The organism is Spirosoma flavus (assembly GCF_054778555.1).
Genome location: NZ_BAAGZL010000005.1, coordinates 173,014 through 288,356, shown reverse-complemented (window position 1 = coordinate 288,356; position 115,343 = coordinate 173,014). Strand labels below are relative to the sequence as shown.

The 115,343-nt window shown below is 48.1% G+C and carries 102 protein-coding genes (1 of these 102 running past the window's edge); 53 read left to right on the top strand and 49 right to left on the bottom strand.

All coding sequences use genetic code 11. From position 1 onward, the window contains the following. Together ACYVF1_RS24995 and ACYVF1_RS24990 are read left to right on the top strand one after the other, a co-directional pair. A protein-coding gene (locus ACYVF1_RS24995) for a hypothetical protein (RefSeq protein WP_461084063.1) crosses the window boundary here: on the top strand, positions 1-222 show its 3' portion. It extends 201 nt beyond the left edge of the window; 222 of the gene's 423 nt are visible here — the last part of the coding sequence; its start codon lies beyond the left edge, outside the window; its stop codon occupies positions 220-222. 6 nt (positions 223-228) lie between these two features. Continuing rightward, positions 229-1,020: an SDR family oxidoreductase gene (locus tag ACYVF1_RS24990; RefSeq protein WP_461084061.1), complete on the top strand. Its 792-nt coding sequence runs from the start codon at positions 229-231 to the stop codon at positions 1,018-1,020. Positions 1,021-1,098: 78 nt separating this feature from the next. On the opposite strand, the gene ACYVF1_RS24985 is transcribed toward ACYVF1_RS24990, so the two are convergent. From ACYVF1_RS24985 to ACYVF1_RS24965, 5 genes are all read right to left on the bottom strand, one after another. Continuing rightward, positions 1,099-2,415, bottom strand: a complete 1,317-nt coding sequence (locus ACYVF1_RS24985; RefSeq protein WP_461084059.1) for a gluconate:H+ symporter — start codon at positions 2,413-2,415, stop codon at positions 1,099-1,101. Positions 2,416-2,504: 89 nt separating this feature from the next. Further along, entirely contained in the window at positions 2,505-3,797 is a 1,293-nt protein-coding gene (locus ACYVF1_RS24980) for an McrC family protein (protein ID WP_461084057.1), read from the bottom strand. 7 nt (positions 3,798-3,804) lie between these two features. Next, on the bottom strand, positions 3,805-4,455 hold the full coding sequence (locus ACYVF1_RS24975) for an OmpA family protein (protein WP_461084055.1): 651 nt from the start codon (positions 4,453-4,455) through the stop codon (positions 3,805-3,807). A gap of 108 nt (positions 4,456-4,563) precedes the next feature. Next, a complete protein-coding gene (locus ACYVF1_RS24970) occupies positions 4,564-5,367 on the bottom strand; it encodes a class I SAM-dependent methyltransferase (RefSeq protein ID WP_461084053.1) in 804 nt (267 codons plus the stop codon). 61 nt (positions 5,368-5,428) lie between these two features. Further along, positions 5,429-6,547 carry a glycoside hydrolase family 88/105 protein gene (locus ACYVF1_RS24965; protein ID WP_461084051.1) on the bottom strand — a complete coding sequence of 373 codons (1,119 nt, stop codon included), beginning with the start codon at positions 6,545-6,547 and terminating at the stop codon, positions 5,429-5,431. 185 nt (positions 6,548-6,732) lie between these two features. On the opposite strand from ACYVF1_RS24965, the gene kduI reads away from it, so the two are divergent. The 7 genes from kduI to ACYVF1_RS24930 all read left to right on the top strand — a co-directional run bounded on the left by kduI (position 6,733) and on the right by ACYVF1_RS24930 (position 14,320). Next, positions 6,733-7,578 carry a 5-dehydro-4-deoxy-D-glucuronate isomerase gene (kduI, locus tag ACYVF1_RS24960; RefSeq protein WP_461084049.1) on the top strand — a complete coding sequence of 282 codons (846 nt, stop codon included), beginning with the start codon at positions 6,733-6,735 and terminating at the stop codon, positions 7,576-7,578. A gap of 154 nt (positions 7,579-7,732) precedes the next feature. Continuing rightward, a complete protein-coding gene (locus ACYVF1_RS24955; protein WP_461084047.1) occupies positions 7,733-8,467 on the top strand; it encodes a (Fe-S)-binding protein in 735 nt (244 codons plus the stop codon). Between the two features lie 123 nt (positions 8,468-8,590). After that, the gene (locus ACYVF1_RS24950; RefSeq protein WP_461084045.1) at positions 8,591-9,967 is read left to right on the top strand and encodes a lactate utilization protein B; all 1,377 of its coding nucleotides are present in this window, start codon (positions 8,591-8,593) and stop codon (positions 9,965-9,967) included. Beyond that, positions 9,964-10,548, top strand: coding sequence for a LutC/YkgG family protein (locus tag ACYVF1_RS24945; RefSeq protein WP_461084043.1), 585 nt, complete (start codon positions 9,964-9,966; stop codon positions 10,546-10,548). The genes ACYVF1_RS24950 and ACYVF1_RS24945 overlap by 4 nt, the downstream gene beginning before the upstream one ends. A gap of 349 nt (positions 10,549-10,897) precedes the next feature. Then, on the top strand, positions 10,898-13,321 hold the full coding sequence (locus ACYVF1_RS24940) for a TonB-dependent receptor (protein WP_461084041.1): 2,424 nt from the start codon (positions 10,898-10,900) through the stop codon (positions 13,319-13,321). 102 nt (positions 13,322-13,423) lie between these two features. Continuing rightward, a complete protein-coding gene (locus tag ACYVF1_RS24935; RefSeq protein WP_461084039.1) occupies positions 13,424-13,735 on the top strand; it encodes a hypothetical protein in 312 nt (103 codons plus the stop codon). A gap of 141 nt (positions 13,736-13,876) precedes the next feature. After that, entirely contained in the window at positions 13,877-14,320 is a 444-nt protein-coding gene (locus tag ACYVF1_RS24930) for a nuclear transport factor 2 family protein (protein ID WP_461084037.1), read from the top strand. A gap of 175 nt (positions 14,321-14,495) precedes the next feature. Here ACYVF1_RS24930 and ACYVF1_RS24925 read toward each other — a convergent pair whose 3' ends face one another. Further along, complete coding sequence (locus ACYVF1_RS24925) at positions 14,496-16,172, bottom strand: GH39 family glycosyl hydrolase (RefSeq protein WP_461084035.1); 1,677 nt, start codon at positions 16,170-16,172, stop codon at positions 14,496-14,498. Positions 16,173-16,272: 100 nt separating this feature from the next. Here ACYVF1_RS24925 and ACYVF1_RS24920 point away from each other — a divergent pair, with 100 nt between their 5' ends. Beyond that, entirely contained in the window at positions 16,273-17,868 is a 1,596-nt protein-coding gene (locus tag ACYVF1_RS24920; RefSeq protein ID WP_461084033.1) for a glycoside hydrolase family 43 protein, read from the top strand. Between the two features lie 117 nt (positions 17,869-17,985). Here the strand turns inward: ACYVF1_RS24920 and ACYVF1_RS24915 are convergent, their stop codons facing one another. The 6 genes from ACYVF1_RS24915 to ACYVF1_RS24890 all read right to left on the bottom strand — a co-directional run bounded on the left by ACYVF1_RS24915 (position 17,986) and on the right by ACYVF1_RS24890 (position 27,704). Next, a complete protein-coding gene (locus ACYVF1_RS24915; protein ID WP_461084031.1) occupies positions 17,986-19,365 on the bottom strand; it encodes a glycoside hydrolase family 88/105 protein in 1,380 nt (459 codons plus the stop codon). 148 nt (positions 19,366-19,513) lie between these two features. After that, positions 19,514-22,114 carry a carbohydrate-binding domain-containing protein gene (locus ACYVF1_RS24910; RefSeq protein WP_461084029.1) on the bottom strand — a complete coding sequence of 867 codons (2,601 nt, stop codon included), beginning with the start codon at positions 22,112-22,114 and terminating at the stop codon, positions 19,514-19,516. 182 nt (positions 22,115-22,296) lie between these two features. Beyond that, entirely contained in the window at positions 22,297-23,049 is a 753-nt protein-coding gene (locus ACYVF1_RS24905) for a hypothetical protein (protein ID WP_461084027.1), read from the bottom strand. A gap of 209 nt (positions 23,050-23,258) precedes the next feature. Beyond that, a complete protein-coding gene (locus tag ACYVF1_RS24900; protein WP_461084024.1) occupies positions 23,259-23,816 on the bottom strand; it encodes a hypothetical protein in 558 nt (185 codons plus the stop codon). Positions 23,817-23,932: 116 nt separating this feature from the next. After that, entirely contained in the window at positions 23,933-26,257 is a 2,325-nt protein-coding gene (locus ACYVF1_RS24895) for a TonB-dependent receptor (RefSeq protein WP_461084022.1), read from the bottom strand. A gap of 289 nt (positions 26,258-26,546) precedes the next feature. Then, a complete protein-coding gene (locus ACYVF1_RS24890) occupies positions 26,547-27,704 on the bottom strand; it encodes an SGNH/GDSL hydrolase family protein (RefSeq protein WP_461084020.1) in 1,158 nt (385 codons plus the stop codon). Between the two features lie 562 nt (positions 27,705-28,266). Here ACYVF1_RS24890 and ACYVF1_RS24885 point away from each other — a divergent pair. Together ACYVF1_RS24885 and ACYVF1_RS24880 are read left to right on the top strand one after the other, a co-directional pair. Next, entirely contained in the window at positions 28,267-28,680 is a 414-nt protein-coding gene (locus ACYVF1_RS24885) for a hypothetical protein (protein ID WP_461084018.1), read from the top strand. A gap of 86 nt (positions 28,681-28,766) precedes the next feature. Further along, positions 28,767-29,204: a LytTR family DNA-binding domain-containing protein gene (locus ACYVF1_RS24880; RefSeq protein WP_461084016.1), complete on the top strand. Its 438-nt coding sequence runs from the start codon at positions 28,767-28,769 to the stop codon at positions 29,202-29,204. 65 nt (positions 29,205-29,269) lie between these two features. Here the strand turns inward: ACYVF1_RS24880 and ACYVF1_RS24875 are convergent, their stop codons facing one another. Next, positions 29,270-29,821, bottom strand: coding sequence for an NADAR family protein (locus ACYVF1_RS24875; protein WP_461084014.1), 552 nt, complete (start codon positions 29,819-29,821; stop codon positions 29,270-29,272). 23 nt (positions 29,822-29,844) lie between these two features. Then, complete coding sequence (locus tag ACYVF1_RS24870) at positions 29,845-30,606, bottom strand: NrtR DNA-binding winged helix domain-containing protein (protein ID WP_461084012.1); 762 nt, start codon at positions 30,604-30,606, stop codon at positions 29,845-29,847. 194 nt (positions 30,607-30,800) lie between these two features. Here ACYVF1_RS24870 and ACYVF1_RS24865 point away from each other — a divergent pair, with 194 nt between their 5' ends. Both ACYVF1_RS24865 and ACYVF1_RS24860 read left to right on the top strand, forming a co-directional pair. Then, positions 30,801-32,423: a carboxylesterase/lipase family protein gene (locus tag ACYVF1_RS24865; RefSeq protein ID WP_461084010.1), complete on the top strand. Its 1,623-nt coding sequence runs from the start codon at positions 30,801-30,803 to the stop codon at positions 32,421-32,423. A gap of 182 nt (positions 32,424-32,605) precedes the next feature. Then, entirely contained in the window at positions 32,606-32,959 is a 354-nt protein-coding gene (locus tag ACYVF1_RS24860) for a hypothetical protein (RefSeq protein ID WP_461084008.1), read from the top strand. A gap of 83 nt (positions 32,960-33,042) precedes the next feature. Here ACYVF1_RS24860 and ACYVF1_RS24855 read toward each other — a convergent pair whose 3' ends face one another. Continuing rightward, positions 33,043-34,314 carry an asparagine synthetase B gene (locus ACYVF1_RS24855; RefSeq protein ID WP_461084006.1) on the bottom strand — a complete coding sequence of 424 codons (1,272 nt, stop codon included), beginning with the start codon at positions 34,312-34,314 and terminating at the stop codon, positions 33,043-33,045. Between the two features lie 133 nt (positions 34,315-34,447). Here ACYVF1_RS24855 and ACYVF1_RS24850 point away from each other — a divergent pair, with 133 nt between their 5' ends. The 4 genes from ACYVF1_RS24850 to ACYVF1_RS24835 are packed head-to-tail and all read left to right on the top strand — an operon-like array spanning position 34,448 to position 38,792. Further along, a complete protein-coding gene (locus tag ACYVF1_RS24850; protein WP_461084275.1) occupies positions 34,448-36,991 on the top strand; it encodes a M1 family metallopeptidase in 2,544 nt (847 codons plus the stop codon). Then, on the top strand, positions 36,988-37,902 hold the full coding sequence (locus ACYVF1_RS24845) for an AraC family transcriptional regulator (RefSeq protein WP_461084004.1): 915 nt from the start codon (positions 36,988-36,990) through the stop codon (positions 37,900-37,902). The genes ACYVF1_RS24850 and ACYVF1_RS24845 overlap by 4 nt, the downstream gene beginning before the upstream one ends. 59 nt (positions 37,903-37,961) lie before the next feature. Then, positions 37,962-38,456 carry a hypothetical protein gene (locus ACYVF1_RS24840; RefSeq protein WP_461084002.1) on the top strand — a complete coding sequence of 165 codons (495 nt, stop codon included), beginning with the start codon at positions 37,962-37,964 and terminating at the stop codon, positions 38,454-38,456. A gap of 18 nt (positions 38,457-38,474) precedes the next feature. Then, on the top strand, positions 38,475-38,792 hold the full coding sequence (locus tag ACYVF1_RS24835) for a DUF3817 domain-containing protein (RefSeq protein ID WP_461084000.1): 318 nt from the start codon (positions 38,475-38,477) through the stop codon (positions 38,790-38,792). 106 nt (positions 38,793-38,898) lie between these two features. Here ACYVF1_RS24835 and ACYVF1_RS24830 read toward each other — a convergent pair whose 3' ends face one another. The 3 genes from ACYVF1_RS24830 to ACYVF1_RS24820 all read right to left on the bottom strand — a co-directional run bounded on the left by ACYVF1_RS24830 (position 38,899) and on the right by ACYVF1_RS24820 (position 43,229). Beyond that, on the bottom strand, positions 38,899-40,023 hold the full coding sequence (locus tag ACYVF1_RS24830; RefSeq protein WP_461083998.1) for an esterase: 1,125 nt from the start codon (positions 40,021-40,023) through the stop codon (positions 38,899-38,901). A 179-nt stretch (positions 40,024-40,202) separates the two neighbouring features. Beyond that, on the bottom strand, positions 40,203-42,899 hold the full coding sequence (locus ACYVF1_RS24825; RefSeq protein WP_461083996.1) for a permease prefix domain 2-containing transporter: 2,697 nt from the start codon (positions 42,897-42,899) through the stop codon (positions 40,203-40,205). A gap of 3 nt (positions 42,900-42,902) precedes the next feature. Continuing rightward, positions 42,903-43,229 carry a PadR family transcriptional regulator gene (locus tag ACYVF1_RS24820; RefSeq protein WP_461083995.1) on the bottom strand — a complete coding sequence of 109 codons (327 nt, stop codon included), beginning with the start codon at positions 43,227-43,229 and terminating at the stop codon, positions 42,903-42,905. Positions 43,230-43,433: 204 nt separating this feature from the next. On the opposite strand from ACYVF1_RS24820, the gene ACYVF1_RS24815 reads away from it, so the two are divergent. After that, entirely contained in the window at positions 43,434-43,562 is a 129-nt protein-coding gene (locus ACYVF1_RS24815; RefSeq protein WP_461083993.1) for a hypothetical protein, read from the top strand. 177 nt (positions 43,563-43,739) lie between these two features. Here the strand turns inward: ACYVF1_RS24815 and ACYVF1_RS24810 are convergent, their stop codons facing one another. Next, complete coding sequence (locus ACYVF1_RS24810) at positions 43,740-44,042, bottom strand: hypothetical protein (RefSeq protein ID WP_461083991.1); 303 nt, start codon at positions 44,040-44,042, stop codon at positions 43,740-43,742. 93 nt (positions 44,043-44,135) lie between these two features. Between ACYVF1_RS24810 and ACYVF1_RS24805 the strand changes: the two genes are divergently transcribed. From ACYVF1_RS24805 to ACYVF1_RS24780, 6 genes are all read left to right on the top strand, one after another. Then, positions 44,136-44,849 (top strand): lysoplasmalogenase, encoded by a 714-nt coding sequence (locus ACYVF1_RS24805; RefSeq protein ID WP_461083989.1) that lies wholly within the window; start codon positions 44,136-44,138, stop codon positions 44,847-44,849. Between the two features lie 148 nt (positions 44,850-44,997). Continuing rightward, positions 44,998-47,292, top strand: a complete 2,295-nt coding sequence (gene katG, locus ACYVF1_RS24800; protein ID WP_461083987.1) for a catalase/peroxidase HPI — start codon at positions 44,998-45,000, stop codon at positions 47,290-47,292. Between the two features lie 285 nt (positions 47,293-47,577). Then, positions 47,578-48,444 carry a methylated-DNA--[protein]-cysteine S-methyltransferase gene (locus ACYVF1_RS24795; protein WP_461083985.1) on the top strand — a complete coding sequence of 289 codons (867 nt, stop codon included), beginning with the start codon at positions 47,578-47,580 and terminating at the stop codon, positions 48,442-48,444. An 85-nt stretch (positions 48,445-48,529) separates the two neighbouring features. Continuing rightward, positions 48,530-49,225, top strand: coding sequence for a 2OG-Fe(II) oxygenase (locus ACYVF1_RS24790; RefSeq protein WP_461083983.1), 696 nt, complete (start codon positions 48,530-48,532; stop codon positions 49,223-49,225). Continuing rightward, complete coding sequence (locus ACYVF1_RS24785; protein ID WP_461083981.1) at positions 49,222-49,482, top strand: Ada metal-binding domain-containing protein; 261 nt, start codon at positions 49,222-49,224, stop codon at positions 49,480-49,482. Before ACYVF1_RS24790 ends, ACYVF1_RS24785 begins: the two co-directional genes overlap by 4 nt. A 60-nt stretch (positions 49,483-49,542) precedes the next feature. Next, on the top strand, positions 49,543-50,187 hold the full coding sequence (locus ACYVF1_RS24780) for a Uma2 family endonuclease (RefSeq protein ID WP_461083979.1): 645 nt from the start codon (positions 49,543-49,545) through the stop codon (positions 50,185-50,187). Positions 50,188-50,206: 19 nt separating this feature from the next. On the opposite strand, the gene ACYVF1_RS24775 is transcribed toward ACYVF1_RS24780, so the two are convergent. Next, on the bottom strand, positions 50,207-51,682 hold the full coding sequence (locus ACYVF1_RS24775; RefSeq protein ID WP_461083976.1) for an aminotransferase-like domain-containing protein: 1,476 nt from the start codon (positions 51,680-51,682) through the stop codon (positions 50,207-50,209). Between the two features lie 112 nt (positions 51,683-51,794). Here ACYVF1_RS24775 and ACYVF1_RS24770 point away from each other — a divergent pair, with 112 nt between their 5' ends. The 5 genes from ACYVF1_RS24770 to ACYVF1_RS24750 are packed head-to-tail and all read left to right on the top strand — an operon-like array spanning position 51,795 to position 54,433. Continuing rightward, entirely contained in the window at positions 51,795-52,418 is a 624-nt protein-coding gene (locus ACYVF1_RS24770; RefSeq protein WP_461083974.1) for a pyridoxamine 5'-phosphate oxidase family protein, read from the top strand. After that, complete coding sequence (locus tag ACYVF1_RS24765) at positions 52,415-52,924, top strand: GNAT family N-acetyltransferase (RefSeq protein WP_461083972.1); 510 nt, start codon at positions 52,415-52,417, stop codon at positions 52,922-52,924. Before ACYVF1_RS24770 ends, ACYVF1_RS24765 begins: the two co-directional genes overlap by 4 nt. Positions 52,925-52,957: 33 nt before the next feature. Continuing rightward, complete coding sequence (locus ACYVF1_RS24760; protein WP_461083970.1) at positions 52,958-53,590, top strand: LysE family translocator; 633 nt, start codon at positions 52,958-52,960, stop codon at positions 53,588-53,590. A 12-nt stretch (positions 53,591-53,602) separates the two neighbouring features. Next, complete coding sequence (locus ACYVF1_RS24755; protein WP_461083968.1) at positions 53,603-53,938, top strand: cupin domain-containing protein; 336 nt, start codon at positions 53,603-53,605, stop codon at positions 53,936-53,938. A gap of 21 nt (positions 53,939-53,959) precedes the next feature. Then, a complete protein-coding gene (locus tag ACYVF1_RS24750; protein ID WP_461083966.1) occupies positions 53,960-54,433 on the top strand; it encodes an OsmC family protein in 474 nt (157 codons plus the stop codon). Between the two features lie 90 nt (positions 54,434-54,523). Here the strand turns inward: ACYVF1_RS24750 and ACYVF1_RS24745 are convergent, their stop codons facing one another. The 7 genes from ACYVF1_RS24745 to ACYVF1_RS24715 all read right to left on the bottom strand — a co-directional run bounded on the left by ACYVF1_RS24745 (position 54,524) and on the right by ACYVF1_RS24715 (position 62,688). Then, a complete protein-coding gene (locus ACYVF1_RS24745; protein ID WP_461083964.1) occupies positions 54,524-55,252 on the bottom strand; it encodes a universal stress protein in 729 nt (242 codons plus the stop codon). Positions 55,253-55,329: 77 nt separating this feature from the next. Beyond that, positions 55,330-56,283: an SPFH domain-containing protein gene (locus tag ACYVF1_RS24740; protein ID WP_461083962.1), complete on the bottom strand. Its 954-nt coding sequence runs from the start codon at positions 56,281-56,283 to the stop codon at positions 55,330-55,332. Between the two features lie 98 nt (positions 56,284-56,381). Further along, positions 56,382-57,557 (bottom strand): MFS transporter, encoded by a 1,176-nt coding sequence (locus ACYVF1_RS24735; protein WP_461083960.1) that lies wholly within the window; start codon positions 57,555-57,557, stop codon positions 56,382-56,384. A gap of 212 nt (positions 57,558-57,769) precedes the next feature. Further along, complete coding sequence (locus ACYVF1_RS24730) at positions 57,770-58,033, bottom strand: type II toxin-antitoxin system MqsA family antitoxin (RefSeq protein WP_461083958.1); 264 nt, start codon at positions 58,031-58,033, stop codon at positions 57,770-57,772. Further along, the gene (locus ACYVF1_RS24725; protein ID WP_461083956.1) at positions 58,030-58,341 is read right to left on the bottom strand and encodes a DUF4258 domain-containing protein; all 312 of its coding nucleotides are present in this window, start codon (positions 58,339-58,341) and stop codon (positions 58,030-58,032) included. The genes ACYVF1_RS24730 and ACYVF1_RS24725 overlap by 4 nt, the downstream gene beginning before the upstream one ends. 31 nt (positions 58,342-58,372) lie before the next feature. Then, positions 58,373-61,456: a DNA polymerase I gene (gene polA, locus ACYVF1_RS24720; protein ID WP_461083954.1), complete on the bottom strand. Its 3,084-nt coding sequence runs from the start codon at positions 61,454-61,456 to the stop codon at positions 58,373-58,375. 212 nt (positions 61,457-61,668) lie between these two features. After that, positions 61,669-62,688, bottom strand: a complete 1,020-nt coding sequence (locus ACYVF1_RS24715) for a fasciclin domain-containing protein (protein ID WP_461083952.1) — start codon at positions 62,686-62,688, stop codon at positions 61,669-61,671. A gap of 238 nt (positions 62,689-62,926) precedes the next feature. Here ACYVF1_RS24715 and ACYVF1_RS24710 point away from each other — a divergent pair, with 238 nt between their 5' ends. Continuing rightward, positions 62,927-63,442 (top strand): acyl-CoA thioesterase, encoded by a 516-nt coding sequence (locus tag ACYVF1_RS24710; protein WP_461083950.1) that lies wholly within the window; start codon positions 62,927-62,929, stop codon positions 63,440-63,442. A 150-nt stretch (positions 63,443-63,592) separates the two neighbouring features. On the opposite strand, the gene ACYVF1_RS24705 is transcribed toward ACYVF1_RS24710, so the two are convergent. The 3 genes from ACYVF1_RS24705 to ACYVF1_RS24695 all read right to left on the bottom strand — a co-directional run bounded on the left by ACYVF1_RS24705 (position 63,593) and on the right by ACYVF1_RS24695 (position 66,193). Beyond that, the gene (locus ACYVF1_RS24705) at positions 63,593-64,072 is read right to left on the bottom strand and encodes a nuclear transport factor 2 family protein (protein WP_461083948.1); all 480 of its coding nucleotides are present in this window, start codon (positions 64,070-64,072) and stop codon (positions 63,593-63,595) included. 150 nt (positions 64,073-64,222) lie between these two features. Next, positions 64,223-64,720 carry a hypothetical protein gene (locus ACYVF1_RS24700; protein WP_461083946.1) on the bottom strand — a complete coding sequence of 166 codons (498 nt, stop codon included), beginning with the start codon at positions 64,718-64,720 and terminating at the stop codon, positions 64,223-64,225. A gap of 144 nt (positions 64,721-64,864) precedes the next feature. Beyond that, positions 64,865-66,193 (bottom strand): rhamnogalacturonidase, encoded by a 1,329-nt coding sequence (locus ACYVF1_RS24695; RefSeq protein WP_461083944.1) that lies wholly within the window; start codon positions 66,191-66,193, stop codon positions 64,865-64,867. 329 nt (positions 66,194-66,522) lie between these two features. On the opposite strand from ACYVF1_RS24695, the gene ACYVF1_RS24690 reads away from it, so the two are divergent. The 4 genes from ACYVF1_RS24690 (at position 66,523) to trxA (ending at position 73,391) form a co-directional block, all read left to right on the top strand. Further along, on the top strand, positions 66,523-67,812 hold the full coding sequence (locus tag ACYVF1_RS24690; protein WP_461083942.1) for a spinster family MFS transporter: 1,290 nt from the start codon (positions 66,523-66,525) through the stop codon (positions 67,810-67,812). 37 nt (positions 67,813-67,849) lie between these two features. Beyond that, on the top strand, positions 67,850-69,166 hold the full coding sequence (locus ACYVF1_RS24685) for a serine hydrolase domain-containing protein (RefSeq protein ID WP_461083940.1): 1,317 nt from the start codon (positions 67,850-67,852) through the stop codon (positions 69,164-69,166). Between the two features lie 172 nt (positions 69,167-69,338). After that, positions 69,339-72,974: a DNA polymerase III subunit alpha gene (gene dnaE / locus ACYVF1_RS24680; protein WP_461083938.1), complete on the top strand. Its 3,636-nt coding sequence runs from the start codon at positions 69,339-69,341 to the stop codon at positions 72,972-72,974. Between the two features lie 72 nt (positions 72,975-73,046). Continuing rightward, complete coding sequence (gene trxA, locus ACYVF1_RS24675) at positions 73,047-73,391, top strand: thioredoxin (protein WP_461083936.1); 345 nt, start codon at positions 73,047-73,049, stop codon at positions 73,389-73,391. A 140-nt stretch (positions 73,392-73,531) separates the two neighbouring features. Here trxA and ACYVF1_RS24670 read toward each other — a convergent pair whose 3' ends face one another. Both ACYVF1_RS24670 and ACYVF1_RS24665 read right to left on the bottom strand, forming a co-directional pair. Continuing rightward, positions 73,532-75,277, bottom strand: coding sequence for a pyruvate dehydrogenase complex dihydrolipoamide acetyltransferase (locus tag ACYVF1_RS24670; protein WP_461083934.1), 1,746 nt, complete (start codon positions 75,275-75,277; stop codon positions 73,532-73,534). 168 nt (positions 75,278-75,445) lie between these two features. Continuing rightward, positions 75,446-76,657: a class I SAM-dependent rRNA methyltransferase gene (locus tag ACYVF1_RS24665; protein ID WP_461083932.1), complete on the bottom strand. Its 1,212-nt coding sequence runs from the start codon at positions 76,655-76,657 to the stop codon at positions 75,446-75,448. Positions 76,658-76,851: 194 nt separating this feature from the next. Between ACYVF1_RS24665 and ACYVF1_RS24660 the strand changes: the two genes are divergently transcribed. Beyond that, complete coding sequence (locus ACYVF1_RS24660) at positions 76,852-77,736, top strand: sugar phosphate isomerase/epimerase family protein (RefSeq protein ID WP_461083930.1); 885 nt, start codon at positions 76,852-76,854, stop codon at positions 77,734-77,736. Between the two features lie 128 nt (positions 77,737-77,864). On the opposite strand, the gene ACYVF1_RS24655 is transcribed toward ACYVF1_RS24660, so the two are convergent. Beyond that, the gene (locus tag ACYVF1_RS24655; RefSeq protein ID WP_461083928.1) at positions 77,865-78,785 is read right to left on the bottom strand and encodes a zinc dependent phospholipase C family protein; all 921 of its coding nucleotides are present in this window, start codon (positions 78,783-78,785) and stop codon (positions 77,865-77,867) included. 268 nt (positions 78,786-79,053) lie between these two features. Between ACYVF1_RS24655 and ACYVF1_RS24650 the strand changes: the two genes are divergently transcribed. The 3 genes from ACYVF1_RS24650 to radC all read left to right on the top strand — a co-directional run bounded on the left by ACYVF1_RS24650 (position 79,054) and on the right by radC (position 80,655). Further along, on the top strand, positions 79,054-79,452 hold the full coding sequence (locus ACYVF1_RS24650) for a Dabb family protein (RefSeq protein ID WP_461083926.1): 399 nt from the start codon (positions 79,054-79,056) through the stop codon (positions 79,450-79,452). Between the two features lie 104 nt (positions 79,453-79,556). Next, positions 79,557-79,823, top strand: a complete 267-nt coding sequence (gene rpsT, locus ACYVF1_RS24645) for a 30S ribosomal protein S20 (RefSeq protein ID WP_461083924.1) — start codon at positions 79,557-79,559, stop codon at positions 79,821-79,823. A gap of 136 nt (positions 79,824-79,959) precedes the next feature. Beyond that, positions 79,960-80,655, top strand: coding sequence for a RadC family protein (gene radC, locus ACYVF1_RS24640; RefSeq protein ID WP_461083922.1), 696 nt, complete (start codon positions 79,960-79,962; stop codon positions 80,653-80,655). A gap of 26 nt (positions 80,656-80,681) precedes the next feature. Here radC and ACYVF1_RS24635 read toward each other — a convergent pair whose 3' ends face one another. From ACYVF1_RS24635 to ACYVF1_RS24625, 3 genes are all read right to left on the bottom strand, one after another. Then, positions 80,682-81,263 carry a pseudouridine synthase gene (locus ACYVF1_RS24635; protein WP_461083920.1) on the bottom strand — a complete coding sequence of 194 codons (582 nt, stop codon included), beginning with the start codon at positions 81,261-81,263 and terminating at the stop codon, positions 80,682-80,684. A gap of 49 nt (positions 81,264-81,312) precedes the next feature. Further along, positions 81,313-82,089 (bottom strand): exodeoxyribonuclease III, encoded by a 777-nt coding sequence (locus ACYVF1_RS24630; protein WP_461084273.1) that lies wholly within the window; start codon positions 82,087-82,089, stop codon positions 81,313-81,315. Positions 82,090-82,187: 98 nt separating this feature from the next. Then, positions 82,188-83,408 (bottom strand): nucleoside permease, encoded by a 1,221-nt coding sequence (locus ACYVF1_RS24625; protein ID WP_461084271.1) that lies wholly within the window; start codon positions 83,406-83,408, stop codon positions 82,188-82,190. Positions 83,409-83,599: 191 nt separating this feature from the next. Between ACYVF1_RS24625 and ACYVF1_RS24620 the strand changes: the two genes are divergently transcribed. Then, positions 83,600-84,319: a LolA family protein gene (locus ACYVF1_RS24620; RefSeq protein ID WP_461083918.1), complete on the top strand. Its 720-nt coding sequence runs from the start codon at positions 83,600-83,602 to the stop codon at positions 84,317-84,319. Positions 84,320-84,450: 131 nt separating this feature from the next. Beyond that, positions 84,451-86,640, top strand: a complete 2,190-nt coding sequence (locus tag ACYVF1_RS24615) for a M28 family peptidase (protein WP_461083916.1) — start codon at positions 84,451-84,453, stop codon at positions 86,638-86,640. Positions 86,641-86,664: 24 nt separating this feature from the next. Here ACYVF1_RS24615 and ACYVF1_RS24610 read toward each other — a convergent pair whose 3' ends face one another. The 4 genes from ACYVF1_RS24610 to ACYVF1_RS24595 form a co-directional block, all read right to left on the bottom strand. Then, the gene (locus tag ACYVF1_RS24610; protein WP_461083914.1) at positions 86,665-87,597 is read right to left on the bottom strand and encodes a sensor histidine kinase; all 933 of its coding nucleotides are present in this window, start codon (positions 87,595-87,597) and stop codon (positions 86,665-86,667) included. Between the two features lie 170 nt (positions 87,598-87,767). Continuing rightward, a complete protein-coding gene (locus ACYVF1_RS24605; RefSeq protein ID WP_461083912.1) occupies positions 87,768-88,214 on the bottom strand; it encodes a hypothetical protein in 447 nt (148 codons plus the stop codon). 74 nt (positions 88,215-88,288) lie between these two features. Beyond that, positions 88,289-88,813 carry an RNA methyltransferase gene (locus ACYVF1_RS24600; protein WP_461083910.1) on the bottom strand — a complete coding sequence of 175 codons (525 nt, stop codon included), beginning with the start codon at positions 88,811-88,813 and terminating at the stop codon, positions 88,289-88,291. After that, entirely contained in the window at positions 88,806-89,357 is a 552-nt protein-coding gene (locus ACYVF1_RS24595) for a PH domain-containing protein (RefSeq protein ID WP_461083908.1), read from the bottom strand. Before ACYVF1_RS24595 ends, ACYVF1_RS24600 begins: the two co-directional genes overlap by 8 nt. Before the next feature lie 110 nt (positions 89,358-89,467). Here ACYVF1_RS24595 and mutS point away from each other — a divergent pair, with 110 nt between their 5' ends. Together mutS and ACYVF1_RS24585 are read left to right on the top strand one after the other, a co-directional pair. Further along, positions 89,468-92,128 (top strand): DNA mismatch repair protein MutS, encoded by a 2,661-nt coding sequence (gene mutS / locus ACYVF1_RS24590; protein WP_461083906.1) that lies wholly within the window; start codon positions 89,468-89,470, stop codon positions 92,126-92,128. Between the two features lie 25 nt (positions 92,129-92,153). After that, complete coding sequence (locus ACYVF1_RS24585; RefSeq protein WP_461083904.1) at positions 92,154-92,657, top strand: Rad52/Rad22 family DNA repair protein; 504 nt, start codon at positions 92,154-92,156, stop codon at positions 92,655-92,657. Positions 92,658-92,728: 71 nt separating this feature from the next. On the opposite strand, the gene ACYVF1_RS24580 is transcribed toward ACYVF1_RS24585, so the two are convergent. After that, positions 92,729-93,445, bottom strand: coding sequence for an SGNH/GDSL hydrolase family protein (locus ACYVF1_RS24580; RefSeq protein ID WP_461083902.1), 717 nt, complete (start codon positions 93,443-93,445; stop codon positions 92,729-92,731). Between the two features lie 175 nt (positions 93,446-93,620). On the opposite strand from ACYVF1_RS24580, the gene ACYVF1_RS24575 reads away from it, so the two are divergent. Further along, positions 93,621-94,229, top strand: coding sequence for an RNA polymerase sigma factor (locus tag ACYVF1_RS24575; protein WP_461083900.1), 609 nt, complete (start codon positions 93,621-93,623; stop codon positions 94,227-94,229). After that, positions 94,219-95,928, top strand: coding sequence for a hypothetical protein (locus ACYVF1_RS24570; protein ID WP_461083898.1), 1,710 nt, complete (start codon positions 94,219-94,221; stop codon positions 95,926-95,928). Before ACYVF1_RS24575 ends, ACYVF1_RS24570 begins: the two co-directional genes overlap by 11 nt. Positions 95,929-96,041: 113 nt before the next feature. Here the strand turns inward: ACYVF1_RS24570 and ACYVF1_RS24565 are convergent, their stop codons facing one another. The 4 genes from ACYVF1_RS24565 to ACYVF1_RS24550 form a co-directional block, all read right to left on the bottom strand. Continuing rightward, complete coding sequence (locus ACYVF1_RS24565) at positions 96,042-97,361, bottom strand: PQQ-dependent sugar dehydrogenase (protein ID WP_461083896.1); 1,320 nt, start codon at positions 97,359-97,361, stop codon at positions 96,042-96,044. A gap of 324 nt (positions 97,362-97,685) precedes the next feature. Next, entirely contained in the window at positions 97,686-98,957 is a 1,272-nt protein-coding gene (locus ACYVF1_RS24560) for a DUF4249 domain-containing protein (protein ID WP_461083894.1), read from the bottom strand. A 276-nt stretch (positions 98,958-99,233) separates the two neighbouring features. Further along, positions 99,234-99,659, bottom strand: coding sequence for a GNAT family N-acetyltransferase (locus tag ACYVF1_RS24555; RefSeq protein WP_461083892.1), 426 nt, complete (start codon positions 99,657-99,659; stop codon positions 99,234-99,236). A 3-nt stretch (positions 99,660-99,662) separates the two neighbouring features. Beyond that, positions 99,663-100,610, bottom strand: a complete 948-nt coding sequence (locus tag ACYVF1_RS24550; RefSeq protein WP_461083890.1) for a threonine ammonia-lyase — start codon at positions 100,608-100,610, stop codon at positions 99,663-99,665. A gap of 170 nt (positions 100,611-100,780) precedes the next feature. Here ACYVF1_RS24550 and ACYVF1_RS24545 point away from each other — a divergent pair, with 170 nt between their 5' ends. Together ACYVF1_RS24545 and ACYVF1_RS24540 are read left to right on the top strand one after the other, a co-directional pair. Then, positions 100,781-101,707 (top strand): TIM barrel protein, encoded by a 927-nt coding sequence (locus tag ACYVF1_RS24545; protein ID WP_461083888.1) that lies wholly within the window; start codon positions 100,781-100,783, stop codon positions 101,705-101,707. A 136-nt stretch (positions 101,708-101,843) separates the two neighbouring features. After that, positions 101,844-103,439 (top strand): aldehyde dehydrogenase (NADP(+)), encoded by a 1,596-nt coding sequence (locus tag ACYVF1_RS24540; RefSeq protein WP_461083886.1) that lies wholly within the window; start codon positions 101,844-101,846, stop codon positions 103,437-103,439. Positions 103,440-103,544: 105 nt separating this feature from the next. Here the strand turns inward: ACYVF1_RS24540 and folE are convergent, their stop codons facing one another. Continuing rightward, entirely contained in the window at positions 103,545-104,303 is a 759-nt protein-coding gene (folE, locus tag ACYVF1_RS24535; RefSeq protein ID WP_461083884.1) for a GTP cyclohydrolase I FolE, read from the bottom strand. Continuing rightward, positions 104,266-104,727: a 6-pyruvoyl trahydropterin synthase family protein gene (locus ACYVF1_RS24530; protein ID WP_461083882.1), complete on the bottom strand. Its 462-nt coding sequence runs from the start codon at positions 104,725-104,727 to the stop codon at positions 104,266-104,268. Before ACYVF1_RS24530 ends, folE begins: the two co-directional genes overlap by 38 nt. Positions 104,728-105,004: 277 nt before the next feature. On the opposite strand from ACYVF1_RS24530, the gene ACYVF1_RS24525 reads away from it, so the two are divergent. Further along, the gene (locus tag ACYVF1_RS24525; protein WP_461083880.1) at positions 105,005-106,111 is read left to right on the top strand and encodes an MBL fold metallo-hydrolase; all 1,107 of its coding nucleotides are present in this window, start codon (positions 105,005-105,007) and stop codon (positions 106,109-106,111) included. A 200-nt stretch (positions 106,112-106,311) separates the two neighbouring features. After that, positions 106,312-107,529 (top strand): sugar MFS transporter, encoded by a 1,218-nt coding sequence (locus ACYVF1_RS24520; RefSeq protein ID WP_461083878.1) that lies wholly within the window; start codon positions 106,312-106,314, stop codon positions 107,527-107,529. A 60-nt stretch (positions 107,530-107,589) separates the two neighbouring features. Here ACYVF1_RS24520 and ACYVF1_RS24515 read toward each other — a convergent pair whose 3' ends face one another. Both ACYVF1_RS24515 and rbfA read right to left on the bottom strand, forming a co-directional pair. Then, positions 107,590-108,795 carry an ABC transporter permease gene (locus ACYVF1_RS24515; RefSeq protein ID WP_461083876.1) on the bottom strand — a complete coding sequence of 402 codons (1,206 nt, stop codon included), beginning with the start codon at positions 108,793-108,795 and terminating at the stop codon, positions 107,590-107,592. A 104-nt stretch (positions 108,796-108,899) separates the two neighbouring features. Next, the gene (gene rbfA / locus ACYVF1_RS24510) at positions 108,900-109,277 is read right to left on the bottom strand and encodes a 30S ribosome-binding factor RbfA (RefSeq protein WP_461083874.1); all 378 of its coding nucleotides are present in this window, start codon (positions 109,275-109,277) and stop codon (positions 108,900-108,902) included. Between the two features lie 253 nt (positions 109,278-109,530). Here rbfA and ACYVF1_RS24505 point away from each other — a divergent pair, with 253 nt between their 5' ends. From ACYVF1_RS24505 to ACYVF1_RS24490, 4 genes are all read left to right on the top strand, one after another. After that, positions 109,531-110,940 carry a hypothetical protein gene (locus tag ACYVF1_RS24505; RefSeq protein WP_461083872.1) on the top strand — a complete coding sequence of 470 codons (1,410 nt, stop codon included), beginning with the start codon at positions 109,531-109,533 and terminating at the stop codon, positions 110,938-110,940. A gap of 10 nt (positions 110,941-110,950) precedes the next feature. Next, complete coding sequence (locus ACYVF1_RS24500) at positions 110,951-111,160, top strand: hypothetical protein (protein WP_461083871.1); 210 nt, start codon at positions 110,951-110,953, stop codon at positions 111,158-111,160. Between the two features lie 88 nt (positions 111,161-111,248). Beyond that, entirely contained in the window at positions 111,249-112,034 is a 786-nt protein-coding gene (locus ACYVF1_RS24495) for a queuosine precursor transporter (RefSeq protein ID WP_461083869.1), read from the top strand. Between the two features lie 273 nt (positions 112,035-112,307). Beyond that, the gene (locus ACYVF1_RS24490; RefSeq protein WP_461083867.1) at positions 112,308-115,289 is read left to right on the top strand and encodes a purple acid phosphatase family protein; all 2,982 of its coding nucleotides are present in this window, start codon (positions 112,308-112,310) and stop codon (positions 115,287-115,289) included. The last annotated feature ends 54 nt before the right edge of the window (positions 115,290-115,343 follow it).

Below are 115,343 nucleotides of genomic sequence, written 5' to 3'. Positions count from 1 at the left end.
TCCACCCTTTGTTTGTTGGCTTTGTGGCAGCCTCACCGAATCGACGCACGGATGGTTGCGGTGTGCTTGCTGGTTTTCAACGTACCGCATTTGTGGTATCATTTGCATCATCTCCACATGCTTCCTCTGGCCGATCAAATTGGTAACGTAGCGGGTTTATCGGCTGCGGTCGTGTTATCGGTTCCCCTCCTGTTTTACCGTCCTGCTTTCCAACATTCGTAATTCGTCATGAAAAAAATAGTAGTCATTGGCGGCACGGGCGTACTGGGTACGTCGGTCGTTAGTACGTTGCAGCAACAAAAAATCGATTTTATTATCGGCAGTCGCAGCCGTATCAAAACCGATTCATATAGTACTGTGAATCAATCAGCAAGCTTACCCTGGACACGTATTGATCTGGCTACCGGCGAAGGGTTGACCGAAGCACTAACGGGTGTCGATACAGTAATACATCTGGCCAGTGCTCCAACTAAAATTGGTGGTGAGCCGTTTGAAGTTGTTGCCACCCGAAATTTGCTTAAAGCACTCAGGCAATCGGAAGTTAAACATCTGATTTATAGTTCAATTGTCGGCGTTGACAAAGTTCCCTTCAGTTACTATCAATCTAAATTTGCCGCCGAAAAACTAATTCAGCAGCAGGAAATACCCTATTCAATACTGCGGGCTACTCAGTTTCATGATCTGGTTGATTTCTTCATCCGAAGATTACTGTATCTGCCCATTGGCTTCGTCCCGAAACAGTTAAAATTTCAGCCGATCCATGTCGATGCCGTTTCTACTGAATTATACCGATTAGCGCAGGCTGGGCCACAACAAGCGGTCCTGAATCTAGGCGGTCCGCAACTGTTCACACTGGAAACGATGACCCAACTCTGGATGAAAACTCACGGCGTGTCGAAACCACTCATTCCCCTACCAACGATAGGCAGGTTGATGAAAAGCTTCGAAAAAGGAGAAAACACGTGTACCGAAAAAGCCGTCGGCTCAAAAACCTGGGAGGAGTATTTGCAGGAAACGTAGACAGGCTCCGACAGGCTCTGGCTGTTGGAGTCGCACAAGCGACTAATCTGATATCCAGAGCCTGTCGGAGCCTTCACATTACACCACCATATTCAGCGCCAGAACGCCAAACAAGCCTACAATTGACACGATGGTTTCCATCAGCGACCAGGTCCGGATGGTTTGGCCAATGGTGAGATTGAAGTATTCCTTAAACAGCCAGAAACCGCCGTCGTTGATGTGCGAGAACATCAAACTTCCCGAACCGATTGCCAGTACCATTAATTCGGGCTTGATGGGCTGATTTTGAATCAACGGCCAGATAATTCCCGACGTAGTGAGACCGGCCACCGTAGCCGAACCTACGCATACGCGAATGAACGCGGCAATACCCCAGGCCAGCACCAACGGCGGAATCGAAGCGTCGGCCAGCAGGCTACCGATGTATTTACTGGTGCCGCTATCCGTAAAAATCTGTTTCAACGCACCCGCTCCGGCAATCACCAGCAAAATCGGGGCAACCGCTTTCACAGCTTCTTCCAGGTCTTTCGTTACCGCTTTCATCGACTGCCCTCGACGAATGCCCAGAAAATAAATGGCAACCAGTACCGAAACCATCATACCGATGTACGGTTCCGCCAACAACACAACGGCGGTTTTCAACGGCGATCCATCGGGTAAGGCACCTTTGAGCGGACCAAACGTAGTGAGCAGTATAACAGGCAGTAGCGAAACTAGAAAACTAATTCCTGCCCCCGGCAGATCTTTGTTCGGTACATCGCGAATGTCAAATAAGTCCTTTTCGGGCGAAATTTTCATATTCACCAGCGTCTTACCAAATACCGGTCCCGCAATAATAATGGCCGGAATTGCGATGATAATGCCGTACAAAAGCGTTTGCCCTATGTCGGCATTGATCTGAGCAGCTACAGCCGAAGGGGATGGGTGCGGAGGCAGGTAACCATGCGCTACTGACAACGCCGATAACATCGGCACCGCAACTGACAACAAAGGCAGCCGCGATGAAGCCGCGATGGTGAAAATCAGGGGTGCAACAATGATAAAACCGGCGTTATAAAACAGCGGAATTCCAACGACAAAACCCGCCAGCGCCAGCCCCCAACGAATGTTTTTGATCCCGAAAAGCCCAATCAGCGCGTTGGTGATACGTCGGGCGGCCCCGCTTTCGGCTACTAATCGGCCCAACATAGCGCCGAAACCAATAATCAGCACCAAGTCACCGAGGGTACTGCCAATACCCGTTTGAATGGATTTCCCAACGGCTGCTACGTCCATTCCCGACGCTAACCCAATGCCAAGTGAAACAATAACAAACGAAATGAAGGTATCTAACCGGACGAAGGCAACGAGTAAAACAAGCGTCAGAATGCCGATTAATGTTAGAAAAAGTGGCATGCAAGGAGGGGCAAGTACGGTTGGTGATGAACGATGGCACGCATACGACTGCAACGTGGGTCATTAGATTGCCCGCAATAAACAGCCGTTTACTGATACGACAAAGCGTAACGGGCCAATTTTTCTACTTCATGCGCCAGCGAATTGGTCAGATCGAAGGGTACTACGTGCAGACGAGTCGTGGCATCATACCCAAACACATTCAGGGGATTGCGGAACGTAGCATTGGCCGGATAAACCAGAAACAGGTTGTCGGCTTCATACTTTTTTCCGTATGCATACAGTTGATACAAATCGGCTTGTTCAATGCCATACGTACCGGCTGTCGACGTATTACCCGCTACGTTGCCGCTGATTTCTTTCCACTTTGTATCCAGCACAAACGTCTGATTTTCATGCCGAACAATAATATCGGGGCGTAATTTAAACCGTGGTCCGCCAACGTGTTCATCAACCAGATGCGCCGAAGATTCCTGAATACGCACCTCGTGAGTTTCGGGCCAATACGTTCGGATGCCATAGGCAACGTAATCTTCAAAAACCCGCTCCATCGGAAACAGCAGCGACAAGCTCATTTTCCGGCCTGTTTCCACACCCATACCCTGACCACTCAAGAGCGCTTCGGCCCAGATCAACGCCGGCTCGTACCGACTGAATAAGCGCCCAGCCCGTTTAATAGCCTGCATGTCCACGTTTATTGATTCAGAAACAGGGACCTCATCGAACAGGCTCAGCAGTATCTGAATACGTCGTTGACTGGCCAGCGAAATCGTTGTCTTTTTCAGGTAAATAAGTGTTGATTTCAGGATCCGGTTGGGTGCTACGTTCGCCGTCAACGTATCGTAAACAACGGCCAGTCGCTCGGCGTGAAAAGGATTTTCCCGCAATTGTCGAGTCACCTGCAATTTACCTCTCAGGAATCGTTCATTACCTTCCTGCGCTACGTAAGCTCGCTGCACACCCTGTTGCAAAACCGCTTCTGATGTAGTCAGAAACGCGCCAACAAAGACATCCCAAAGCGGCAGGGACGTAGCGCCCGAATGAACACCTTTGATTAAGCGAAATGGGCTGTTACGTAGTCGACGTAGCATCCTGAGCAATACCGAACGTGACGTAGCAACATCGTCAATCTTGGGCAGGATTTCGAGATAAGCGCGACTGGAAAGGGGCAGCAAACCGACGTAATTCCGAACCCGAATCAGCTCCCGACCTTTCTGCACCGTGAACGTAAGCAGCGAATCAGCCTGTTCAATTTCGAAAGCAAACCGACGTAGTATCTGGAATACGTCGTCGGGTACGTGAATGCCCCCAGTGGGTGGTTCAGCCCATTGCTGCACGCTGCCAATTAGTCCATTTTCGGTGACGGTGTACGTTACGGGCATACGTGATTTACGATGTTTTACCGGCGCTTGCTTTGGCGTCCTTCAGCATTTTACCGGCATCCGGATATTTGACAACAGAGAGTGTCACCCGGCGGTTCTTTTGCCGATTTACGGGGTTATCACTTCCGTCTGCATTTGTATTTGGGACTAATGGCTCCTTTTCGCCCTTGCCGATGGCCATGATCAATCCTTTCACTTTGATCTGTTTCTTCAGCCAATCAGCCACCGCTACAGCCCGCTTCTGACTCAGAACCGCGTTATATTGATCACTACCCTTTGAATCAGTGTATCCTAACACATGAAGTTGGTCGGCGCCATGTTCCGCAAAATGCTGCTTCACTTTATTAAGCAACGCAATACCATCAGTGCGCAGGTTCGATTTGTCAAAATCGAACAATACGTCCGTTGGCAGGATAATGTCGTATTGATTTTCATTTCCAACGATTTGCAATGAATCACCGGAAGATGCAAACGTATAATTCTGGCTCGAATTGTTCCCACCAATTTCTGGTTTAGCAGTTGTCTCCTGGGTAGAAGCCGATTCTGATGCGGCAGACGTAGTGACTTCCGTACTTTTCTCCTGAGACTGATTGCTTTCGCTTTTACAGGCTACCAAAAGACTATAAGCTACTAGTACAACTGTGGCTTCACGTATCATAGACGTTGATGGTTTGTCCAGACCAAAGAGTAACACTTCTTTTCACATAAAGCACTGTAGGTCAACTTATGTTTAGAATTTGCCTTGTTTAAAAATCTGTAAAATCTTCTACTTCTGCTGCGCTTCAACAGCCAGCAGATACACCGTCATGGTTTCACCAGGTGAAGCAATCCATTGATCATAATCGGTGATAGCCTGTAAGCGCTGGTCTTCGGTAACGTAACCATCTTTTACCAGTTGTGGCCCGCGTAGTTCGGCCACTTCGGCCCATAAGCGGCTGCTCGTCGCAAATGTTGGCTCATTACGTCGTGAAATTTCGTGCTGTATTTCCGTCTGAATGGTCGTAAAACCAACCCGGCGCATGAGGCTGTCCAAATGGTCGGCGATGGCGTTGTCGAAACCGGCGTCTTTTCGCCATTGAAGAAACGCGTCATAAAAAAGTCGCATCGACGCGGGTGGTTCAGGCTGCCATCTAATTTTTTCGTGGTTATAATCGAGAATCGCCAACCAACCGCCGGGTTTTAGCAAGCGTTTCATATTGGCAATAGCCGCTTCAGGCTCCCGCAACCATTGGAGCGTCCGCGCGCAGGTGATCAAATCGAAGCGTTGCGACGTATCGAACGTATAAACATCGGCCTGCTCAAACGACAAACTCAACGTATCACTCGCGTTTTGCCGAGCCTGCTCGATCAGCCCCGCGTTCGGATCAATGCCCAGCACCCGACCCGCTTGACCGATACGTTCGGCAAGGTCACGCGTGATGGCCCCCGAACCGCAACCGACATCAAGGACTGAGAAACCTGGCTTTAAATACTTTAGCAAATTTTTATTTGCATTTTCTACCGTCCGACGTTCCAGAACGGGATTGTGAGCGGCAGGCATAGTTGCCCGTTGATCAAGCGATTGTTGCATGTTATACGGAGTGATGAGCGCTTCAGCAAATCGCCACGGCGGACCGTTTATTACTTATAGCTCATCGTTTAATTAAATCTTTGAGTTTGATCACTTCGGAACCAGCCAGCAAGTAGGCACCTGAACCGTAAACTTCCCAACTGTCGGCAGAAAAATTTCGGCGGGGGTCAGCGCCAATCGGCTGCACCCACCCTACTTTTCCTTCGGGCGATACCAACGTATTGAGACCCTTCCAGGCTTTTTCGACAAACGGCAAATATGTTTTCCTGTCCAGAATTCCCTGATTGATACCCCAGGCCAGCGCGTAACAATCAAAACCCGAACCACTGGCTTCACCACCCGGATACGCGTCCGGATCGAGCAGGCTCGACCGCCACAAACCATCAGTCTGCTGTAATACGACCAATCGCGCACTCATTTCCCGAAATAATTCAACGTACCAATTGTAGCTTCGGTGGTTTTGGGGAAGTTCCTGAAGCAAAAGGACTAGCCCGCCCATCACCCAGCCGTTCCCCCGCGACCAGAAAAGCTTTTTGCCGTTACTCTCCTTTTTACCTTCGCCCGCTGCGTTCCAGAGGTAACTGTCATCACGGGCAAACAGGCGCTCTTCTTTATTATAGAGCAGTTTGTACGTCTGCTGATAGAGTGAATCGTTCAGCGTAAAATACGACGGATCTTTCAACTCATTACCCAGTTTTGCCAACACCGGAGGAGCCATAAACAATGCATCGCACCACCACCACGTAATGCCGTGATTTTTGACTTCATTTCCGGGTACGCGACTCATTTTCTGCACCGTATCAATGGTCGCCTGAATCATCTTGCGGTCTTTTTTGATTCGGTAAAGGTTAATGTAAGTCTGACAGATGGTAATGTCATCGGCATGGTCGTAACGGGGGCCAGGCTGCCAGTTGGTACGTTGCCCCATCGCCATCAGCGAATCGAGCACTACCGGCGATTTGGTGGTTTCGTAAGCCGCAAAAACGCCCGCGTAGAAAGCACCGTTGGTCCAGTCGGTTGGTTTGTGTTTGGGATTCCTGAGCTGCCAGTTCACCACGTTCAGCATGGAATTTTTAATATAGTTCGTGGTGAATATATCGGTATCAACTGGCGTAAAACTGGCCAGCGCGATGCATAAACCTAATATGAACAACGTAGTGAATCGAAATGAAGTGAGCATAGAAATTGTTATCAATACGTCCTACAAAAGACAAGGCGGTTCTTTCCAAAATCTACCAAATGAGTAACATTTGTGTTCATCTTTATTTCCAAATAAATTTAGAAAGAACGTAATACTACAGGAGACCTGCATGGGTACAATCCTGCGATATTGTGCTTTTGTTTACGATACTCTATTTCAGTCTCATGAGCCAACCTGCATTTTCAAGTCGATTTACAAGTTCACCCACCGAAGTTAAGGGCATGGATACAGCCCAGTTACGTCAGAACTTCCTCATTGAAACGATTTTCATCGCCGATCAATGTCCGTGGGTTCTGTCTTTTTATGACCGCTACATGACGGGTGGTGCCATGCCCGTAAATGGCCCCATTACGCTGGAAACGCCCGAAAATCTCAAAGCTGCTTATTTTCTGGAACGTCGCGAACTGGGCATCATCAATATTGGTGGCCCTGGTCAGGTGGTGGCCGATGGTCAGACGTATTCGCTGGCCCGTAAAGAAGCACTTTACTTAGGAAAAGGTACCCAGCAGGTTGAATTCCGGTCTGAAGATGCCGCTAATCCGGCTAAATTTTACCTGAACTCGGCCCCTGCTCACATGACGTATCCCAGCCGAAAAGTTTCGCGCGAAGACGCCGACGTAGTGGTACTGGGCAGTCAGGATACGGCTAATCACCGGACTATCAATAAATTACTGGTAAATAGCGTACTACCTACCTGCCAGCTTCAGATGGGCATGACCGAATTGAAACCTGGCAGCGTCTGGAACACCATGCCTGCTCACACGCATGATCGGCGAATGGAAGTTTATCTTTATTTTGATATCCCCGACGGTCAGAGCGTTTGTCACTTCATGGGTCAACCGCAGGAAACCCGCCACATCTGGATTCAGAATGAGCAGGCTGTCATTTCGCCCAACTGGTCGGTTCATTCGGGAGCCGGTACGTCGAATTACACATTTATCTGGGGTATGGCCGGTGAAAACCTCGATTACGGCGATATGGACGTTTGCCCGATTCCAGAATTGCGATAATAGGTATGGTATAGGAAAGTACAGGATGGCTTAAGCCGCAGTTGCCTATACATTTGCGAGCAAGGTAAAGCGTTATAATAAAGTCAAGATAACGAACGTGTCAGCACAGTTCTTTGAGCAGGTTTTGATACGTATTGATGCTGAATGAATTACTATGAAAGTCGGTCTATTTATTCCCTGCTACGTCGATCAGTTTTATCCGCACGTTGCCATTGCTACGTTAAAATTGCTGGAAAGTGTTGGTTGTGAGGTCGATTATCCGCTGCAACAGACCTGCTGCGGCCAGCCTATGGCCAACTCCGGCTTTGAAAATCTGACGGGTGGGTGCAATGAGAACTTCGTGCGTAACTTTTCGGGATACGATTACATTGTATCACCCTCGGGAAGCTGCACGTTACATATCAAAGACCACCTGCACGCCAGCAATGAAACCGAAGCGACTACCATCCGTTCCCGGATCTATGAGCTGACCGAGTTTCTAACCGACGTAGTGAAAGTATCTTCGCTGAACGCTACGTTCCCCTACCGCGTTGGCCTGCACCAGAGCTGCCACGGTCAGCGGGGTCTAGGATTGGCGCAGATGACAGAACGGATGCTGCCACAATTTTCGAAACCTGTGCAGTTACTCAATCTAGTCGACGGGCTGGAACTCGTTCAGCTTGACCGTCGGGACGAGTGTTGCGGGTTTGGCGGTACGTTCTGCGTAATGGAAGAAGCGGTATCGGCCAAAATGGGCAAAGACCGTGTTGCTGACCACCTGCGCCACGGCGTCAATTACATTACCGGCGTCGACGTATCGTGCCTGATGCATATGGAAGGAATACTGAAACGTAGCAACAGTAACGTACAGATTAAGCACATCGCCGAAATATTAACCGCAACGGTATAAGGAAGTTGTATGGTTATAGAGTTGTATGGTTGTAAAGTTGGATTCGCATACTGTAGAACTACAAAACTTTACAACGCTATAACCCTACAACTGTATAACTCTATAACTTTACAACAGAAGTAGATGAACCAGCTCAATTTAGACCACGCTACGGCTTCGGCCGTGTTCAACAAGAACGAACCCCGCGTTGACTGGCACGACGAGACGCTCTGGTTTGTACGGTCCAAGCGTGACCGGGCAGCGGCCCTGATTCCCGAATGGGAAGCGTTGCGGGAGGCCGCTTCGCAGATAAAAAACCACGTATTATCGAACATGCACGACCTGCTGGTGCAGTTCGAGGAAAATGCCAAAAAGAATGGCATCCATGTTCACTGGGCCGAAAACGCCGACGAACACAACGCCATTGTGTTGAGCCTTATTCAGAAAGCTGGGGCAAACCGCATGGTGAAGTCGAAGTCGATGCTGACCGAGGAATGCCACATGAATGACTTCCTTACCCATCACGGCATTGAGGTGATTGACAGCGACTTAGGCGAACGTATCGTACAGATGCGGAAAGAGCCACCTTCGCATATTGTGCTCCCCGCCATTCACCTTACCCGGGCGGATGTCGGTGAAACGTTCCATGAGCATCTTGGTACGGAGAAAGGCGCCACCGACCCACAATACCTCACCGAAGCCGCCCGGCAACACCTGCGTGATACATTCCTGACCCGCAAAGTGGCCTTGACGGGCGTCAATTTCGCTATTGCTGAAACCGGCGGATTTGTGGTCTGCACCAACGAAGGCAACGCCGATATGGGCGCTCACCTGGCTGATGTACATATTGCGGCCATGGGTTTCGAAAAGATCATTCCCCGCGCCGAACACCTGGGCGTTTTTCTGCGATTGCTGGCTCGCTCAGCAACCGGACAGCCTATCACTACGTTCTCCAGTCATTTCCACAAACCGCGTCCGGGTCAGGAAATGCACCTGATTATTGTTGATAATGGCCGTAGCCGCCAGTTGGGTCGGAAAGAGTTTCGAAATTCGCTCAAGTGCATTCGCTGCGCTGCGTGTATGAATACATGTCCTGTTTACCGACGTTCGGGTGGACATAGTTATCACAGTGCGGTGGCCGGACCGATTGGCTCCATTCTGGCACCCAATCTGGACATGAAACTCAACGCCGATCTGCCGTTTGCGTCTACGTTATGCGGCTCTTGCTCAAACGTTTGCCCGGTTAAAATCGATATTCACGACCAGCTTTATAAATGGCGGCAAGTGCTCATGCGCGAGGGGTACGGAACGACCGGCAAAGGCGCGGCTATGAAAGCGATGGCTACCGTACTCGAATCGCCCCGATTGTATCGAATGGCGGGTAAAATCGGGCGCGGGGTGTTACGTTTCTCACCCGCTGTGGCCGAAAATCGCTTCAATCCGTGGTATAATCAGCGGGAAATGCCAAATCCACCGTCCGAAAGTTTCCGTGACTGGTACGTTAAAAACAAGAAATCATGACATCCCGCGAAAAAATTCTGGCTAACGTTCAGGCTAATCAGCCCACGCTACGTCCTCTGCCAGAGCAGTTTACATTCACGTCCGTTTTCCCTGACCTAGTGCAGCAATTCACGGATATACTGGCGTTTGTAGGCGGGAAAGCTGAACGGGTAGCCGATTACGATGCCATTATAAAGCATGTTCAGGGCTATTATCCTGGCCTCACGAACGTAGCAACGACCATTCCGGAACTGGCTCCGCTGACTGATACTACGTTAACTGTTACTGACCCGCACGAGTTGGCAAGCTTGAACCTGGCCATTATTGAAGGGCAGCTGGCCGTGGCTGAAAATGGCGCTATCTGGCTCGATGAACGCCAGTTACCCCAACGCGTAACGCCAATGATTACGCAGTATCTGGCGATTGTCATCCGGGAATCGACCCTCGTGCCGAACATGCACGACGCCTACCAACGTATCACAGTCAACACAACGGGGTTTGGTACGTTCCTGTCGGGCCCTTCAAAAACCGCCGACATCGAACAGAGTCTGGTCATCGGTGCCCACGGTGCGCGTTCGTTGATTGTGTATATTCTTCCTTGATTTAACTGGCCCCGACAGGCTCCGGCTGTCGGAGTAGTTACTATTTAGTCGCTAGCGCGACTCCGACAGCCGGAGCCTGTCGGGGCCATATTTCTTTGGTGCTACGTTAGGGGTCAAAAGGGGACTGTTCTAGCACAACCGTATTAATTTTTTGCAATTTCAACTGGTAGATAGGCGTCTGAAAGTTCTTTAATCTGGAACTGCACATCATCACTTCTTTTTTCCGATTTAGTAGATTGTAACGCCTGACGTTTCCGGCACTCTAATCGCTTTCGAACGTTACGTATCACTTAATTCTCCTATTCTGTTTCCTCTAATACCAAACTGATTTGCAAACAATTACTCAACCATGAAGGGAATTTTTACTACGTTTCATTTTCTACTTTTTTTCCTATTCTCAGCTTCCGTTTTTGCTCAAACCAGCACTTCGCGCCAAACCTGGATTCGGGGAACATTTGTCGATGAAGAAAACAAACCCGTTCCGTTTGCGTCGATTGCCCTATATCAGGATGGGGGTTCAAAACCTCTTTCGGGTGTAGTAACTGACGAAGCAGGTAAGTTTGAACTGGCGGCAAAACCCGGTCATTATTTCTTAAAAATCAGCGCTGTTTCCTACCAGGAAAAAACTGTTCCTGATATTCACGTAACCAATCAGGATGTTCAGCTTGGTGCATCTGTTATGAAATCCAGCACCAAACGTCTGGATGAAGTGGTTGTTGTCGGTGAGAAAAGTCAGATGGAACTGTCGCTGGACAAACGAATTTTCAACGTCGGCAAAGACTTGGCCAATGCGGGCGGAACGGCGTCTGATATTTTGAAGAATATTCCGTCGGTAGCTGTTGATGGCGAGGGCAATGTGAGTCTGCGGGGAAGCAACAGCGTTCGAATTTTAATCGATGGGAAGCCGTCGGGGCTGGTCAGTATCAAGGGTGCAGCCGGGTTGCAACAGTTGCAGGGCAGCATGGTTGAGCGGGTTGAAGTTATCACAAATCCGTCGGCTCGTTACGAAGCGGAGGGCATGGGTGGCGTCATTAACATCGTGCTGAAAAAAGAGCGAAAAGAAGGTTTCAACGGCTCGTTCGACGTAATAACCGGTTATCCGACGAATTTCGGCGCTGCGGCTAATGTCAATTACCGTCGTAAAAACCTGAATTTCTTCATCAATTACACGGCGTCATTCCGCAATACGCCCGGCCGGAATTCGCTGTATCAGGAAACGTACCGAAATGACACTACGTTCGCCTACCGTCAGTCGTCGACCAGCCAGTTGAAAGGGCAGAATAATAACGCCCGCGCCGGTCTTGATTATTTCTTTTCGCCCAAAAGTATTCTGACAGCATCCTACACGTGGCGCATCAGCAAAGGCAAGCGTTTTTCTGACATTCAATACCTGGATTATAAACCCAACAGCAACGTACTGCAATCGTTTACAAACCGGACTCAGGATGAAACCGAAACGGAGCCGAATTCTGAATACGCGCTAAGTTACAAAAAAACCTTCGCTCGTGAAGGTCACGAACTTACCGCCGACGTTCGCTATCTGGACAACTGGGAAAAATCAGACCAGATTTTCGCGCAGCAAACGTTTCTGCCGACGGGAGCACCGTCAACAACCGTTCCTAGTACGTTACAGCGGGCCATCAACGATGAAACCGAAAAGCAGTTTCTGGTGCAGATCGACTACGTTCGTCCGTTCAAAAAAGACGGTAAACTGGAAGGCGGACTACGTAGCAGTACGCGAAATATGACCAACGACTACGTTGTTACGCAGCAAAATCCCGATGGTACGTCGTTTCACTTACCCGGCCTGACCAACGACTTTCTGTACGAAGAAAGAATCAACGCACTCTATGGGATTGTCGGGAATAAAATGCGCAAATTCTCGTATCAACTTGGATTGCGAGCCGAGTGGACAGCCGTAACCACTACGTTGAAACAAACGAATGATGTGAATCCACGTAGCTACGCCAACCTGTTTCCGAGCGTTCACGCTACGTATGATCTGCCCAAACAACACGCGGTTCAGGCCAGCTACAGTCGCCGGGTTCGTCGGCCGCAATACAACGATTTGAGTCCATTCATGACCTTCAGCGATAACCGGAATTTCTTCAGTGGTAATCCCGATCTTAATCCTGAATTTACCGATGCCTACGAAATAGGGCATGTCAAATACGTTGAGCGGGGGTCGTTCAGTTCGTCGGTGTACTACCGATATACTACGGGCAAAATCATTCGGATTCGCCGGGTCGATGCACTCGGTAATTCGAACACCCGCCCCGAAAATCTGGCTACCGAAGATTCGTACGGCGCGGAAGTCACGGGTTCGTATGCTTTGAGAAAGTGGTGGAAGCTTGACGGTAGCGCCAACTTTTTCCGCGCTATTACCAACGGCGGCAATCTGGATGCCAGTTACCAAAGTGATACGTATAGCTGGTTCACCCGATTGACGTCTCGTATCACGTTCTGGAACAAGACTGATTTCCAGATGCGTGGTAATTATGAGGCCCCACAGAAAACCCCACAAGGCACCCGCAAAGCAATTGCTACGTTGGATCTGTCGTTCAGCAAGGACGTACTGAACAACAACGGAACCATTGTACTTAACGTTTTGGATGTCTTCAATTCTCGTCGTTATCGAAGCATTACGGAAGGGGCCAATTTTTATACGGAAAGCAATTCACAAGGACGCCTTCGCCAGATCAATCTGACGTTCAACTACCGACTGCATCAGGCCAAAAAGAAAACCAAAGAACCAACAGACGGCGAGTTTTGACAACGTAAAGTCATAAACAAACTTTACTCCTGCGTCGTTATATGGCTGATGCGACCCACGTATCCGGAGTATGACTCCGTAACTACCAACAACTTATCAGTTATGAAAACGAATTGGCTTTTAACAATGGCTCTCTGCGCGGCACTAACAACCGGCGCATTTGCTCAGGACGACGCGACTGTTCGCGCAGAACGTAAAGAAAAGACGAGAACAGACGTAAAACGCGTAGGCGATAAAGTAGAAAATGGTGTGGCCGATGGAGCTCACGCTGTTGGAACAGCCGGTAGAGCAACCGGAAAAGCTGTAGCGAAAGGCGCGAAAGCAACCGGACGCGCCGTTACGAAAGCTTCCAAAGCGACTGGCCGTGCCGTTAGTACCGAAGCGAAAAAAGTTAAAGAAAAAGTTGATAAATAACACGTAGCCCTTCGGCGCCCGTTTGAGAGCGATGACTTAACAAGGTTATCGCTCTTTTTTTGCGCCTGAGTTACGGTAAAAAATGAGCGTTTATCCTTTTCAAAAAGGAAACGATCTATCAAATTCTTAGCACGCAAGTCCATGAAAACAATTGCGCTTACCCTAATTGCTATTTATAGTATGCTGACTACCAACAGTTTCGCCCAGAAAGGCGACTCAAAAGATGTAACCGCCGTTGAGCAGGCCGTCGAGCAGTTTCGTTCGCTGCTCGTCGATCCCGATAAAGCAAAACTGGAAGCCATTACGGCCAAGGAATTGAGCTACGGCCACTCGAACGGGAAACTCGAAACGCAGGCGGAATTAATTGAAGCATACGTTTCAGGCCAATACGACTTTAAATCGATTACCCTGGCCGATCAGACCGTTTCGGTTGTGGGCAGTACGGCTATCGTTCGGCATAAGTTGATGGGCGAATCGCAGGATCGTGGAAAAGACCCCGGCCAGGTGAAACTAGGCGTATTAACAGTGTGGGTAAAACAGCAGGGAGGCTGGAAATTGCTGGCCCGGCAGGCCGTTAAAATCTAACGTAGCGCTGTGTTACGTACCAAAAATAAGCCCATCAGAAGTCTGGTGGGCTTATCCTGCAAAACCTATGATAAAACGTATTGCATAAAATACGAGATTGTTTCTGAACCAACTCTCCTGAACTCACCTGCCTGATTCCCAATAGTTCCTTTTCTTAAGAAATGTAGAACTGCTACTACCAATCCATTTTCAGTAAAGCAACACCCTGCCGGGGCAGGTCAATACGTATGTCGGCGGTGCCGGATGCTACGTTCAGTTTCTGAGTTTTTCCTATGGTTTGTAGCTGTCCCGCTTTTTCTAATTCAGCGATCTGCGCAGTAGTGGGCTGTTGCGGTGAACCCATTTTTTTCCAGACTTCATACGAGTTGCTGTGTTCGTTATCGATGCGATATTGAGTCATTGTTACGTTACCGTTGGGTAATCCAGCAACTGTAACCTGGACTGGTTCGGCAGCGGCCTGTCGATCTTCATCGTGATAATTCCAGACCATAATCGAGGCTGATTTTTTGTCTTTCGTGGCAAATCCACCTACATCGGTTGACTGGCTTCGGATGCTCGAATCGACGGCCATTTTCAGATCATACATCCGGTTGCTTTCCACTTTCACACGCTGGCCTGTCATCTTGCCGAACATCCTGAATACGTTTAACACCGGCTTGTCGACGCCATTCGTAGCCAGATCGCGGAAACCGGCGAACCACGGCTGGTTCTCAAACTCGAACGACCATGAAACGGCGCCAATCAAATTCAATCCAAGCTGGTCCATCAAGGCATATTTACGGGCAAACGAAGCGGCTGTGTAACTCGAATACATGGTGCCATTCCGGTACGCATTTTCGGGGTTTGTCATCATGCCGCAGGCTGCGCAACCTTCCGGGTCCGATTCGCCAATGACAATCGGCGTCTGTTTTAGCTGCGGGTATTTGGCAATAATCTGAAGATGGTTATTGATGTTACGTAGCTGCGTACCCATATTCATCACCACACGCCCATCAACCACTTTCGGCGACCCTTTCGCGTGGAAAAGTATGAGATCGAGTGGAGCACCGATCTTTTTTGTTACGTAGTTAGTATCCTGCAAACAGTGTTTTAGAAAGGCATCGAGAAATTTCTGAGCACCACCGGTGGCATCACATCCGCCCATCCGGGCTGTGGGTAGCGCCCGTTTTACGGCATCGGCGGTGTAATCGTAAAGCTTTAGATATTCAGGCAACGTACCCCGCCAATAACTGATATCCGGTTCGTTCCAAAGTTCCCAATACCAGCTTTCGACTTCTTTTTTACCGTATCGTTCGGTACAGTGTTTGACCCACTGATAAACCAGTTCAGCCCATTTTTCGTAATCTTTTGGCGGGTACGCCCATCCCGTCCAGACTTTGTTGTAAGAAGCACCGGGTTTCCAGTCGTGTTTGTAGGGCTGTGGATGCGTCGACATAGCTTCGGGCATAAATCCGATTTGCGCCAGCGGTTTCATCCCTCGCTGCACATACGTATCAAAAATCCGGTCAACGATCGTCCAGTCATAAATGGGCTTTCCTGATGCATCTTCCGTATAAGCGTTGGTCGATCCCCATTTGAGGGCGGGCGTACCATCGCCCGTTGTCAGCAGGTTATGCGCTCGGACAAAAACAGGCACTGGACTCAATGCCGCCAGTTCGGTAAGCAGTTTCTTGCCGTCTTTCATGTACGTGTAATTCGGTTCATCATAGCCAAACCACGCATAAATTGGCTTCATCGGACCGATTTCTGAATTCAGGTCGACCCGCAGACGAGCAGGCGACGTAGCGGTTTGCGCCTTAACAACGGACGTTATTAGCAATAGGCAGGTAATCAGTAAATTTGTATACCGCATTAGGTATTGGGCTTCTAGTTGTAAATGGAAGTATTGATACGTTGCCATTCTCAAGTATAAAATCTGGCTGGCCTACTCTTTCCATCTCTCCTGAGTTGCCATGAAAACCCACTATCTTCGCGAAACCTCTTATCGAATGCATTATATTCCTTATCTCTTAATCGCTCTTTTACTAACGTTACCCAGTCTGGCTCAGAAGCCTAAATCAACCACTACGTATCAGAATCCGGTTATTGCCGGCGACTTTGCCGACCCGTCGATTATCCGGGTTGGCAACGTGTATTATGCCGCTGGTACGTCGTCGGAATGGGGGCCGCCCTACCCTATTTATACGTCAACCGACTTGGTTAACTGGCAGTACGTTGGACCCGTTTTCAAAGACTTGCCTGCGTGGACAATGGGCAGTTTCTGGGCGCCTGAACTGTTCTATCATAAAGGCCTGTATTACATATACTACACCGCCCGACGAAAATCGGACAAGCATTCCTACATTGGTGTGGCCACTACCCGCGATCTCCGCCAGGGATTCACCGATCATGGTTTAATCATCGAATGGACCAGTGAAGCCATTGACGCCTACGTACTTGAGGACAATGGAAAACTATTTATTACCTGGAAAGCATACGGCCTCGACAAGGGCAAAGACATCGAACTTTTGGGCGCGGAGCTATCACCTGACGGGTTAAAAGTGGTTGGGAAAGAGTTTACGCTACTGAAAGCGGACCGCAATACCTGGGAAGCGGGCGGAGCCGAAGGGCAGGCCATTTTCAAACGGGGGCGGTACTATTACATGACTTATTCGGGCAATGCCTGCTGCGGTCCAAAATGTAATTATCAGGTTGGTTTGGCCCGCGCTGAAAAGCTACAGGGTCCCTGGGAAAGATATGCCCAGAATCCGGTGTTGACCAGTAATGACGACTGGAAGTGTCCGGGTCACGGAACGGTGGTCACGACGCCAGATGGTCGCTATTTTTATTTGCACCACGCTTACAGTGGCGTCGATTTTACGAACATTGGTCGTCAGGGCTTATTGAGCGAAATGGTCTGGGATGAGAAAACGCAGTGGCCTTCTTTTCGGTACGGAACGGCTGCTCCGGCTCAGGCCGAATCTCCTCTGGGGATTGCTCAGAAAAAAGATGAGGGCATAAGTGCTGATTTTGCAAAAAAAACACCTGAGATACGCTGGGTATGGGATGTAACTTCACCTAAACCGTCCTATACTATAAAAGATGATCAGTTGCAGTTGACCAATAATTCCACGCAGGCAATTGGTAGTTTCCTGGGGGTAGTTCTTCATAAAGGCACGTATACGTTCTCCGTCGATGTAGCTAACTCCAAAAGCGATCTGCTTCAAAGTATTTGTGTGTATGGGGATGCCAATAATGCAACAGGCTTGGGGGTACGGAAAAACACGCTGGAACTTTGGCAGGTCAAAGACGGCGTAAAAAACGTACTGAAATCGCAGTCGCTTCCGGATAACGTATCGAATGTTACGTTACAGCTAAATAGCCGTACCGGCAAACTTCTGGATTTCGGCTGGCTTGACAAAGGCGGCAAATTCATGCCGATTACGGAAACCTCCATCGAAGGTTCGCAACTCCCCCGCTGGGATCGAGCCCCACGACTCGGCCTCACGGTATCAGGACCACAAGGCAAGGCAGGCTATATTCGCTCCGTTCAACTGGAGTATAAATAGAAATTATCTAATCCCAAGATTCAAAAAAGTTATCGGGTTATACAGGTATCACGTTCCGCTCCAGCGGTTTTAAACGTTACTCCTGCATAACCCGATAACTTTATAACTCACCAAGACTTATTTCTTCTGCAAAAGCTGCAACGAACTGTCGTTGATTTCAAAAGCATGCTTTTTGAGCATGCTAATTACCTCAGCACCTGCCAGTAACGCCGGACCATAGCCGTGAGCCGCATACGGATTAATTGGCCGATGGTAGTAGAAAGCCGGGTCGAAGCCCATGCCGGTGCCTACGCAAACCCCTTCCACCTGCCCTTTGTCTGTCACTTTGGTAGCAAGGGCGTTCCAGCCTAGCAACGTAGCGGGTGCATACGCCAGCGGGTCGAGCCAACCTTTGTTGATGGCTCTGGCGAACGAATATACATAAATCGCCGTGGCTGAAGTTTCCAGATACGAGTCATGCTTATCAAGCAGTTGGTGCCAGAATCCCGAACCCGACTGCTGAGACGCCAATCCCTTCGCGTGGGCACGTAGTATGTCCAGAATAGCTGGCCGACCCGGATGATCTTCGGGTAATACGTCGAGCAATTCAACCGCCGTCAAAATCCCCCAGCCGTTGGCCCGCGCCCAGTGAAATTCCGGATGAACCGTCATCCCTTCGACCCAGCCGTGCATGTACAATCCTTTCTGTTGATTGAACATGCGTTTGGAAAACTGCGTCACCTGTTTCACAGCTTCGTCGTAGTATTTGCGTTCACCGGTGAGTTTGCCCATCTGCGCCAGAGCCGGTACGCTCATGAACAGATCATCGAGCCAGAGCGTATTGGGCTGCGGCCGGTTGCGCGCCAGCGTACCATCCGATAGCCGAAACTCTTTGTTCTGAATGTAATCAACGTAATGATCGATAAGTGGACGCAATTCCGCCTTCACGCCCCCCGCCCGACTGGCTTTGATCATAGCCGCACACATGGCCCCGGCATCGTCGAGGGCGTGAGGTGCCATCACCGAACGCATGGGCGTATTGGCGTGCGGATCGGCCTGCACCTGCCCCCGAAAATACGGTACGTGGTCGGCAATAAATTTGAGCCGTTTGTTGGTATAATCAGCGTAACGGGCATCGCCAGTGGCTTCGGTAGCTAGTAGCATTCCCATGTACGTAACGCCCCATTCGTAACTAATCAGCCGAAAATCACCGGGTTTAAAAATGGCGTTCGGATTGAACGTAGCGCTCGCCGTAATATCTTTTTTTGTCTCTTTATCAATGAGTTGCGTGGGCGTATTAGCATCCAGGTACGTATAAATTCGATTTAACACCGCCGTTACGTTCGCCACGCTCGGCTGACCGTAGGGTACGGGATAATTAGGTTTCAGCAGGTGAAGCGGAGTGGTTGAATCGTTGGTTTTGGCTGGCTGGGCTTGTACTAAAATACTTAGTAGTAACCCGACAACCGGACCAACGTAACGGAGCCGGATGGCAGAAAAGCGTAACAGACTGAACATAGGTAAGTTTCGAAGTTAGGTGAGTGATACGTAATAAATCTAAAGTTGACGAGTCCCTGAATATCCTCTATCCTGTACCTTCCTGCCACTATAGCAAAACCGGCACGAGTCACGCTTGTGCCGGTTTCAGAAATGGATTAGATCAGCTTTAAAACGATAACGTGTTTACGTTACTACTTCCCGACGTGGTGGGGGAACTCTTCAAAGTTGCTCCGGAATTAGAATAGGTTCCGCCCGTATACAAGCCCCAACCTGAAGTGTTTCCGACAAAATTTCCTCCGGTATAACTTCCTCCAAAATAAATTTTGTAAGCTGTACTTTTCGCTAAACCTGGACTGGAAAAGTGGAAATACGAAGAAGCCGTTTTTGGTTTAAACGTTAACAAATCTTTCCCGGAAGCATCTTCAATATGAATGAGTGAAGACGTTGCTACCTGAGCGCTCGACTTGATAAACAGGCCAACCTGCGAAGAAGCCGTGCTCATCGCTTTGGTCATGTTATTACCGGGCTCTGCGCCGATCAACACACCCCCGTTAACGAGGAAATTACCGTTAACGTCGATGTCTTCATTACCGTTTGAAATTACCGTTCCGCCTTTTATGGTGAAATTACCGTTACTATCTATAGCGTCTGATCCTGTGGCGATTAACACGCCCCCGTTTACGTTCAGAGCGCTGTTATCATTAGATTCTGTTCCGCCCGAAACGGTGCCGTAAGACGTATTGATACCATCATTAGAAGCCGTTAGGTTCGTTACCCCACCATTTATAGTGATGAAGATTGACTCCATACCTTCATACGATTTCGTTACGTTTATTGTCCCATCATTTACCGTAATCGAAGCGTCAGATTTTAGACCATCATCGGTAGCCGAAATATTGAGTTCGCCGTTGTTCATGACAAAAGCGCCGTCACTTTTAAACCCTTTTGCGTCACTGGTCAGCGAACTGCTGTACGTATAATTTGCTCCTGAAACCGTAATAGTATTGACTCCACCACTCACGGTAGCCGTACCGTCGACGCTGATACCTTTCCCACCTAATCCAGTTGCAGTAATGGTCAAATTACCGCCTTTGATAGCTAAATTTTTATCACAGTTGATACCTGCCGGAGCCGCAATGTCCGCGTCGGCCGCTACGTAGTATGCAGCGCCCGAAACTGTGATCTTGATTGTTCCTGAGTTTAAGGTAAAATCGCCGGACGTTTTGATCCCTTTTGCGCCTTTACCGCTAACAGCAAGGGTTATTGCATCGGCGGTGCCAATTGTGGTATAACTTTCACTCTTGAGAGCGTTCCCTTTATCGCCCGTTGTCGTTACGTTGATTTTGCCACCTTTGATTAAAAGATAAGGCGTAACGGTAGCATCGGTACCTTCGTAAGACGCTGTTATGCCATCATCAACACTATTCACTGTTAATGAACCTCCGCTAATGGTTACATAACCTTCTTCGGCCTCAATCCCGTTGCTGGACGCGGTGATCGTAACCGTTCCGTTATCCATCATGAAATAATCGTTGGCGTGGATACCGTCTTTTGCCGCCGATTTTATGTTGATCGTTGCTTCACTCACGTAGATATAATCGTCGGCCACAATGCCATGTTTATTATTGCCCGTTACGTTCAGCGTGCCGGTTCCCATAAAACTGAGTTGGCCCTCGCTGAAGAACGTACCTTTCTGGTCTTCCGAACTTGTGGCATACGTAGCACCATCAACCAATGTATTGGTAGTGCCGCTCACTACGTTAATCGTCGCTTTTTTGCTCGACTGGCTATTGATGGCAGGTCCATTGCTGTTGGTCAGGCTCACTCCTTTCAGCGCGATGTTGTATTTGTATTCGCTATAAATCTTGAAACTCCCTTTTGTAGCTGTTCCCGATAAAGCATAGACTATTTCTTTACTGGTATTAGTCGATTTGACGGTTACATCTGCACCACTAACCGCCACGCTTACGCCTGCATCCTGAAAAGCATTGTTTACATTCACCGTTGTACCCGAATACACAATCACAACGGTATCCTTGGCCGCTGTTGCCGTACCCGTACCCGATGCAGCAATCACGATAGTTAACGTAACACTTTGGCCGCCCAAACTTATAGTGAACGTAGCGGTTCCCGCCGAGGTTGGCGTTCCCGAAATCGTGTAAACCAGCGTACCAGCGCCATTGGCGAGCGTTCCGGCGGATACGGTAGCGGTTAGCCCTTCAACGCCTGTCGACGTAGCCATTGACATATCATACGTTCCACCATTGCCACCTGTGTACCCGAACGTAACGGAACTCGAATACGTCATCCCAACGGTTCCGCTGGCAGGTGTTGTTGACGTTACTAAGGTTGAGATACTGGCTTTTGACACAGCAACAGGTAACGCCAGCGTACAGGATTGCCCACCCAGGTTTATTAAAAAACTGGCCGTACCTGCCGATACGGGTGTTCCGGTAATGACAAAACTGGCGTTACCACTTCCGCTGTTCAAATTTCCTGCCGATAAAGTTGCGGTTAATCCCGTAACGCCCGACGATGAAACAGGGGTTCCTTCGGCATAAGCCATGCCATTTCCGCCTGTATAAGGCACAGTGACTTTAGCCGTGTAAGAGGCTCCACTCGTAGCCGAAGCCGAAAATGTAGCCGACGAACAGTTTAGTGCCGAAATGGTTGGGGTGTTTGTTACAACTTCGTTTGTCTTACAAGATAGGGCGATTACAACAACTAATACTAGTACGGCAAGTACTGAGAAAATTCTTTTATTCATTCTAACAGTCACAATAAGGTGTCGTATATAGTACGAGAATACTATCGAGAACGTGGCATAAACTGCTAGAAAAGAGGTGAATTGGGGGATTTTGTCGGTTAAGAATACATGCCTGCAAATCAGAAAAAAAGGCCACCGAGATGTCTCGGTGGCCTTACAAGCTATGGTGGGAACGCAAAAGCTTAGTCGGGCAAGTTAAACGCCTGCTTTACTGACGCATAGTTTTTGAAATCAACCGCGCCACTACGTCCGCCCGGCGTACTTCCGTTAATAATGACGATGCGGTATTGAGGCAATGTTGTAAACAAAGCCCGGAAATCGGCAGCGGTTTTCCCGACAAACTCAGGAATGGCTGTGCCAGCCGCATTTGTTGTATAGCCGTGCACCGTTAAACGTAAGTAGTTTACACCCAGATAATCATGCGATACTTCATAAAGCATATAATCATCATCCACGTTAGTAGTACGTCCAGGTATTTTTATATGACCTAGTGCGTTTATCGGATTAATAAGCTCCTGTAGCGTAATAGTTGAGCCGGTGTTCAGCTTCCGGTTTACCTTGAAATAAACGTAAACCACTGACTTATCGAGTACGTCTTTCGTCAGCGTAGCATTCGCCGTGTTGTTGTCGTTACCGATAAAAAATTCCTTATTGTCTGGGCTGCGGTAATAACTACTGCTCAGATCAAGCGTTTTCCAGGCGGTATACACTACGTTGGCATTACCCGTTGGTCCGGCTGGGCCGGCAGGACCTGTAGCCCCAGCTACTCCACTCGCACCGGCAGGCCCCGTAGCACCTGTAGCACCCGTGGCTCCCGTTGGACCGGCGGGACCAGCAGGCCCTTGTGGACCTTCGGGTCCTTTACAGGACATAACAAGCAGCAGCATTCCAGCCACCACACCCAGTGCCGTTTGCGAAAAAAGGGAATTAGGCATTTTCATCATGTTAAAAAGTTAATACGCCTTATTGAGACGTTCAACTTATCAATAGGTCATTTTTAACTGGTTATTTTGGTAACATGAAAGTGAAAACCAGAAAGCTTTAGCAACAATCAAGTTGCCAATTACACAAAAAATTATACCTCTATCAAAGAGTGAAAGAGCGAAAAGTTGGTAAGAGGGTTTCGCTCTTTCACTCTTTAAATTTACTGTACCACAACAGTAAAATCCGTATTCAAATCGTCGGTGCCGGGCGTCGACGTACCGTTCTTGGCTCCCGGTTGATGCCGAAGTCGAACGTTGAGTTTTCCGGTGGCAGCGGCATTTGTTTTGAGATCGAAAGTCAGGCCAACCGGGTAAGGTCCGGGTGATGGATTGGTGTCTTTATCGGTAATGGAAACTGTCAGCAACGTAGCAACCGAGGGGGTATAAACCAGCAAATGTTCGTTCTGTTCCGATTTAATTTCTGCACTTACATCGAGTGTCGGCGACTTCGTTTTGTTGAACAATTGAATCGTGCCCGAATACGTAGTGTTGGCTTTCAGGGTAAGCGTTGCTTTACTGAAATCGGCACTGGTATTCAGGTTTTCGATGGTTGCTGTTACCACTTCGTTTGTGTTGGCCTTGTTGACAAGCTGCAACGTAGCGGTGGTGATGGCTTCGTTATCATCCGTGGGCGTTACGTTCTGTTCATCTTTTTTGCAGGCTCCTGCCAATACAGACACGGCTAAAATGACCCAGAACGATTGTTTGATGGATTTCATACTATGGAATTGTTAGGTTGTAAAATTTAAAAGTTGTTGAGTTATGGAGTAGTAGGGATATAGATTTACAGCGTTGCGTTTGTAAGCCAACTTAATAACCCTATAATTTTTCAAGACTACGACTTCAGCCCAAGTGGCAGCTTAATTTTTAGGCTGATATTACGTCCCGGTTCGTCGGCGAAATAGCGGAAACGATTCAAGTAATCGCGGTATGCTACGTTCATTAGATTCGAGCCGTTAAGAATTACGCTCATCGTTTGTTTTCCGACCTGTGCTGTAAAACCGAACTCAGCTCCTACCAGAAAATAGGCGGGAGGTGGCGGGGCAAAATCGCCGGTAAAAATGAGCTGGCCATTCTCCTGTCGAGTCGTTACGTTCGGCACACGCCGTTGCTGCACTACGTATAGGCCGCTAACCGAAACATACAGATTAGATAGGCGGGTTTGTGCAGTTGTGTTCCAATCATAACGTAATGCGTTGTCGGAGCGGTTTGGTGGAATAAAAACGAGGTAATCGTTGTCGGTTTGGTTCCGGGCAAACAGCAGTGAATTTTTGGTTGTCAGTGTCAACCGCTGAGTCAATTTATAGGTAAGGCTAGCATCAATACCTCGGAACGTAGCACGCACTTGTGTGTAACTGTAAGCGGGAAAAGCGCCACGCTGACGTATCAGCGGTACAGAATCAGGTTTCAGATAGATATAATTGTGAATCAGGTTATTGTAAGCCCCAATTTCACCACTCAAGCGTTTACCGGCGTAGGCGAGCACCAGATTACCATTGTAAGCCTGCTCCGGTTTTAAGTTCGGGTTTCCCCGCTCGTAGGCGACTGCGCTCTGGTGCAACCCGTTCGAATACAAATCTGCTACGTTCGGAGCTCGCCAGGCGGTACTTAGATTGGCCGTCAACGTTAAATCAGGGCGCAGTTGATACGCTGCACCCAGCGAGCCGTTGACATTTTGCCAGACGTGGGTAGTGTTATAAGGCTGCTTGGTGGCTTCATCGAGGAAATACGCTCGTAGCCATCGGTAATCGTAACGCAAACCGCCTTCGATGGTCCAGGGGCCAGTGGCATAGCGTTCAATGGCAAAGAAACCAGCACCATAATTTCGAAAGTTGGGAATCAGAAACAGGTATTGCCGCACATTTCCCTGCGTGATGCCATTGAAGCCCGCACTCCCCGACCAACTTGCATTTTTTGCCGTTTTTATCGTTCGATGTTCCCACACAAGATCGGCCGTGTGCGTAATCAATTGCAGATATAATTCAGGATTCAGCGATCCGCTGAACGAAACAAAATCATATTCCCGTCGTGTATTCTGCTGACGGGCCACCGTTGCGGTTAACGTACCTCCACCGGCTGAGTGCCAATACGTTCGCAGTTTCAGCAATTCGTGTTGAACATCCTGATACGGGCGTTTCAAATCGTACGAAAAGCCCGGTTTAATCAATGGCTCAGAGCGCCCAATCGCGGCATATAAATCGGCCAGGCTACCGACCTGCGCCCCCGTAAACAGACCTACTTTCGTATCGACCCGACTGTAAAACAACTCGACACCAAGATTTTTGTGCTCGTAATGAATATCGCCCGAGAAGTTGGTTTCGTGGTAACTGGTATTTTCCAGAAAATAATTGGGCGTCTGGACGTAGCCTGAACGCTTGAGCGTTCCTTGTATCCGCCAACTCAGTCCGGCTAATTTTCGCCCAAAAGCACCTTCCAGCAGTCCAGACGTAGCGCCCATTCGGCCGTTTGTAGCTCCCACTACGTTCAACTCGCCCTGGATGCCCGGTTGGGATGGCATGGCTCTGGGTTCGATTAAAATAACGCCCCCAATAGCATCGGAACCGAATCGGATGCTGGCAGCACCTTTGATAACCGTCAGCCGGGAGGCCAGAAACTGGTCGACTTGGGGCGCATGTTCCGTTCCCCACTGCTGATCTTCCTGCCGTACTCCGTTATTCAGGACAATAATGCGGTTGCTGTAAAGCCCATGAATTACGGGTTTTGAAATGCTCGGTCCTGTCTGGATGGAATACAAACCTGCCAAGGCTTTCAAACTTTCGCCCAGTGATTGTCCGCGCGTCTGGTCGAGCTCCGTTCCCGACAGACTAACCTGACTTTGAAGTAGTTGCTGTGCTTCGGAGCGGTGTTCCGTTACGTTAACAGGTGCCAGACTAATGCTTTCGGATGTCAGTGATACGTTGTGTACCGAATCGATTGGAATTTGAATACGCTGCACGAGCGTATTGAAACTAACGTAGCGATATTCGACCGTATACCGACCAGGGCATAAGTAGGTCAGTTGATAGTGGCCGAGTGAATCAGTAAGCGCGCCCTGCCCCGTTTCGCGCACGAAAACTGTGGCTCCCGGCAGCGGTTGCTGCTCGGCTCCGCTAGTGATGATGCCTTTCAACGTAGCGTCACAACCAGGCTGCTGTCCCATAGCTAAATGGCTTGCCAAAGCAATACATATAGCTATGTAGATTATTGAAATAAGGCTCGTTGAACGATATTGAAAATGCATTTGACACCAGCCGCGCGAACTCTGGAACCGGTAGTTTGAGGAATTCTCAAACCAGGAGAAGCGAGGATTCTGGAAGCAAAACTATGGCTTTTGCAACAATGTTGCAAATTAGACCATTAATAAATTTTCTCCCCTCCAGTAGATCGGTTTGAAACTACCCGAGGGGAGAAGCACATTACACCAATAAAATTGGGACAAAGGAATGCTACTATTCCCTGATTAGCGCAAGACTATTGTTCATGCGTAAATCAGGCTGCAGCATTTTGTACAGATTTTCGCCTACACGCTGGTTCACTACGGCGCTGGCGTGGCCATCGTTCCGGCCAACAACCCGCTCGGCAGGAGCTAAATCACCAATAACTTTGCTGACTTCAAGTACGGGAACGTTGTTCTGTTGAAAAAAATCGACAACTGGTCTGGTGTATTCGGCCGATTTCTCCACGTTATTCATAAACGGGAACAATACTACGTAGATACAGGCATTGTTCTGCCGGGCGTACTGTATAAACTGGTTGAGTTCAGCCAGATGCGCCTTCGTTATAGTATTGGTGCCGTAAGCTTTCCGGGCATAATGATCGAACGGGGTAAAATTACCGTGCGGAAACTGCCAATATATATAGTTGAGCAGATACGACTTTCGAAAAACAGATTGCACCACCCGCGGTAGGTCGGTATAAGGGGTGAATGCCGCTGGCACAACGCCATGATCACGCGCTACTTTTTCAATATCGTTGGGGAAATACTGAAGCACCAGTACATCGGGTTTCACCTTAAACTCTTTAAGCCGTCTGAACTCATCGCCTGTTTCGGAACCTAGTCGGCCCAGGTTATAGGTTACGTACTGACTCCCCAACTTGCGCGCCAGAACATCGCCGAATCGCTGATCTGTTGACTCCAGCCCGTGCCCCGCCGTAAATGAATCGCCAATAATCAGCACTTTTTTCTTACCAGCCGTATCGGTTTTCGCCGAATCGCGGTAGTTGTCAGATGTTACTGGTTGCCAGTGCCGCTCGAACCAAATATGAGAAGCCAGTGTAAGACCGCCCTCCTGACTTTGTTCGATAAACATAAACGCCATCTCCATACCAACAATCAGCAGTACTAATGGCAAAAACAGGGTAAGCGAATTAGTAAGGATTTTTGGCGACTGCGGGTTTTTTACGATTCCATAATAATACAATCGTATTAGTTCAATAGAGAGTAAAACCAGCAGACTGCATTTGATGAGCCTTACGTAAATATTGTCAAATAAATATTTGGTAGGGTAATCGAAGCTAACGCTAAAATGGTCGCCGAAATACAGCATGAATGTCAGGAAACTTAGCAAAAACAGCCGGATACTTCCTGAGATTAATTTTGCCCGCATCAGAATTGGGTTATCTTAAACAATGATTCAGAGTTGATTAAATACTTGGTTGCCAGAGTATTGAACCGACTAAGTACCGCGGATGCAGGATGATTGATATAGCAAGGAAGAAGTAGGTAAGGTAGCGCTTCGATTGGGGTCAAAACTGACAAAGCCTACCCGGTAAATTGTGGATACGTACAAGTTCATAGTTAAGTATGCTACGCTCGAAAAGTGGCGACAAATTTACGAGAAAATGTACAATTTTAAGTCCTGCTAATTTTATATTTTGATCAAATCTTACTCTTTTCACCATAAACGGTGCTTTGGCTTATTAAACGGCCAGTGAATGATTAACAATAGAGATAAGCGTTTGTGGAATCGTGGTAGGTACACATTATCACTAACGGTTCATCATGTATTGGCCTGTTATTTGCTTCTCTTTTAGGCAGTTTCATAGTGGTGATTTACTAACCTTTCTGAGTCGATGATACCCCGCTTTCATTCCCTACGTGATGTCAGAGCCTTTCTCGTGTGTTTTTTTATAATTTGTTCATTGTCAGTGTCCGCGCAAAAAATCCGAATGGCTGAGCTGCTAACATACATGCGTTTACCCGCCAGCCAGTTTGATGCCTGTATGTTTCAGAAGGGGTTTGTGTGTTATAAAAGTACCGGTGGCCTAAATGGCTGGACTTGCCTGTTTGCCTATAATGGTAATACATTGCTGAACAACCCAGCTACTGCGCCCGGGCTCATCCAATATTCGCGTAATTCGCGCTCTGATTTAATTGTTTATCAGGTTCATTCGAAAGCTGCGTATGAAGCCCTTCAGAAAGAGCTCATTGAGCTGGGCTACAGCATTGAGCCCGTAGCCAACGACCGCCTTACATACGTTCGGAACAACACCGTGGTTACCTGTCAGAAAACGGGAACGGATAATGGCATTTCAGGGAATTACACTGGTTATACGGTTTCGCTTGCCGCTTTGCGCTACTGACAGTTTGAGGAGCTTTAGTCTGTAGCTATAAATCCAAATCGCCGGTTTGTTCGTATAAAATGTATCCGTAACGAACTCGACGAACAATGACTTTTCATTTCGAACCGCCGACAAAACCGTCGGCTGAGTTACTTGCTTACCCGCCCGTAAGTGTAAATCTGCCTCAAATTGGTCGCCAAAACTTTCCGATTGCCGATTTAATATATATTGAAGCACAGGTCAGTTATTCACAATTTTACTGGCTGGATGGTCAATCATTTCAGTTGGCCCGTCCCCTAAAATACCACTACGAAAAGCTTCCTCCCTTCTGGTTCATCCGAATTCATCGCAACTACGTAGTGAATCGGCGGTTTGTTGAGCAGCTGGAAAGCCGGGACGATGGCTACTGGATGCATCTTTCCATGAACCTGACATTACCCATCGCCCGCCGTCGCTGGCACGACGTATGCGAGCAGATGATGGGCGAAGCACCCGTGAGGACCAGATCTTTACGCGCCATTTTTTACGCGCCGAACCAGAAGTAATCGATTACTAGCAAAGGTGGCCAGATATGGTCTCTTCAACTACGCTGACCTGTACCCGCTTGATTCTATAGTTGATCTCTCACTTCCATCAACGCAAAACCAAGCAAATTTAAGCCTTTCCACTCTTCGGGACTTTCGGCTTTATCGCTGTCAGCCGCCAGGCCAATACCCCAGATGTTATCTACCGGACTGGCTTCTATCAATATTCTATCTTTGGTATTGAGCAGAAACTCTTTCAGGTCTGGATGTTGGCTGAATTTCTGCAAATTGCCCTGCACTACAATCTCAAAACGCTTGTTGTTCCATATAGCCTCATCGAAGTTACGTACCTGTCTACCAAGCGATTTGGCTTCAGCAGGCGATTTACACGCGATGATTTTGGTAACTAATTCCTGGTCACCGAATAACAACGCTTTTTGAGCCATCATCCAGTGTTCAGCCGTATTATATCTGACGTTATCGACCACAAATGACGAAGGCCACCACTGACTAAAACACGAAGCTGTCAGATCACCGCTCTTGCTTTTTTGATGCCCCCAGAAAAAGAGGTACTTAAGTCGATTCCCTCGTTCAACATTCCCGATAAGCCACTCCCGACTGTACGTCATCCGAATCATTTCCAATCACAAATTGATTGCATTTAAGACCGCTCTTTTCCCGATGCAAACCGATAGAGGTAGGGAGCTTTGTGCGCTCCTCCGCTGTATTTTTTTTCTAGTCTTTCCAGTATTTCTGAACCCAGTATTTTCCGCTGAAAACCGGAGCGATGCAGTTTTTGCCCTAAGATCGTTTCGTACAGATTCTGCAATTCGACCATTGTAAACGTTTCGGGCAGTAGTGGAGCGGCCCATCGGTTAAAGCTGATCAGGTTGTGGTCGAGACTGATACGTAGCGTTTCCAGTGCCTTCTGTACCATTACGTTGTGGTCCTGCATGAGCGTGGGCAGCTTCACAAAATCATACCAGTTACAGGTATCAGATAGCACATCGGGCGTCGGAATTGCTTTGGTGAAGTCAACGAGCGCGTAATAACCCACCGATACAAACCGACGTAGCAGCCAATGGCCGTCTACCGGCGAAAGCCCCTTGGCTCGCATAATGGCCGTCATAGGTACTTTAGCCGCATCGTAACGCGCATAATCGCCGAATACATGAAACTGCTCCAGATAAATATCATGTAATCCGGTACGTTCGGCCAGAATGCGTCGGGCGGCTTCATTCAAATCTTCAGTCGTATGAATAAATCCCCCTGGCAAAGCGAATAAACCTGTGTTCTGATATTCCAGCAGCAAAACCTTCAACTGACCTTCGTGAAATCCGAAAATCACCAGGTCAATTGCCAGTCCCGGCAAAAATCCCTGACCAGTTGGATTGTTTACTTTAGGAGCCAGTGGTTCAGCCATACAGTTCAATTTTAGGGCAATTAACAAAAATTTGCTACTCTGAAGCGAACTTACTATTATTGTAACAAATTGATACAATAACGTTTCGAAATTTTTCCAACGAACGTAGCAACCTGTTTCTGATGATCAATTGATACGTCCTCAGGTATTTTTGATAACCCCTACTCGTATTACGTTCAAATCCGCAAGCCCTTATGAAAATTACGTTTCTTCTTTGTCTGCTTATGATACAGGCAGCCCCCGCCGTTCTGGCTCAATCCAAACCACAAGCCAAAACTGTCAATGGCATGGTGGAAGGCGTTACCGAAGCCAGTGGCATCCGTGCATTTAAAGGTGTTCCGTTTGCCGCTCCACCGGTTGGTGATTTACGCTGGAAAGAGCCACAGCCAGTCAAAAATTGGCAGGGTGTTCGCAAAACTGACCATTTTGGCCCCCGCGCCATGCAGCGGCCCATCTTCGGCGACATGGGTTTCCGTTCGGATGGCATGAGCGAAGATTGTCTGTATCTGAACGTCTGGACACCGGCGAAATCGGCTACTGAGAAACTGCCCGTGCTGGTTTATTTCTATGGCGGTGGTTTTGTAGCAGGCGACGGTTCGGAATCGCGTTACGACGGCGAAAGCATGGCGCAGAAAGGTATTGTAGCCATCACAGTCAATTACCGGCTGAACGTATTTGGCCTTTTCGCTCACCCTGAGCTCACTAAAGAGTCTCCGCATCATGCATCGGGCAACTACGGATATATGGACCAGGCGGCTGCGCTACGTTGGGTTCAGCAGAACATTGCTGCCTTCGGTGGCGACCCTAAGAAAGTAACTATTGCCGGCGAATCGGCTGGTTCTATTTCAGTAAGCGCTCAAATGGTTTCGCCCATGGCCAAAAATCTGTTTGCGGGTGCTATCGGCGAAAGTGGTTCATTGCTGGGCGGTATGCCACCGGTTCCAATGGCCAAAGCTGAAGAAACGGGCGTTGCGTTTGCTAAAACTGCCGGTGCTGCTACGTTGGCCGAACTGCGGGCGATGCCTGCTGACAAGTTGCTCGAAGCTACTGCCAAGCCCGGCGTTCCCTGGTTTTCCTCGACCATCGATGGCTACTTCTTCCCGAAACAACCCATTGAAATTTTCGAAGCGGGTGAACAGTCGCACGTACCATTGCTTGTAGGCTGGAACTCGCAGGAAATGGGCTACCAAGGTATTTTAGGCAAAGAAGCGCCTACCGCCGAAAATTACGCCAGTGCAGTTAAAAAATTGTATGGCGAGAAAGCGGATGAAGTACTGAAACTGTATCCGGCCAGCAACGAAGAAGAAGTAAAGCAGACCGGTACGGAATTAGCCAGCGACCGTTTTCTGGCCTACAGTACGTGGAAATGGGCTGACATGCAGGCAAAAACTGGTGGCAAACCTGTGTATCGGTACTATTATTCCCGCCCTCGCCCGGAAATGAGTCCCGAAATGGGAAATGCTACCGCCGGTTTGGCTGGTGGTGTTGTGAAAGGGGATGGTCAGGCAGCTCCCAAACGTCAACCCGACCGGGGGGCTGTTCACTCAGCCGAAATCGAATATGCGATGGGAAATCTGGCTAGCAACAAAGTGTATGCCTGGACGCCCGACGATTATAAAGTCTCGAAAGTCATGCAGGAGTACTTTGCCAATTTCATCAAAACCGGCAATCCGAACGGTTCGGGATTACCGAACTGGCCAGCCGCCAACAGTGGCAACAGTGTCCAGTATATGCAGATCGACGTAAATACGCGACTGGAAACCGAGAAAAATAAAGGCCGCTACATCTTCCTCGATCAGTTTTACAATAAGCAGTAATACGTAGCAGATTAAGCCTTCAGTAATACGTTAAAAAAGGTTCGGGACCAGATTCCGAACCTTTTTTGTTGGGCAGAACTCAGTATAACGTAACGTCAAACATACTTTTTTACCTGACTAACGTATCATTTGTTAACATACGCCTGTCAACCGTTTAGGACGTATCAAAAATCGATTTCGTTATGAAAACGCTGCTAATTCTTCTGCTAGGTTTGTTTATCGTTTCGAACAGTATGGGACAAATTTTTGTCAACGACGTACCAATCGATACGCTCAACACACCTTATTGTCAATTGATCTGCGAAAATGCGGAGCCGTTGACCAGGGCTCGCATACTGATCGACTATGGACAGCCATTTGTTGATACTGGCCTAAACCGCCAAAAATTTATGGATGCCGACAAGAAAGCCATTACGTTCAATTCTAATATTGACGCGCTCAATTTTATGGTAAAAAACGGCTGGGAATTAGCCTCTTTCAAAATGCAGGGTGACAAGTTCATCTATCTGTTGCAACGAAAAAAGCGACCTAATTAATAGTCGCTACGTTACTAAGCCAACAAAAGCCCCGAAAATGAACGTATCATTTTCGGGGCTTTTGTTGGCTTAGTAACGTGGTACTACGTCTTACGTTTTTTCTTCCGGGCAGATGGAAACAGTACGTTATTCAGGATAAGCCGATAACCGGGCGAATGGGGATATAGGTTTAAATCGGTTGGGTTACGGAAGCCACCCCCACCCCGGAGACCTTCGGGATCATGACCGCCGTAGAACGTCCACTGCCCCCGGCCCGATTCGCCGTAGATGTAGCGGTGCGACGATTTCCCCTCTCCCATCACTAAGCTACTTGCCTTAACAGCGCCTTTGCGGAAAGCCGTCGTCTGCCCGAAAAACTCTTTGATAACGTTTTCGTGATTTTGCGTCAGCATGGCGGGAATAACGTCCCATTTTGCCGAAAAGTTAAACAACTCAAAAAAGCCACTCGACTGCTCATAACCACGTCCGGCTGCCGAGTTGATGTCGGAGAACGTAGAGAAACCCCGGTATCCATTGTCAGATTCAAGGCTGAAATTTCCAAAAGCGAAAGTTTTGCTGAAATCGAGTTTTTCCTGCGCATTAGGGTCTGTTCCATCTCCGTCGTAACTGCTCCCTACGATATCGACCCCTTCTGCAGCCAGTGCAATATCGAGCGTTTCGGCGGCTGAACACATGGCAAACAGATAACCACCGCCCGCGCAGAACTCTTTAATACCTTTAGCGACAGCCAGTTTCATTTGCGATACCTTCTGATAGCCATATTTATGCGCAATGTCTTCCTGTGCTTTGATGTCGGCAACCGACTGACGGTGCATGTTACGTCCAAATTGACCCGTAAAATCTTCGTGATGCAAATGAAGCCAGTCATATTTGGGCAAATCACCCTTGAGGATTTCTTCATCATAGACCAGTTCATACGGAATTTCGGCATACGTGAGCACTAACAATACCGCATCCGTATTTTCGAACTCGGCCGGTCCTACTTTTACCGGCGAATACACCACAATTTTGGCCGCTTTCTGGAGCTTCACTACGTCCATATTGACGTCGGGATTTTGCAGTTGCCGACGTATCGACTCAGCATTGGAGTCGGAAATGGTTTCAAACGAAACTCCACGCACCCGGCATTCTGTTTCTACCGCAGCCGTCTGTTTCGTCATAAAACTTCCGCCCCGATAGTTCAGTAGCCATTCGACCTCGCCATCGTCTTTCAGCACTTTGTAGGCAATGCCGTAGGCTTTCAGGTGATTGGATTGTTGATCATCCATGGGAATCAGGACGAAATTGGCCCAGGCGGGCGCGGCCTGACTTAAAATTGCCAGGAATACCAGCAGAAAAGATAAGCGCTGTTTCATTACGTACCTTAATTTTGATGCAAGACACACGAGAGCGTTTTTTGTTCCACCAGAAACCAGGAACGTAAAACTCCTCTCCTACACTTCTATGACTCGTTACGGTATTACGGCACTCTTATTTCTTTTCTCGGCTATGCGTGGTAACGCTCAACACATTACGCCTAAACGTTACCAAATCGAAACAGGGGTATCACAAGCGTTAGCAAAATCTCGAAATCAGACGATTTCTCAATTAGCTTATACGTTAAAGTTCGACATTCCTGATCAAAAAAACCAGCCTATTCCAGCCAGTGAAACAATTTCCTTCAACTGGAAGAAAAACACAGCTCCGCTTCTGCTCGATTTCAAGGAAGAACGTACTCATATTCAGAATGTTTCCCTGAATCAGCGATCGGTCCCTATCGTATTCGAGAGCGAACATCTGGTCATTTCTACTGCTTTTCTGAAGGCTGGAAAAAATGTGGTTTCCATCCAGTTTACAGCCGGTAATCTTTCCCTGAACCGAAACGACGATTACCTCTATACCCTGCTCGTTCCCGACCGCGCAAGAACCGTGTTTCCGTGTTTCGATCAGCCTGATTTAAAAGCGTCATTTCAGTTAACGCTAACCGTACCCAAAACGTGGCAAGCCATAACGAATGCCGCCGTTAAGGACTCAGCAGAAACGGGTGAGCGAAAAACGCTACGTTTCCGGCAGTCGGAGCGGATTCCGACGTATCTATTCGCATTTGTGGCGGGGAAATTCAAATCCGTTACGCGAACGCTGAACAACCGGGCCATGACGTTGCTTCACCGCGAAACCGATACGTCCAAAATCCGGCTCAGTCTTGACCCGATTTTTAATCTTCACGCCGATGCAGTACGTTTCCTGGAAGACTATTCCCAGATTCCGTACCCGTTTCAGAAACTCGATTTCGCGGCCGTACCCGATTTTCAGTACGGAGGCATGGAACACGTTGGGGCTATCGATTACCGTTCATCGAGCCTGTTTCTGGACAACGGCGCTACCCGCGATCAGAAACTATCCCGTGCTACGTTGATTTCGCACGAAACGGCGCACATGTGGTTCGGCGATCTGGTGACAATGCGCTGGTTCGATGATGTGTGGCTGAAAGAAGTGTTCGCCAATTTCATGGCCGATAAAATCACGGAAGTATCGAGTCCCGACGCCAATTATGACCTTCAGTTTGTAGTCGATCATTTTCCGGCGGCCTACGCCGTTGACCGAACGGAGGGAGCCAATCCAATTGGACAGCCGCTGGCAAATTTGCAGGAAGCCGGTACGTTATATGGAGGCATCATTTACCACAAAGCGCCTATCATGATGCGGCAACTGGAACGCTTGATGGGCAAAGAAGCGCTACGTGATGGCCTGCGGGAATACCTCAAAAAGTACTCATTCGGCAACGCCACCTGGGCCGATCTGATCGCTATTCTGGACGCCCGTACCCCAACCGATTTAGCTGCCTGGAACCGCGTATGGGTCAATGAAACGGGGCGACCGAAATTCACATATCAATGGGATGGCAAGGGTGGGACTATAAAGCAGTTTGTCATATCGCAGCAGGCCGAAGATGGCTCAAACCGATTCTGGCCGCAATCCTTTGAAGTTGCGCTGGTCTACGGCGATCATCGGGAGGAATTGACCGTAAACATGAATCAGCCGCAGATTACCCTGAAAGAAGCGATTGGCAAGAAAACGCCAATGTATGTTACGTTCAATTCAACCGGTCAGGCTTACGGGATTTTTCCGGTCGATACTGCGTCGGTGATCCTGCTGGAAGACACCAAAGATCCGGTAACGCGGGCGGCTACGTACATAAATTTGTACGAAAACATGCTTTCAGGGCAAGGAATTTCTCCTGAGCAACTAGCATTGGGGTATCAGAACATGTTAAGCAGAGAATCGGAAGAATTAAACCTTCGACTGATTACGAACCAGCTATCTGATATTGTCTGGAATTTTACCCGACCTGAAAAACGCCCAGCCCTGGCGGTTTCAGTTGAACAGGCAGCGTGGCAGGCAATGGAGCAGGAGCCATTATCCGGACCATCCAGTCCGGGCAAGAAAAAACTGCTGTTCCGCTTGTATCAGAATATCGCTCTGAGCCGGGAAGCGCAGGATAGACTGTATGCCATCTGGAACCACCAGAAAGCCCCAACCGGCGTTACGTTGACCGAAGATGATTACACTTCACTGGCCTTAGCGCTGGCTGTCCGCGACTATCCGGCAGAAGGAATTTTAGCCAAACAGTTGGCACGTATTAAAAACCCGGACCGGCAGAAACGATTGCAATTTATGATGCCCGCTTTGTCAGGTAACGTAGCGGAACGGGACGCTTTTTTCGCATCGCTGGCCCAGGAAGCTAACCGCGATCGCGAAGCCTACGTAACGTCCGCACTTGGCTATCTTCATCATCCACTACGTAGCAAAACATCCTCGAAATACGTATTGAAAAGCCTGGAACTGCTGGAAGAAATTCAGCGAACGGGCGATATTTTCTTCCCCGAATCCTGGCTACGTTCGACGCTGTCAAGTTATCAAACTCCCGAAACAGCTCAGTTGGTACGTCGGTTTCTGGCGGATCGCCCTACGTATAATGCGCGCCTGAAAGCCAAGCTCTTACAAGCAGCCGACGGTACGTTCCGGGCAAGCAAATTGCTGTATCAGCCATGACAACCGACGATGCGTTTCCAGCGATCAGTCCAAAAATGTCCCAGGACTTATTTCTGATCAGAGATGAGTCGTGGGAAGATCGGTTTAAAGAAAACTTTAACCAGTTTATTATTGGCCCATTGGAAACCAGTTGGCAGGTGATCAAGTTGCCTTTGCCCCCGTCCCGAACGAGTAATCATGCCCTCTTTTTTGTTACGTCGGGGCATGTAGATATAAGCGTTGGGCACCAGACGTACATCATACGGCCACAAAGCCTGGTTATTGTACCGGCTTTACAAATATTTGCCATTCAGACGATTAGCACCGATTCGTCGGGCTACCTAAGCTTTTTCAGTCAGGAACTGGTACGTAGCGCGGCTGGTGAAACTGACTTTCCATTCCTCAAACTGACAGGAAATCCGCACGTTACCCTATCGGCGCAGCAAACTACGTTTATCAATAATTTATGTAATCGACTAAACATCGAATATCTCGAAAACGGTGCCGCTAAAACCGATCTGATTCCGCCTTACCTGCTGGCACTTCTGACTGAAATTAACCGGGCTTATGTCGATACGTTTCCAGTAAAGACTGACGCGGGTGATCGACTTGTGCAACGTTTTATGGATTTGCTGACTACTCAGATACGTCATTCTAGGCTAACCACTACGTATGCCGAGCAGCTAAATGTCAGCCCCAATCACCTCAACAAAGTGGTCAAATTTCGGACGGGGAAATCGCCTTCTGTCTGGATCGACGAACGTATCATACTGGAAGCTAAAGTTTTGCTATTTCAATCAGATTTAACTGTTTCGCAGGTGGCGCAGCAGATGGGTTTCGATGACCCGTCGAGTTTTGGTAAACTGTTCCGCAAATGCACCCAGCTAAGCCCCACCGAATTCAGAAATCGATACACCCGACCGAATGATTGATTTTGACTAATCTTCGCCCGATTTCGCCTACCAATTTTCCTGTTTACCAACAGAACTTTGTGAAAATAACTTGGTCGGGATTTTCCATGATTTATCCAATTCTTTTAGTCGTTCACAATGCGTTACGTTGGCTGGTGTTAGCAAGCCTGCTGGCATCGCTTGGCAGCAGCATTTCGGGTCTGGTACGTCATCGAACGTATCAACGTATTGATCAGACGCTACGTGTCGTTGCTACGTCAATTGCGCATACGCAATTGCTGGCAGGATTCTATCTCTACGCCAAAAGTCCAATTGTGAGCTATTACTGGAAATCGCATCCAACGTATCAGGAAGGGCACGAATTCTCATTTTTCAGCCTGATTCATATTGGATTGATGCTTACATCAGTCATTGTCATGACCATTGGATCAAGTAAGGCGAAACGCCAGAAGTCGGATCAGCAGAAATTCAAAACAACCGTTATTTATTTCGGAATTGGTCTGCTTCTCATCTTTATTGCGATTCCCTGGCCGTTTTCTCCCCTGGCTAACCGACCTTTGTACCGTTCATTTTAAACCGTCAACGTACTAACCATGCATTTTTTCAATTCACCCAAAATCCGACTACGTATCGTCAGTTTCGCCGAAGGGCTTTCGTACATTTTGCTTTTATTCATCGCCGTACCGTTAAAACGTATTGGCGGTCATCCAGAAGCGGTACAGATTCTCGGCCCTATTCACGGCCTGCTTTTTGTGCTCTACGTGCTGACGATTATTCAGGCGAAAACCGAATACGGCTGGCCAGCGGGCAAAACATTTCTGGCTTTGCTGGCGTCCGTTATTCCTTTCGGTACGTTCTACGCTGATTACAAGGTTTTCCGTGATTTGCCCGCCACCACAGAGCAGGTTTAACAGGACTAAATGGGTTAGGCCAAAACAGGCTCCGGCTGTTTGAGTGACGAAGCGACTATAGGTTATCCTTCGACTCAAACAGCCGGAGCCTGTTTTGGCCTAAATCTTATTGGAACAGTAGGGGAGCAAGGTCGGTCAGGTTTCTGCGCCATACCATGAACGTGTGACCTCCTGACGTATTTACTTCCTTGAAATTCACCTTTTTTGACGTCAGGTACTCTTTAAAGTTATTGTTATTCTGAAGCAGGAAATCATCAGCTCCGCAGGAAATCCACAAGAGTTTTAGCTGCTTATTGGCGCTTTCATCCAGTTTTGGATAAGCTTTGGCAAAACTATCCATCATTGCTTTTTTCTGCTCTTCCGGAGAAGCTGTTGCCGCAGGACGAGGTCCTGCCCCGAATCCAACGGCACTGCTAAAACCGCCTACGTAGGCAAAATGGTCGAGGTTATTCAGCCCTGTATAAAATGCTGTTCCTCCGCCCATCGACAAGCCAGCAATGGCTCGTTGGGTTCTGTTTTTAGATGCGTTATAGGTTTTTTCCAGTTGCGGGATAATTTCCTGAAGCACTTCCGCCGTGTATTTTTCATTCCCGCCATAACCCAACGTATTGACCATAATCATAGGTTTCGCTTTGCTTTCCGCAATTAAATTATCCAGAATAATATTCGCCTGCGCGTTCACGATCCAAGATAAAGCCGTTCCGGTAGCACCATGCAGCAGGAAAAATACGGGATAAGGTTCCTTACGTTTGGGGTCATAATTTGGGGGTAGGTACATATAATAATCACGATCTTCGCCCATAACCGCTGACCGATAGACGTGGTGATCGACGATACCACGCGGCACATCCTTTATTTCCCAACTCAGCGATGCCGGCCCCGGCATGTGCGCCAGACTCTGTCCATTGCATTGATAACAAGGTTTGGCGACCGGGTTGGCGGGGTCTGGAATCCGTAGCCCATCGACGACAAACGCATAGTCATACACATCCGGGTCGAGCTTTTTGGTAAAACTCCAGACGCCCTGATCGTCTTTGGTCATTGTTTCCTTCGAAACACCTTCGATGTCGAGGATCACTTCTTTCGCATTTGGCGCCCGTAACCGGAAAGTCAATCCACCATCGGCAACTTCCGGCGATTTAACAGGGGGCATTCTGGGCACTTGAGCCACGAGCGCTGCCGTTTGGAGCAGCAGAAAACTGAAAAGCAAAAGCCGGTTTGATAGATTCATGCGATTCGTAAAGAAAGAGTTTAACAAAACGCTACAATCTACCACGCATTTGAGTCATTCCGTATTTTTTACACAAAGACTTTTATTCCAACTGCCCAGTAGGATGAACCATGAAAATCTAGGACTAAAAACCATCGGGCGAAGCGGTACGTATGCTGTATATGTCAGAAGCAGATTGATCATTCACTACGTAACGATTTAACCGGATTAATTAGGGCTGTAGCGATGGTTTTGCTTCCGATAGATACCAAAACCAGAAACAGAATTAACCCGATTGGTATGCCGAAAAGCCACCAGCTCAGTTCCACACGGGATGCGTAGTTTGACAGCCAGTTGCTGACTAGAAAATACGTAATTGGCAAGCCGATCAGGATAGACACCAGCACGGTGCGGATGAATTCTTTTGATAGCAGAACAACCAGGTTCGTCGTACTGGCACCGATCACTTTGCGAATACCGATTTCCTTGGTTCGTTTGGCAACCGTAAACGTAGCCAGGCCAAACAGTCCTAAGCAGGAAATCAGAATAGCCAGGCTTGTCAATGCGCCAAATACCTGCTGGAAGCGGTCATCGGCTTTATATTGCTTATCGTATTCACTGTCCAGAAAGAAGTAACTGAACGGAGAATGCGGGAAATTGGCTTCAAAAACCCGCTTTAACGTAGCAAGTTGCTGGCGGGCATCTCCCCCCGCAAACTTAACACTGGCGAACGATTCGAAGCTGGGCGAGTAGAGATGGATAATAGGAATGTAGGGTGCTTTGGGCGATTCGTAATGATAATTACTGACAACGCCCCGAATTATTGCCTGCCTCCCCCAAAAATCGACCCGTCGACCGATAGCTTCCTCAGGATCAGGAATCCCCCACAGCCGTAACGTCTGTTCATTAACAATGAGTTGCCGACTGGTCGTATCTGAAAAGCCGGGGCGGGTCGACGTATCAAAATTTTTGCCAGCAAGCAGCCGTATGTCCATCAGGTGAATAAACGACGTATCAATGCCAGCCAGGTAATAATTATAGGAGGTTTTCTTAACGGCATCAGCCAGATTGACGCCTGTGGTTGTGCCCATCTGGCTCGAGCTCAAGCCCGGTACGGTTCTGGAAAAGGCGACCGATTTTACCCCTGCCTGATCGAGCAGCATTTGCCGGAACGCTTCGTAATCCTGACGAGTATCGATTCCCACGGGGGCTTTCACAACTACGGTATGATCGATGGCCATTCCTAAGTTCTGTTCCCGCAGAAAAGCAACCTGTCGATAGACAACAAAGGTTTGTATGAGCAGAATCAGGGTCATGGTAAACTGAAAAACAACCAGCGACTTACGGAGCAACGTACCGCTAACCGAGCGGGAGAAATTGCCTTTGAGAACCTTGACCGGCTCGAAAGCAGCCAGAATAATGGCTGGATAAAATCCGGAGAGCACCACACTCAGTGCCAGAAAAGCGCCTACGCTCTTCCAGAAAAATACGTCATTAAAGAGAGTAAAATCTTCGGGCAAGCCTGCTACGTCTACAAATACTGGCCGAAGCGCAGCAACTAGTCCCAGCGCCAGCCCCCCTGCCAGAATATTTACCAGTAGGGTTTCCAGCAAAACCTGAGATCTGATCTGAGCCTGGGTAGAACCAACTACTTTGCGAACGCCGATTTCCCGCGCCCGGTCGAGGGCTTTGGCGGTGGTCAGATTAACGTAGTTGACAAAGGCGCTCAGCAACACGAGAAACGCAACTCCCAGCAGAAAATAAACCGATCGGGCTTCGCCATTGGGTTCTACTTCAAACGTCTTCCGGGAATACAGGTGGATGTCGCTGATTTTCTGAGCGATTACCTGCTCATTTTTTATCTTCTTGTCACGTAGCAAACGATCACTAAATGCCTTAACAGATTTGGTAAATGTGTCATAATTCACATTTGGAGCTAGCTGCAAATACGTCAGGGTATTATTTCCATCCCAATTGTCTTCTTTCTCACCAAAGTCGGATAACATGGTCGGGTAGGAAAGCAACATATTAAATTTTAAATGAGTATTTGCCGGGCTGTTTGCCACAACACCGACAATTTCGAGTAGAACGCTATTGCCTTGTTGGGGTATCTTCAACGTTTTGCCCACTACGTCAAGCGTATTGAAATACGTCATGGCCGTCGTTTCGGTGAGAACAACCTGACGGGGTTTGGTAAACAGATCCTTCCGACTGCCCCGCAGTAAGGGGTAGTTAAACATGGAAAAAAAAGAAGAATCGACGGCAAATACCTTGTCGGCTAGATAATAACGATCACCACGCTGTACGGTCATGGTTGGCGAACCAACGGGATATACACGCGTGTAATTGACCACTTCACTCATTTCCTGCCGGGCTTTGTTTCCAAATGGAGGGTAGGTTTCGGTGTCCTGAGCGTCAATCGTGCTGCCATTCATGTAGTCGATGGTCAGTCGCACAATCCGATTCGCCAGCGGATTAGTGTTTTCATAACTCAACTCAAAACGTACGTATTGGATGATAAGTAAGGCCATGGCGAGCCCAGTTGCCAGTCCGACTACATTAATGAACGAGAACGTGTTGTTTTTGCGAAGATTTCGCCAGGCGATTTTGAGGTAATTACGTAGCATAGTCGGGCTCAGAAAAGAAAAGGTTGAATTCGTGCTTACTTCCGTCAGTTGCCTAGTAAGCTGGCGGCCAATGAAATAAGGTCGACAGAAGCGAATGACCTCTTGTATATACAGACGACGGGCTTTTGATTCACCTACCTGAGCCACCTGCTGCTCAAACTGCTCGTGCAGGTCGCCGAGGAGTTCTTCCTGTAGATCAGCCGGACAGACGAATCGGAGTAACCGATCGGCCCAGGCAGGCGGCTGAGGTGTGTCTTGACGTTGCGGCATGGCTTACGAAAACGATAAATTCGGTATGGCTTCCCACAGGTCGTTACGTACCTGACGCATCTCATCCAGCGTGCGCTTCCCATAGGCAGTTACGGAGAAAAGCCGTTTTCGACGGCCTCCTCGAGCTGCCGTAGCTCCGCCAAGTTCTGACTTGACAAATCCTTTTTCTTCCAGCCGATACAAGGCTACATGAACACCGCTAAGGTTAATAGAACGTTGGGTCCGCTGCTTCAACTCTTCGGCAATATTGAGTCCGTAAGCCGATCCGTTCAGGATAGCGACAGTCAGCAGAACAAGTTCTTCAAATTCTCCTAAATAGGTTCTGCTCATTGGTGTTCTATTCAGTCTTATCCATTTTCTTACTATTTGCTAAACAAATAAAGTGCCATATATATAACATGTAGATTATCAACCGAATAACCTTATCACTAGCTCTGGTAGCTGTCCGGAAGCGTACAGTTTATGTCCGAAAATAATAACTGATACGAATAGCAATCGTGTGCTTTTGCCTTCGTTTGTTTTTGAATGCTGCTAATGAATTTAACCATCTATACGCATCTGCTCAAACAGAAAAAATCACCAGCTGCTCAAACCGACGGCGACCGGCACTGCAACATTATGAATTATAAGCTTCCGTTCAGTCTGGTGGAGAAGAATAGGTAATTGCCGTTTGCGAGCTATACGAAGTAGTTCTTTGTACTAATGGTTATAACAGACAATATGGCTGATAGATTGATCAATGATTTATCCGATTTTATTGCCGTCCATACCTCATTGAAATCACAAAAAACACCAAAAGCCAGACGTAGTGCCCGGCTTTTGGTTACAGAGGAGGTATTTTTATCGGGTTGCATCAACAGCTGCAGCGGCCTCGATAGCGGCAATATCTGAGCGATTTTTCTCGCCGTATTCATCCCGTTTACTTTCGAAGTACTCGAAAATTTGGGTAATGGCGTCGTTATTCTCCGCAATTTTGGAGTGCATATCGCTTAAATCTTTTTCCAGACGTCGATCGTTCAGACCGTTCATATTATCTACTTCAATCTGGCTGATTTTTGAGATTAAAGCGGTCTGGCTATTTTGTAAATCCTCGAGTTCGCGAACTACTTTATTCATCAATTCGAGCTTCTGTAACTTATCCATGTTGTATCTCTTTGGTTGAGTATTAGTTTATTAACTCGCTATTGTTCGAAAGGTTTTGTTAACCTTGCCGGAAACTATTATTTGAGCCTATCCATGAAGAGGCAAACTCCTCCCCTTTTTACGCTCTTATTTGCCAGTGTTACGTTGCTCGAAATATTGGGCGATACGTTATCCATTCGCTGGCTGCACTACGTCTGCAAGCCACTGATAATGGGGCTGTTGCTTTATTACGTCTGGCGACAATTTCGGTCTGCTACGTATACCCGACCGCTACGTTGGCTCATCGCCGGAATGGTATTTGCGCTGTTGGGCGATGTGTTTCTGATGATTCAGGAGATTGATTTGTTTGCCCTGGGCCTGGGTTCTTTTCTGGTGATGCAAATCTGCTATAGCCGAGCTTTCTGGCTTGACATTCAGGCAAGTGGAAAGTCGATACGTCCCCGCTCCTTCTCGCTGACAGCAATTCCGTTTGTGTTGTACGATGGTATTTTTCTATTTATTCTCAAACCGCGATTTTTCCTTGATCCAAAATTAACGCCTTTATGGTGGCCGGTGGTTGGGTACGTTTTCTGTTTGAGTCTGATGGGTGTGCTGGCGCTTCTGCGAAAAGGTTTACTGAATTATGGTTGGGTAGCACTCGGAGCCGTTCTATTTATCTTATCCGACTCAGCAATTGCTATCGATAAATTCCTGTTCCCGATTGCGGGTGCTACGTGGCTCATCATGATTACTTACGCCATGGCGCAGTACCTGATTGTCATGGGCATTGTGCAACATGAATGGGCGACCGAACATGTTGATGCTTAAGACATATAGTATTTTTCGATACGATTATCAATTAAATCAATTTGATTTATCAAATTCAAGAGATTAATCTTGCAATTGTAAATCGGTTTACTAACCTTAACCGCCTAAAAACACATTTCTAGATAGGTTCTTACCAATAATTTGCACAATGGAAAACTATTCAGGTGACATCAGTAAATGTCCGTTTCACTCGGCAATCGCAGGTGAAGTTCAAAATACTGAAAAATTCACTGCCGCCGGCGACGGTACACAAAATCGCGATTGGTGGCCGAATCAATTGAAAGTCAACATCCTTCGTCAGCATTCGTCGCTATCGAACCCGATGGGTGAGCAATTCAATTACGCCGAAGCGTTTAAGAGCCTTGATCTGGAAGCCGTGAAAAAAGACCTTCACGACCTGATGACTGATTCTCAGGATTGGTGGCCTGCCGATTTTGGACACTACGGCCCTTTGTTCATTCGGATGGCGTGGCACAGTGCCGGTACGTATCGCACAGGCGATGGTCGTGGGGGCGCAGGGGCCGGTCAGCAGCGTTTTGCTCCGCTCAATAGCTGGCCTGACAACGTCAGTCTCGACAAAGCTCGCCGACTGCTTTGGCCAATCAAACAAAAATATGGTCAGAAACTTTCCTGGGCCGACCTGCTGATTCTTACAGGTAACGTAGCACTGGAATCGATGGGCTTCAAGACGTTTGGTTTTGCCGGTGGCCGTCCAGACGTTTGGGAACCTGAAGTAGATGTTTACTGGGGTTCGGAGAAAACATGGCTCGGCAACGAGGATCGTTATTCAAAAGGGGTGCCGGGTGTAGCAGCGCAGGGCGTAGTGAGCTCTGATGAAGATGCCAGAGGCATTACCCACTCACGCGATCTGGAAAAGCCCCTGGCAGCCGCCCATATGGGTTTAATTTATGTGAACCCGGAAGGGCCAGACGGCAACCCGGATCCAATTAAATCCGCCAGAGATATTCGTGAAACGTTCGGCCGGATGGCGATGAACGATGAAGAAACGGTGGCGCTGATAGCCGGTGGTCACTCATTTGGTAAAACGCATGGTGCTTCTACGTCAGATCACGTTGGTCCAGAACCCGAAGGTGCTGATTTAGAGCTACAAGGGTTTGGCTGGGCAAATAGTTTTGGTTCTGGTAAAGGCGGTGATACCATCACCAGTGGTCTGGAAGTTACCTGGACCAGTACGCCAACCCAATGGAGCAATGACTATTTCCAGAACTTGTTTGCGTTCGAATGGGAATTAACAAAAAGCCCAGGCGGTGCCCATCAGTGGGTAGCTAAAGATGCCGGCAACATCATTCCCGACGCACACGATCCGTCGAAAAGCCACCGCCCGACTATGCTAACGACTGACCTCGCGCTACGTTTCGATCCTGAATACGAAAAGATTTCGCGACGTTTCCTTGAAAACCCGGATGCGTTTGCAGATGCCTTTGCCCGCGCCTGGTTTAAACTGACCCACCGTGATATGGGCCCTCGCGCTCGCTACCTGGGTCCCGACGTACCGCAGGAAGAGCTGCTTTGGCAAGACCCAATTCCGGCTGTTGATCATGAATTGATCGATGACAACGACGTAGCTGCGTTGAAAGCCAATATTCTTGCATCTGGTTTGTCAGTGTCTGAGTTAGTTTCGACGGGATGGGCTTCGGCTGCTACGTTCCGCGGTTCAGACAAACGGGGCGGTGCCAACGGAGCTCGGATTCGACTGGCTCCCCAGAAAGACTGGGCTGTAAACAATCCGACTCAATTATCGAAAGTGCTGGGTATTCTGGAAAGTATTCAGGAAGAATTTAACAGCACGCAATCGGGCGGCAAAAAAGTTTCGATGGCTGATTTGATTGTGCTGGCAGGTAATGCTGGCGTTGAGAAAGCCGCGAAAGATGCAGGTCAGGAGGTTACAGTTCCGTTTACACCCGGCCGAATGGATGCGTCTCAGGAGCAAACGGATGTAGAATCGATTGCTGTTCTGGAACCGCTTGCCGATGGTTTCCGGAACTATCTGAAAGGCAAATTCACCGTTTCGACTGAAGAATTGCTGGTCGATAAAGCCCAGTTACTAACTTTGACAGCCCCTGAACTGACGGTTCTGATTGGTGGGATGCGCGTTCTGGGTGGTAACTACAACGGTTCTAAAAACGGCGTTTTCACAGACCGTGTTGGTGTACTAACCAACGATTTCTTCGTGAATCTGCTCGATATGCGCACCGCGTGGAAATCGGTGGAAGAGCACAGAGAAATCTTCGAAGGTCGCGATCGCAACTCAGGTGAAGTAAAATGGACAGGTACTCGTGCCGACCTCATTTTCGGTTCTAATTCGGAGCTGCGGGCCATTGCTGAGGTATATGCAAGCTCAGACGCACAGGAGAAGTTTGTCAAGGACTTCGTAGCCGCCTGGGCTAAAGTGACTAACCTTGATCGATTTGATCTGGCTTGATTTTAAGTCCATTCAAAATCGAAGAGCCATCCCGGTAAGGCATGGCTCTCTTTGTTTATAGATGCCCTGTATACCGATTGTGAAATCAGTAAAATCTTTACCGGTAAAGATTTTTGTCATTCTGAGACACGAGGAATTTTAACGTGTTCTTTGTGTAAAGGTGCATTAAGGTTCTTCGTGCCTTAAAACGACAAAATAACGGATAAGCTAACGTAGCAATTCAGCAAGAATCGGGTTTTGAAGCACTCCGTTTATGGCGAAATTTGTTCAACAAACACAAAGGCTATGAACACCAACAACACATACACCTACGAGCAAATTGCCCGCGCCATCGAACACCTGACGGCTCATTATCAGGCACAACCTTCGCTACGCGAACTAGCCGAAAAAGCCAATCTGAGCGAGTTCCATTTTCAACGATTGTTCACGGAATGGGCGGGAGTAAGTCCTAAAAAATTTGCGCAATACCTTACGCTCGAACACGCCAAAAATCGCCTGCGTAACGGGGCTCCTCTAGCCGATGCCGCTCATGATGCAGGTTTGTCGGGTACAGGCCGATTACATGATTTGTTTGTCAGCATCGAAGGCGTTACGCCGGGGCAATTTAAACAATCGGGTTCGGGGCTTGTGCTCACATATGGAGTTTTTAACAGCCCATTCGGGCATTACGTGCTGGGTGCCATTGGCGAAAAAATTGCGCTGCTGCATTTCCTGAACGAAGGCGACGTAGCAGAAATTATCCTGGCATCGGTCTGGCCCGAAGCTACGCTTGTTCGGGATCTGGCTGCGCTTCAGCATTTTGCAGATCAGATTTTTCCAACTGCCGACGTAACAAACAATACGTCTTTTTCCGATAAGACAACGTATCGATTACCCGTGTTACTACGTGGTTCTGCCTTTCAGCTAAAGGTATGGGAAGCTCTGCTTAAAATTCCTGAAGGTCAATTAGCGAGTTACGACCAGATTGCCGAAGCCATCGGACAGCCGACTGCCTCACGAGCTGTTGGAACAGCAATCGGTAGTAATCCGGTCGGCTACTTAATCCCCTGCCACCGGGTTATCAAAAAGACGGGTTTATTCGGAGGATACCGTTGGGGTTCCGACCGGAAGCAAGCTATGCTTGGCTGGGAAGCTGCCAGAACGGATGTATAATTAAATAGCTCTGGCTTATCAAACGCGGATGTTATGATCTATGTAAGTCATAACAATCCGCGTTTGATAATTAATAGCAACAAAGATGATCTACAAAAATCTTGACTGGCCTCTTTATCAGGCCAATCTTACCAAAACTGGTTTCATACTGCTACCCTCACTCCTCTCAAAAAACGAATGTGAGGATTTAACGGATGTGTTCGATATACCTGATTTGTATCGCAAAACCATCGTGATGCAAAAACATGGTTACGGTAGTGGCGAATACAAATACTTCAATTATCCATTACCAACTCTTGTAAATACACTTCGCCACGAGTTATTTGCTCAATTAGCGCCCATTGCCAATGACTGGAATGAAAAACTGGGACTTCCGCTACGTTATCCGGCTGCCCTTGATGAATGGCTGGAAACCTGCCACAAAGCTGGTCAAAATCGTCCCACACCCCTTATTCTAAAATACGGTTCTGGCGATTGGAACGCATTGCATCAGGATATGTACGGCGAGTTGTATTTCCCGTTTCAGGCCGTGCTTTTTCTAAGTCAGCCAGATGTCGATTACACGGGAGGAGAATTTGTCATGGTGGAACAACGCCCACGTATGCAATCGAAAGCCATTGTTTTACAGCCCCAACAAGGACAAATCGTGGTGTTTACTACAAAATACCGGCCAGCCAAAAGCACTCGTGGCTACTATCGGGCTGCTATGCGACATGGTGTCAGCGAAGTACGTTCTGGGACGCGGATTAATTTGGGTTTGATTTTTCACGATGCCGCATGATACGTCATACTGAACTGGGCGCAACTCCCTACGCACGCCTGCGAACGTTGGTTAAACTGATCAGATCGAGCAGTGTTACGTTAGGTGGTCATCGGCCGGGCAAGATTTATGGCCGTCTTGACTGTCGGACAGGCAAACGTATGAAACCCGAAAACCGCGTATTTTTCAGAGACGTACCCGAAGCGGTTTCAGCCGGTTATCGACCTTGCGCGGTGTGTTTACCGGAAACCTACACACTGTGGAAGCGTGACCAATAACCTACTTGCCCGTCTCATGGTTTTTCGTTAATCTTGTTAAGGTATCAAGCCAACACAGATATGACTGAAATAGCCGAAAAAAAGCCGCGTCGGAATACATCACCACGTCGGAACAGGCGATTATCTTCTCGCAGTATTCCTCCTGCTCTCATTTATGAAATGTGGAACGGTAAACCGATTTATTACCACGGATACCAGGATGTACTGGCAGGTAAGAAATCCATTGAGGAAGTCATGTCGTGTTCTGATTTACAGGGAGTTTTAGTTTCTACTCTGCATGGTTATTTGTATAACCTTATCAACCGTAAAAAGTATTTGCTTGCTACAAATGAAATTGGTCTTCATTTGGCGTTGAATGATAATTTGTGTAATGACATAGTTATTTACGAAAGAGAAAAGCTTGGCAAACTTCAGGGCAAATATTTCGACGTAGCGCCGAAAGTAGTTATTGAAGTCGATATAAATGCCGACCTATCAGATTTCCCCAACAAAGCCGACGAATACATCATCCAGAAATCGCAGAAACTGCTTGATTTTGGTGTTGAGAAAATACTTTGGGTTATTACGAGTATGCAGAAAGTATACATTATTGAACAGGGTAACCCAACCTGGTACATTGTCAACTGGTCCGAAACCATTCAGTTCGTAGACGATTGTCACCTCAGCATCAAACAACTACTTGACGAAGAAGATATTGCATATTGACTTTAACGTAGCAGAAACCTCAAAGCAATTTTTTCAACACCGCTACGCTACGTTCCAATTCAGCTTCCGTACTTGATGCAAATCCAAATCGGGTGCCGTTCAATCGCTGACCCGGCGGATTGTGGGACAAACCATTGGAGAAAAACAATCCTTTTTGTTCGGCACGTATCGCTAGCGATTGCATATCTACATCCTGACCAAAACGTGCCCAGACAGCTAAGCCGCCATCGGGTTTTGTGAACTCTACTTCGTTGCCTAATTCATGAGTCAGTAAATCGCAGAAACAATCCCGACGCGACTGATACGTACGTAGCGCTTTCCGGAAATGCCGTTTCAATTCACCTGTTTTGAATAACTGACCAATGGCAAATTCGAGCATGGGGTCGCCCTGTCGGTCGATGATACGTCGGAGTCGGGCCAGTTCATCAATCAGGGCGGTTGGTGCCACTACGTAGCCAATCCGGAAAGCGGGTGCAACAGATTTTGTTAGTGAACCTACATAGACAACCATCCCTTTTCGATCGGCGCTGGCTAGTGGCAGTATCGGGCGGCTGAGGTAGTGAAAATCATAATCATAATCATCTTCTAGCACCACAAATCCATATTGTTCAGCTAGTTGCAGCAACCGGATACGCCGGTCGGCACGTAGCGTCACTGTGGTGGGGTAATGGTGGTGGGGTGTCACAAATACCAACCGAATCGATTGCTTCTCGCAAATTTGAGCCAGCCTATCAATGTCCATTCCATGCTGATCGACAGGGATGGCTTGAATAGTAGCTCCCGCTTTTCGAATATTCATCGTGGCTCCGGCCCAGGTTGTCTCTCCCGTAACGACGATATCACCCGGACGTAGCAAGGTCTGACACGCCAGATGAAGACCCATAATACTGCCTCGTGTAATGAGGATATTTTCGGGCGTGGTACGTAGCCCGCGCGTTTCGTTCAGATGCTGTGAAAGTTGCTCACGTAGCAGCGGGTGACCTTTGGTGGTTGCGTACCCGAAATGCTGCTGCGGATTTCCCCACCGAAAGTACGATCGATATGCCCGGCTTAACTCCTCCATCGGAGCCAACCGAATATCCGGAAAACCGTCGTCCAGATGAAGGCCAGCCGTATTTGTCATGACGGGACGTAGCAGAAAGTCAATGGTTTCGAAGGCGAAACCAGGTGTATCAATCACCGACGAATCTGTATCAGCAGGCAGGGTATCTGCCACAAACGGCTGGGGTACTACCTCCGGAAAGTGCGTCGCTACGTAGGTACCACTCCCCGACCGGCTTTCAAGCCATCCCTGCGCTAATCCTTCATCATAGGCCGCAACAACAGTTTGACGATTCAGTTCGAGCCCCTGCGCCAGTTGCCGCGTTCCCGGAAGTCGTTGACCAGGTTTCAGCGTTCCAATGCGAATAAGTTGACCGAGCTGGTTACTCAATTGCACAAAGACAGGCGTTTGCGACGCTTTGTCGAGTTTAAGTAAAGAAACAAGTGATACCATAACCGGACTACTTACATTCTAAAAACTGGACGATTTTGATAGTCCGGCAAAATACGACATTTGATCTATAATTAACTCTACAACCAGTCGACAACCGACTGTTACCTACCAGATGCAAACCACTCGAACTACGCCCAGCCGCCTGGCCAAACGCGCCAGTTATGACGCTGAAACTATCCACCCCATTCTGGACGAAGCCTTATTCTGTACGGTTAGTTACAGCTTTAACGGACAGCCGATGGCAATACCAACGGCCTTCGCCCGTAAAGGTGACATTTTGTACATTCATGGATCAGTAGGGAGCCATTTTATACGTAGCATCGAAAACGGCGAACCTGTGTGTATTTCAGTGATGCTGGCCGATGGTCTGGTGCTGGCGAAATCAGCGTTTCACCACTCGGTCAATTACCGATCTGTTGTCATTTTTGCCAACGCCGAAAAAGTAACCGACGAAGACGAGCGTATGGAAGCCCTCGCCCTGATCACCGACCACTTGATTCCGGGCCGCTGGGATAATTTACGTCCAACTACAGCCAGCGAAATGAAAAAAACAACGGTGCTGGCCTTCTCTCTGGCGGAAGCTTCGGCCAAACTACGTACCGGCGGACCGAACGATGATCCTGAAGACGAGGATTTACCGACCTGGGCGGGTGTAATTCCCTTAAAAACGATTCGCCAAACGCCTATTCCCAAAGAAGGCGATAAAGCCATTTCGCTACCTGACTATCTGCAATGATAATCGTCGAACTGACCGCTGCCAATAATTTTGGCTACGCTTCTTTTATGCAAACTGGTTTTGCAGCTCATCAGGATTGCTTCCGCATCAGTCCAGCCGACGCATTTGGCGAACCTTTTCCGACTACGGGTCAACCCGATAACTTTACTCTTGGTGCTCTTACTGACGCTAATGAACTGGCGGGTTCGGTAAGTTTCAGGCGCGAAGGAGAAACCCGTAAAAAGCTCCGCCACAAGGGGTTACTGTTCGCCATGTACGTAGCGGCCGACTATAGCGGTCAGGGTATTGGGCGAATGTTACTGGAAGAAGTTGTCCGCCGAGCGCGACAATTGCCCAATATAGAACAGATTAATCTGAGCGTCCTGGCGTCTAATGAACGGGCTAAACGGCAGTACTATAAGTTAGGGTTTCGCTCGTATTCGTACGAAAAAAACGCTATAAAAGATGGTGATCGCTATTACGATGAAGAGCTAATGGTGCTTTTCTTAAACGAGACGGTCCAATAATTCACAGTCGTCAAACATAATTCAGAACGTATTATGCTAGCTATCAATGACGTAATACTTTTTGCGCTTGCTGCACTGGGGCTCGTCCTAACGCCGGGACCGAATATGATTTACCTCATTTCCAGATCTATAACGCAGGGAAAACGAGCCGGTCTTGTGTCGCTTGTGGGTGTGATTGTCGGTTTTCTGGGGCATATTTTTCTGGTATCAGCGGGATTGACGGCCGTATTTCTGGCGATACCTATGGCTTATGAAATTCTGCGATGGCTGGGGGTCGGTTATTTGCTTTATCTGGCCTGGGAGTCCGTAAAACCCGGAAGTATCTCGCCTTTTCAAACGCGCGATCTACCACATGATTCTGATTGGAAATTGTTTCGGATGGGCTTTTTGACGAATGCGCTTAATCCTAAAGTAGCCATTTTTTACCTGTCGTTTTTCCCACAATTTACGCATCCGGAACACGGTTCGTTGTGGTTACAGAATATGCAGTTGGGTTTTATTCAACTTACCATTAGTGGCACAGTGAATACAATCATTATTCTCTCAGCCGCCCAACTGGCACGCTGGTTTCAAGACCGTCCAGCTTACATTCGAGTGCAGAAATGGCTCATGGCTAGTATTCTGACTGGTTTAGCGATACGTATGGCGGTCGATAGAGGGAAGTAAACCCGTTATTCTATGAAAATTCAGTTTTCGCCGGAGGAAGGGCTCAAACAGTTGCAAGTCAGTCCAAACGAATTTGTCGAACTGTTTTCGCATGGAAGTCTGGTTGTTGAATATTATAAACCCGATCAGGTTGACAAACAACAGCCGCACCGGCGCGACGAGGTGTACGTCATTACGTCGGGTAGCGGTACGTTCGATTATGCGGGCGAGAAAATGGCGGTTAAACCCGGCGCTCTATTATTTGTGCCAGCAGGCATCGAACATCGATTTGAGAATTTTACGGATGATTTCGCTACGTGGGTGCTCTTCTATGGACCCGACGGTGGCGAACAACCCGCAACTTTGTAATTCATTATCGTAGTACGTAGTATGGCCAAACAGCATCATTATAATCTGACCGTTACGTGGACTGGCAACAAAGGGGAAGGCACGAGCGGCTATCGTTCCTACGAACGCGCCCATATCATCTCGGCAGAAAACAAGCCTGATATTCCCGGCTCATCAGATCCATCGTTTCGCGGGGATAAAACCCGCTACAATCCTGAAGAAATGCTGGTAGGGTCAATTTCGACCTGCCATATGCTGTGGTTTCTGCACTTATGTGCGGAAACTGGTGTCGTCGTCGTCAAGTATACCGACTCGCCAACAGGAACAATGGTCGAAACGGCTGATGGTGGCGGACATTTTGACAACGTAACGCTTTATCCGAACGTAGTGGTTGCCGACGTAACGATGATTGATAAAGTTAATGAGCTACATCAGCGGGCTAATGAACTGTGTTTCATTGCCAATTCGTGTAATTTCCCAATACACCATCAGCCTACTTGCGTTGCGGCTACGTAGCATATTGTCTGGGCCAAGCTCCAGCTTGGCCCGTGAGTGAAATAATTAGTTTCTACAGGGCCAAGCTGGAGCTTGGCCCTGACAATAGCTCTATTTTTTTTCGTGATACACCAGCACCGGAACTTCTGATTTCTCAATCAGTTTCGATACGTGGTTCGGATGCAGCCACTCATCCAGAAAACCTGTCTTGGGATATAACTGCATTACGATCAGATCAGCATGAACATTGTCAAGCTGGTCTTCGGTAAGCACAGTTAGCTCAGCGTCAAAAGCTTCCACCAACGATTCCGTCTGAGTCGTTACTACATCCTGGGTGGTTTGCGACTGCATGGCGTAGGCAATCGTATGAACCTGCACTGGTCGAATGGATTTACCCTCTTCGGTCATTGGGATAATTAATACCGGGCAGCGAGCCTCATCTGCTACGTCGGTTACGGCGCTACCCGCCAGCCGAGCGAAGAATGTACTAAGATCGCTACGTCCCATGACAATCAGATCGGCCGAAAACAACAGGGCGGCATCTAAGATTTCATCCTCAACCGCTCCCAAACGCCATTCCGTCGTAACCGAAAGTCCTTCTGCCCGCAACGTAGTCGCCAGTATTTCCAGTCGCTGCCGGCTAATATCTTCGACTTCCTGCGCCACAATAACGCCCATACCAGGGTCGGCGATGGTTGGCAAAGTTGTATCGGGAATGATAGGCTGTTGAACGTGCAGTAACGTAATGGTCGCGCCAGTTTTATGGGCAAACAAACGCGCCCAATCCAGCGCGGCATCCGTACTATTCGAGAAATCGGTAGGGAAAAGCAGGTTTGTCATAAATAAGTTTACGGTTTACGCGAGTTCAAAATATTGAGTACCCGCATAAACCGTAAACAACAAATGCTATACTATGTTCAGCGTCTCGGCGGTGGCGGTGTATTTCCTTCGTCCTGATTGCTGTTTAGTTTCTGAATAGCCAGCAGTTGGCTCATGGTTTTCTCCATACCTTCGGTTGAACCATCCAGGAAAATGACGTTACCCTTCCCATTTTCGGCAAAATGCTTAATAGCTTCCGTCCAGATGGAGAATAAAATCAGCGATGCATCGAGTTTGGCTTCGTTCATGACCCGCGCTGATTCGGCCATCCCTTTTGCCACTTCTTCCCGGAACAACGCTACGCCCTGACCCCGCAATTGTGAGGCTGTTTTCTCGGCTTCGGCCGAAATCTGAATGGCGTTTCCTTCCGCTTGTGCGGCCTTGGTTTTCGTAATTAACAACGCCTGACCTTCGTTTTCAGCGGCCGCTTTGAGGTTTGACGAAGCCACCACCTGCGCCATCGACCGCATGATTACTTCATCAAAAGCGATGTCATTCAATTGTAAATCAATCAGATGATACCCCCAGCTTTCGAGCAACGTATCAATTTGTGATTTTACGTGCTCAATGATTTCGGTACGTAACGACAGAATTTCGGATTGTTTTTTAGTGGCGACAAAACTACGTATCGACCCCTCAATGGTACGTATCAGAGCCTGCATAAACGATGCTTCGTCGATAAACTTAAACGCTACGTTCTTGATGGTTTGTTCTTCCTGATTCAATACTGAGTACACCAGCATAGCCTTGAAGTTAACATTGGCCTGGTCGGCGGTGATGGCCTGGAACGCCAGTTCGACGGAGCGGTTCTGTATCGAGATACGTCGGTAAATGAATTCGATGAATGGGATTTTAAAATTTAAACCCGGCGTCATAACGCGGGTATATTTACCAAAAACTGTTACAACCGCCACGGTTCCCTGCCGGACAACGACAACAGAGAGATACAATACGATAACAGCTAGAATGACTAATACTAGAAAAAAGTCCATTTGGTGAAGAGGTTAAGACAAAAAAACGGATTCTGCGCCAATGTACAGAATCCGTTGAAATACTGAGAGAATTATTGTTTGTTCGGAAGAATTGGCGCTTAATTACTAGCCGACAATCCGTATCCAACCGCATTTCGTTGATGATAATAGACCATCAGCGCCATTAAAAAACCTGTAAACGCCATAACGGCCCCAACTAGTTGGGGCGACGCATAGCCCAAACCGGCGGCTATAGGTAGCCCACCCAGATAAGCGCCTAACGCATTTCCCATATTAAATCCGGCCTGACTAACCGAAGAACCCAACATCTCGGAACCGTTCGACGCACGTATCATCAAAATTTGAATAGGCGCGCCTAATGAAAAGGCAACCGCGCCCGTAATGAACGTCATAACAAGCAAAGGAATCTGGAAAGGAGCTACGAAATAAATGACGGTTAAACAGACTACCATTAGCGCCAGAAACAAAGCCGTAGCCTTGACAGGCGAAATCAAATCGGCGACACGGCCCGATACCAGATTGCCCACAGCCATACCACAACCCGCCAGAACCAGAATCCAGGTAAGCTGATTATGACTGAAATGCGCTACTTCGGTGAGCAAAGGTGCGATATAGCTGAACCAGGCAAACAAACCACCCGTTCCGATGGCCGTAATGCCCAATATTAACCATGGTTCTACGTAGGTAAACAGTTTAAGGTCTTTCCGCAGATTTGTTTCGCCGACAACAGGCATTGCGGGTAGAAACCGCTGGATACTTGCCATCGTAATCAGGCCCACAGCGGCAATAATCAAAAACGTTAGCCGCCAACTCATGGTATGACCAATGTACGTACCGAGCGGAACCCCAATAATATTAGCGATGGTGAGCCCGGCGAACATCATGGAAATGGCTTGCGCTTCTTTACCGCGACCAGCTAACCGACTAGCTACAACCGATCCAACACCAAAAAAAGCGCCATGCGGCAGACCGGATAAAAGCCGGGTCAACATCATGGTTTCGTAATTGGGCGCAAACGACGAGAGCGCGTTACAGAACGTAAACAAAGCCATCAAACCCAATAGAATCTTTTTAGGCGGGTAATTTCCGGCAATGCCCACCAGCAACGGTGCGCCCAGAACTACTCCAAGAGCATAGGACGAAATCAGGTGACCCGCAACGGGAATCGAGATGTGTAGCGAACTAGCGATGTCTGGCAGAATGCCCATTATAACGAATTCAGTCATGCCAATACCGAATCCTCCGATGGTGAGCGGTGATAAACTCCTTTTCATTTTTGCAGCTTTCTATTTCTATCAATCAACGTTTGCGCTTTCTAAAAAAAACGCAATACGCCATTGACTTTTCTGGTAGTATTCAACTATTGAAATAGAAAAAATACAAAAATGTTCCCGGTACTACGAATGTTCTAATTTATTAGTTCGTGAATGCAATTGCGATTACTAAGCTCAAAAAAAGCCCGACGATAATCCGTCGGGCGTAGTAATTAACTTGCCTGTTTTAGATCAGTCCAACTTTCCAGAGGAATAGTAACTTGCTGGGCAGGCGGTTCACCATGTTGATAAATCGCTTCAAATCTATTTTCGATTTGCTTTAATGTTTTGATATCGTAATACTTCTCACCGCAATATGTGCATACCTGCGCAGGCACGTCATCAACGACCATCAGCAAGCCATTACGTTGATAGATATACTGCGCTGATACGTGTTTGAAGTCTTCATTACCACAAAAGCTGCATTTATCGGTCATGGCCTGTTACGTTTAAATGGTGTAATAAATTTGGGGGGTGTCGGAATATAAACGGTTATGATAATTGCCTGACTATTTCGTCTGCCCACAACAATATGTACTGGCTTCCCTTCCGTCGTAAATCCAGCCACTAAACAACTTACACCTCGCCCCGTATCAACGTATTGTTCAAGAATTATACCATTCAAGATAGCTTCCTCTACTTCAAGTAGAGTCAAATTATCAGCCAATCGTTCCTTATCTGCATGGGCTGAATAAAGGTACTCCTGAATATTTACACAACTTTTTACCCAGTCAATGTCAATCATTCTTTTAAAAAAAGTATACGACTGGCTAAAATCAGTGTGCCAGCAACCAGTTTTCGCCGGTGCCGATGCCAGTTTCCATATGGACGGCCATTGGGATGGCGTTTTTCATGATGTCATCGACTCGTTCACGTAACAGATCGATTTCGTCACGATGGGCGTCGAATACGAGTTCATCGTGTACGGTCAGAATCATTTTTGATTTCAGACGCTCCTGCTGCATGAACTCGTGGATACGTATCATGGCAATCTTGAGCATATCGGCGGCACTACCCTGTATGGGCGCGTTCACGGCGTTACGTTCGGCAAACATCCGGTCGGTCTGGTTGCGCGAATTGATATCGCGAAGGTAGCGACGGCGGCCCAGAATAGTTTCAGCGTAACCAAAGCCGCGCGCTTTTTCGATGCACTGATCGATGTAATCTTTCACCGCCGGAAATCCAGCGAAATATTCCTCAATAATTTCAGCCGCTTCTTTACGGGGAATCTTCAGCCGCTGCGATAGTCCAAAGGCGGAAATACCGTAAATAATCCCGAAATTGATGGTTTTAGCTTTCCGACGCATATCGCTCGTGACCTCATCCAGCCCAACGTGGAAAACCTTGCTGGCCGTCTGCGTATGGATATCGACACCATTATTAAACGCATCGAGCATCGTTTTATCGCCACTGAAAGCCGCCATGATACGTAGCTCAATCTGAGAATAGTCGGCCGACATAATCAGGAATTCCGGTCCACGCGGAACAAACGCTTTCCGAATTTCCTGGCCGCGCGGGGTACGTATCGGAATGTTCTGCAAGTTCGGATTCACTGACGACAACCGGCCAGTGGCAGCAACTGCCTGATTGAACGACGTATGCACCCGCCCGGTACGTGGACTAATGAGTTGGGGCAGTACGTCGACATACGTATTTTTGAGTTTTATCAACTCGCGGTAATCCAAAATTTTGCGGGCAATTTCGTGCTCAACTTCCAGTTTCGACAAGACTTCCTCGCCTGTCGCGTATTGGCCGGTTTTAGTCTTTTTAGCGTTCTTATCGAGCTTCAGTTTTTCGAACAGAACTTCGCCCAATTGTTTTGGCGAACCGATGTTGAACGACTCGCCCGCTATAGCAAAAATCTCCTGCTGAACCTGCCGCATATCGGTGTCCAACGTAGCAGATAAATCAGCCAGCGCTTTCGTATCGAGCGTAACGCCTTCCAGTTCCAGGTCCGTAAGTACCCGAACGAGCGGCATTTCAACCTGATCGAACAGTTTGTGGAGATTATCTTTTTCGAGTCGGGGGGCGAAAGCTTGTTTCAGTTGCAACGTAATGTCAGCGTCTTCGGCAGCGTAATCAACCACTTTCTGAATCTCAACATCACGCATCGTGAGCTGTCCCTTCCCCTTCTTCCCAATCAGCGACTCAATCTCTACCGGACTGTAATTCAGATACGTCATGGCCATCATATCCATGTTATGGCGCATTTCCGGCTCAATGAGGTAGTGCGCAATCATGGTATCGAACAGTTTCCCCTGCACCTCAACGCCGTATTTTTTCAGCATCAAAAGGTCATATTTCAGGTTCTGCCCAATCTTACCAATAGACGGGTTTTCGAGCACAGGTTTAAACTGATCAACAATTGCCTGCGCTTCAGCACGATCCTCAGGAACGGGAACATAGAAGGCTTCGCTTGAACGATACGCAAACGACAAACCCACTAAATCAGCCTCTACGGGGTCGAGGGCGGTGGTTTCGGAATCGAAACAGATACTTTCCTGAAGGCCCAGGTAATGCACCAAACTAGCCCGCATTTCCGGCGTATCGACCAGCCGGTAATCATGTTTCACCGACAGAATCGTTTTCCGACGTTCGGGTTGATTTTCATCTATTTCGTAATCCGGATAAACGTCCAGATATGCCGGGGTCCGGCCATCCGGCCGCTCAGTAACTTCCGTACCCGGTTTATCATCGGTTGTAATCGTTTCGGTAACCTGGCCGGGCGTTGCCTTCGTTGCCGATGCTACGGGAACTTTCACCGCAGTACGTTTGCCTTTCGGTTTCTCAGTCGAGGGCACCGACGACGTAGTATCGCCTGAAAAGTCGAACGGCAAATCGTCCGCTCCCGACGGGTTGACCGCGCTCATGTTGGGAAACGGCATAAACGCAGGCGTATCGCCACCCGGTGAATCGAACAGATTCATCTGATTAGCACCACCCGCCTTAAACGCAGCAGGAAGCGGTTTTTCGTCAAAGTCAGATCCGAGCAGCCGTGTTTTCATCTGCCGGAACTCCAGTTCATCCAGCAAGGCAGCCAACCTGGGTTTATCATACTCCGTATGCCGCAGTTTGTTTTCGTCAAACTCAACCGGTACGTCCAGGTGAATCGTCGCCAGTTGTTTCGACAACAGCCCCTGCTGCCCGAAATTTACTACGTTCTCTTTCAGTTTACCTTTCAGTTCGTCGGCACGGGCAATCAGGTTCTCAACCGACCCAAAATCGGCAATGAGTTTCTGTGCTGTTTTTTCGCCTACGCCCGGAATCCCCGGAATATTATCAACCGAATCGCCCATGAGCCCCAGCATGTCAGTGACCTGATCGATACGTTCGATCTGCCAGCGGTCCAGCACTTCCTTTACACCCAGTTTTTCGACGGGTTTCCCCATGAAAGCGGGCTTGTAAATCTTAACATGTTCTTCCACCAATTGCCCGTAATCTTTATCAGGCGTCATCATATACACCTCAAAATCAGCCAGTGCCGCTTTTTTGGCGATGGTTCCGATGATATCGTCCGCTTCGTAACCTTCCAGAATTAAAATCGGAATGTGCATGGCCTCTACAATCTTTTTAATGTAGGGGACAGCCACGCTAATATCTTCCGGCTGCGACTGCCGGGTAGCTTTATATTGTGGAAATTGCTCGTGGCGGAAGGTCTTCTTCGCCGAATCGAACGCAATGCCGATGTGGGTAGGTTTTTCTTTCGTCAGGACTTCGATCATGGCGTTCATAAAGCCAAAAATCGCCGACGTATTAACACCTCGCGACGAGATGCGCGGGGATTTGCTAAAGGCAAAATGAGCGCGGTAAACCAGAGCCAGCGCGTCTAACAGGAAGAGTTTTTTCTGTGGTTGGGCCATTCGAAAGAAGTCACAAATCAATTCGCCAAAGGTCGAAAGTCTTAAGGACAATCACGCATTTTAGGTGGACAAATTGATGATTTTGCAGGAGAAATTCCCTACTTAAAGAACGTTCGCGGAGGGGTTTTGATTCCTGTGAGATGGGTCAAAACGACGTAGAGACAAGGCACGCCTTGTCTCTACGTTGGGACGTTAATTAGTTAAAAAAACCGTTACTGCGGCAATAACAATCTATCAATAATATGCACAACCCCGTTGGTTGCTGTGATATCCGGGAACGTAACATTCGCGGCCGACGTACCGTTTCCTTTCCCTGTAAGCGTAACAGCGGTCGCGCTGGACGTAGCGGTAATGGTTCCGCCCTGCAACGTAGTAAGACTAGAGCCGTTAGTAATCAAGGGCGTATAGGTACGGCTAGTCAATACGTGGTAGCCTAACACGCTGTTTAACGTAGCGACGGGAGCTTTAGCAATGGCCGTAGAGTCGTACCCGGCCGCCCGGAAGGCTGCATCTGTTGGCGCAAACACGGTGATTGTGTTTGCCGACGCCAGCGTTGTTGCAGAACCTACTCGCGTTACTGCTGCCTGAAGCAACTTGAAGGACGCAGATGGTACCAGCGTAGGGATGCCCTGAATAGTCTTGACTACGTCTCCAAAGATTGGTGGCAACAAAATTCGATCGATGGCGTGTACAACACCGTTTGTAGCCGCTCCATCAGCCTGCACGATTCGGGCACCGTTTACCGAAATTGTCGTTGCCGATGAAGAAGTTGCCGACGTTGACGTACCCGAGGTCAATGTTACTTTCGAAATATAAACCGGTGCATTAGCCATCGTTTGCTGCGGATTGTTGAGACCTGCCTGTATGTTGGCAGCGCCAATTCGAGTCGATAAAACGTGGTACTGCAACACCGATTTCAAGAGTTCGGCAGGGGCGGCATTGATGGCTGCTACGTCGGCATAGCCAAATGCTTTAAACGCATCGTCAGTCGGCGCAAACAGCGTAAACGTACCAGCCTGATTCAACGTAGCGTCCATCCCGGCTTTCGTCAGAGCGGCTTTGAGAATGGTAAAGCGGCTCCCGTTGCTGATAAGTTGGCTAATGGTTGATAACGCAGGGGCCGTTTCCTCCTGCTTTTTACAGGCCGAAAAAAAGACCGTCAGTCCGCTTAAAATTGATAATAACAAGCCCCAGTCTCGCAGAACATGCGCGGGTCGATTTTTGTAGATCATCTGATTAGTAATGGAAAACGTGTTCAAAACAGGGTATTCATTCTCCAATGAACGGCAATTCAAGGGTTTTGTTTCACAGGCGATATCCGTCGACGTTGTTTGTCTATTTCAATTTTCGCTCGTTGGTTTGTAAAAAAATAGTCAATAGTCGGTAGTCATTAGTTATAATGCTTACTGGTAGCTGAAATTAAAAAATCACCCCCGACTAGCTACTGTTGACCAGCGACTTACTCAAAAAATGCCTCAACCAAAACTTGCCCGCGAATCGGTTACCGTGATGACCGAAATGGTGCTTCCCAACGACACGAACACGCTCAATAATCTGATGGGTGGCCGGCTTCTGCATTTCATGGACATTGCCGCAGCCATTGCCGCCCAGAAACACTCCAATCGGGTTGTTGTTACAGCTTCCGTCGACAACGTATCATTTTCTGAACCCATTCGGTTAGGCAACATTGTCACAATGAAAGCGCAGGTAACGCGAGCCTTCAGTTCATCGATGGAAGTATTTATTGAGGTTTGGGCCGAAGATATTCCGGCGGGCGTTCGGGTGAGTACGAACAGTGCGTTCTACACGTTCGTGGCCGTCGATCAGAGCGGTCGCCCTATTGAAGTGCCCGCCGTTATTCCCGAAACCGACGAAGAAAAAGATCGATATGCCAGCGCGCTACGTCGACGACAATTACGTCTGGTACTGGCTGGTCGAATGAAGCCACAGGACGCCCAGGAGTTGCGGGAGTTTTTGAAAGTCTGAACCGCACCGGCGGCCCGGCGGGATTTTAACAGGATTGTAAAGATTGACAGAATTTTGTTTTCTGCGTTACCTGTCGCTGGATGAAGAAATCTTGTAAATCTTTTCATCCTGTTAAAATCCTGCCGGGCCGCCGGTGCGGTTCAGAATAGTTCAGTTGGCCATCCGTAACGATTGCCAGGCCACCATCTGCCACTGATTGTTAGTTTTTACATAAACAGACAGATAGCGCAGATGTAAATTATTTGTCTGTCCATTACTGTTGACTTTCGACAGACAGACGCCATTAATTACGGCTGTATTTCCGTAGAGACGAACATTTTGCTCCTCAGGATCAATGGCTTCGTACTTCGATTTACCACTACGTAGCGATTGGATAAAGGTTTCTTTGGAATCTTTATTACCATTTGAATGCGTGTAGATCAAATCATTCGCCAATACTTTATTCAGTAGATCATAATCACCACTTACCTGAGCGGCAAACCGCTGTTTTTCAGTGTCAATCACCGCTTTTTCGTCGGCAGACAATGATTTTTGCGTGGTTGATGTAGCAGCTGCCGATGGAGCTACGGGCGCTTGTGCATATACATATTGCCCGGCAAAGAGCAGGCAGAGAACCAAAATGGATTTCATGATCGCTTTAGTTTAGCATTGAAAAGTCTCTCATTTACAGTCTTTACTGTTTCAAGAAGAGTTGCTCGTTTCGTAGCATTCACAAAAAAACCGGTCGTCTGACCGGTTTTACTACGTAATGAATTACGGAAAAAGAGACTATGACGATACCTATTTTTTTGTACCGGTAATGGCTTCAATGCGACTAATGGTCGAACCAGTTTGTACGGTTTCGGTGGTAGTCGTAATAGCAATTTGGTTTTTATCAAATACGCCAGTAGCGCTAAAGTCACCTTCGAAATTGGTTGCCTTGCCGTTGACATTAACCGTAATCTGGTCACGGCTCCGGTCAATAACCTTAAAACCGTTTCCTTCTAGTTCAGCTGTAACTTTAAAAGGGCGATTGAGCTTTACCTCAATATAAATTTCTTTGGCGTTTGCTCCTTTCGTAATTACGATGGATGTGGTACCGGTTTCTGGTGGAAATTCAAGTGTCGCCAACTTAATTGAGCTTTGATAACCACCATCGTACGTACCAACGTACTGATCACGCGGATCGACGTCAGTGCCGGAACCGCCATTTTTTTTACAACCGGAAACAAAAAAGCTGGTAATTAAGACAGCCAGGAACGTAGCGCGGAAAGTGCGAACGGCGTAAGGAGTAGCCATGATGATTTATAAGTATGGGTTATTAATACTTATCGACTATCAAACGCCGTGCCATGTTTGTTAAGTATAAATTCATAAAAAAAGTGCGAATTTATAATAACCTACGTAGTAAAATAAGCCACTAACAATCTATAAACCAATAGGTTAATCTATTAATTGATTATTAACCTTCACATTTTTTAGCGTAAATCCTTTTACTACGTTTTTGTCCATAGCCGCGTTTTTGCTTTCCACGGCGAAGTTTTCAAATGTAAAATTGGAGAGCCTGTCGCGTTCCGAAACGGCTACGTCGAAGAACGTATCACAGGTAAGTTCAATGTTTTTTAGCACTACGTGGTTTGCGTACGAAATCGGTACGTCCTGACGACCCTGTAAGTCGTAAAACTGCGTCCAGGGTTTTGCATACAGAAGGCTATGCGCCTGCCCCTTAATATTTTCCACGCTAATGTATTCGTAAAGTTGTGGTGTGTCGGGCCGCATCTTAAGCCATAACACACGACTAGCTTCACTCACATGGCAGTTGCGCATCACTACGTTATGGTTGTGAATGGCTTCACTACCACAAGTCAGCGCTGAATGGCAAAAGCCAAATTCACAGTCTTCAATTAAAATGTTGGTATTGGCGCCGTTGTTCGGTACACGGTCGGCCCACGGCCCCTTGCCGCCTTTGAGGGCAATCGCGTCATCGTTTACCGACATGTAGCAGCCTTTGATATGCACGTTCGTACAGGCATCGATGTCGATGGCATCGGTACTAGGCGCTTTTACGGGCTTGTAGGGCGAGAAAATATGGGCATCCAGTACGTTCACATTCTGGCATTGGTAATAATGACTCGTCCAGAAACCCGCGTTGTGCAGTTTTACGTCCTGCACCTGTACGTTACTGCATTTCCAGATGAATACCAGCCGAGGCCGCGAAACTTCTAGGTTCGTGCAGTTAGGATTTTCTTTACGTCGTTGCCAAAAAGCTTCCCAGAAACGCAATCCGTTCCCATCAATTTTCCCTTTTCCCGAAATCGTAAACCCATCGACCTGATACGCATTGACGAGAGCTGCGAAATAATCAAGGCTTTGGCCTTCCATACGAGAAGGTAATTTTGGGTAGTCGGTGATATTGTCGGAACCTTTCAGAACGGCACCTTCTGCTACGTGCAAATGCGTTTTGGGTTTGAAAAACAAGGCTCCGCTCATAAACGTACCTTTCGGAATCACAACCACGCCCCCACCTTTTTCGGCTACGCTGTCGATGACCTTCTGAATGGCTCCGGTCTGCACGAGTGTGCTGTCTGATTTCACACCAAAGTCAGTAATTATATACGCTTTCCCGAGCTGAGCTAGGCTTACTTTTTTTGGGTTCGTAAACCAGCTACTCATCAAACTTCCATCGGGAAAAGTGGCTTTGGCAGAAGTTTGAGCGCGAATCGGTACGTTCCCGACAAGCATATATGCAAGTAAAAACAATATTTTTTTCATGTTGACAACGTAGCAGTCTTTGGTTGGTCTTTCTAAAATGCTAAGATGCGTAACCTTCATGAGCTATCCATCCTGTACCTTCAGGTGGTTTGTTAAACAGCAGCCTTTTGAGTATTGATGTTTTCTTAACGAATAGAAAATCAGCCGTTTTCACATTTCTCAGTGGGTACGTAGTAACTATTCGCTCACCTATTCTTTTTACCCCGTCAACGGCCGACCTGTTTGCTTCCGATTGACGACGTATCAAGTTGATACGTAGACAGCTCATACCCTACGATTCAACGTTTCATTCCCTTTTTGTCGCTTACCACAGTCACTACGTCATTTTTATGCAAACAAGCGAGCACATTAAAAACGAGGAAGTAAGCAGTTTGTACCGGAACTACGTCCTGGCGATGTTGACGCTGGTTTACGTCTTCAACTTTGTTGACCGTCAACTTCTTGTCATCCTTCAGGAGTCAATAAAAAAGGAGCTGCATTTGTCTGATACCCAGCTCGGGCTGCTTTCTGGGTTTACGTTTGCGCTATTTTACGTTACGTTAGGCATTCCCATCGCGCGCCTTGCCGACAAAACCAACCGTAGGAATATTGTAGCCGCGTCTCTGGCTCTATGGAGTATAATGACTGCCTGCTCGGGACTGGTGCGCAATTTCGTCCAGTTGTTAATGGCACGTATTGGCGTGGGAGTCGGAGAAGCCGGAGGAAGCCCACCAGCACACGCTATGTTATCCGATTATTTCCCACCCGAAAAACGTGCAACAGCACTGTCTATTTACTCCACTGGCATTTACTTCGGGATTTTGGTGGGGTATTTAATGGGTGGGTATTTAAACCAGCGCCTTGGCTGGCGAACCGCTTTTTTTGTAGTAGGTGTACCGGGCGTTATTTTTTCATTGCTGTTCTACGCGTTGGTGAAAGAGCCTCGTCGTGGCGCAACGGATGCCAGCCCAGTGCTAGCAATCGAATCGCCTTCGCTGCGCGACGTATTAAAGCGGTTGTATGCCACCAAAACCTTCGTGTATCTGGCGCTGGCGACTGGGCTACACGTATTTTGTCTGTATGGCGTGAATAACTGGGCGCCCTCATTCCTGGCCAGACTTCACGGGATGAAGGGTGCCGAAATAGGCGCTTTGCTCGGGCCGCTCTTCGGCATCGGTGGGGCAATCGGTTCGTATGCTGGCGGGTTGTTGACCGACCATTTCGGAAAAATTGATAAACGACTGTATCTGAGAATCCCAGCGTACGCTATTATCATCTCTATTCCGTGCGCTACAGGTGCCCTTTTTCTACAGAATACGACCTATTCGCTGATCTGTTTGGGATTAACGGCGGCTCTTCAAAGTCTGTATTTAGGTCCGTCGATTGCCGTTTCGCATAGCCTTGTTCCGTCGTCGATGCGTTCGCTGACTTCGGCGATTCTGTTTTTTGTGCTCAATCTGGTCGGGTTGGGATTTGGGCCATTGACAGTTGGCATTATTAGCGATTGGCTTGCTCCGACATTGGGTAATGAGTCGCTACGTTGGGCCATGTCGATTGTCATTATTATCAGTGTTGGCTCAACTACGCTCTTTTTGATAGCCGCCAGAAAACTAACCGCCGATTTAAAATTGACACGTTGACGCTAGAAAATTCCATCAATAATCCTTTTCCTAAGCCATGCTTCGTTACCCGTTCGCCCTGTTGCTCTTGTTTTTCTTTACTGTAAATAAAAATCCAGCACAAGCGCAATCGAAAGCAAAAATTCTGACAGAAGCGGCTCCAGCAGCCGGCGGTTTTTCCGCTGACCGTCTGTCCCGATTAGACGCAAGTATGCAGGATTGGGTAAAGCAGAAATGGGTGAACGGTTCGGTGGTGCTGATTGCCCGTCATGGCAAAATCGTTTTCTACAAATCACATGGATATAATGACCCAACCACTAAATCACCCCTCGACAAAACCGGGATTTTTCGAGTAGCCTCACAAACAAAAGCACTCACTACAGTAGCCGTGATGATGCTTTGGGAGGAGGGAAAGTTTTCACTGGACGATCCGGTCTCAAAATTCATTCCGACGTTCGCCAATCAAAAAGTGCTGGCTACGTTCAACGCCAAAGACACCACGTATACAACTGTTCCAGCGAAACGGCCCATCACCATTCGCGACTTATTGACTCATACGTCGGGCCTGGGATATCCCGGAATCGGGACGCCATCGGAAATTGCCATTTATGCCAAAAGCAATTTGACAGGTGGAGTTGGTGTTGATGTAAAAGGCCAAACCCTTGCCGACGCCATGACTCGATTGGGGACCTTACCACTCTTTTTTCAACCCGGCGAGCAATGGAAATACGGGCTGAACATGGACGTATTGGGCTATCTGATTGAGAAATGGTCAGGCATGAATCTCGAAGAATTTTTTCAGAAGCGTATTTGTCAGCCCCTCGGCATGAAAGACACTTACTTTAACGTACCACCCGAAAAAGCATCACGACTGGTCAATTTTTTCCAGGGTGATTCGACAGGAAATATACAAAAGCAATCGTCGGTTTTTGGCGGGGCGCTCGATATGAATTACCCGCTCAAAAAACATACCTATTTTTCGGGCGGTGGCGGCATGTCGACTACGGTTTATGATTATGCTGTTTTTCTGCAAATGTTGCTGAACGGCGGTGAGTACAACGGCGTAAGATTACTCGCCCGCAATACGGTACGTCTGATGACCATAAATCAAATTGGCGATCTCAATCCCAACATCGGGGATCATGCTCTTGACAATAAATTCGGGTTCGGCTTTCTGGTTATTTCTGAAAACGGAAGCCGATTTACGCCTAGTCAGGCCGGTACGTATTCCTGGGGTGGCGTATTTTCAACCTCGTATTGGGTTGATCCTAAGGAAGATATGCTCGTGTTGATTTACCGAAATATGTGGGGACCCTACGTATCAAATACCGATAAAGCCTTTAGACCGTTGGTTTACCAAGCGATTAACGATTGAGACAGGGCGGTTGACTACTTTCCGTTTCACTCTCAGCCCTTTACCAAAAACTTCTAAAAATCCCTAAATTTCTCTGTCCCCATCCCAACCGGATTTCCTATTTTTAAGGAACAAAATCAGTTTTAATCCTTAAATCTGATAAATCCCGCCGGGTAGCCGGTGCTATTTAGACATGCAATTTTCCCATCTCCACTGCCACACTCAGTATTCACTGCTCGACGGGCAAGCCGACATTAAGAAGCTGATTAAGAAGGCCAAAGCCGACAATATGCCCGCCGTCGCCATCACCGATCACGGCAATATGTTCGGCGTGTTCGAGTTCGTGGCGGAGTCGGCCAAACAGGGCATCAAGCCCATTGTTGGCTGTGAGTTCTACGTAGTGGACGATCATACCCGGAAGCAGTTTACCAAAGAACAGAAAGATATTCGTTACCACCAGCTGCTGCTGGCGAAGAATCCTCAGGGTTACAAAAACCTGGCGAAACTCTGCTCGCTGGGCTACATGGAAGGGCTCTACGGGAAATATCCGCGTGTCACGAAAGAGCTGATTGACAAGTACAAAGAAGGGCTCATCGCCACTACGTGCTGCATCGGGGCCATTGTGCCCAAAACCATCCTGAAAAAAGGCGAAGAGGCCGGTGAAGCCGAATTCAAGTGGTGGCTGGATCGCTTCGGTGAAGATTACTACGTTGAATTGCAACGGCACGAAATTCCGGACCAGATCAAAGCCAACGAAGTGCTGGTGAAGTTTGCTCGCAAGTACAACGTAAAGATTATTGCGTCGAACGATTCGCACTACGTTGATCGCGACGACTGGGTGGCGCACGACATTCTGTTGTGCGTGAATACGGGCGAAAAGCAAAGCACACCGTCAATGAAGGAATTCAATGACGATGAAGTGATGCCCAAAAACACCCGTTTCGCGTTCTTCTCCGACCAGTTCTATTTCAAGAACACGCAGGAGATGAGCACGTTGTTTCACGACTTGCCCGAAGCCATCGACAACACCAACGAGATTGTCGACAAGGTCGAAGTGCTGAAGCTCAAACGTGATATTCTCCTGCCGAACTTCCCGATTCCGCAAGAGTTCCAGATTCACGCCGACGACGTAGCAAACCAGTGGGAATACCTCAAACACCTGACCTACGAAGGCGCGAAAAAGCGTTGGGGCGAAATTGACCAGAAATCGCAGGAACGTATTGATTTCGAGCTTTTTACCATCAAAACGATGGGTTTTGCCGGATACTTCCTCATCGTATCCGACTTCATCAAAGCCGGTCGCGATCTGGGCGTGATGGTTGGACCTGGTCGGGGAAGTGCTGCCGGAAGCGCCGTGGCGTACTGCATTGGCATCACCAACATCGACCCCATCAAATACGATTTACTGTTCGAACGGTTTCTGAACCCCGACCGGAAATCAATGCCCGATATCGATACCGATTTTGACGACGAAGGCCGTCAACGGGTTATCGACTACGTAGTGGACAAGTACGGCAAGCAGCAGGTAGCCGCCATTGTTACGTATGGTACGATGGCCGCCAAATCGTCCATTAAAGACGTTGGTCGCGTGATGGACCTGCCCCTCCCCGACGCCAACGCCCTGGCGAAACTCGTGCCCGATAAGCCGACGTACAACATGACCCTCAAACGCATTTTTGAGGACCCCATCGACGGACCGGGTGGACTAGCCAACATCATTCAGCCCGACGAAGTAGAGAATGTTCGCAAGATGCGGGCGCTCGAAGCGGGCGATCAGAACGTGGGGCGGGCCATGAAGTTAATCGATACGGAGAAAGTACAGAACGTATTACAGCAGGCGCGTCGCCTGGAGGGTACGGTACGTAACACGGGCGTTCACGCAGCGGGCATCATCATTGCGCCCGACGATCTGTCAAACATTGTCCCGGTCTCTACGTCGAAAGATACGAACCTGATTATCACGCAGTACGAAGGAAAAGTCATCGAAGATGCGGGCGTTATCAAGATGGACTTTCTGGGGCTGCGTAACCTTACGATCATCAAAGAATGTCTGCGATTGCTCAAGCAGAATCATGGAGGCTTATTGATCAATGATGTCGAAACGGACATTGACGATATCCCACTGGATGATCCGAAAGCCTACGAACTGTTTCAACGGGGCGAAACCAATGCCATTTTCCAGTTCGAATCCGATGGGATGAAAAAGCACATGAAGGACCTCAAGCCCGACCGCTTTGGGGACCTCATTGCGATGAACGCCCTCTACCGTCCGGGGCCGATTCAGTATATTCCAAACTACATTAACCGGAAACACGGCCGCGAAGAAGTAAAATACGATCTCCCCGAAATGGAGGAGTTTTTGGCTGATACGTATGGCATTACGGTTTACCAGGAACAATTGATGCTCCTTTCGCAAAAGCTCGGCAATTTCACAAAGGGTGATGCCGACGTATTGCGGAAGGCGATGGGTAAGAAAGACCGGGCCACGCTCGACAAGATGAAGGGCAAGTTTATGGAAGGCTGTTCAGCCAATAAGCTTCCTTTAAAAACCTGCGAGAAAATCTGGACCGACTGGGAAGCCTTTGCGTCATACGCCTTTAACAAATCGCACTCAACCTGTTACGCCTTCGTCGCTTACCAGACGGCTTACCTCAAAACGTATTACAAAGCCGAATACATGGCTGCCGTATTAACGAGCTGCCTGGGCAACATCGAAAAAATTACATTCTTCTTAGAGGAATGTAAAAACATCGGTATTCCCGTACTCGGCCCCGACGTGAACGAGTCGGAGCGCGTATTTGGCGTAAATAAAAATGGTGAAATCCGGTTTGGATTGGGCGGTATCAAAGGCGCGGGCGATGCGGCCGTAGAAGCCATCATTGAAGAACGGAGTGCTGGCGGAGCTTATAAGGACATTTTCGACTTTGCGATACGTGTCAATCTGCGTACGGTGAATAAAAAAACCTGGGAATCGTTAGCTTATGCCGGTGCTTTTGACAGCATCGACGAATACCATCGGGCTCAATATTTTGACATGGCAGATGGTGATACGTCGCCGTTTCTGGATAAGGTTATTCGCTACGCCAACAACTACCACGCCGAAAAAGCCGCTGCTCAGCAGTCATTATTTGGCGCCATGATGAATGGCGAGCCTATGATTGCTCGTCCTAAAGCGCCAACGGTGCCCGAATGGAACCAGATTGAAAAGCTAAAATTTGAGAAAGACGTAGTAGGCTTCTACATCACAGGCCATCCGCTCGACGAATTCAAACTTGAACTGGAAGGTTTCTGCAACTGTACACTCGACAAAATTTACGAAGTCAAAACGCCTGAGATTAAGGTTGCCGGGATTGTCTCGGCAATGCAGACGAAAATTGCCAAGAATGGCAACCCCTTCTGTATCTTCAAGATAGAAGACTATAATACGTCCATTGAGTTGGCCCTCTTCGGCGACGATTACGTTCGATTGGGGCAATACATCGATGTGGGCCGGTTCCTGCACATCACGGGCAAAACGCAGAACCGCTGGAACTCCGATAACCTGGAATTTAAGCCAACAACCATTCGGCTGCTATCGGAAATGCGCGAAAAGTTCTGCAAGGAAATTCGCGTTTCGCTCACGCTGGATTCTTTAAATGCGCAACTAGTTTCTCAGATCAATGAGTTAGTTAATGCACATCCAGGCACATGCACGCTATCCCTGAACGTAGTGGATCCAATCGAACGGATCGAAGTCAGTTTACAGTCCCGAACCCTGAAAGTGTTCCCAGCCAATACGTTCCTGCGGGCGCTTGAAGCTATGGACGGCGTTACGTGTAAGGTGGCGTAAAGAATGAACTAATCGCCCTGAAAACGGTTTATGTAGCAGAAACAAGTTCATATACATAAACACATTTCAGTCATGGCAGCAGGATCTCATGCCGTAGAAGCGACCGACGCGAACTTCAACGAACTCATAAATTCTGATAAACCTGTTTTAGTAGATTTCTGGGCCGAGTGGTGCGGTCCTTGCCGGATGGTTGGCCCAATCGTGGAGCAACTCGCCGGTGAATACGAAGGCAAAGCCGTTGTCGCCAAAATGGACGTCGACCAACATTCACAGGTCCCCGCTAAATTTGGTATCCGCAGCATTCCAACCTTGATGATCTTCAAAAAAGGTCAATTAGTTGATAAAGTAATTGGTGCCGTTCCCAAAAACGTACTGGAGCAAAAACTTCAGGGCGCTATGGAACCCGCTACGATCTAATTTCTATAGATTTTCAATAAAAAGAGCCGCTCCGAAATTCGGAGCGGCTCTTTTTATATAGTTGCTATTCTGACGAAGAGAATCTTAAAGCTGCCCATTAGGATAGTTTGAGATTTACCCTTCATCAGAATGACGAAATTCTATACCAGCATTCGCATTGGATCTTCGAGCAGTTGCTTCACCGTTTGCAGGAAAGCCGCGCCCGTTGCGCCATCCACAACGCGGTGGTCGCAGGAGAGCGTTACTTTCATTACGTTGGTTGGTTTCGCTACGTCGCCCTCAAATTTCACGGTCTGTTTTATCGTACCGATTGCCAGAATGCAGGAATCGGGCGGGTTGATGATGGCGGTGAACTCATCAATACCAAACATACCCAGGTTCGAGATGGAGAACGTGCTGCCCTCCCAATCTTTAGGTTGCAGCTTTTTATCTTTCGCTTTTCCGGCCAGATCTTTTACTTCACCCGAAATAGTCGACAACGTTTTCTGATCGGCGTTACGTATTACAGGAACGAGCAAGCCTTCATCGACGGCTACAGCCACGCCAATATTGACGTATTTGTATTTCCGGATTTTATCGCCTAACCACGACGAATTTACGTTCGGGTGCTGCTTCAGCGCTAATGCAGCGGCCTTAATAACAAAGTCGTTGAAAGACACTTTTACCGGGCTAAGTCCGTTGACTGTGCCGCGCAGTTCCATCGCCTTGTCCATGTTGATTTCCATGGTCAGGTAGAAATGCGGAGCCGTAAACAGGCTTTCACTCAAGCGACGAGCAATGGTTTTCCGCATCTGGCTGACGGGAACATCTTCGTATTCCCCGGCGGGTGCAGGAGCAGCTTGTGGTGCTGCTGGTGCCGACGTAGCAGCAGGCGCCTGTGCAGGCTGTGAAGCTGGCTGCGACGTAGCAGGTTTTTCGGCTGGAGCCGTACCTGGTGTAAACGATTCAACATCGCTTTTCACGATACGTCCTTCAGGGCCAGTGCCTTTCACCTGAGCCAGATTGATGCCTTTTTCAGATGCAATTGCTTTCGCCAGTGGAGATGCTTTCACACGTCCATTTGATTGAACCTCATCACCCGCGCCACCACCGTACGACAAGTCGGTATCAGCGTTGGCCGGTTGAGAAGCCTGCGGATTCTGCTGAGCAGTTTGGCTACCGCCTTCGCCCGTAGCGGCCTCGTTACCAGATGCTGGAGCAGGAGCATTACCTCCGCCATCAAGCAGCACTTTAAAGTTCGCGCCTTTCTCACCAACGACGGCAATGATATCATCGACAGCAACTGACGAACCTTCTTTCACACCAACGTAGAGCAACGTACCTTCTTCATAGGCTTCGAGGTCCATAGTGGCTTTGTCGGTTTCTACTTCGGCCAGTACGTCGCCCGATTTCACCGTGTCGCCTTCTTTTTTGTGCCAGGCAACGATGGTTCCTTCGGTCATGGTGTCGCTCATTTTCGGCATCCGAATCACCGAAGCGTTGACTTTCTCAGCCGGAGCCGCCGAAACAGCTTTCGGGTCTGGCAGTTTTGTCGCGGTTTCGTTGCTCGCGCTGTTGGCTGGTGCCGGAGCTGGTTCTGGTTTGGGTGCCGGAGCTGCCTCCTGACTGCCACCACTTGACCCGTTCAACAACGCTTTGTAATCTTCGCCATCGGCTCCAATAACCGCCAACACACCATCGACAGGTACCGACGCTCCTTTTTCAACGCCGATGTAGAGCAACGTACCTTCTTCGTACGACTCCAGATCCATGGTGGCTTTATCGGTTTCTACTTCGGCCAGTACGTCGCCGGATTTAACTTTATCGCCCACTTTCTTGTGCCACTCCGCAATGACGCCTTCGGTCATGGTGTCGCTCATCTTGGGCATTCGAATTAATTCAGCCATAATTTAGCTATATGTAATCGGGTTATACGAATGGATCGGTCCGGCGCTCCGGCTGGGACCCAAAATTAGCGGAAAGCCGATAAGTTTGTATCGTTGCCATCGGTTTTCTGTATCAACAAGCAATCTGCCTGTTCAGTTACATTCACTACGTCTCCTAAGACTAAGTGTTTACTCCACCCAAAGAACCAATCCTTTAAGATATCCCCCTTCCGGATGAAACAAATTAACCGGATGGTCGGCGGGTTGGCTCAGATGATGCAGGACGCGCACCTGTCGACCCGCTTCGATGGCCGCAGCCACGATGGTGTTATAAAACAGTTCACGGTCAACTACTTGAGAACAAGAAAACGTAAATAAAATTCCGCCTTTTGCTACTCGGCGAAACCCTTCGGCATTCAGTCGCTTATATCCCTGCACCGCCCGGTGGCGAGCCGACATACTTTTAGCAAAAGCAGGCGGATCGAGCACTACTACGTCGTATTGATGATCATGCGCCTTCAGGTAGTGCATTACGTCTTCAGCGAAAGCTTCATGTGCTACGTTCTCTTCACCAAAATTAGCCGTAATGTTCTGATTTGTCAGGTCAATGGCTTTCTGTGACACGTCGACGGAATGCACTAATTCGGCTCCTGCTTTGAGCGCATAAACCGAAAAACCACCTGAGTAACAGAATGCATTCAGCACTTTTTTACCCCGACCATACTGAGCAAGCAGCGCCCGATTGTCGCGTTGATCGAGAAAAAAACCGGTTTTCTGGCCCGTAATCCAGTTCACCAGAAAGGTATTACCGTTTTCCTGAACCGGATGCGGAACGGGTGTTCGTCCATACAGGTAGCTATTGGTTACAGTTGCTCCATATTCATCGGGCAACGTATCAGCGCTTTTATCGTAAACGGCTTCAAGCTCGTCGCCAAATACGCTTTTGAGCGCTTCGGTAATAATGGTACGTTCACGGTGCATACCGATGGAATGCGCCTGCAACACGGCCACGCCATTGTACATATCGATGATGAGGCCCGTGCAATTATCGCCTTCGCCATGTACTAACCGATAACAATTGGTTAGGCCAGCGTTTTGATTGGCTTCCACAATGGCCCGGCGAATGCTACGTATATGGGTAAGCTTTTCAGTCCAATACGGTAAATCGGGCGTAACGGGGCCACCGGACGTAGCGGCAAACGAGAACAGGCGTACAACAATACTGCCATCGTGGTAATGCCCTGTAGCCAGATAACGTTGCTTATTATCAAACACTTCTACTACATCGCCATCGGCCAGACTGCCTTCGTACCGGCTAATGGCTCGTGAAAATATCCACGGGTGAAACCGTCGAACGGCTTCGTCACGCCCAGCCTGCAAATAAATTTTGGAAAACGTCATGCGCATTCAGAAAGACCGCAAAGATAGGTCGGCGAATGGATAAAAATTAAAATGATGGAACGTAGCAAACAATCTCTTGCCGGGTGAACTGGTCCTCAAGTCTTTTAGAAGCTTCTTTGAACAACATATTTTCTGGTCGTTCAGGTAAAACCAGTGCAACTTTACGTTTTATCTGCGTAAACTTTTTTCAACCTATGCAACGACGTAGTTTTCTTAAACAGTCTGGCTTATTAACCGCCGGAGCCCTCACCCTCGGCCAATCGACATCGATGGCTGCTAATCTACTGAAAAACAGCGCGGCTAAACCCATAAATCCATTTGGTGTTCAGCTGTATAGTGTTCGTGACGTAATCCCTAAAGATCCTAAAGGAGTTATGACGCAACTGGCGCAGATGGGTTATAAACAGTTCGAAAGTTTTGGTGGCGCCCAAGGTTTTCTTTGGGGTATGGAGCCAAAAGAAATGAAATCTTTCCTGAATGGTATCGGCGTAGAGATGGTGAGTACGCACTTCAATTTTCGGGGCGAGATGGACAAACCCGACGCGCTAAAAAAGAGCATCGAGATGGCAAAGGGAGCTGGTCTGAGCTACTTACTCTGTCCGTTCATCGGCCCGCAAAAAACGTGGGACGACTGGAAAAAGATTGCCGATGCCTTCAATTCATTCGGCGAAGAAGCCCGCAAAAGTGGTTTAAAATTCGGTTACCACAACCACAACTACTCGTTCATGCCACTCGATGGCAAGTTGCCACAGGAATACCTACTCGCCAACACTGACCCTAAGAACGTAATGTTTGAACTGGACCTGTGCTGGATTGACGTAGCGGGTGTCGATACGACCGAACATTTGAAAAAATACGGGAAGCGCTACGAGCTTTGCCACATCAAAGATTACAAGAAAGAAAACGGCAAACCCGTTCAAAACGACCTCGGCAAAGGCAGCGTCGATTTCAAGAAAACGCTACGTGTCGCCATGGATAGCGGCATCAAATACTTCATCGTGGAGCAGGAAGAATATCCTGAATCGCCGATGGTAAGTATGAAAAATGATGCGGAGTACATGAAAACGCTTAGCGTATAGTCTGAACCGGGATTTAGCAGATTTAGGGATTTTCAGGATTTTGTTTCGATTAAAGCGCTTCGAAGAAGCGAAAAACAAAATCCTGAAAATCCCTAAATCTGCTAAATCCCGGTTCAGAAGTATTCAGACTACTCCTCTCGCGCTGAAAACAGCCTCTTCAGCCAACCTTTTTTCTCCTCAACTTCTTCTTTCTGCTCTTCCGGCGTAAACTGATACGTAGCGAGTTTGCGCAAATCCGGCTGGCCCGCATCAACCCAGCAGGTGTACCAGAAATCGCCCACCATCTTGACCGACGCCCGCATCTGGCGCTCCACCTGACCACGTAGCAACTCGTGATATTTCCGCGAGAAATCGGCCGAATACACTTTAGTTGTTATACCGTTACGTTCCTCGAAGCCAAACTTTCGGCTCTCCCCTACTTCATCTGTCAATTTCTGTTCAAAACGTAGCACCGAATCCAGAGCCGCATTTGCCCTGAAAACCGCACGCCAGGCCGCTTTTTGTGGTGATGGAACGTATTCGGCCTGCCCCGTCAGGAAATCATACGTAGTGCTGAAAAGCTCCGGCAGACGCGACTCCCAGAATCCGTGAATACCCTGTTGATTCGTCAATTGGCCATTGTAGTTGCGCGTTGTGTGCAGTGGTACATTGGCGTCGGCGATGTAATGACCCAAATCGGCTGCTATTCGTAAAATCCGTCGAACGTTACGTTGTTTAAACGCTTCCGTGAGCTGGTATTTTGTGAGTTGAATTTGCCAAGGTACAATGCCGTGCAACGCTAATGTATCAGTCCCATATTGATCGGCGGCATCCTTATAGAAGCGAGGCAACGTAGTAATCAACGTATCAGGGTAAGCATCCAGATCAATAAAATGACGGGAAGCCTCCCCTACTACCGCATACCGGCGCTTGTCAGGATTGACGGCATTGTCCGTCAGAAAATCGATATGCTTTTTGAAAAACGGCATCATCTCGACGGGTAATGTAAAAACAGCCAGTCGATTAATCTGCTGATGCGCATAAAATCCCCAGGCTGGATGGTGATGCACTGGCTGGCGCCTAGTTGGATACAAAGAACGGGAGAAGAACCAGTTGCTTTTTGGTTTAACATCTTGTATCTGGATCAATTTTTCAGATGAAACCACCATGCCGTTCACTAAACTTCCAAAAAAAATATTCCCAAAAACAAACAACCAAATAAAACCGTTGTACATTTGACAAAACATGGTACTTTAAAGAGAAAATAATTAACTATTCACTTAAACGACCATGTCATTCGAAATAAAATTTGGAAAAAACGAGAAACCTCGAATAATCATGAATGCTAAATCAAAAGGATATACCCTAGTCATTGTGTTACTATGTGCATTTGCATTAACAATCTATGGTGCTTACTCACCTGCGCGAAAAGCCCAGAAACAGCAGATTGTGTGCATAAAATTCAAAAAAGGGGTCGAATCGAAAGCTGTTGAGCAACATATGGCCAGTTTTGCAGCCTTAAAGCACGAAATTCCACAGGTTATTGGTTACGCGTCTGGGGAAACAATTTTACCAAATCAGGCCACTTCTGAGTATGACGTAGTACATTACATTACGTTTCAATCTATCGACGATATAAAAACGTTTGAGAAGAGTGAAGCCTACAAAGAATTCGTTCAGCAAAACAAGGCCATCTGGGAAAAAACCCTGATTGTCAATGCTGACATTCGGCAATAAACCACAGGTAAGCGAAAGAAATTCGGCTCGGGATATTGACTATTCCAGCCGAATTTTCTATTTTTGCGCCCTCATATCGCGACAACGATCTCATTTATAAATCAATGGCAAACCATAAGTCATCAAAAAAAGCAATCCGGTCAAGCGCCAAGAAGCGGCTTCAGAACCGTTATCAGCACGTAACGACCCGGAACATGGTGAAAAAACTCCGTGCTACCACCGACCACGCAATGGCTGTTGAACTGTTCAAAACGGTTTCGTCGGCTCTGGACAAACTCGCCAAAAACAACATCATCCACAAGAACAAAGCTTCGAACAACAAATCGAAACTGGCTCGTTTTGTGAATGGATTGAAAGTAGCAACTGCTTAATTAGCAGCGTCTTTAAGAAGATTCTATCGATACGTATTGAATCTAGCTACGGCGTCTTTCGGAACCTTACCTTTTGCGGGTAAGGTTTTTTTATGCATTTTGTCGCCGAAAACTCACCAGTAGCTTACTTAAATTCATGACGTATCAAACTTCCGGCACCATTCAAAGTTGGGCCGAAGAAGACCGCCCGCGCGAGAAACTTATGCTCAAGGGTAAAGCTGCCCTATCAGAAGCCGAGCTCATTGCCATTCTAATTAATTCTGGAACAGTCGATCTAACCGCCGTCGACGTAGCGAAAATTATCCTGAAAAGCGTCAATAATAATCTGAACGAGCTGGCTAAACTCAGCATCAAAGATTTATCAAAATTTCGGGGGATAGGTGAAGCGAAAGCCATTAGTATTGTGGCAGCTCTTGAACTAGGCCGCCGACGGAAAGAGCAGGACCGTCCGATTCGTGCGCGCATTACGTGTTCGCGCGATGCCTACAATGAGATGATACCGCATTTGATGGATAAGCCACACGAAGAATTCTGGATTCTGCTCATGAATCGCGCCAATGAAGTGCTACGTCCGGTTCAGATTAGTACTGGTGGAATAGCTGGTACCGTGGCCGATCCCCGGCTCATTTTCAAACAAGCCATCGACCATCTGGCGTCATCCATGATCCTGCTTCATAACCATCCATCAGGTAATTTACAACCATCCCAAGCCGATAAAGATCTCACGAAAAAGCTCAAAGACGCTGGCCGTTTGCTGGATATTCCTGTGCTGGACCATCTAATTTTCACCGACAAAGCATACTATAGTTTTGCCGATGAGGGGATTTTGTGATAAGCCGTAGCTATCCAGGCTACGCTTTACGAAAGCTTTAGCCCACGTAGTATTTCTGTTCGGTTCAGGGTGCGCACTTCCCCTGACTCCATGCCTTCGGCGGATAGGTTTTCAATGGCCCAACGTACCAGACGTAATGTCGGAAAACCCACAGCAGCGGTCATTTTGCGAACCTGGCGGTTTTTGCCTTCGTGCAGGGTAATCGACAACCACGACGTTGGAATTGAGGCCCGATAACGTATCGGTGGATTACGATCCGGAACAATAGGTTCAGCAATGGCTAATGCCCTAGCTGGTAGTGTATTATACTGTTTTCCATCAACCGAAATGGTTACGCCCCTGGCCAATTGCTGACAAGCTTCTTCAGTCAACGCACCTTCAACCTGCACGTAGTACGTTCGGTTATGCCTGAATTTTGGGTTCAACAGGCGGTGATTTAGTTGTTTATCGTTGGTGAGCAACAGTAAACCTTCACTATCCGCATCGAGACGCCCAACTGGATAAATGTCCTTCGGGAAATCAAAATCTAAGTCAGCCAGAGTCGGTTTATCACCTTCCCGGCTAAACTGAGACATCATCAGGTAGGGTTTATAAATGAGGAAATACATTTTTTAATGAGCGAAAGAGTGAAAGAGCGTATTTTCTGCAAGCACTCTTTCACTCATTCACTCTTTCGCTCATTAACAACCACACCGGGCAATGATCAGCGTGAACGGCGTCGGGTAAGTGTCGGCAGTCGGTGATTTGCTCGCGCAGGGTGTTGGTTACCGATGCGTAATCGATACGCCAGCCTTTGTTGTTGCTACGTGCCCCCGCCCGGTAACTCCACCAGCTATAGCCCACTTCATCAGGACGTTTGTATCGGAAGGCATCGGTTATTCCGGAGCCAAACCACTGGTCCATCCAGGCACGTTCTTCGGGCAGAAAACCCGTTGTGTTTTTGTTACGTATCGGGTCGTGAATATCGATCGGATTATGAGCAATGTTATAGTCACCAACTATAATCACGTTTGGACGCGTTTTCCGCAGGTTCTGAACGTATTCGTAGAAATCACGCAGAAACTCCATTTTTACCCCCTGCCGCACCTCACCCGTTGTGCCCGATGGGAAATAACAGTTCAGCAACGTAACATCGTCGAAATCAGTACGTAGTATACGTCCTTCACAATCATAAACCGGCAGTCCGCAGCCAATTACTACGTTGGTAGGTGCTATTTTCGAGAACGTAGCAACGCCCGAATAGCCTTTCTTCTCGGCAGCATGCCAGTGGTATTGATACCCCAATTCTTCAAACGGAGTCAGGTCTACTACGTCGGCTGTTGCCTTTACTTCCTGAAAGCAAAGAACATCGAACGAATGCTGCGACAACCAGTCAATCAGGCCATTACGCATGGCCGCCCTGATGCCGTTAATGTTATACGAAATAAGTTGCATGGAAAAGAAAACGGGCAATAGAAATGCATAACAGATAATAGGCATGTAGAACTTTACGCTCAAACCACATTATCCGTTATGCATCTTATAGTAATCAATTAAAGCGTCCCTGCCACCACTTCATCTTGCTGCGCAAGGGTTCGTTTTTTGTCTGAAAATAAGAACACAAATAGTATCAGTACTGCCGCAGCAATACCCGCCGGTACTAGCCAAACGCTTAGCCAGTCTTTCGTGCCGTCGGGACGTGTATACATGTCGAGGACGATACCCGAAATTTTTGAACCGATGCCCATCCCGATACCGTACGTAGCAATCGAAATCAGGGCCTGCGCTGACGATTTGATTTTTTCGCCCGCTTTGTTGTCTGTATAGATCATGCCCGTGACGAAGAAAAAGTCGTAGCATACCCCGTGCAACACAATGGCGAGATACAACATCCACTCCGTCGAGGCATTGCCATAGCCGAAGCAGATGAAGCGCACAATCCAGGCAACTAACCCGACTATCAGCATTTTCTTCACGCCCAAACGCGTATACGCCAGTGGAATCAGCAACATGAAAATCACCTCCGAAGCCTGTCCCAGCGACATTTTATTCTCTACGTTCTGCATACCGCCATCAGTCAGCGAGGGGTTGGCCATGGCATAGTAGAACGAAAGCGGGATACAAATCAGCACCGAAGACAAGAAGAAAATGGCAAAGGAACGGTCTTTAAACAGCTTGAACGCATCCAGCCCCAGAATCTGTGCGACCGACGATGACGAAGCAGCTTTAGGTGGGGTATTGGGCAAAAAGAAAGAGAAGACGCCCAGAATGAGAGCTCCATACATCGACAGTTGGAAAATAGTCACTTTATCGCCAAAGCCGTAAAAACCGACTATATTCGTCACGATAATCCACGATATAGTTCCTAACACACGAATACCTGGAAATTCCTTCTCAGGGCTTGTCATCTGCTGCATCGCAATCGACGACGTAAGGGCCAGCGTTGGCGCGAACGTAATGCAATAGGCTAAAATCAGGTAGAAAAAATTACCGGGATCTGTATTTTTGGTAATCAGGTATAATACTCCGGCACCTAGCAGATTTAGAACGCCCAGCACTTTCTGCGCGGCAAAATACCGATCGGCAATCATTCCAACGAAAAAAGGAGCAATAATCATAGCAAGCGAGAAGGCGGCATACGCATTACCTACCTGATCGCCAGTAGCCTGAAGTCCGGTTAAGAGGTATTTGCTCATCTGTCCATACCAGGCCCCCCACACAAAAAACTGCAGGAACATCATGGCAGAAAGCTGAAAGCGAGTTGTTGACAACATCAGAGGTTTTAGCATTTAAGGTTTTGACCGATGAAGGTAAAAAACACTCGTCAGCCCTGCAAGCCAGTAACGTCGGAATGTTGCCCATCCTTGTAAAAAATAGCTTGATCCTGTTTTAATCCGATGTAACTTGTGTTAACTTTTAGGTCTAACATTTGTATTTTCGGCCCTATTTCTGACTAAATTACTTCATGAAAAAACAACTGATAACGCTCGTTGCGCTTGTCGCTTTACCGGTGCTGACTTTAGCTCAAACAGCCGACGATATCATTGACAAAAATATTGCAGCCACAGGTGGTGCCGATAAAATTGCCGCGATCAAGTCATTCCAGTTCGATCAGAGCCTCAGCGTGGCGGGTATGGATATGACGGGAAAATCGACCGTTGTAGTTGATAAATCGATACGTAACGACATAAGTGCAATGGGCCAGCAGATGACCACAGTTGTTGATGGCGATAAAGGCTGGAGCATCAATCCTATGCAGGGCAGCACGGCTCCTCAGCCGTTACCTGAAGATCAGCTCAAAACGCAGAAAGGCAACATGCACTTATTCGGGACCGACCTGTACGTAGCAAGGAATAAAAAATACCCCATTGAGTTTATAGGCAAAGAAAAACAGGGAGATAAAGACGTATTTAATCTAAAAATTACACGTCCTGAGGGGGTAGCCAATTACTTCATTGATGCCACTACGTATCAGATAGCCGGCATGAATGCAAAAGTTACACTACAGGGACAAACAAGTGAACTCAAAATTAAATACGGAAATTATAAACCGATTGAAGGTCTTACGCTTCCAACAACGCTGGACCTGGAGAACCCGAACATGCCCGGTGCGCTCACCATTAAGGTATCAAATGTGGTTCTTAATCCAACGGTCGACCCGTCTATTTTCGCCATGCCTAAATAATTGCTGACAACGTACCACTTTTAAGATAGAGACGTAGTGAACGTCTCTTTTTTGTTACCAAACAATCGGTTGAATTTTGCCGGCTTTCCCGAATCAAATACCGATATTTGGCAATTAACGATTTGCTATCAATGAACTACCAATCACTTACCAAATCTATCTTCTCCTCATTTGCATTGGGTTTTGTTACGTTAACAACCCATGCGCAAACCTTATCTGGCTTTATTCCGGCTCGTCAGGCGGGGCAACTCAAACTCGAATCGGAGTTTAAGACCAAACAATCGTCGGCTGCGTTTAAAAACCACCTCGAAAAATTAAGCAGTGTTCCGCACATTACTGGCTCAAAAGAAAATGAGCAGGTTCGCGATTACATTGCCGAAACCATGCGCCGGGCGGGATGGCAGGTCGATATCTACCCGCACGACGTATTGCTTCCCAAAGGACCCGGCGAAATTGCCGTAGAACTGGTCGAACCGATACGTCAGCCACTGAATATTAGAGAGTTTTTATTTAAAGAAGACAAATACAGTAGCGACCCTCGGCTTACGCCCGGCTACAATGCCTGGTCAGGTTCGGGCGACGTAACAGCGGAAGTGGTGTACGCCAATTACGGTCGAAAGGAAGATTTTGAGCAATTGAAAGCGATGGGAATTTCGGTGAAAGACAAAATCGTTTTGGCTCGCTACGGCGGTAACTTCCGAGGATATAAAGCTCAGTTTGCGCAGGCAGCCGGGGCTATTGGTGTGATCATCTTCACCGACCCTGCCGATAGCGGCTACATGCGCGGGCTCACCTTCCCTGAAGGTCCTTATTATAGCGAAAGCGTCATTCAGCGAGGCTCTTTAATTACAACACCCTACACTGGCGACCCGCTCACGCCTGGCGAGGCAGCCCTGCCTATGGACGCCAAAAATACGCCTAAACGGCTCGATCTGAAGGACGTAGTACTGCATAAAATTCCGGTTACACCCCTACCCTACGGTTCAGCTACGGAGATTTTGAAACGTATGACAGGTGCCCGCGCGGTTCCGGCTGGCTGGCAGGGCGGCTTGCCCTATACGTATCGGCTCGAGGGAGGTTCGGCGCTGAAAGTTCGGTTGATGGTGAAGCAGGAAAAAGCCATTCAGCGGATTTATCAGGTAGTTGGTACGTTAACCGGGGCCGAATTTCCGGACGAATGGATTATTGCCGGCTGCCATTACGATGCATGGTCATACGGTGCTACAGACCCAAACTCGGGCACGGCTATGTTATTGAGTATGACCGAATCATTGGGTAAACTCTCCAAAGCCGGACAGCGTCCCCGACGTACCATTAAAGTATGCCATTGGGATGCAGAAGAACCGGGCGTGATCGGTTCGGCAGAATGGAGCGAACAATTCCGGGACGAACTGACCCAGAAAGCCGTAGCGTATATGAACTACGACGCAGCTGTTTCGGGGCGTATTTTCGGGGCGAGTGCCTCGCCCTCAATGAAAAAACTTGTTATCGAAGCAACTCAGTCCGTTCAATACCCAGATTCGAATAAAACAGTTTATCAGCACTGGATGGCGCAGAAAGCCAAGGGCAGTCCTACACACGTAACGGGCTCGTCGGCTCCGGCGATGCTGGCCGGTGAACCAACAATTGGAAACCTCGGCGGAGGCTCCGACCATATTGCTCCCTACATGCATATTGGCATTCCATCGCTGAGTGCCGGAATGGAAGGTCCCACGCTGTATCACTCGCAATACGACGATTTGTATTTCTACGATAAATTCGCCGACCCAACCTACAAAATGGGCCCAACGATGGAGCAGGTCGTAGGCACAATGACGCTACGTCTCGCCAACGCCGATCTGGTTCCTTACGACGTAGCGCGCTACCCCGCCGACCTGGCCATTCACCTAAAAGCGGCCGAAAAAGCTATCCAGGCTTACGCGCCTACGTACTCCATTGCTACGTTGCTGACCGCCGTTGATGCCCTAAAAAAGAACGCTGACGCCTGCGAAACCGCCCGTCAAACGTACCTGCAGTCGGGACGTACCGATAAACTCATTGAGTTGAACAAAGAACTACGTTTGCTCGAACGCTCATTCATCGACCCCAAAGGTAACGCATTCGGCGGCTGGTATAAGTCACTCTATGCATCGTCTGACCCAAACAGCGGCTATGCATCGTGGATGTTGCCCGGTTTTTTATATGAAGCTTCGCTAAAATCCACGGCGAACTTACCTGATTTAGAAACCCGATATAAAAAGGCAATTCAAACGCTAAGCGATAAACTACAAACACTTGCCCAGGGCATGGGTACGCCAGCGTCTATTGGAGGAAGCAAATAACAATTAACGTATCACCGGAAATCACTACTCAGCCTTTCTCGAAAAAGACTCATTGGCTTTAGCAGGTGGCAAAAGCGAAGAAGGGGGAATTTGAATCATAAATTCGCTGCCTTTCCCGACTTCGCTTTTGACCCAGATACTCCACTTATGAGCATGAATGATACGTTGTACGTAGCTGAGACCCAGGCCAAAACCCTTAACACTAGGCTGGTTGCGGTCGTGTACCCGGAAAAAAGGCTGAAATATCTGCGAAACCAATTTTGGCGGAATTCCAACACCCTTATCTCTAATAGCGATGGTCAACCCATCACGATTAGCAGTAGTCTGAATCGTTATTTCGGGATCGCCGGCACTGTATTTAATGGCGTTGTCCAGCAAATTATAGAATACATTGGTGATGTGAAGTCGATCCGCGAGAAGGTGCGGGTCTGTCCCGGCAAGCGTCAGTTTCAGGTAATCGCCATGACGCTCAGCGACCGAACGTAGCAGATGGTGCAGTTGAACAGGCTCAGGATTTACAACCAACGTATTACGGTCGGCACGGGCCAGCGTAAGCATGGTTTCGACCTGTTGCTGAAGTCGTTCGGTTTCTTCGCGAATAATGCGGACGTATTTTTGCGTACGCTCAGGCTGATCGCGGGCAATAGGCGAATCCAGAATATCGGCCGACATACGAATGGCGCTGATCGGCGTCTGAAACTCATGGACAATTGAATTTAAGACTTCAGTTTGGACAACAGACGATGGCTGGCGACGTAGCAACCACCAGACCAGGTATCCAATGAGAATCTGCGTGAACAAAATCAGCCCAAACAAGGTAAGCCAACGTACTGATGGAGAGAGTCCAGAGACCAGATTAACCAGCGTGTACCATTTCCAATATACTACTCCCCCCGTGCTTACGAGAAAGAGAAGCACCCAGGGCAAAATCCTATAGGCTGTAGAACGGTGCAGCATAACGCTGGCTTAGGCTGTCATTTATTGACGGTAAAGAAGCTAAATTTATTAATTAGGTACAAGCTGAAATCATGTAAATGCGAATAAATGTTATGATGACAACTATTAACTATCACGTAGGCATAAAAAAAGCCTGCTGATACAGGCTCTTTTGACCAACAAAAAGTAAACTATTGAGCGTTATCGGCTGTGGTTGCAGGAGCTGGCGTAGCGGCAGTAGTCGGCTTAGGGCGGGTTGCTGGTGATTTTCTCGGAGCTGGTTTCGCGGTTGCTGCCGGTTTTGGAGCCGGGCGGGTCTCTTTAACAGCTGCCGTTGCCGTTTCAGCTGCTTTATCAGCTACCTTGTTAGCAGTACGTTTGGCATTCTTTTCGGCTTTGGCCAGATTCTTCTTTGCTTTAGCCGCATCCTTTTTCACTTTCTTAACTGGTTTTTCAGCTTTCTTCTCAGCTTTATGCATGAGTTTAGCTAACTTTTTCGCCAGTTTGTCTGCCGATTTCTCGATAGACTTTTTCATTTTTTTTGTAGCCTCACCTGCCTCGCTTAGCTTGTTTTCAATCGAACTGACGATTTCAGAAGCCAGCGATTTTTGTTTGGTTTTTATGGTTTTGTTTGCCATTGGATTGGTAGGAAAAAATTTACAAATAAATACGAATTTTTTGGCACAATCAAAAATGCAATGTTAAGTTTTCGTTACATTTTCTGAAGAAAATCCCAGCAAATAATGCCAGTTGTAACGGCAATATTCAACGAATGTTTTGTACCAAATTGAGGCACTTCAAGCACCAGATTGGCCTGTTGCACAAGCTCATCCCGAACACCGGTCACTTCGTTACCCAACACAAAAGCATACGGTTTGTTTTGTTCAGGGGTAAAATCATTCAGCATCACGCTCCCCTCAGCCTGTTCAACGGCAGCAATAACCCATCCATCGGCCTGTAATTGTCCGATTAACTGCATTACGTCAGGCACGTATTCCCAATCAACAGACTCGGTAGCGCCGAGAGCCGTTTTTGTAATATCACGGTGAGGAGGCTGCCCGGTAATGCCACACAAATAGAGTTTCTGCGCCCGAAACGCATCCGCCGTACGAAACACCGATCCTACGTTGTTCAGACTTCGGATATCATCTAAAATGAGGCAATACGGGAATTTTTGAGCGTTTTTGAAGTCGTTAACAGATAAGCGATTAAGTTCGTCGAGGGAGAGTTTACGCATTGTTTTGTTTTAAATTATCACGAAGAAGTTGTCGAATGTCGTGCAACGTATCACGCACTTCGACAAGTAACGTTTGATCAGTTTCGACAGGTTTTTGACCCGTTCGGGAAGCGATTAACTTCTGGCGTTGTTCAAGAATCTGGTTCCGAAAATTTTGGGCATCGATGATGCCTATCAGTTCCATGTTATGCGCCTGACTTGGGCTTTGTCCAGCCGTTTCAAATTTAAGAATACATAGATCGAAATAACGCAACAGCGGCCCCGCGACAAACGTAACATCCTGAATATTTTCGAGAGGAATCGTTTTTTCGACATGCACCAGAATGCCTTTCTGGAAACGTAACGAACGGTCGGTCAATTCGCATTCTAGACTGCGGAAGTAGTGAATACTCCACCACTGTCCCACCCCTAAAAACCAGATGGGTAACAGTACAATACCGACTACCGTGATCAGGATAAAAAAAGCTACATAAAATAGCAAGTACGTTCGAATGATAGGATTGAACTGCACTTTTATAGAGAAGGTATTTTCAGATGGGGTCATGATTGATGGAGATGTTATCCAGGATCAAATAGCGAACAATAAAGGCAAAAAATGGCCAATTTCTCGGTAAATTTTGCTATTTTTGTTTTAGTACATTCCAACGAAATTCAGTGAAAACCGCCACCGCAGCAAAGCCTCAGTCGAAGAAAAACGAAACTCCACTCAATCGCCAGTATAATCAGATTAAAGCTAAATATCCCGGCGCTTTGCTGCTTTTTCGCGTCGGTGATTTTTATGAAACGTTCGGCGAAGATGCGGTAAAAGCCAGTAAGATTCTGGGGATTACACTTACTAAACGTAACAACGGCGGTTCGAACGAAGAGCTGGCTGGTTTTCCGCACCACTCCCTCGATACACACTTACCCAAACTCGTTCGGGCGGGTGAGCGCGTGGCCATCTGCGATCAGTTGGAAGACCCTGCGCTGGCCAAAGGCATTGTGCGCCGGGGTGTAACGGAGCTTGTAACTCCGGGGGTTTCGTTCAACGACAACGTACTGGATACCCGACGTAACAACTACCTGGCCGCCGTCCATTTCGGTAAAGGTGAAGACCAGTTCGGCATATCGTTTCTGGATATTTCGACGGGCGAATTTCTGGCTTCGCAGGGCAATTCGGCTTATGTCGATAAGTTGTTGCAAAGCTTCAATCCGTCGGAGGTACTGTACTGCAAACGTAACAGAGTTGAATTCGGCGTTTTGTTCGGGGATAAGTTTCACACGTACACGTTAGAAGACTGGGCGTTCACCTACGATTTTGGCTATAATTTTCTGAAACAGCACTTTCAAACTACGTCGCTGAAAGGGTTTGGTATTGAAGGGCTTCCAGATGGTATTATTGCAGCCGGAGTAATTCTGCATTACCTCAATGAAACCGAACACAAAGAGCTTCAGCACATTACGCGCGTAACCCGGCTCGAAGAAGACCGCTACGTCTGGCTCGACCGGTTCACGATCCGCAACCTCGAACTGACGGTGGCTCAGCAGGAAGGTGGCGTGCCGCTCATCCAGATTCTGGATCAGACAGTTACGCCTATGGGCGCGCGTTTGCTACGTAAGTGGCTCAGTCTTCCACTTAAGGAAAAGGCGTTGATCGACGAACGGCTGAATATGGTAGAACTTTTGGCCAGCGACCGTGCGACGGACCGTATTGACTTAGCGGATACGTTGGCGAATCATCTGCGGCAAATTGGCGATCTGGAGCGACTAGTGTCGAAAGTGGCGGTTCGACGTATCAATCCCCGTGAGCTTTTGCAGCTTAAGCGGTCGCTACAGCACGTATTGCCGATTAAAGAATTGCTGATAACTGCGTTAAGCCAACAAGAATCACCTTCGCTCAAGAAATACGCTGATCAGCTGAACCCCGTTACGTTTCTGCTCGACCGCATCGAAGCCGAATTACGCGAAGATCCGCCAACGCTTTCGAACCAGGGGGGCATGATTAAACCCGGCATCAACCCCGAACTGGACGAACTGACGGCCATCGCTTATACCGGGAAAGATTACCTGCTTCAGTTGCAGGAGCGCGAAGTGGAACGTACTGGTATTGGTTCGCTCAAAATAGCTTATAACAAGGTATTTGGCTACTATCTGGAAGTAACGCACGCCCACAAAAGCCGGGTGCCTGACGACTGGATTCGGAAGCAGACGCTCGTAAACGCCGAACGCTACATTACGCCTGAACTGAAAGAGTACGAGGACAAAATTCTGAACGCAGAAGAGCAGATTTTTCAGATTGAGGCCCGTATGTTCAACGACATGGTGCTGGCGGCTGGCGAATATGTCGGCGCCATTCAGCAGAATGCCCGCGTGCTGTCGATCCTCGATGTACTGGCGTCGTTCGCGCGGGTGGCTGTCAAAAATAAATACGTTCGTCCGCAGATTAACGAAGGAAAAGCTTTAACTATTAAGGATGGACGGCACCCGGTTATTGAACAACAACTACCACCGGGAGAACCCTATATTCCTAATGATATTTTTCTGGACGACGAAACCCAGCAGATTATCATTATCACTGGCCCAAATATGGCGGGTAAATCGGCGTTGCTACGTCAGACAGCCCTCATTGTCCTGATGGCGCAATCGGGTAGTTTTGTGCCTGCTACGTTGGCCGAAATCGGAATAGTCGATAAAATTTTTACACGGGTTGGGGCCAGCGATAACCTGTCGCGGGGCGAAAGTACGTTCATGGTCGAAATGACCGAAACGGCCAGCATTCTGAACAACCTCAGCGAACGTAGTCTGGTACTGATGGACGAAATTGGACGAGGAACAAGTACGTACGACGGCGTGTCAATTGCCTGGGCCATAACCGAATACCTGCATAACAAAACGGATTGCCGTCCTAAAACGCTGTTTGCTACGCACTACCACGAACTGAACGACCTGGCTACGGATAACCCACGTATCAAGAATTTCAACGTAGCGGTAAAAGAGCTGGGCAACAAAGTGATTTTTCTTCGGAAGCTGAAAGAAGGCGGATCGGAGCATAGTTTCGGTATACACGTAGCGCAGATGGCTGGCATGCCCGCTCAAATTGTGAATCGCGCCACTGAGATTCTGAAACAACTGGAATCGTCGCACGGGCGCGAAAATAACAAAGAACGAATCCGTGAAGCCGTGCCACAAGAACGTGAGCTGGCGCTACGTATCATCGAATCGGGCGACCCAAAATCTGAAGCTATCAAAGAGAAACTTCGCACTATCGACGTAAATAGACTAACACCGATTGAAGCTTTGTTAAAGCTAAATGAATTGCTGAAGTTGGTGGAGTAAACAAAACCAGTAAACAACAACTTAAATGGAATTAAACGTATTAAACGCTCCGCTTACCGCACAGGAAATTGAATGGCGCGTGCAGAGCCAGACCAAAGACGGTCAGAAAATTGTTGTGGTGCCCTACATCACCAACCGATGCGTCATGCAGCGTTTCGATGAACAGTTTGGCTGGGCTGGCTGGCAGAACGAAATTAAGGAAATTGATGGCGGTTTTTTGTGTACCATCACTGTCGTACTATCTGGCGGTGAGGTTGTCCGGAAAACTGATGGAGCCAGCCGTACGAACGTAGAACCTGTCAAAGGTGGTATCAGCGATGCCATGAAACGGGCTGCCGTGCAGTTTGGCCTTGGACGGTCGCTCTATGATTTCCCCAAAGTGCTGATTCAAACCACGGATAAATACATTCCCGATTGGGCAACGCCATTACTCGACAAAATGGTGGAAAAAATTAACGGCGGAGGTACCGTTCGCGACGTAGTTGTGCTAAAACCCGAACATGCCAAGCCCCCAGTAAAGGCGGTTTAGAAGATGTATGATGTATGAGATATGCCCCCGATTAGTGGATTACTCTATATCCTATACATCATACATTTACACTACACGTCAAACCATTTATCGCCCCGCCGGACGGCCTGAACGGTAACAATAGTAGGGGCCGATTCATAAAAATCGAACAGCGACCGCCCCAGCAGTTCATGGCTCACAGCGCTGAGATGCTTTGTATCGCCGGGCAGGAAATATTCGTCGCCAGATCGGATAATCGAATCCGTATCGAAAACGCTAACCAACTGTTTGTCGGCGAGAGCTAGCATAATTTGGCCACTACGTTGATTCAGCCACTGTTCCATCGGATGCCGACTTGGAAAGGGAGTCAGCAGCAGAACTTTATGGCGATAAGGACGTATTTGCTTTAATAAAGCCCCAAAATACGTACGTGAGCGAATGGGTAATAATGTTGCCAGCAGCAAACCTACGACAGATTTGATTCGGCCAGCGAATGATTTACGCTCATTTTTAAGTCCGCCCTCTGTCAGATAAGGTAGTAAGGGTAGATTATTTTTGTGCTTTCTGACCGGATTGATGGGCTGAATAACCGCTGCATCAAGTTGAAGAATAATCAGGTCATAATGTTCCAATGGCATTTTTTTCAGTGTCGACAGCCCCTGCCTCATGGTAGAATGCGCGTACGCTTCCACAGACACTGCCTGCCCCGACCGTTTGATCTGTCGAATAAAATGCCCTATATAGCTTAATTTGCCGTTTGGCAATCCATAGCCGTACGTATGCTCATCGCCAATTACTAATACGTTCATCTGTTAAGCATTCATGGTGGTGAATAAGCTCTTTCCTGTCTTTACGTAGTCGGGAGACCGAATGTGGCATGAATAGTGAAAAAAAGTAGCAACCTATCTGATTCGTGCAACGTTATACGCTGGCAGTGCGTAGTGTAGTTATAGTCAGAAACATTTACATAAATCTATCCAAACTTTGTTTTTTCGGAAATCGCCATCGTTCGCCGAGAATGACCTTATTAGTGTCATCAGGGCTTGCCGTGTCAACGACCCAAGAGCGCAACGAACGCTGTTCAAACAATTTTTTGGCTACGCAAAAAGTATCTGCCTGCGCTACACGTCGAATATTGAAGAAGCCGAAGACGTATTGAATGAAGGGTTTTTAAAGGCGTTTCAGCATTTAGATAGTTACGATGAGACACTCCCCTTCAAAGCATGGCTACGTACTATTCTGGTTAATACGGCCATTAGTCATTACCGCAAAAATCAACGGTTCGAACAGCATAGTTCGCTGGAAAACGGTGAGCAGGTTGCTTTCGATGACGACGTAGTAGACCGGATTGCTGCCGAAGAAATTCTGGCGTTAGTGCAACAGCTCAGTCCGACGTATCGAACCGTGTTTATGATGCACGTAGTCGATGGCTACAGCCTCCACGAGATTGCAGGAATTTTAAGCCACAATGAGGCAACGGTACGTTCCAACTACGCCCGAGCCCGCCAGAAACTACAGCTACTCATCAAACAAGCATATCCATCTTTCGAAAAAGTTGGCCCATCGGCCACTTCACCTTATCATGAAAACTGACCGATTTACCGATATTATCCGGCGAAAACTGGAAAGTATTCGGCCGGAGTTTACCGAAAAAGACTGGGCACGCATGCAGGCTACGCTTCAGCAGGCGCCTATGCCTCAGTCAGGTACGCCGGGTACTGGACATCCCTTCAGTGGTGTCTGGTCGGGGCAGCCCTGGCTAATGGCAGCAGCAGCCGTTGGTACGGTGGCGCTGGTAACGCTTACGGTGTGGCAACGTCGCGAAATCAATACGTTGCAGCAAACTGTGAGCGAACTCTCGAAACAACGTACCGTTACGTCAGCATTGCCTCCCGCCGACGCTACGTCTCAATCGAAACGTAGCAGCGATTTAACGAGCACAACTAAAGCCGATCAGCCTGCCCGTCAAAACGTTACGTCCCAAAACGCTACGTTGCCGACAAGGCAGCGCGATACGGTTTATATTACCCGATACGTAGCCGTTCCGTCTCGTGGCCGACCTGAGGCTGTAGATGACTTGCGAGCTGACAATCAACCCAATACAACAATTACGCAACGGTATCCGGCCCAAAACCGCGAAAGAGTACAAACGGAAACATCCAATGTAGCCAATAATCTACCAACCAAGACTGATTCGTATGACGTTTCCTCTACTCCCTCTTCCGTTGAAAAAAGCAGTGGCACAACGTCGGGCAATCCGGCTATTCGGTCGACGCCGAATTCATCTGGGAATGATCGTATTGTAGGTAATAAAGAAAATAGAGGGTTATCCGGACAGTCGGTTAATGGCAACAATTCCCGCCAAACAACTTCGCCAACCTCTGACTACGTAGCGAATCAACCTACGAGTGCCGGTAATGCAAATGCCGGCAATTCGGGCAATACAACCGTTTCGGATAATTCAGTTGCTGGTATAGCAAACGCGACTCCACAACCTGAAAACAATGTAACAACGGAAACTGGCACGGGCGTTGTTGAGTACGCATTTGTTCCAAGTCATTCGTTATCCATAGCGTCTGCCAACTGGAATGCGCTCCTTGCGCAACGGGCCCGTAAGATGCGCCCAGCTCGAACAACGGTTGTCAATCAGGCTCCTGCGAGCCAGCCTGTTGAGCGCCTTGGTATTCGGTTCCGGGCTGGCGCAGGTGGCGAGTTTGATGCACGGCTCTGGAGTGCTGGCGTATTTACCGAAGTCCTATTTGGTCGCCATTTCATGCTTGGTGTCGGCCTTAATCAGGCTACGTACATGAACGGTATGTTCATCACGGCCGACGAGTTCGACATGCGGACGAAGCGGGATTTCCGTCGGGAGTTTGGTTTTGGCCTTGCTCCTACAGTTGACCTGAAAGGCGATGTTATCAATATCGATTCCCGATTGGTACGCGTTCAGATGCCGCTTAGTGTGGGATACCGTTTACCAATCAGTCAGTCGCTGACAATGGTGACGACGCTGGGAACATACCTGGCACTCAGCAACAAGGAGCATGTAACGTACTATTATCGGAAATACCCAAGAGGAGGTTTTTCGGAAGCTAATTTTAGAGCCGACCGTCCGGTTGATCTGCTTAATTCGGTAGTATTTAGCCCCGGTTTAGAGTGGCAAAACAAACATTTGGTGATACAAGCGGCACCGGTTCTCACCGTTCCAACCTGTTTTTATACAGCACCTGGTCCAAACTGGCAATCGACCACTACGATCGGACTGCGGGCGCGATTATTGTATCAGTTCTAACAAAAAAATGTCTATCAGACGCCAAAACGGCCCGAACGTAACGTTACGTTCGGGCCGTTTTGGCGTCTGATAGACACTAATCTATAGTACGAAAATGCAAATTCAACCGGATATTATTTACTAGCAACAACGCGCCAGATGCGATTGGACGTATCGTCAGCAACTAGCATGGAGCCATCAGGCAATACGGCTATTCCGACTGGACGGCCATAAACGTCCTTATCTTTCCCGGCCACGAAGCCCGTTAAAAAATCTTCGGGTGTACCAGGTTTTCCATTCTGGAATGGCACGAAAACAACTTTATAACCCGACAATTGCGACCGATTCCAGGAGCCGTGTTGTCCAATAAAAGCGCCATTATGATATTTCTCCGGAAACGCCATTTTGTCGTAGAAGGCCAGCCCGAGAGAAGCCGTGTGAGAACCCAGTGGTACGTCGGGGACAACCGCTTTTTTCACTAAATCAGGGCGTTCACCTTTCCGGCGTGGGTCTTCATGCTGGCCGAAGTAGGCATATGGCCAGCCATAGAAAGCACCTTCTTTCACACTCGTGAGGTAATCGGGTACAAGGTCGTCGCCTAACTCATCGCGCTCATTTACAGCCGTAAAAAGTGTTTTTGTGGTTGGCTGCCAACCCATGCCAACGGGATTTCGCAAGCCACTGGCAAACACGCGTTCGCCAGTACCGTCGGGATTGATTTCCAGAATATTTGCCCGTCGGAGCTCATTTTCAATTCCGTGTTCTGCTACGTTACTTCCCGAACCTACCGATACGTATATTTTCTTTCCATCTGGTCCGGCCAGCAAATTGCGGGTCCAGTGGTTGTTGTAACCGCCAGCGGGTAGTTCCAGAATCTTCTTTCCGGGTGCAGTAATTTTCGTTTGACCGGGTTTATAGTCGTACCGCATCAGTCCATCGGTGTTGGCGGCATAGAACGTATTACCCAGTACCAGCATGCCAAATGGCTGATTGAGCCCCGTCAGGAAGGTTTCACGAACTTCAGGTTTTCCGTCTTTGTCGGCATCGCGAAGGAGAGTAATCCGGTTGGCGCTGGTTCCTTCATTCTCCGATTTACTACGCCCTGTTACAGAGTTAACAACCTGGTTTTTAATACCCTTTCGTTCGGTGTTAGCCTCCGATACCAAAATATCGCCGTTGGGCGCTACGTAAATCCAGCGTGGATTTTTCAAATCGCGCGCAAATTCGGTCACGACAAAACCAGCCGGAGCCTGGGGAGTTTTGCCTTCAGGCCAGCCGATAACATTGCTGAAATTTTTAGCCGATTTCGTAGCATATGGAGCCGGAAGGTCCACGGTTTGCACGGCAGTTGCTACAGTATCTGCCGATTGATTATCCTGTTTTTTCTCCTGATTACAGGAGAAACACGCTACTGTCAGTGCAGTAGCTGTGCACAAAAATGAGGTCGTTTTCATCGTTGAGTTTGATTGTTCAGGTTCTACGTATCAGCTCAGCCAGCCGACACCAAAACGTCTGAACAATCAACTCATTGAGCAACTGTTTGGTTACGGCTTATCTTTTTTCGCCAACAGTTCAGTTTCCTCGATTGTCATAGTGAAACTCGTTACGTTCTTTGAAGCGGCATCCCGTATGAACGGGTTTGTTTCCGTTAAAAAATAGCCCGGAAGCTGTTTTTAAACTCTTGAAAACGTAGCAAATGCGTTTTTACAGGCCGACGTAGCCGGAGGTGAAGCATGATACAAACCGCTTTCGAGTAAACGTTTAGACAGGCCCCTGATTTAGTTAGGCCAGCCCTCAGGTTTAATGGGAGATCGACTTTCACTAGGAATGCAAGGGGCCGTTATGAATCGTTTTGGCCCGCCGGCTTTAAAGGGGTCTCCTTCGGGGCCCTGATTTGGTATGCGGAAATTCTGAACATAAAATAGCTCATCGACAGATTGAATAACATCACCCTGCTCATCATAAGCCCCTAATGAAAGTACGGTAGCATCTTTTTTGTCCATAAATCGACGTACCGTGGCGATCGAACTAGCGGTAAAAAAGCCGACTACCGCTTCTCGCTTATCAGCTTGATTTGTTACGTTCCCAACAATGGCCGTTGGTGGCGTATCAGCCAAACCACCTGTATTTTCCGTTTGCCGCCGTAAAAGCTCATAAAAACGATAAGCCGATGCTGTTAATGCCGCCTGCCGTACTTCAAGCAAGGCGGGTTGACGAGTCAGAAACGGCACCTGAGCGATTGGACGACTATTGATAGCGCCACCATTGGTTAGCTGATCGTCAAATAGAGTAAGACTATAATTTTGAATAACATCCCAGCAGGGCGTCCGGCAAGTGTACTCATACCAGAGATCGAGATTGGTTTGCCCGAAGTCTCTGGGTAAATCCACACAATCTTCAACGGCTTTCCGAACCGATACGTAAACACCGTTCTGGATATAATCCTGCTGCACTGAATCAACGTAGATACCCTGGTAACAACTCCGACACCAATGTTGCGTTTCCCAGAGCTTCCAGTCCCAACGGTAATAGTTTCGCTCGCCAACGGGATCTTTTGTATTCACGAAGCAGTCATAACCCGCCCGAAAGCCATTGGGATATTGACCGGGTCGAAAGGCGGTGGCATTAAACCGAACCAAAAAATTATCAATTGGTGGCACAGCTGGCATAATCTGCTGAGTAGAAGCATACTGTCTTCCGTCGCTGAGCGTAATTCGAAGTTGATAGGCATGACCAACCTGCCCCCGAAAACCACTGGGCAGTTCATAGGCGCCATCGGCCGTTTCGGTTGCTGAAATAATCTGCGCCGAATCGATTACGACCTTCACGTTAGCTTTTGTAATAGCCAATACGCCAAAGCGGCCAGTCTGGGGATCAGCCCGCGAGCGATTCAGTTTAATAATTTGGCGTTCGGCTAGGTTGGTCAGCGTACCTTCGACCACGATGACATCTACTGTGCCCCGTACAACCAGATCTTCAGGATCCACGCAGGCGAGCAGAAGTAGACCGATTAAGCAGCTAACAAGTACCAGCAACGTAGTGGAACGCATAAGTAAAGAATTAACGCAGGACTAGGCTAGGGAAAGTAATGATTAGAGGTAATCTACCAGCTTTTCGCTACGTAGAGTGAAGCAACTACGCGCAATTGTTGCATTACAAAATGCTCATACTTGAGCGAACGCAAAAAACGCTCAATAAAAATAGAATCTACTGCCCGGCTCCTTACTTCTTTGCTAATCTTTACTGGCAATCCAACCCACCCTATTCTGGCCCTAAACACCAACTAAGCATTGCACATTACTACGGGTTTCCATCCGCACTACACATTACAAGGCACGTGAAAATTTGGCGTAAGGTATTGGTCCTTTGTAGAATACGTCGCTGACGGCTTCCATGCCAAAACGCCGGTAGAAATCGGCAGCGTCGAGTCGGGCATCGCACCAGAGCGTAGTAGCACCGAGTCGGTGGGCTTCGGCAATTACGTGGTTTAACAACAACGTACCAATGCCTTGCCGTTGCCGATCCGGGCGGGCTGCAAACTTTCGAAAACGGGCTGTTTTCATTGTCTTATCGCTATTTTCTTCGACAAAAAGTGAAATCACGGCCACCAGTTCATCATCCTGAAAAGCGCCAAAATGATGCCCTTCGTCGTCATTTTCCACTTTTACGTAATCAAATGGCTTATCGGGCCACAGTACCTCATGGCGCAATTGATACGTCTCTTCAAACAAAATAGGTCGGATGTCAATCATGAATTAGAACGGGAGTTTACTTAAATCCACATTCCCACCCGTTACAATAATCCCAACTTTCTGACCCGCAAACTGATCTATATGCTTCAAGACAGCCGCCAGCGGAACCGCCGACGAAGGCTCAATCACGATCTTCATCCGCTCCCAAACCAGTTTCATGGCCGCAATAATTTCCGCGTCCGAAACGGTTAAAATATCCGCTACGTTCTCCCGGATGATACGTAGCGTCCGTTCGCTGAGCGTCGTCATCAGGCCATCGGCAACGGTGTTGATGTACGGCGCCTTCTCTACGTTTCCACTACGAAAAGATAGAATGGCGTCTGCAGCTCCTTCAGGTTCTCCAGCAATGACGCGCGTCGTAGGCGATACGTAGTGAACGGCCAGCGATGTACCACTGAGCAACCCGCCACCGCCAACCGGAGCCATTATTACGTCGAACGGGCGGTCTGTTCCAGCATCTTCCATCAACTCAATGGCGGCAGTAGCCTGTCCGGCAATTACCCGGTCGTCGTCGAACGGGTGCACCAGCACCGCGCCGGTTTTCGCAATTACGTCCTGAACGCCAGCTTCGCGCGCTTCGAGCGTTGGTTCGCATTCAATGACGTTGGCTCCGTAGCCACGCACGGCGTCTTTTTTCACCTGTGGCGCGGTTCGGGGCATAACTATATGCGCTGGCATTCCGACCTGTCGGGCCGCAAAAGCAACCGCCTGCGCATGGTTTCCCGACGAATGCGTTGTAATTGACGATCCCTCGTTATTCTGGGCAACCTGCAGCACGGCATTCAATCCCCCACGCGCTTTGAACGCGCCAATTTTCTGGAGATTCTCACATTTGAAAAACAGTTCGGCACCGCTACGTTCGTTGAGGGTCTGATTGGTAAGTACGGGTGTGCGGTGTATGTAAGGTCGAACGCGGTCGTGCGCCTGAAGAATAGTATCGTAGGTAATCATACTGACTGACAAAAGGACTGTGGGCAAATTACAAAGAAAATAGCGGGTGTTCCTACGAAATATTCTGTAGTGTCGTTGTAGGGAATGAGTAACTTGCGATGGATTTACGATTTACGGATTATGTTTTGCCGAGATCGTAATACCCGATCGATAAACCGTAAACCAATCTCATGACAACCAACCGTCGTTCGTTTTTGAAACAAGCTGCTGGCTCGCTGGCCGGTATGGCTCTAGTTCCCAGTACGTTTGCCCTGGCTGAGTCACCAAAAAAAATGTGGTTCGATATTTCGCTGGCCGAATGGTCGTTGCATAAAGCGCTGTTCGCTAAAAAAATCACGAATCTGGATTTCCCCGGCATCGCTCGTAAAGAGTTCGATATCAGCATCATCGAATTTGTGAACCAGTTTTTTAAAGATAAAGCGCAGGACAAAACCTATCTGAACGATCTGCTGACACGTTGCAAAGATAATGGCATCACGAACCACCTCATCATGATCGATGGTGAAGGAAGCCTGGGCGCTGCAGATGCCGCCGAACGCATGAAAGCCGTTGAAAATCACCACAAATGGGTTGAGTGCGCGAAGTATCTGGGCTGCAAAACCATCCGGGTAAATGCGGCCGGTCAGGGAACGGCCGAAGAAGTAGCTAAAGCCGCTGCTGAAAGCTTAAGCAAGCTGGGTGAATTTGCTAAACCGATGAACATCAATATAATCGTTGAAAATCACGGCGGGTATTCTTCAAACGGTCAATGGTTGTCGGGGGTCATGAAGCAGGTAAACATGAAGAACGTTGGTACGTTGCCAGATTTCGGTAATTTCTGTATCAAACGGGGCTCCAATGGCTGCGAAGAGCAATACGACCGCTACAAGGGTACACAGGAACTGATGCCGTTTGCTAAAGGCGTTTCGGCCAAAACCTACGATTTCGACGATAGTGGAAACTGCGTTGAAACTGACTACTCGAAAATTCTTAAGATCGTGAAAGACAGCAAGTTCAAAGGCATTGCCGGTATTGAATACGAAGGCAATAAATTGGACGAATACGAAGGTATCAAAAAAACAAAAGCCTTGCTGGAACGAATCGGTACGGCAGTATAAACGTATCAGCGCTTTAACGTAGCTATCCCTTTCTCCGAACTCGGGGGGAGGGATAGTTTGTTAGAAGTGCAGACTTGTGCTACGTCGTACATACTGGCAAGAACCTTAAACTCTCTCAGGTCAATTTTTATCATTTATGAACGTCACCCCTGCTTCTCTTAATACCAGTTTTATTGGCAATGAAGCCGTTGCCGGAAACGGCGATTTTTTTCAGGCATTCGTTCCAGTCCGTCACGAATACCTTGACGAAGAGTTTTCCAACGTAACCAGTGGACAGGCTAATCAGGCGGTTGAAAAAGCAGCAACTGCTTTCCCCGTTTACGCCAAAACTACCTCCGCACAACGAGCTGATTTCCTGACCTTTATTGCCTCTGAAATTGAAGCCCTCGGCGACGAACTAATCGAACAGGCCGTTCTGGAAAGCGGTTTACCAACGGCTCGTCTTACGGGCGAACGGGGACGTACTACCGGGCAGTTACGAATGTTTGCTAATCTGCTACGTGAAGGCTCCTGGGTCGATGCACGGATCAACCCCGCCCTACCAGATCGGCAACCTCTCCCCCGCCCCGACCTGCGTCGGATGTTAGTTCCAATCGGGCCAGTGGTGGTATTTGGAGCTAGTAATTTTCCGCTGGCATTTTCGGTAGCCGGTGGCGATACGGCGTCGGCGCTGGCGGCTGGCTGTCCGGTTATTTTTAAAGCTCACCCGTCGCACCCTGGTACGTCGACGTTGGTCGGAAAAGCCATTATTTCGGCGGCAGTGAAAGCGGGAATGCCCGATGGCGTTTTCTCGCTGCTTCATGCCAGCAACGAAACGGCTCAGGAATTAGTGGCGCATCCGGCGGTTAAAGCGGTAGGTTTTACTGGCTCGCGGGCGGGCGGAATGGCCCTTTTGAAAGTGGCGCAATCTCGTCCTGAACCAATTCCGGTTTATGCAGAAATGAGCGCCGTGAATCCGGTTGTTATTTTTCCGGGAGCTGTTGAGAAAAATGCCGTGGCTGTTGCATCGGGTTTGGCGGCATCTGTTACGTTGGGTGTCGGTCAATTCTGTACCAATCCGGGTCTGGTTTTTCTGCTCGATTCTCCGCAAACTGACGTATTCTTGGAAACAGTCGCGGAACGTATACGAGCATCGACTCCGGCAACCATGCTCAACGCAGGCATTTGCCAGAACTACCAGCGGGGTGTCCAAAACAGTCGTGTGTTGCCCGGTGTACACGTATTGGCCGAAGCTGAGACTGACGCAGAGACCAGCCGCACCGAAGGAAAACCAATTGTGCTGACCACAACGGCACCGTTATTTCTAAGCAGTCCTGCTCTGGCCGACGAAATCTTTGGCCCTACTACGTTAATTGTGGTTTGCCATACCGAAACTGACATGGCGGAGTGTATCGAAAGCCTTGAAGGTCAGCTAACGGCCACCATTTACGCTACGTCGGATGAAATCAGCAGCTCTAGTTTCGACTGGGTAGCTTTATTACAAGCTAAGGCAGGTCGGGTTCTATTCGGCGGCTTCCCAACAGGGGTAGAAGTCAGCGAAGCGATGACGCACGGTGGGCCATTTCCAGCCACCAGCGACAGCCGTACTACGTCGGTCGGAACGGGAGCCATCCTTCGTTTTGTGCGTCCTGTTACGTACCAAAGCTTTCCTGACGAATTGCTGCCGCCCGCCCTCCAAAACGCAAACCCACTGGGTATTTGGCGGAATGTGGATGGACTGATAACGAAGTAGTTATAGAGTTAAAAAGTTGAAGGGTTGTAAAGTTGGCTGACGCACAAATTGCTTTCGCGTCAGCCAACTCGACAACCCTTCAACTTTTTAACTCTATAACTATTCTTAAATCGTTACACCCGGTTGACTAATGTAACGTAGCAGTTCCTGCCGCGTGGCTTCTTCTTCGAATTTGCCACTGTATGAGGACGTAATAGTCGAACTGTTTACGTCGTGCACACCGCGTGTCGAAACGCATAAATGCTTGGCGTCGATAATGACTGCTACGTCGTCGGTTTCGAGTACGCGCTTGAGTTCTTCGGCAATTTGTACGGTTAACCGCTCCTGAACCTGTGGACGTTTGCAGAAATATTCGACAATCCGGTTCAGCTTCGAAAGTCCAATCACTTTGCCGCTCGAAATGTAGGCTACGTGCGCTTTTCCAAGAATAGGCACAAAGTGGTGCTCGCAGTACGTCTGTACCGTAATGTCCTTCTCAACCAGCATTTCGTTATACCGAAACTTATTTTCGAATAACGTTGGCTTGGGTTTGTTAGCCGGATTGAGTCCGCTAAACACTTCTTTCACGTACATCTTGGCAACCCGCCGGGGCGATCCTTTCAGGCTGTCGTCGGTCAGGTCGAGACCCAGAATGTTCATGATTTCGCGAAAGTGCTCTTCGATCAAATCGATTTTGAAATCGTCGTCCATCGCAAACGCGTCGGGACGCATAGGTGTATCGATGGACGTAGCACCGTGCGCATCGCCGATTTCATCCACCAGTTCGTCGTGCTGTTGCCCATTTAGGCTATGACCGTTTTGCTGGTTGCCATCCAAAGCTCGACCGTTAGACGGGGTATTCGACGAAGTTCCGTTCAGTTTCATATAATCGGATTTTAAGGTCTAAGTCCTGACTTAGATGGTTGCGTAAAATAGTGTAAATAACGATGGCAATATTTTCGGCCGACGGGTTCAGATCGGCAAACTCAACGGTATCAAGATTCAGATTTTTGTGGTCGAATCGTTCGATGACATGTTCTTTCATCAGATCGCCCAGATATTTCATGTCAATGACGTAGCCCGTTTCGGGGTCAACTGGCCCGATGACCTGCACAATCAATTCATAATTGTGCCCGTGGAAATGTGGATTATTGCATTTCCCGTAAACGCGGGTGTTTTTTTCATCCGACCAGTTTGGATTGTTAAGTCGGTGAGCTGCGTTGAAATGTTCTTTCCGGAATACGGCCACACGTGGCGCGTTGGTTCCAGAAATGTTCGTTAAAGGAACATCCATTATGGAGGTTTGCATAAAACCTGATTGAAAAAAGTCCAATCAACCTGTCGTTACAAAGTTTGTGTACAACACAGGCAGACAGCAGAGCGAGTAGCCAGAACGCTCTTTCGAATGCAATAGTGGTGGCTGACTAACCAGCCGTTCACAGCGTTTGTTTTATATTGCGCCAACAATATTAACAGCTGTTGCGTCGGTTCAGGCAAATAACATCCGTTCATCCGGTAACGTTCCCACTTATCCATTCATTTGCCTGCACTGGGAACCTCCAAACGTAGCGTCCCGTTTTGCCTCCATGAAACGAATTCGAACCATTATGTTAGTTACCTTATTGATTCTCACTGGCCTGGCTGGCGCTACGTTACTCTTCATGCAACAGCCTGTTTTTGGCAGCAATCCTTCTACTACCCGTCTCCAACGTATCGAACACTCACCCAATTACCGCGACGGAGTTTTTCAGAATCTGGAAAAAACGGCGGTGATGCGTGAAGAAGCGTCGTACCTGACGATGATGAACGACTTTTTTCATAAAGACAAGAACAATATCCCACCTCTGCCGATACCTTCGATTAAAACCGATCTTAAAGCACTTCCCGACGATAAACCCACGATAGTCTGGTTCGGGCACTCGTCGTACCTCATTAAATCAAAGGGCGTTACGTTGCTCATGGACCCTGTTTTCAGCGGACACGCATCACCCGTATCGTTTTTTGGAGGCTCGTTTGCCGGCTCCGATGTATACACGGTTGACGATATGCCAAACATCGACATGTTGGTACTTAGCCATGACCATTACGATCACCTTGATTTTGAGACAATTAAAAAGTTAATCCCGAAGGTAAAGAAATTCTATACGGCGCTGGGCGTTGGCGCTCATCTCGAACGCTGGGGCGTTCCGGCGAATCAGATTGCGGAGTTCGACTGGTCGGAAGGGCAGGAAGTATCTGCTGATATTCATATAACGGCGGTGCCAGCCCGTCACTTTTCGGGCCGTAGTTTAGCCCGGGGGAAAACGCTCTGGACGGCTTATGTGCTGAAATTACATGGCTACAATCTGTTTCTGGGGGGCGATTCGGGTTACGGGAAACATTTTCAGGAAATTGGCGACAAATACGGCCCGTTTGATCTGGCGATCCTCGAGTGCGGCCAATACGGTAAAGACTGGCCTAATATTCACATGATGCCAGAAGAAGTAGCCGCTGCCGCACAGGATTTACGGGCACGAACTGTATTGCCTGTTCACTGGGCAAAGTTTTCACTTGCCATGCATGCCTGGAACGAACCGATTCAACGATTGCTGAAAAAAGCGAATGAGGTAGGGCTGGACGTAACGACCCCTAAAATCGGAGAGCCAGTCGTCCTGAATTCGACGTATCCGCGGACTGTCTGGTGGAATTTCTGACCGGGATTTAACAGATTTAGGGATTTTCAGGATTCTGGTTTCGCTTCTTTGAAGCACTTCATCCATTAACAAAATCCTGAAAATCCCTAAATCTGTTAAATCCCGGTTCAGAAAAAAGGTTAACCAGATTTTGTTTCGCATATTTGACAATTCAACAAAATCAGATTTGTGCATCAATCTGGTAAATCCTAGTTCCGACAATGGTTTCTGCCCCTCCTAAAACCCAGAATTACATGGGCCCACTGCTTATTATTGGTGCCCTCTTTTTTGTTTTTGGCTTCGTAACCTGGACCAACAGTGTTCTGATGGCCTTTTTTAAGCAGGCGTTTAACCTAAGCACAGTTGGTTCAAGTCTGGTGGCCTCTGCCTTCTTTATCTCTTATACCTTGATGGCGATTCCATCGTCGGCCGTGCTGAAAAAAACGGGATTCAAGAATGGGATGTCGCTGGGGCTGCTGGTTATGGCGGTCGGTACGTTGGTATTCGTACCAGCGGCCCGAGCCTTTTCGTATCCGCTATTTCTGGTTGGTTTATTTCTCATTGGCGTTGGCCTGACGGTGCTGCAAACGGCTTCTAACCCATATGCAACAATTCTTGGTCCTCGCGAGAGTGCTGCCCAGCGAATTAGCTTTATGGGCATTGCCAACAAATTGGCGGGTATCATTAGCCAGCGCGTATTTGGTAGCTTGTTGCTGACAGGTGCCAGCGTTGCCGTAGGTCCCCAAAGTTTAGAGAAAGTAGTTACCCCTTATCTGATTTTAACGGGCGTTTTAATAGTGTTGGCCGGATTAGTCCGGTTGTCGAATTTACCCGAAGTATCTGAAGAGCAGGAAGATGCACCTGCCGACGCTACGTCGCATACGAGCGTTTGGCAGTTCCCAAATCTGGTGCTTGGTGTTATTGCGTTGTTCTGCTACGTTGGAGCCGAAGTGATTTCGGGCGATACGATCATCAATTATGGTAAAGCGATTGGATTTGGAAACGACGAAGCCAAGTATTTTACCGAGTATACACTTTACGGTCTGCTAGCGGGTTATCTGCTCGGTATTATAGCCATTCCGCGCTGGATTTCGCAACAGAACGCGCTACGCTGGGGTATGGTTCTGGCGATAATTCTAACGTTTGGAGCGTTACTTACGGAAGGGTTTGCGTCTATTCTTTGTGTTGCCCTGCTTGGCTTTGCCATCGCACCAACCTGGCCTGCCATCTGGCCACTAGCGTTGGATCGGCTCGGGAAATTTACGAAGATTGGGTCGGCCCTGCTTATTATGGCCATTGCCGGTGGCGCCGTATTGCCTCCCCTGCACGGTTATTTGTTCGACCATATCAGCCCTAAAATGTCTTATGGTTTATTACTTCCTCTTTTTGCCTTTATCCTGTATTATTCAACAGTAGGGTATAAAAAGACGAGCTGGTAAAATAGATTAGCGTTGATGTTTTTGGAAGGCCCCGGTAAGCGCTGACTTTCGGGGCCTTTACTACGTTCGGGCAGCTCGTTGGGCAGGCAGCCAGGACGTCAGCACGGTAATTAGAATTACCAAAACTCCCGTCATAGCAATGTCGCTGGTATCGAGCTTGACAGGATAAGCGTCGATGATGGAACTGACGGTGCCCATACCAATAAAGCCGTATTTTTCCTGAGCGAGGCAAATAACAATTCCCAACACCAGACCCGTTACGGCTCCCAGAACGGCAATTAATGCGCCTTCAATCAGGAAAATCCGACGTACCATACCTCGCGTAGCACCTAGTGCGTACAGAATCTGTATATCAGCCTTTTTCTCAATGACCAGCATCGACAGAGAGAAAAAGATATTCACCGACGCCACCAGAATAATGAACGAGAGCGTCAGCGCTACCAGTAATTTTTCGATACGTATCGTTCGGTACAAGTCGGTATTGAGATCATCGCGACTCTGGACAGTCAATTCGCTCCCGGCCACTTCCTGAAGCGCCTGCTTAGCAACTTCTTCGTCGGTACCTGGTTTCAGTTGTATTTCAAGACTCGTTACGTCGTCGGGTGTGAAGCCGAACAGACTTCGCGCTACGTCCAGCGGAGCGAGTACGAAATTATCGTAGCGTGATTCAATAAAGAAAACCCCGGAAACCGTCAGCGACTCGCGATTGAAGGCATCGGGATTCAGTACGTTAAACGATTTGTCGCCTTGCGGATATAACACTTCGAGCGGGGTCAGAATATCGACCGGCGAGATGCTCAGGTCACGTCGAACCCCTTCGGCAACAATGGCATAATTTACACCGTCCCGATTCAGCAGCTTACGCCCTTCAATTATGGAGGAATCAATTTGTGAGCGTTTCAGGTAGCTGTCGTCCACACCTTTCAGCTTGATGACGGTGGTTCCGTTTCCATACCGCGCCAACGCATTGTCCTGTGCTATAGATGTTAGCAACTGAACGCCCGCTACATTGCGTAGTTGTTTAATCAACGTCGACGACGCCTTGAACCGTTTCCCTTGTTTCGGCAAAACGGTCATGTCGGCTTCGAAGGTTTTGAAAATTTGCCGGTTCAATTCCTCCATGCCGTTAAAGACCGACAGCACTACCACCAATGCCATCGTTCCCACGCCCACGCCAAGCATCGAGAGCGTCGAAAGCCAACTGATAAAACTGCGTTTCTTCCGGGAGAAAAAGTACCGGCGGGCAATAAAGGAAGGGAGGTTCATTTATTAAAGAGCGAAAGAGCGAAAGAATGAATGACCGGGCCGCCGGAGCGGTGAATGTGCGGCTCTTTCTTTTCGCACGTTCACCGTTCCGGCGGCCCGGTCATTCATTCTTTATCTTCTTCTTCCGGCGCGGGCGGGATGTCCAGACCGGCGAAGAGTTTGTCCATTTTGTCGGCGTATTCGGCAGTATCGTCGAGGAAGAAGCTCAGTTCGGGAACGATACGTAGCTGGTGCCGGACACGATCGCCGAGGTGCTGCCGAATCACTTTACTTTTCTCCTGAATCGTTTCGAGCAACATCTGTTTGTTCTTCGTAGCCAGAAAACTAAGGTATACACGCGCTACGCTCAAATCGGGCGAAACACGCACGTTGGTGACGGTGATGAATGCCCCGTTGAACAAATGCGGGACCTCGCGCTGAAAAATTTCACTTAAATCTTTCTGCAACTGCCGCGCTACTTTCTGCTGTCGTTTCGATTCCATACTTTTAAAAACTACGTATTAACTCAACGATAGATTAACCGAATAGTTCAGGTGTACATATCGCTAACTAACGAACTTTACGTTCGGTCTATTTCTTCATTCGCAAATATCTGCTCATTTTTCCGTTCTGCCGAAATTGACCTTAATTTTACGGAATTAGTCGTCAGTCGATAGCTTTTTGTCGTTAGCAGCAACTTTGCTCTTACTAAGGACTAGCGACTGACGACTATCGACTACTAACTGACGACTAGTTTTGCTACGTTTCTTTCAATCGTATTTCTCTTATCAATACGTCAGCCTGCTGGGTCTGCTTCTGCTCATTCGGTTGCCTTTACTGCTGAACTCGTTTCCGTTACTGATTCCAGAACTAAACTGGATGATTGTGGGCGAGCAGATGAGTCAGGGCGACTTGCTCTACCGCGATATTTGGGACAGTGTCAGTCCGCTGTCGGCGCTGGTTTACTGGGGGCTCGATACGTTGTTTGGCCGCTCGCCCATTGCGCTGCACGGGGCCGCTACGTTGGTATCCGTCTTTCAGATCGTTTACTTCAATTACCTGACCAACGTTCGTGATGTTTATCCGGACCGTACTTTCTGGCCGGGGCTTTTCTACATGCTGTTCATGCACATGTCGTTCGACTGCCTAACGCTGTCGCCGGTGCTGATGTCGACGAGTTTTCTGCTGCTGGCTTTTGGTACGTTGATTCGGCAGATGGAACGGCGGGGCGCTACCGATGAAGTGTTTGAAGTCGGCTTTTACATTGGCATTGCTACGTTGTTTTACCTGCCTTCAGCGCTATTTATTCTGTGGGCGGCTTTGTCGCTGCTTTTTTATACGGGCGCTACGTTCCGGCAGTATTCGTTGTCGTTGTTTGGGTTTCTGTTTCCGGTTGCCAGTACAATTCTGTTCTATTACCTCTTCGACAGTTTTGACGATTTTAACCGCAATTTGTTAGCGTCTGTGTTCCGGGTTCGGCAGTATTCGTTGTCTGATTTCCAGTCGTTGATAGTGTCGTTGCTGATTCCACTGGGGCTGGGCGTTTTAGGGTTTCTGAGTCTGTTCAATAGCCGAAATCGCTACGGTAATTTTCAGCAACGTATCCAGCAAATCATGGCCATCTGGTTCGTTGTGGCGGTATTGACCATTGGGCTAATGCCGTTTCTGGCCCCGATGGCTTTCCTGAGTTTTGTGCCGGCAATGGCGTATTTCAGTTATTTTTATTTCGAGAATGTCCGCAAAGCCTGGCTGGCCGAAACTGGTTTTATTATCGCGTTTAGTCTGATTTTGCTGTTCTTCTACCAGGGGTCGCTGGGGTTGATTCCGGGTGCTGAACTGGGGCGGTTGAGTAGCTTGCAGGTGCAGAAATCTCCCCTACCGCCCAATATCCAGAATCAACGTATTTTAATTATTGGCGAGGATTTGAGCGCTTACCGGCAAAATCGGCTGGCCACTCCATACCTTAACTGGGACCTTGCCAAATACGACTTAAAGAATCTGGACAATTACGAAGCTGTTATCAATGTTTTCGATCATTTTCGAAACGACCCGCCCGATTATATCATTGACCGTGAAAACGTAGTTGAGAAACTATTTCAGCGTGCACCCGGCTTAGCTAGCCTTTACGAAAAAACAGCGGTTAACGACGTATATAAGCGCAAGTAGTTCCAGTAGAATGATGAATTCTAAACTGATATTTTTGGTATCTGGTATACTCCTGATTGCTGGTTCTTTTGCGCTTACAGGCGAAGCTTTTAGTATTCAACTTTATGATACCTATTTCATTATTGGTTGGGGAATTTTCTTTAGAATAATAGGTTTTTTATGTTGCCTGATTGGAGGAATTTTCATGTTGCGCGATCGCCAAATTAGTCGGCAGCAATAAGGCTATTATTAACGTCCAGGAAAGCACACTGTTTTACGCATTTCGAATCATTACTCACCATCCATTACTCATTACTTCCTCATTCACTATGCCTTCTTTTACCAATAAGCGCACGAATCTTTACATTTTTCTGAGTGCGGTTTTTCTCACCAATGCGCTCGTCGCCGAAATTATTGGGGTTAAAATCTTTTCGGTCGAAACATTGCTGGGTACAAATCCTGCTCAGATTCATTTATTCAGCGATTTTGTGCTGGATTTTAACCTGACTGCCGGAGCGGTTATCTGGCCGTTTGTCTTCATTACGTCCGATATTATCAACGAGTATTTTGGCAAAGCGGGCGTCCGACGTATTTCGTTTCTGACAGCTGGTTTTGTTGCCTATAGTTTCCTGATTATTTATGCCGTCACTACCTTGCCACCGGCTCAGTTCTGGCTCGACGTGAACGCGAAAGATGCCGCCGGAAATCCAATAAATATCAACAACGCATTTCAGATGATTTTCCGGCAGGGACTGGGTATTATCATTGGATCGTTGACTGCGTTTTTGATTGGTCAGATTCTGGATGCCTACGTTTTTCAGTCGCTACGTAAAGTTACTGGCAGTCGGAAAATCTGGCTTCGTGCTACGGGTTCTACCCTTATTTCGCAACTGATTGATTCATTTGTTGTGCTGGGGATCGCTTTCTATGTGTTCGGAAACTGGTCGCTGGCGCAAGTGATAGCCGTTGGCATTATCAATTACATGTATAAAGCTTTTACGGCCGTTCTATTGACGCCCCTGCTCTACGTTGCCCATTACTTTATCGATCAATACTTAGGGAAGGAACACGCTGAAGAACTTGCCAATGAATCGGCGATGAGTTCATTTATGTAAATTCGATACGTATCTTTATTGTTCGCGTTCGGGCTTCATCTGAGATGAAGCCCGAACGCTTTTTTATTGTTGAAGCGATTAAAACTTCAACAATCGACGCTAGAAATTACTCCATTCAAACGCTGCAAAAAAATATTCTACTATTTCCTTTAATAGTTAAAAAATACTATTAGATTCGTTATACCTATTTCAACAGTCAATACATTGATTATCTGATGAATAACTGTTAATAAGTACCATATTATCCTGTGGCACCTATAGTTATTACTACCTATGAAGGCACTTCTTCCTATAAGCCTTATCTGGCTGCTCTGGCAATCGGCAACCGCGCAGGTTGTTTCTACTACGTTGATAGCCCATGGTGACTCCTGGCGCTATTCAGATAAAAGCATCACCCCTGCCGATCAGGTAGTCGGACCTACTACGTATACATGGAAAGATCTCGGCTATGACGATACTAACCCTACGTCATGGTCGTCGGGAGCGTCGGAACTTGGATACGGCGATGGTGATGAAGCGACGGTGCTTAGTTATGGTCCTGACGACAACAACAAATACCGCACAGCTTATTTCCGCAAAACCGTTTCGGACGGCTCTTTTCTGAATCGTTTCCGGTATAAGGTTCGCTACAAACGCGACGATGGGATTGTCATTTATTTGAACGGCACCGAAATTCGCCGGGATGGGATGCCATCGGGAATTATTACGTATTCAACCTCGGCTACGCTTAACGTTGAAGAAACTGTATTCCACGAATTTTACATTCCCAACGGGGCGCTTCGGTCGGGCAGTAACGTGATTGCCGCCGAAGTTCATCAAATCGGCCCGACTAGTTCCGACCTGAGTTTCAGTCTTGAATTTATCGCTGAATCGAACAGCAATACGTTAGTATCCAGCACGATACCCATTCTGTCCGCAGCGTCGACAAATTGGAAATACAGCGATCATGGCGCCGATTTGGGTACTGTCTGGCGCAACCTGGCCTACGACGATTCGTTCTGGCAGCAGACCAATATTGGCTCACGTGTTCGTATGGGCTATGGCGAAACCAATGACCCTAACCCGGCTACGGTAGACCCGGCCAGCAGCGATCCCTACAACGCCAATACGTATACGAATTTCATCAGCTACGGGCTAAATCCGACCAATAAATTCCCGACAACCTATTTTCGGAAGAAAATTAATATTCCCAATATCAACGCTAATCCCGGCTACGAGATTCGGTTCATGCGCGACGACGGAATTCTGATTTATGTAAATGGCTCCGAATTACCACGTGATGTGAACGGAAATACCAATAACATGCCCGTTGGACCAGCTTCTTACACTACGTTGGCTACTGCTTCCGTTGATGCATCGGCCGAAACAACGTGGTCGGCCTGGCAACCCATCAGTACTACGTTACTCCAGAATGGTGAAAACATCATTGCGGCTGAAATTCACCAGGTGGGCCCCACTACGTCGGATATTACGTTCAACATCGAAATACGGGTGCAGGGAGCAGCCACAATTACGCGAGGGCCGTACCTGACTTTAGGCACTAAAACCGGAGCAACCATTCGCTGGCGTACCGACGTAGCAAACGTCGGGCGGGTAACGTATGGACTTTCTGCCAGCAGTTTAACAGGTGCCGTAAATGAAGCGACCAGCACTACCGAACACGAAGTTCAACTCACTAGTCTTCAGCCCGATAAACAGTATTTCTACAGTGTGGGCACTACGTCGTACGTGCTTCAGCAAGGTCCGGACAATTATTTTCTGACGGCCCCACTGGGTAATACAAAGCGTAAAATCCGGGTGGTTTCCTTTGGCGACTGCGGTTCCAATGAAACCATCGACAACCAGATAAAAGTGCGTGACGGGTTCCTAACGTTCCGGGGCAGCAATTCCACCGATTTATGGATGCTCATTGGCGACAACTCGTATGATGGCGATGACCCAACCTATCAGACAAAATTCTTTGACCGCTATCAGGCCACCAGTCTGATGAAAAATTCCGTGATGTATTCAGTTCCCGGTAATCATGATTATAACAACAGCGCCGTCCTGGCTGAGAATCACAATATTCCGTACTTTTCTATATTTAATTTTCCGACGAACGCAGAAGCGGGTGGCGTTGCTTCGGGTACTAAAGAATGGTATTCGTTCGATTATGGCCCTATCCATTTTGTGATGCTCGATGGCTACGGACTCCGTAACGTTGGTGGGATTCAGAAGCGATTTTATGAAGATACGATCAACCATCCGCAGGTAATCTGGCTGAAAAACGATCTGGCGTCGACTAACAAAAAATGGAAGATTGTGTATCAGCATTTTCCAGCCTACAGCCAGGGTTCGCACAACTCCGAAACCGAATCCGACCTGATTGCTATCCGGCAGGTTATCAATCCTATTCTGGAACGTTACGGCGTCGATATAGTCATGGCTGGGCACAGCCACGTGTACGAGCGTTCGTACCCCCTGCACGATCTTTACAACACCAACAGTATGACAACCTACGCAAACAATCCATCGGCTTTCCGCTTTGCCGGCGACGACAGTAACGGACGTTACGATGGATCGGGTGGGTCGTGTCCTTATAAAAAAACCTCCGAGAAGAAAAAGCAGGGAACGGTTTACGTAGTGTCGGGGTCGGCGGGGGCGTTGGGGAAAATTCCTGGCCTTGGCACTCATCCAGCTATGGTGTACACCCAGAAAGAAATTGGTGGATCATTTTATTTTGAGGTGGAAGACAACCGTCTGGATGCCAAATTTCTCCAGAATCAGAATGCAAACCCGCCGTATAGCTACACTACTGCCGACCAATTCACCATCCTGAAAGACGTCGGTATTGCTCAGTCGCTGACGGTTACCAGCGGGCAATCCGTTACGTTGACCTCCCCATTCATCAGTAACTACGTCTGGAGTAACCCGGCCGACGGTGGGTTTTCGGCAAACACACGTTCGGTGGTAATCAGCCCGCCGGCAGGTACACATACGTATCAAGTACGTGATGTTCAGAACTGTGTACAAAATACATTTACGGTGCAGGTAACCAATGCGCCCTCGCCCAATATGCAGACCGTTAAAACCGGCGACTGGAACGACCCCACGGTTTGGTCAGGAAATCGAGTACCCGGCACCGGCGACATCCTGCGCGTGAAGCACTTCACTACAATTCCCGATAACACGACCGTTTTGGGTATGAAGGTTATTTACGATCCCGGTACGCAGCTCCTGAACGGCCAGAATTCCGTTTTGAAATTACAACCGTAAAGGGTTGTAGAGTTATAAGGTTGTAGGGTTGTAAAGTTCCTGAAACGGCCGTCG

Coding starts and splice junctions, on each gene's coding strand:
- ACYVF1_RS24845 (WP_461084004.1), top strand. CDS start 36,988: ATGACAACCGACGATGCGTTTCCAGCGATCAGTCCAAAAATGTCCCAG.
- ACYVF1_RS24760 (WP_461083970.1), top strand. CDS start 52,958: ATGCTAGCTATCAATGACGTAATACTTTTTGCGCTTGCTGCACTGGGG.
- ACYVF1_RS24780 (WP_461083979.1), top strand. CDS start 49,543: ATGACTGAAATAGCCGAAAAAAAGCCGCGTCGGAATACATCACCACGT.
- dnaE (WP_461083938.1), top strand. CDS start 69,339: ATGCAATTTTCCCATCTCCACTGCCACACTCAGTATTCACTGCTCGAC.
- katG (WP_461083987.1), top strand. CDS start 44,998: ATGGAAAACTATTCAGGTGACATCAGTAAATGTCCGTTTCACTCGGCA.
- ACYVF1_RS24820 (WP_461083995.1), bottom strand. CDS start 43,229: ATGAGCAGAACCTATTTAGGAGAATTTGAAGAACTTGTTCTGCTGACT.
- ACYVF1_RS24490 (WP_461083867.1), top strand. CDS start 112,308: ATGAAGGCACTTCTTCCTATAAGCCTTATCTGGCTGCTCTGGCAATCG.
- ACYVF1_RS24980 (WP_461084057.1), bottom strand. CDS start 3,797: ATGCCCGTAACGTACACCGTCACCGAAAATGGACTAATTGGCAGCGTG.
- ACYVF1_RS24545 (WP_461083888.1), top strand. CDS start 100,781: ATGACAACCAACCGTCGTTCGTTTTTGAAACAAGCTGCTGGCTCGCTG.
- ACYVF1_RS24665 (WP_461083932.1), bottom strand. CDS start 76,657: ATGACGTTTTCCAAAATTTATTTGCAGGCTGGGCGTGACGAAGCCGTT.
- ACYVF1_RS24775 (WP_461083976.1), bottom strand. CDS start 51,682: ATGGTATCACTTGTTTCTTTACTTAAACTCGACAAAGCGTCGCAAACG.
- ACYVF1_RS24555 (WP_461083892.1), bottom strand. CDS start 99,659: ATGATTGACATCCGACCTATTTTGTTTGAAGAGACGTATCAATTGCGC.
- ACYVF1_RS24570 (WP_461083898.1), top strand. CDS start 94,219: ATGAAAACTGACCGATTTACCGATATTATCCGGCGAAAACTGGAAAGT.
- kduI (WP_461084049.1), top strand. CDS start 6,733: ATGAGCCAACCTGCATTTTCAAGTCGATTTACAAGTTCACCCACCGAA.
- ACYVF1_RS24635 (WP_461083920.1), bottom strand. CDS start 81,263: ATGTATTTCCTCATTTATAAACCCTACCTGATGATGTCTCAGTTTAGC.
- ACYVF1_RS24910 (WP_461084029.1), bottom strand. CDS start 22,114: ATGAATAAAAGAATTTTCTCAGTACTTGCCGTACTAGTATTAGTTGTT.
- ACYVF1_RS24975 (WP_461084055.1), bottom strand. CDS start 4,455: ATGATACGTGAAGCCACAGTTGTACTAGTAGCTTATAGTCTTTTGGTA.
- ACYVF1_RS24890 (WP_461084020.1), bottom strand. CDS start 27,704: ATGCGGGCAAAATTAATCTCAGGAAGTATCCGGCTGTTTTTGCTAAGT.
- ACYVF1_RS24795 (WP_461083985.1), top strand. CDS start 47,578: ATGAACACCAACAACACATACACCTACGAGCAAATTGCCCGCGCCATC.
- ACYVF1_RS24790 (WP_461083983.1), top strand. CDS start 48,530: ATGATCTACAAAAATCTTGACTGGCCTCTTTATCAGGCCAATCTTACC.
- ACYVF1_RS24660 (WP_461083930.1), top strand. CDS start 76,852: ATGCAACGACGTAGTTTTCTTAAACAGTCTGGCTTATTAACCGCCGGA.
- ACYVF1_RS24945 (WP_461084043.1), top strand. CDS start 9,964: ATGACATCCCGCGAAAAAATTCTGGCTAACGTTCAGGCTAATCAGCCC.
- ACYVF1_RS24965 (WP_461084051.1), bottom strand. CDS start 6,547: ATGCTCACTTCATTTCGATTCACTACGTTGTTCATATTAGGTTTATGC.
- ACYVF1_RS24620 (WP_461083918.1), top strand. CDS start 83,600: ATGAAAAAACAACTGATAACGCTCGTTGCGCTTGTCGCTTTACCGGTG.
- rbfA (WP_461083874.1), bottom strand. CDS start 109,277: ATGGAATCGAAACGACAGCAGAAAGTAGCGCGGCAGTTGCAGAAAGAT.
- ACYVF1_RS24860 (WP_461084008.1), top strand. CDS start 32,606: ATGAAAACGCTGCTAATTCTTCTGCTAGGTTTGTTTATCGTTTCGAAC.
- ACYVF1_RS24725 (WP_461083956.1), bottom strand. CDS start 58,341: ATGATTGACATTGACTGGGTAAAAAGTTGTGTAAATATTCAGGAGTAC.
- polA (WP_461083954.1), bottom strand. CDS start 61,456: ATGGCCCAACCACAGAAAAAACTCTTCCTGTTAGACGCGCTGGCTCTG.
- ACYVF1_RS24740 (WP_461083962.1), bottom strand. CDS start 56,283: ATGGACTTTTTTCTAGTATTAGTCATTCTAGCTGTTATCGTATTGTAT.
- ACYVF1_RS24565 (WP_461083896.1), bottom strand. CDS start 97,361: ATGAAAACGACCTCATTTTTGTGCACAGCTACTGCACTGACAGTAGCG.
- ACYVF1_RS24525 (WP_461083880.1), top strand. CDS start 105,005: ATGAAACGAATTCGAACCATTATGTTAGTTACCTTATTGATTCTCACT.
- radC (WP_461083922.1), top strand. CDS start 79,960: ATGACGTATCAAACTTCCGGCACCATTCAAAGTTGGGCCGAAGAAGAC.
- ACYVF1_RS24695 (WP_461083944.1), bottom strand. CDS start 66,193: ATGAAAAAAATATTGTTTTTACTTGCATATATGCTTGTCGGGAACGTA.
- trxA (WP_461083936.1), top strand. CDS start 73,047: ATGGCAGCAGGATCTCATGCCGTAGAAGCGACCGACGCGAACTTCAAC.
- folE (WP_461083884.1), bottom strand. CDS start 104,303: ATGAAACTGAACGGAACTTCGTCGAATACCCCGTCTAACGGTCGAGCT.
- ACYVF1_RS24580 (WP_461083902.1), bottom strand. CDS start 93,445: ATGAACGTATTAGTAATTGGCGATGAGCATACGTACGGCTATGGATTG.
- ACYVF1_RS24530 (WP_461083882.1), bottom strand. CDS start 104,727: ATGCAAACCTCCATAATGGATGTTCCTTTAACGAACATTTCTGGAACC.
- rpsT (WP_461083924.1), top strand. CDS start 79,557: ATGGCAAACCATAAGTCATCAAAAAAAGCAATCCGGTCAAGCGCCAAG.
- ACYVF1_RS24825 (WP_461083996.1), bottom strand. CDS start 42,899: ATGCCGCAACGTCAAGACACACCTCAGCCGCCTGCCTGGGCCGATCGG.
- ACYVF1_RS24540 (WP_461083886.1), top strand. CDS start 101,844: ATGAACGTCACCCCTGCTTCTCTTAATACCAGTTTTATTGGCAATGAA.
- ACYVF1_RS24585 (WP_461083904.1), top strand. CDS start 92,154: ATGGAATTAAACGTATTAAACGCTCCGCTTACCGCACAGGAAATTGAA.
- ACYVF1_RS24600 (WP_461083910.1), bottom strand. CDS start 88,813: ATGCGTAAACTCTCCCTCGACGAACTTAATCGCTTATCTGTTAACGAC.
- ACYVF1_RS24940 (WP_461084041.1), top strand. CDS start 10,898: ATGAAGGGAATTTTTACTACGTTTCATTTTCTACTTTTTTTCCTATTC.
- ACYVF1_RS24500 (WP_461083871.1), top strand. CDS start 110,951: ATGATGAATTCTAAACTGATATTTTTGGTATCTGGTATACTCCTGATT.
- ACYVF1_RS24495 (WP_461083869.1), top strand. CDS start 111,249: ATGCCTTCTTTTACCAATAAGCGCACGAATCTTTACATTTTTCTGAGT.
- ACYVF1_RS24625 (WP_461084271.1), bottom strand. CDS start 83,408: ATGTTGTCAACAACTCGCTTTCAGCTTTCTGCCATGATGTTCCTGCAG.
- ACYVF1_RS24885 (WP_461084018.1), top strand. CDS start 28,267: ATGGCTGAGCTGCTAACATACATGCGTTTACCCGCCAGCCAGTTTGAT.
- ACYVF1_RS24990 (WP_461084061.1), top strand. CDS start 229: ATGAAAAAAATAGTAGTCATTGGCGGCACGGGCGTACTGGGTACGTCG.
- ACYVF1_RS24855 (WP_461084006.1), bottom strand. CDS start 34,314: ATGAAACAGCGCTTATCTTTTCTGCTGGTATTCCTGGCAATTTTAAGT.
- ACYVF1_RS24905 (WP_461084027.1), bottom strand. CDS start 23,049: ATGCCTAATTCCCTTTTTTCGCAAACGGCACTGGGTGTGGTGGCTGGA.
- ACYVF1_RS24870 (WP_461084012.1), bottom strand. CDS start 30,606: ATGGCTGAACCACTGGCTCCTAAAGTAAACAATCCAACTGGTCAGGGA.
- ACYVF1_RS24630 (WP_461084273.1), bottom strand. CDS start 82,089: ATGCAACTTATTTCGTATAACATTAACGGCATCAGGGCGGCCATGCGT.
- ACYVF1_RS24595 (WP_461083908.1), bottom strand. CDS start 89,357: ATGACCCCATCTGAAAATACCTTCTCTATAAAAGTGCAGTTCAATCCT.
- ACYVF1_RS24830 (WP_461083998.1), bottom strand. CDS start 40,023: ATGAATCTATCAAACCGGCTTTTGCTTTTCAGTTTTCTGCTGCTCCAA.
- ACYVF1_RS24520 (WP_461083878.1), top strand. CDS start 106,312: ATGGTTTCTGCCCCTCCTAAAACCCAGAATTACATGGGCCCACTGCTT.
- ACYVF1_RS24750 (WP_461083966.1), top strand. CDS start 53,960: ATGGCCAAACAGCATCATTATAATCTGACCGTTACGTGGACTGGCAAC.
- ACYVF1_RS24985 (WP_461084059.1), bottom strand. CDS start 2,415: ATGCCACTTTTTCTAACATTAATCGGCATTCTGACGCTTGTTTTACTC.
- ACYVF1_RS24770 (WP_461083974.1), top strand. CDS start 51,795: ATGCAAACCACTCGAACTACGCCCAGCCGCCTGGCCAAACGCGCCAGT.
- ACYVF1_RS24705 (WP_461083948.1), bottom strand. CDS start 64,072: ATGAAATCCATTTTGGTTCTCTGCCTGCTCTTTGCCGGGCAATATGTA.
- ACYVF1_RS24650 (WP_461083926.1), top strand. CDS start 79,054: ATGAATGCTAAATCAAAAGGATATACCCTAGTCATTGTGTTACTATGT.
- ACYVF1_RS24550 (WP_461083890.1), bottom strand. CDS start 100,610: ATGATTACCTACGATACTATTCTTCAGGCGCACGACCGCGTTCGACCT.
- ACYVF1_RS24815 (WP_461083993.1), top strand. CDS start 43,434: ATGAATTTAACCATCTATACGCATCTGCTCAAACAGAAAAAATCACCA.
- ACYVF1_RS24935 (WP_461084039.1), top strand. CDS start 13,424: ATGAAAACGAATTGGCTTTTAACAATGGCTCTCTGCGCGGCACTAACA.
- ACYVF1_RS24955 (WP_461084047.1), top strand. CDS start 7,733: ATGAAAGTCGGTCTATTTATTCCCTGCTACGTCGATCAGTTTTATCCG.
- ACYVF1_RS24810 (WP_461083991.1), bottom strand. CDS start 44,042: ATGGATAAGTTACAGAAGCTCGAATTGATGAATAAAGTAGTTCGCGAA.
- ACYVF1_RS24970 (WP_461084053.1), bottom strand. CDS start 5,367: ATGCAACAATCGCTTGATCAACGGGCAACTATGCCTGCCGCTCACAAT.
- ACYVF1_RS24745 (WP_461083964.1), bottom strand. CDS start 55,252: ATGACAAACCTGCTTTTCCCTACCGATTTCTCGAATAGTACGGATGCC.
- ACYVF1_RS24685 (WP_461083940.1), top strand. CDS start 67,850: ATGCTTCGTTACCCGTTCGCCCTGTTGCTCTTGTTTTTCTTTACTGTA.
- ACYVF1_RS24785 (WP_461083981.1), top strand. CDS start 49,222: ATGATACGTCATACTGAACTGGGCGCAACTCCCTACGCACGCCTGCGA.
- ACYVF1_RS24930 (WP_461084037.1), top strand. CDS start 13,877: ATGAAAACAATTGCGCTTACCCTAATTGCTATTTATAGTATGCTGACT.
- ACYVF1_RS24515 (WP_461083876.1), bottom strand. CDS start 108,795: ATGAACCTCCCTTCCTTTATTGCCCGCCGGTACTTTTTCTCCCGGAAG.
- ACYVF1_RS24950 (WP_461084045.1), top strand. CDS start 8,591: ATGAACCAGCTCAATTTAGACCACGCTACGGCTTCGGCCGTGTTCAAC.
- ACYVF1_RS24880 (WP_461084016.1), top strand. CDS start 28,767: ATGACTTTTCATTTCGAACCGCCGACAAAACCGTCGGCTGAGTTACTT.
- ACYVF1_RS24735 (WP_461083960.1), bottom strand. CDS start 57,557: ATGAAAAGGAGTTTATCACCGCTCACCATCGGAGGATTCGGTATTGGC.
- ACYVF1_RS24925 (WP_461084035.1), bottom strand. CDS start 16,172: ATGCGGTATACAAATTTACTGATTACCTGCCTATTGCTAATAACGTCC.
- ACYVF1_RS24875 (WP_461084014.1), bottom strand. CDS start 29,821: ATGATTCGGATGACGTACAGTCGGGAGTGGCTTATCGGGAATGTTGAA.
- ACYVF1_RS24915 (WP_461084031.1), bottom strand. CDS start 19,365: ATGTTCAGTCTGTTACGCTTTTCTGCCATCCGGCTCCGTTACGTTGGT.
- ACYVF1_RS24605 (WP_461083912.1), bottom strand. CDS start 88,214: ATGGCAAACAAAACCATAAAAACCAAACAAAAATCGCTGGCTTCTGAA.
- ACYVF1_RS24710 (WP_461083950.1), top strand. CDS start 62,927: ATGCCTCAACCAAAACTTGCCCGCGAATCGGTTACCGTGATGACCGAA.
- ACYVF1_RS24920 (WP_461084033.1), top strand. CDS start 16,273: ATGAAAACCCACTATCTTCGCGAAACCTCTTATCGAATGCATTATATT.
- ACYVF1_RS24560 (WP_461083894.1), bottom strand. CDS start 98,957: ATGCGTTCCACTACGTTGCTGGTACTTGTTAGCTGCTTAATCGGTCTA.
- ACYVF1_RS24850 (WP_461084275.1), top strand. CDS start 34,448: ATGCGTGGTAACGCTCAACACATTACGCCTAAACGTTACCAAATCGAA.
- ACYVF1_RS24615 (WP_461083916.1), top strand. CDS start 84,451: ATGAACTACCAATCACTTACCAAATCTATCTTCTCCTCATTTGCATTG.
- ACYVF1_RS24895 (WP_461084022.1), bottom strand. CDS start 26,257: ATGGGACAGCAGCCTGGTTGTGACGCTACGTTGAAAGGCATCATCACT.
- ACYVF1_RS24765 (WP_461083972.1), top strand. CDS start 52,415: ATGATAATCGTCGAACTGACCGCTGCCAATAATTTTGGCTACGCTTCT.
- ACYVF1_RS24700 (WP_461083946.1), bottom strand. CDS start 64,720: ATGGCTACTCCTTACGCCGTTCGCACTTTCCGCGCTACGTTCCTGGCT.
- ACYVF1_RS24865 (WP_461084010.1), top strand. CDS start 30,801: ATGAAAATTACGTTTCTTCTTTGTCTGCTTATGATACAGGCAGCCCCC.
- ACYVF1_RS24835 (WP_461084000.1), top strand. CDS start 38,475: ATGCATTTTTTCAATTCACCCAAAATCCGACTACGTATCGTCAGTTTC.
- ACYVF1_RS24690 (WP_461083942.1), top strand. CDS start 66,523: ATGCAAACAAGCGAGCACATTAAAAACGAGGAAGTAAGCAGTTTGTAC.
- ACYVF1_RS24610 (WP_461083914.1), bottom strand. CDS start 87,597: ATGCTGCACCGTTCTACAGCCTATAGGATTTTGCCCTGGGTGCTTCTC.
- ACYVF1_RS24715 (WP_461083952.1), bottom strand. CDS start 62,688: ATGATCTACAAAAATCGACCCGCGCATGTTCTGCGAGACTGGGGCTTG.
- ACYVF1_RS24900 (WP_461084024.1), bottom strand. CDS start 23,816: ATGAAATCCATCAAACAATCGTTCTGGGTCATTTTAGCCGTGTCTGTA.
- ACYVF1_RS24755 (WP_461083968.1), top strand. CDS start 53,603: ATGAAAATTCAGTTTTCGCCGGAGGAAGGGCTCAAACAGTTGCAAGTC.
- ACYVF1_RS24670 (WP_461083934.1), bottom strand. CDS start 75,277: ATGGCTGAATTAATTCGAATGCCCAAGATGAGCGACACCATGACCGAA.
- ACYVF1_RS24730 (WP_461083958.1), bottom strand. CDS start 58,033: ATGACCGATAAATGCAGCTTTTGTGGTAATGAAGACTTCAAACACGTA.
- ACYVF1_RS24805 (WP_461083989.1), top strand. CDS start 44,136: ATGAAGAGGCAAACTCCTCCCCTTTTTACGCTCTTATTTGCCAGTGTT.